96 protein-coding genes and 3 pseudogenes (2 of these 99 only partly in view) are annotated in these 115,343 nt (G+C 70.9%); 52 read left to right on the top strand and 47 right to left on the bottom strand.

Features of this window, described 5'->3' with window-relative positions:
- Positions 1–415, top strand: the 3' end of a protein-coding gene (locus OG595_RS22085; protein WP_329274519.1) for an SH3 domain-containing protein. 860 nt of this gene lie to the left of the window's left edge; the window shows 415 of its 1,275 coding nt (coding positions 861–1,275); its start codon lies off the left edge, out of view; it ends in the stop codon at positions 413–415.
- An 82-nt stretch (positions 416–497) separates the two neighbouring features.
- Here the strand turns inward: OG595_RS22085 and OG595_RS22080 are convergent, their stop codons facing one another.
- Entirely contained in the window at positions 498–1,973 is a 1,476-nt protein-coding gene (locus OG595_RS22080; RefSeq protein ID WP_329274516.1) for a sensor histidine kinase, read from the bottom strand.
- 8 nt (positions 1,974–1,981) lie between these two features.
- Positions 1,982–2,731: a response regulator transcription factor gene (locus OG595_RS22075; RefSeq protein WP_329274515.1), complete on the bottom strand. Its 750-nt coding sequence runs from the start codon at positions 2,729–2,731 to the stop codon at positions 1,982–1,984.
- A gap of 246 nt (positions 2,732–2,977) precedes the next feature.
- Between OG595_RS22075 and OG595_RS22070 the strand changes: the two genes are divergently transcribed.
- The 5 genes from OG595_RS22070 (at position 2,978) to OG595_RS22050 (ending at position 7,573) form a co-directional block, all read left to right on the top strand.
- Positions 2,978–4,330 (top strand): ferredoxin reductase family protein, encoded by a 1,353-nt coding sequence (locus tag OG595_RS22070; RefSeq protein WP_329274512.1) that lies wholly within the window; start codon positions 2,978–2,980, stop codon positions 4,328–4,330.
- A gap of 7 nt (positions 4,331–4,337) precedes the next feature.
- On the top strand, positions 4,338–4,841 hold the full coding sequence (locus tag OG595_RS22065) for an FMN-binding protein (protein WP_329274509.1): 504 nt from the start codon (positions 4,338–4,340) through the stop codon (positions 4,839–4,841).
- A gap of 179 nt (positions 4,842–5,020) precedes the next feature.
- Positions 5,021–5,377 carry a PRC-barrel domain-containing protein gene (locus OG595_RS22060; protein ID WP_329274507.1) on the top strand — a complete coding sequence of 119 codons (357 nt, stop codon included), beginning with the start codon at positions 5,021–5,023 and terminating at the stop codon, positions 5,375–5,377.
- A gap of 60 nt (positions 5,378–5,437) precedes the next feature.
- A complete protein-coding gene (locus OG595_RS22055; RefSeq protein ID WP_164312077.1) occupies positions 5,438–5,611 on the top strand; it encodes a hypothetical protein in 174 nt (57 codons plus the stop codon).
- Between the two features lie 15 nt (positions 5,612–5,626).
- Positions 5,627–7,573 carry a SpoIIE family protein phosphatase gene (locus OG595_RS22050; protein ID WP_443073102.1) on the top strand — a complete coding sequence of 649 codons (1,947 nt, stop codon included), beginning with the start codon at positions 5,627–5,629 and terminating at the stop codon, positions 7,571–7,573.
- A gap of 363 nt (positions 7,574–7,936) precedes the next feature.
- Here the strand turns inward: OG595_RS22050 and OG595_RS22045 are convergent, their stop codons facing one another.
- The 5 genes and pseudogenes from OG595_RS22045 to OG595_RS22025 all read right to left on the bottom strand — a co-directional run bounded on the left by OG595_RS22045 (position 7,937) and on the right by OG595_RS22025 (position 13,940).
- The gene (locus OG595_RS22045) at positions 7,937–9,259 is read right to left on the bottom strand and encodes a phosphatase PAP2 family protein (RefSeq protein ID WP_329283103.1); all 1,323 of its coding nucleotides are present in this window, start codon (positions 9,257–9,259) and stop codon (positions 7,937–7,939) included.
- Between the two features lie 752 nt (positions 9,260–10,011).
- Positions 10,012–10,476, bottom strand: a pseudogene (locus tag OG595_RS22040) (SRPBCC family protein); the annotation flags it as partial.
- A gap of 151 nt (positions 10,477–10,627) precedes the next feature.
- Positions 10,628–12,481 carry a carbohydrate-binding domain-containing protein gene (locus tag OG595_RS22035; RefSeq protein ID WP_329274503.1) on the bottom strand — a complete coding sequence of 618 codons (1,854 nt, stop codon included), beginning with the start codon at positions 12,479–12,481 and terminating at the stop codon, positions 10,628–10,630.
- Positions 12,478–13,281 (bottom strand): polyphosphate polymerase domain-containing protein, encoded by an 804-nt coding sequence (locus tag OG595_RS22030; RefSeq protein ID WP_329274500.1) that lies wholly within the window; start codon positions 13,279–13,281, stop codon positions 12,478–12,480. Before OG595_RS22030 ends, OG595_RS22035 begins: the two co-directional genes overlap by 4 nt.
- The gene (locus OG595_RS22025) at positions 13,278–13,940 is read right to left on the bottom strand and encodes a DUF4956 domain-containing protein (RefSeq protein WP_329274496.1); all 663 of its coding nucleotides are present in this window, start codon (positions 13,938–13,940) and stop codon (positions 13,278–13,280) included. Before OG595_RS22025 ends, OG595_RS22030 begins: the two co-directional genes overlap by 4 nt.
- A 472-nt stretch (positions 13,941–14,412) precedes the next feature.
- Between OG595_RS22025 and OG595_RS22020 the strand changes: the two genes are divergently transcribed.
- The 4 genes and pseudogenes from OG595_RS22020 to OG595_RS22005 form a co-directional block, all read left to right on the top strand.
- Entirely contained in the window at positions 14,413–14,601 is a 189-nt protein-coding gene (locus OG595_RS22020; RefSeq protein WP_329274494.1) for a hypothetical protein, read from the top strand.
- A gap of 351 nt (positions 14,602–14,952) precedes the next feature.
- Positions 14,953–16,158, top strand: coding sequence for a sensor histidine kinase (locus OG595_RS22015; protein ID WP_329274490.1), 1,206 nt, complete (start codon positions 14,953–14,955; stop codon positions 16,156–16,158).
- Between the two features lie 172 nt (positions 16,159–16,330).
- On the top strand, positions 16,331–17,854 hold the full coding sequence (locus OG595_RS22010) for an MFS transporter (RefSeq protein ID WP_329274488.1): 1,524 nt from the start codon (positions 16,331–16,333) through the stop codon (positions 17,852–17,854).
- A gap of 366 nt (positions 17,855–18,220) precedes the next feature.
- Positions 18,221–18,679, top strand: a pseudogene (locus tag OG595_RS22005) (GtrA family protein); the annotation flags it as partial.
- A gap of 385 nt (positions 18,680–19,064) precedes the next feature.
- Here the strand turns inward: OG595_RS22005 and OG595_RS22000 are convergent.
- The 3 genes from OG595_RS22000 to OG595_RS21990 form a co-directional block, all read right to left on the bottom strand.
- A complete protein-coding gene (locus OG595_RS22000; RefSeq protein WP_329274486.1) occupies positions 19,065–19,493 on the bottom strand; it encodes a DUF5955 family protein in 429 nt (142 codons plus the stop codon).
- 23 nt (positions 19,494–19,516) lie between these two features.
- Positions 19,517–21,820: a hypothetical protein gene (locus tag OG595_RS21995; RefSeq protein WP_329274483.1), complete on the bottom strand. Its 2,304-nt coding sequence runs from the start codon at positions 21,818–21,820 to the stop codon at positions 19,517–19,519.
- Positions 21,821–22,007: 187 nt separating this feature from the next.
- Entirely contained in the window at positions 22,008–25,325 is a 3,318-nt protein-coding gene (locus OG595_RS21990; protein ID WP_443073355.1) for a S8 family serine peptidase, read from the bottom strand.
- Between the two features lie 438 nt (positions 25,326–25,763).
- Between OG595_RS21990 and OG595_RS21985 the strand changes: the two genes are divergently transcribed.
- Positions 25,764–25,889, top strand: a complete 126-nt coding sequence (locus tag OG595_RS21985) for a hypothetical protein (protein WP_329274479.1) — start codon at positions 25,764–25,766, stop codon at positions 25,887–25,889.
- A gap of 125 nt (positions 25,890–26,014) precedes the next feature.
- Complete coding sequence (locus tag OG595_RS21980) at positions 26,015–26,179, top strand: hypothetical protein (RefSeq protein ID WP_329274477.1); 165 nt, start codon at positions 26,015–26,017, stop codon at positions 26,177–26,179.
- A 195-nt stretch (positions 26,180–26,374) separates the two neighbouring features.
- Here the strand turns inward: OG595_RS21980 and OG595_RS21975 are convergent, their stop codons facing one another.
- The gene (locus OG595_RS21975) at positions 26,375–27,265 is read right to left on the bottom strand and encodes a ricin-type beta-trefoil lectin domain protein (RefSeq protein ID WP_329274474.1); all 891 of its coding nucleotides are present in this window, start codon (positions 27,263–27,265) and stop codon (positions 26,375–26,377) included.
- A 260-nt stretch (positions 27,266–27,525) separates the two neighbouring features.
- Positions 27,526–28,929: an MFS transporter gene (locus OG595_RS21970; protein ID WP_329274472.1), complete on the bottom strand. Its 1,404-nt coding sequence runs from the start codon at positions 28,927–28,929 to the stop codon at positions 27,526–27,528.
- Positions 28,930–29,240: 311 nt separating this feature from the next.
- Between OG595_RS21970 and OG595_RS21965 the strand changes: the two genes are divergently transcribed.
- The 14 genes from OG595_RS21965 (at position 29,241) to fabG (ending at position 44,767) form a co-directional block, all read left to right on the top strand.
- The gene (locus OG595_RS21965; protein ID WP_329274470.1) at positions 29,241–30,119 is read left to right on the top strand and encodes a 2-amino-3,7-dideoxy-D-threo-hept-6-ulosonate synthase; all 879 of its coding nucleotides are present in this window, start codon (positions 29,241–29,243) and stop codon (positions 30,117–30,119) included.
- Positions 30,116–31,363 carry a 3-dehydroquinate synthase II family protein gene (locus tag OG595_RS21960; RefSeq protein WP_329274468.1) on the top strand — a complete coding sequence of 416 codons (1,248 nt, stop codon included), beginning with the start codon at positions 30,116–30,118 and terminating at the stop codon, positions 31,361–31,363. The genes OG595_RS21965 and OG595_RS21960 overlap by 4 nt, the downstream gene beginning before the upstream one ends.
- A 6-nt stretch (positions 31,364–31,369) precedes the next feature.
- On the top strand, positions 31,370–32,842 hold the full coding sequence (locus tag OG595_RS21955; protein WP_329274465.1) for a class I adenylate-forming enzyme family protein: 1,473 nt from the start codon (positions 31,370–31,372) through the stop codon (positions 32,840–32,842).
- Positions 32,843–32,953: 111 nt separating this feature from the next.
- Positions 32,954–33,229, top strand: a complete 276-nt coding sequence (locus tag OG595_RS21950) for an acyl carrier protein (RefSeq protein WP_329274462.1) — start codon at positions 32,954–32,956, stop codon at positions 33,227–33,229.
- On the top strand, positions 33,226–33,510 hold the full coding sequence (locus OG595_RS21945; protein WP_329274460.1) for an acyl carrier protein: 285 nt from the start codon (positions 33,226–33,228) through the stop codon (positions 33,508–33,510). Before OG595_RS21950 ends, OG595_RS21945 begins: the two co-directional genes overlap by 4 nt.
- Positions 33,500–34,789 (top strand): beta-ketoacyl-[acyl-carrier-protein] synthase family protein, encoded by a 1,290-nt coding sequence (locus tag OG595_RS21940; protein ID WP_329274458.1) that lies wholly within the window; start codon positions 33,500–33,502, stop codon positions 34,787–34,789. The genes OG595_RS21945 and OG595_RS21940 overlap by 11 nt, the downstream gene beginning before the upstream one ends.
- Positions 34,786–35,535, top strand: coding sequence for a hypothetical protein (locus OG595_RS21935; protein WP_329274456.1), 750 nt, complete (start codon positions 34,786–34,788; stop codon positions 35,533–35,535). The genes OG595_RS21940 and OG595_RS21935 overlap by 4 nt, the downstream gene beginning before the upstream one ends.
- The gene (locus tag OG595_RS21930) at positions 35,522–37,246 is read left to right on the top strand and encodes a class I adenylate-forming enzyme family protein (protein WP_329274454.1); all 1,725 of its coding nucleotides are present in this window, start codon (positions 35,522–35,524) and stop codon (positions 37,244–37,246) included. Before OG595_RS21935 ends, OG595_RS21930 begins: the two co-directional genes overlap by 14 nt.
- Positions 37,243–37,812 carry a hypothetical protein gene (locus OG595_RS21925; protein WP_329274452.1) on the top strand — a complete coding sequence of 190 codons (570 nt, stop codon included), beginning with the start codon at positions 37,243–37,245 and terminating at the stop codon, positions 37,810–37,812. Before OG595_RS21930 ends, OG595_RS21925 begins: the two co-directional genes overlap by 4 nt.
- Before the next feature lie 5 nt (positions 37,813–37,817).
- Positions 37,818–38,744, top strand: a complete 927-nt coding sequence (locus tag OG595_RS21920) for an NAD-dependent epimerase/dehydratase family protein (RefSeq protein WP_329274449.1) — start codon at positions 37,818–37,820, stop codon at positions 38,742–38,744.
- Positions 38,741–40,888 carry an FAD/NAD(P)-binding protein gene (locus tag OG595_RS21915; RefSeq protein WP_329274446.1) on the top strand — a complete coding sequence of 716 codons (2,148 nt, stop codon included), beginning with the start codon at positions 38,741–38,743 and terminating at the stop codon, positions 40,886–40,888. The genes OG595_RS21920 and OG595_RS21915 overlap by 4 nt, the downstream gene beginning before the upstream one ends.
- A complete protein-coding gene (locus tag OG595_RS21910) occupies positions 40,885–42,330 on the top strand; it encodes a class-II fumarase/aspartase family protein (RefSeq protein WP_329274444.1) in 1,446 nt (481 codons plus the stop codon). The genes OG595_RS21915 and OG595_RS21910 overlap by 4 nt, the downstream gene beginning before the upstream one ends.
- Complete coding sequence (locus OG595_RS21905; RefSeq protein WP_329274441.1) at positions 42,318–43,901, top strand: MFS transporter; 1,584 nt, start codon at positions 42,318–42,320, stop codon at positions 43,899–43,901. Before OG595_RS21910 ends, OG595_RS21905 begins: the two co-directional genes overlap by 13 nt.
- Before the next feature lie 143 nt (positions 43,902–44,044).
- Positions 44,045–44,767 (top strand): 3-oxoacyl-ACP reductase FabG, encoded by a 723-nt coding sequence (gene fabG, locus OG595_RS21900; protein WP_329283101.1) that lies wholly within the window; start codon positions 44,045–44,047, stop codon positions 44,765–44,767.
- A 92-nt stretch (positions 44,768–44,859) separates the two neighbouring features.
- Here the strand turns inward: fabG and OG595_RS21895 are convergent, their stop codons facing one another.
- Complete coding sequence (locus OG595_RS21895; RefSeq protein WP_329274438.1) at positions 44,860–46,551, bottom strand: methyltransferase; 1,692 nt, start codon at positions 46,549–46,551, stop codon at positions 44,860–44,862.
- Positions 46,552–46,758: 207 nt separating this feature from the next.
- On the bottom strand, positions 46,759–47,922 hold the full coding sequence (locus OG595_RS21890) for a 4-hydroxybenzoate 3-monooxygenase (protein WP_329283100.1): 1,164 nt from the start codon (positions 47,920–47,922) through the stop codon (positions 46,759–46,761).
- Between the two features lie 263 nt (positions 47,923–48,185).
- On the opposite strand from OG595_RS21890, the gene OG595_RS21885 reads away from it, so the two are divergent.
- Complete coding sequence (locus OG595_RS21885) at positions 48,186–49,214, top strand: Rieske 2Fe-2S domain-containing protein (protein ID WP_329274435.1); 1,029 nt, start codon at positions 48,186–48,188, stop codon at positions 49,212–49,214.
- Between the two features lie 63 nt (positions 49,215–49,277).
- On the opposite strand, the gene OG595_RS21880 is transcribed toward OG595_RS21885, so the two are convergent.
- Both OG595_RS21880 and OG595_RS21875 read right to left on the bottom strand, forming a co-directional pair.
- Entirely contained in the window at positions 49,278–49,559 is a 282-nt protein-coding gene (locus tag OG595_RS21880) for a type II toxin-antitoxin system RelE family toxin (RefSeq protein WP_329274432.1), read from the bottom strand.
- A gap of 4 nt (positions 49,560–49,563) precedes the next feature.
- On the bottom strand, positions 49,564–49,845 hold the full coding sequence (locus OG595_RS21875) for a type II toxin-antitoxin system Phd/YefM family antitoxin (RefSeq protein ID WP_329274430.1): 282 nt from the start codon (positions 49,843–49,845) through the stop codon (positions 49,564–49,566).
- Positions 49,846–50,349: 504 nt separating this feature from the next.
- On the opposite strand from OG595_RS21875, the gene OG595_RS21870 reads away from it, so the two are divergent.
- Positions 50,350–50,547 carry a hypothetical protein gene (locus tag OG595_RS21870; protein ID WP_329274428.1) on the top strand — a complete coding sequence of 66 codons (198 nt, stop codon included), beginning with the start codon at positions 50,350–50,352 and terminating at the stop codon, positions 50,545–50,547.
- 79 nt (positions 50,548–50,626) lie between these two features.
- On the opposite strand, the gene OG595_RS21865 is transcribed toward OG595_RS21870, so the two are convergent.
- Complete coding sequence (locus OG595_RS21865) at positions 50,627–51,004, bottom strand: hypothetical protein (RefSeq protein WP_329274425.1); 378 nt, start codon at positions 51,002–51,004, stop codon at positions 50,627–50,629.
- A 479-nt stretch (positions 51,005–51,483) separates the two neighbouring features.
- Between OG595_RS21865 and OG595_RS21860 the strand changes: the two genes are divergently transcribed.
- A complete protein-coding gene (locus OG595_RS21860) occupies positions 51,484–54,621 on the top strand; it encodes a S8 family peptidase (RefSeq protein WP_329274421.1) in 3,138 nt (1,045 codons plus the stop codon).
- A 91-nt stretch (positions 54,622–54,712) separates the two neighbouring features.
- Here the strand turns inward: OG595_RS21860 and OG595_RS21855 are convergent, their stop codons facing one another.
- The 4 genes from OG595_RS21855 to OG595_RS21840 all read right to left on the bottom strand — a co-directional run bounded on the left by OG595_RS21855 (position 54,713) and on the right by OG595_RS21840 (position 60,609).
- Entirely contained in the window at positions 54,713–58,078 is a 3,366-nt protein-coding gene (locus tag OG595_RS21855) for a S8 family peptidase (RefSeq protein ID WP_329274418.1), read from the bottom strand.
- Positions 58,079–58,191: 113 nt separating this feature from the next.
- Positions 58,192–59,208: an ABC transporter gene (locus tag OG595_RS21850; protein ID WP_329274415.1), complete on the bottom strand. Its 1,017-nt coding sequence runs from the start codon at positions 59,206–59,208 to the stop codon at positions 58,192–58,194.
- Positions 59,205–60,137, bottom strand: coding sequence for an ABC transporter ATP-binding protein (locus tag OG595_RS21845; protein WP_329283097.1), 933 nt, complete (start codon positions 60,135–60,137; stop codon positions 59,205–59,207). Before OG595_RS21845 ends, OG595_RS21850 begins: the two co-directional genes overlap by 4 nt.
- Positions 60,138–60,141: 4 nt before the next feature.
- The gene (locus tag OG595_RS21840; protein ID WP_329274412.1) at positions 60,142–60,609 is read right to left on the bottom strand and encodes a GntR family transcriptional regulator; all 468 of its coding nucleotides are present in this window, start codon (positions 60,607–60,609) and stop codon (positions 60,142–60,144) included.
- A 310-nt stretch (positions 60,610–60,919) separates the two neighbouring features.
- Here OG595_RS21840 and OG595_RS21835 point away from each other — a divergent pair, with 310 nt between their 5' ends.
- A complete protein-coding gene (locus OG595_RS21835) occupies positions 60,920–61,663 on the top strand; it encodes a response regulator transcription factor (protein ID WP_329274409.1) in 744 nt (247 codons plus the stop codon).
- Positions 61,664–61,824: 161 nt separating this feature from the next.
- On the opposite strand, the gene OG595_RS21830 is transcribed toward OG595_RS21835, so the two are convergent.
- The 3 genes from OG595_RS21830 to OG595_RS21820 all read right to left on the bottom strand — a co-directional run bounded on the left by OG595_RS21830 (position 61,825) and on the right by OG595_RS21820 (position 63,334).
- Positions 61,825–62,193 carry a hypothetical protein gene (locus tag OG595_RS21830; RefSeq protein WP_329274407.1) on the bottom strand — a complete coding sequence of 123 codons (369 nt, stop codon included), beginning with the start codon at positions 62,191–62,193 and terminating at the stop codon, positions 61,825–61,827.
- A gap of 108 nt (positions 62,194–62,301) precedes the next feature.
- A complete protein-coding gene (locus OG595_RS21825) occupies positions 62,302–62,952 on the bottom strand; it encodes a hypothetical protein (RefSeq protein ID WP_329274404.1) in 651 nt (216 codons plus the stop codon).
- Positions 62,953–63,079: 127 nt separating this feature from the next.
- Positions 63,080–63,334 (bottom strand): hypothetical protein, encoded by a 255-nt coding sequence (locus OG595_RS21820; protein WP_329274401.1) that lies wholly within the window; start codon positions 63,332–63,334, stop codon positions 63,080–63,082.
- Positions 63,335–63,389: 55 nt separating this feature from the next.
- Between OG595_RS21820 and OG595_RS21815 the strand changes: the two genes are divergently transcribed.
- From OG595_RS21815 to OG595_RS21805, 3 genes are all read left to right on the top strand, one after another.
- Positions 63,390–63,917, top strand: a complete 528-nt coding sequence (locus OG595_RS21815; RefSeq protein WP_329274399.1) for a hypothetical protein — start codon at positions 63,390–63,392, stop codon at positions 63,915–63,917.
- A gap of 184 nt (positions 63,918–64,101) precedes the next feature.
- Positions 64,102–65,442, top strand: coding sequence for an alpha/beta fold hydrolase (locus OG595_RS21810; RefSeq protein ID WP_329274397.1), 1,341 nt, complete (start codon positions 64,102–64,104; stop codon positions 65,440–65,442).
- 337 nt (positions 65,443–65,779) lie between these two features.
- On the top strand, positions 65,780–66,124 hold the full coding sequence (locus tag OG595_RS21805; protein ID WP_329274395.1) for a helix-turn-helix domain-containing protein: 345 nt from the start codon (positions 65,780–65,782) through the stop codon (positions 66,122–66,124).
- A gap of 94 nt (positions 66,125–66,218) precedes the next feature.
- Here OG595_RS21805 and OG595_RS21800 read toward each other — a convergent pair whose 3' ends face one another.
- Complete coding sequence (locus OG595_RS21800; protein WP_329274393.1) at positions 66,219–67,760, bottom strand: LamG domain-containing protein; 1,542 nt, start codon at positions 67,758–67,760, stop codon at positions 66,219–66,221.
- Between the two features lie 190 nt (positions 67,761–67,950).
- The gene (locus OG595_RS21795; RefSeq protein WP_329274391.1) at positions 67,951–68,199 is read right to left on the bottom strand and encodes a hypothetical protein; all 249 of its coding nucleotides are present in this window, start codon (positions 68,197–68,199) and stop codon (positions 67,951–67,953) included.
- Between the two features lie 819 nt (positions 68,200–69,018).
- Between OG595_RS21795 and OG595_RS21790 the strand changes: the two are divergent.
- From OG595_RS21790 to OG595_RS21780, 3 genes and pseudogenes are all read left to right on the top strand, one after another.
- Positions 69,019–69,366: pseudogene (locus OG595_RS21790) on the top strand (helix-turn-helix domain-containing protein); the annotation flags it as partial.
- 127 nt (positions 69,367–69,493) lie between these two features.
- Positions 69,494–70,063 (top strand): maleylpyruvate isomerase N-terminal domain-containing protein, encoded by a 570-nt coding sequence (locus OG595_RS21785; protein ID WP_329274389.1) that lies wholly within the window; start codon positions 69,494–69,496, stop codon positions 70,061–70,063.
- A gap of 201 nt (positions 70,064–70,264) precedes the next feature.
- A complete protein-coding gene (locus OG595_RS21780) occupies positions 70,265–70,642 on the top strand; it encodes a hypothetical protein (RefSeq protein ID WP_329274386.1) in 378 nt (125 codons plus the stop codon).
- Between the two features lie 133 nt (positions 70,643–70,775).
- Here OG595_RS21780 and OG595_RS21775 read toward each other — a convergent pair whose 3' ends face one another.
- Complete coding sequence (locus tag OG595_RS21775; RefSeq protein WP_329274383.1) at positions 70,776–72,341, bottom strand: carbohydrate-binding protein; 1,566 nt, start codon at positions 72,339–72,341, stop codon at positions 70,776–70,778.
- 321 nt (positions 72,342–72,662) lie between these two features.
- Between OG595_RS21775 and OG595_RS21770 the strand changes: the two genes are divergently transcribed.
- Positions 72,663–73,529 carry a calcium-binding protein gene (locus OG595_RS21770; protein ID WP_329274381.1) on the top strand — a complete coding sequence of 289 codons (867 nt, stop codon included), beginning with the start codon at positions 72,663–72,665 and terminating at the stop codon, positions 73,527–73,529.
- Positions 73,530–73,649: 120 nt separating this feature from the next.
- Here OG595_RS21770 and OG595_RS21765 read toward each other — a convergent pair whose 3' ends face one another.
- The 3 genes from OG595_RS21765 to OG595_RS21755 all read right to left on the bottom strand — a co-directional run bounded on the left by OG595_RS21765 (position 73,650) and on the right by OG595_RS21755 (position 77,948).
- On the bottom strand, positions 73,650–73,949 hold the full coding sequence (locus tag OG595_RS21765) for a hypothetical protein (protein ID WP_329274378.1): 300 nt from the start codon (positions 73,947–73,949) through the stop codon (positions 73,650–73,652).
- 216 nt (positions 73,950–74,165) lie between these two features.
- Entirely contained in the window at positions 74,166–75,962 is a 1,797-nt protein-coding gene (locus OG595_RS21760) for a lysyl oxidase family protein (protein WP_329274376.1), read from the bottom strand.
- A 189-nt stretch (positions 75,963–76,151) separates the two neighbouring features.
- Positions 76,152–77,948, bottom strand: coding sequence for a sigma-70 family RNA polymerase sigma factor (locus tag OG595_RS21755; RefSeq protein ID WP_329274374.1), 1,797 nt, complete (start codon positions 77,946–77,948; stop codon positions 76,152–76,154).
- Positions 77,949–78,153: 205 nt separating this feature from the next.
- On the opposite strand from OG595_RS21755, the gene OG595_RS21750 reads away from it, so the two are divergent.
- Positions 78,154–78,567 carry an SsgA family sporulation/cell division regulator gene (locus tag OG595_RS21750; RefSeq protein WP_329274371.1) on the top strand — a complete coding sequence of 138 codons (414 nt, stop codon included), beginning with the start codon at positions 78,154–78,156 and terminating at the stop codon, positions 78,565–78,567.
- Between the two features lie 159 nt (positions 78,568–78,726).
- Entirely contained in the window at positions 78,727–80,199 is a 1,473-nt protein-coding gene (locus tag OG595_RS21745) for a DUF3500 domain-containing protein (RefSeq protein WP_329274369.1), read from the top strand.
- A gap of 97 nt (positions 80,200–80,296) precedes the next feature.
- Here OG595_RS21745 and OG595_RS21740 read toward each other — a convergent pair whose 3' ends face one another.
- Positions 80,297–81,256: an ABC transporter substrate-binding protein gene (locus OG595_RS21740; protein ID WP_329274367.1), complete on the bottom strand. Its 960-nt coding sequence runs from the start codon at positions 81,254–81,256 to the stop codon at positions 80,297–80,299.
- A gap of 401 nt (positions 81,257–81,657) precedes the next feature.
- Between OG595_RS21740 and OG595_RS21735 the strand changes: the two genes are divergently transcribed.
- The 4 genes from OG595_RS21735 (at position 81,658) to OG595_RS21720 (ending at position 86,411) form a co-directional block, all read left to right on the top strand.
- On the top strand, positions 81,658–84,825 hold the full coding sequence (locus OG595_RS21735) for a sensor histidine kinase (protein ID WP_329274365.1): 3,168 nt from the start codon (positions 81,658–81,660) through the stop codon (positions 84,823–84,825).
- Positions 84,822–85,298 carry a roadblock/LC7 domain-containing protein gene (locus tag OG595_RS21730; protein WP_329274362.1) on the top strand — a complete coding sequence of 159 codons (477 nt, stop codon included), beginning with the start codon at positions 84,822–84,824 and terminating at the stop codon, positions 85,296–85,298. The genes OG595_RS21735 and OG595_RS21730 overlap by 4 nt, the downstream gene beginning before the upstream one ends.
- Before the next feature lie 83 nt (positions 85,299–85,381).
- Complete coding sequence (locus tag OG595_RS21725; RefSeq protein WP_329274359.1) at positions 85,382–85,825, top strand: DUF742 domain-containing protein; 444 nt, start codon at positions 85,382–85,384, stop codon at positions 85,823–85,825.
- Complete coding sequence (locus tag OG595_RS21720) at positions 85,812–86,411, top strand: GTP-binding protein (RefSeq protein ID WP_329274357.1); 600 nt, start codon at positions 85,812–85,814, stop codon at positions 86,409–86,411. The genes OG595_RS21725 and OG595_RS21720 overlap by 14 nt, the downstream gene beginning before the upstream one ends.
- 106 nt (positions 86,412–86,517) lie before the next feature.
- On the opposite strand, the gene OG595_RS21715 is transcribed toward OG595_RS21720, so the two are convergent.
- Genes OG595_RS21715 through OG595_RS21705 form a run of 3 tightly spaced genes read right to left on the bottom strand, consistent with a single transcriptional unit; the run spans position 86,518 to position 89,053 of the window.
- Positions 86,518–87,183 (bottom strand): ABC transporter permease, encoded by a 666-nt coding sequence (locus OG595_RS21715; RefSeq protein WP_329274354.1) that lies wholly within the window; start codon positions 87,181–87,183, stop codon positions 86,518–86,520.
- Positions 87,180–87,896, bottom strand: a complete 717-nt coding sequence (locus tag OG595_RS21710) for an ABC transporter permease (RefSeq protein WP_329274351.1) — start codon at positions 87,894–87,896, stop codon at positions 87,180–87,182. The genes OG595_RS21715 and OG595_RS21710 overlap by 4 nt, the downstream gene beginning before the upstream one ends.
- The gene (locus tag OG595_RS21705; RefSeq protein ID WP_329274348.1) at positions 87,893–89,053 is read right to left on the bottom strand and encodes an ABC transporter ATP-binding protein; all 1,161 of its coding nucleotides are present in this window, start codon (positions 89,051–89,053) and stop codon (positions 87,893–87,895) included. The genes OG595_RS21710 and OG595_RS21705 overlap by 4 nt, the downstream gene beginning before the upstream one ends.
- 858 nt (positions 89,054–89,911) lie before the next feature.
- Here OG595_RS21705 and OG595_RS21700 point away from each other — a divergent pair.
- From OG595_RS21700 to OG595_RS21685, 4 genes are all read left to right on the top strand, one after another.
- Positions 89,912–90,139, top strand: a complete 228-nt coding sequence (locus tag OG595_RS21700) for a hypothetical protein (protein WP_329274346.1) — start codon at positions 89,912–89,914, stop codon at positions 90,137–90,139.
- An 85-nt stretch (positions 90,140–90,224) separates the two neighbouring features.
- A complete protein-coding gene (locus OG595_RS21695; protein WP_329274343.1) occupies positions 90,225–92,480 on the top strand; it encodes an MMPL family transporter in 2,256 nt (751 codons plus the stop codon).
- Positions 92,481–92,805: 325 nt separating this feature from the next.
- Positions 92,806–93,561, top strand: a complete 756-nt coding sequence (locus tag OG595_RS21690) for a hypothetical protein (RefSeq protein ID WP_329274341.1) — start codon at positions 92,806–92,808, stop codon at positions 93,559–93,561.
- Between the two features lie 139 nt (positions 93,562–93,700).
- A complete protein-coding gene (locus OG595_RS21685; protein ID WP_443073354.1) occupies positions 93,701–94,276 on the top strand; it encodes a YdeI/OmpD-associated family protein in 576 nt (191 codons plus the stop codon).
- A 79-nt stretch (positions 94,277–94,355) separates the two neighbouring features.
- Here OG595_RS21685 and OG595_RS21680 read toward each other — a convergent pair whose 3' ends face one another.
- Entirely contained in the window at positions 94,356–95,273 is a 918-nt protein-coding gene (locus OG595_RS21680; RefSeq protein ID WP_329274336.1) for an NAD(P)-dependent oxidoreductase, read from the bottom strand.
- Between the two features lie 95 nt (positions 95,274–95,368).
- Here OG595_RS21680 and OG595_RS21675 point away from each other — a divergent pair, with 95 nt between their 5' ends.
- Positions 95,369–98,494 carry a beta-N-acetylglucosaminidase domain-containing protein gene (locus OG595_RS21675; protein ID WP_329274334.1) on the top strand — a complete coding sequence of 1,042 codons (3,126 nt, stop codon included), beginning with the start codon at positions 95,369–95,371 and terminating at the stop codon, positions 98,492–98,494.
- A gap of 117 nt (positions 98,495–98,611) precedes the next feature.
- On the opposite strand, the gene OG595_RS21670 is transcribed toward OG595_RS21675, so the two are convergent.
- The 8 genes from OG595_RS21670 to OG595_RS21635 form a co-directional block, all read right to left on the bottom strand.
- The gene (locus tag OG595_RS21670; protein ID WP_329274332.1) at positions 98,612–98,899 is read right to left on the bottom strand and encodes an SCO5918 family protein; all 288 of its coding nucleotides are present in this window, start codon (positions 98,897–98,899) and stop codon (positions 98,612–98,614) included.
- Positions 98,900–99,043: 144 nt separating this feature from the next.
- Positions 99,044–100,612: a DEAD/DEAH box helicase gene (locus OG595_RS21665; RefSeq protein ID WP_329274330.1), complete on the bottom strand. Its 1,569-nt coding sequence runs from the start codon at positions 100,610–100,612 to the stop codon at positions 99,044–99,046.
- A gap of 285 nt (positions 100,613–100,897) precedes the next feature.
- The gene (locus tag OG595_RS21660) at positions 100,898–101,101 is read right to left on the bottom strand and encodes a cold-shock protein (protein ID WP_006373337.1); all 204 of its coding nucleotides are present in this window, start codon (positions 101,099–101,101) and stop codon (positions 100,898–100,900) included.
- Positions 101,102–101,263: 162 nt separating this feature from the next.
- Positions 101,264–102,235: a sugar kinase gene (locus tag OG595_RS21655; RefSeq protein WP_329274326.1), complete on the bottom strand. Its 972-nt coding sequence runs from the start codon at positions 102,233–102,235 to the stop codon at positions 101,264–101,266.
- A gap of 315 nt (positions 102,236–102,550) precedes the next feature.
- A complete protein-coding gene (locus OG595_RS21650; RefSeq protein ID WP_329274324.1) occupies positions 102,551–103,297 on the bottom strand; it encodes an amino acid ABC transporter ATP-binding protein in 747 nt (248 codons plus the stop codon).
- A complete protein-coding gene (locus OG595_RS21645) occupies positions 103,294–103,944 on the bottom strand; it encodes an amino acid ABC transporter permease (RefSeq protein ID WP_329274321.1) in 651 nt (216 codons plus the stop codon). The genes OG595_RS21650 and OG595_RS21645 overlap by 4 nt, the downstream gene beginning before the upstream one ends.
- 5 nt (positions 103,945–103,949) lie before the next feature.
- Complete coding sequence (locus tag OG595_RS21640) at positions 103,950–104,684, bottom strand: amino acid ABC transporter permease (protein ID WP_329274319.1); 735 nt, start codon at positions 104,682–104,684, stop codon at positions 103,950–103,952.
- A gap of 40 nt (positions 104,685–104,724) precedes the next feature.
- Positions 104,725–105,513 (bottom strand): ABC transporter substrate-binding protein, encoded by a 789-nt coding sequence (locus OG595_RS21635; protein WP_329274316.1) that lies wholly within the window; start codon positions 105,511–105,513, stop codon positions 104,725–104,727.
- A 266-nt stretch (positions 105,514–105,779) separates the two neighbouring features.
- Here OG595_RS21635 and OG595_RS21630 point away from each other — a divergent pair, with 266 nt between their 5' ends.
- Positions 105,780–106,601, top strand: coding sequence for an IclR family transcriptional regulator (locus OG595_RS21630; RefSeq protein ID WP_329274314.1), 822 nt, complete (start codon positions 105,780–105,782; stop codon positions 106,599–106,601).
- A 27-nt stretch (positions 106,602–106,628) separates the two neighbouring features.
- Here OG595_RS21630 and OG595_RS21625 read toward each other — a convergent pair whose 3' ends face one another.
- Entirely contained in the window at positions 106,629–107,213 is a 585-nt protein-coding gene (locus OG595_RS21625) for a GNAT family N-acetyltransferase (RefSeq protein WP_329274311.1), read from the bottom strand.
- A gap of 154 nt (positions 107,214–107,367) precedes the next feature.
- Between OG595_RS21625 and OG595_RS21620 the strand changes: the two genes are divergently transcribed.
- The gene (locus OG595_RS21620; protein ID WP_329274308.1) at positions 107,368–108,111 is read left to right on the top strand and encodes a DUF4142 domain-containing protein; all 744 of its coding nucleotides are present in this window, start codon (positions 107,368–107,370) and stop codon (positions 108,109–108,111) included.
- Between the two features lie 34 nt (positions 108,112–108,145).
- On the opposite strand, the gene OG595_RS21615 is transcribed toward OG595_RS21620, so the two are convergent.
- Positions 108,146–109,867, bottom strand: a complete 1,722-nt coding sequence (locus OG595_RS21615) for a glycoside hydrolase family 13 protein (protein ID WP_329274305.1) — start codon at positions 109,865–109,867, stop codon at positions 108,146–108,148.
- Between the two features lie 314 nt (positions 109,868–110,181).
- On the opposite strand from OG595_RS21615, the gene OG595_RS21610 reads away from it, so the two are divergent.
- A complete protein-coding gene (locus tag OG595_RS21610; protein WP_329274301.1) occupies positions 110,182–111,144 on the top strand; it encodes an LAETG motif-containing sortase-dependent surface protein in 963 nt (320 codons plus the stop codon).
- A gap of 175 nt (positions 111,145–111,319) precedes the next feature.
- Here OG595_RS21610 and OG595_RS21605 read toward each other — a convergent pair whose 3' ends face one another.
- Positions 111,320–112,327 (bottom strand): nucleoside hydrolase, encoded by a 1,008-nt coding sequence (locus tag OG595_RS21605; RefSeq protein WP_329274299.1) that lies wholly within the window; start codon positions 112,325–112,327, stop codon positions 111,320–111,322.
- Between the two features lie 168 nt (positions 112,328–112,495).
- Between OG595_RS21605 and OG595_RS21600 the strand changes: the two genes are divergently transcribed.
- Positions 112,496–113,533 (top strand): hypothetical protein, encoded by a 1,038-nt coding sequence (locus tag OG595_RS21600; RefSeq protein ID WP_329274296.1) that lies wholly within the window; start codon positions 112,496–112,498, stop codon positions 113,531–113,533.
- A 41-nt stretch (positions 113,534–113,574) separates the two neighbouring features.
- Here OG595_RS21600 and OG595_RS21595 read toward each other — a convergent pair whose 3' ends face one another.
- On the bottom strand, positions 113,575–115,343 hold the 3' portion of the coding sequence (locus tag OG595_RS21595) for a TerD family protein (protein ID WP_329283095.1). It continues 271 nt past the right edge of the window; only the last 1,769 of its 2,040 coding nucleotides appear in the window; its start codon lies beyond the right edge, outside the window; the stop codon is at positions 113,575–113,577.

Below are 115,343 nucleotides of genomic sequence, written 5' to 3'. Positions count from 1 at the left end.
TTACCTCAACGGCTACAACGGCGGCCTGGACGAGTTCGGCCGACGGGCCGCCAACCCGGCCGGCATCGACGTCGCGGACGGCACCTTCTGGGACGGCCTCGGCATGACCGACAACGACTACGTGGAGGTCACCTTCATGCCGGACGGCGGTGGCGGTGGCGGCTCGACGACGGTGACGGCGTGGACGGAGGCCAACGTCCGGGCCTGTGCGTCGACTTCGTGCGAGATCCGCAGCAAGGTGGTCGCGGGTGAGACCTACCCGGCGGACTGCTGGGTGGTGGGTCAGAGCGTGACCGCCGAGGGTGTCACCAACGACAAGTGGGTCCGGCTGCCGCTGAACGCGGGCGGGGTCGGCTATGTCAGCGGGATCTTCCTCAAGGGCAACGAGACCGGCGGTGTCAGCAGGCAGTGCTGACGAGGGCGGCTCGGGGAAACGCGGCCACGTCCGGCCCCCCGTCCCCCGGGCCGTCGCCTCACCCGTCCCCCGGGCCGTCGCCTCAGCCGTCCCCCGCGGGGAGCCGGACGGTGAACGTGGTCGATCCCGGGCCGCTTTCGAGGGTGACACCGCCGCCGTGGGCCTCCGCCACCGCCGCCACGATCGACAGCCCGAGGCCGGCGCCGGTGCCGGTGCCTTGGCCCGTGCCCTCGGTGCGGCGGCGGTCCGCGCGGGTGAAGCGTTCGAAGACCTTGGGCCGGATGTCGGCGGCCACGCCCGGCCCGTCGTCGTGGACCTTCAGCAGCGCCGTCCGGCCCTCGGCCGCCAGCGAGATGGTCACCGTGCTGCCGGCGGGGGTGTGCAGGCGCGCGTTGGCCAGCAGGTTGGCCAGCACCTGATGGAGCCGGTGGGCGTCACCCGTCACGGTCACCGGCTCCTCGGACAGTTCCAGCTTCCAGCGGTGCCCGGGGCCCGCGGCCTGCGCGTCCGTCACCGCGTCCAGGACCAGGCGGGTCAGGTCGACGGGCAGCCGTTCCAGGGGGCGGCCCGCGTCGAGGCGGGCGAGGAGCAGCAGGTCGTCGACCATCTCGCCCATGCGGGCGGCCTCGGCCTCGATGCGCTCCAGGGCCCGCACCACCTTCGGCTGCACCGGCCCCGGGTGCAACAGCGCCAGTTCCGCGTGGCCGCGGATCGAGGCCACGGGTGTGCGCAGCTCGTGGCTGGCGTCGGCGGCGAAACTGCGCAGCCGTTCCTCACTCGCGTGCCGTTTGGTCAGCGCGTCCTCGACGTGCCCGAGCATCAGGTTGAAGGCGCTGCCGACGCGTCCCACCTCACTGCGCGGGTCGGCCTCGGGAGCGCGCGGCCACAGCCCCACCTCGCCGCTGGAGAGCGGCAGTTCACTGACCCGGGTGGCGGTCGCGGCCACCCTGCTGAGCGGTCGCAGCGACCAGCGCACCCACAGTGCTCCGGCGACACCGGCGACGGCGAGGGCCGCGCCGAGGACGACCGCGGCGACCAGTTCCAGCCGGTGCACGGCGGCCTCCACGGACTCCATGGGCAGTCCGGTGACCAGGACGTCCCCGTCCCTGCCCGCGGTCGCCATCATGCGGTAGTCGTCCAGCGCGGAGAGGTCGACCGTGTGTCCCTCGCCGTCGGCGGGGAGCCCGGCGAGGCGTTTCCGGTCCCGCGCGCTCAGCTCGACGGTCGCCGTGCCCGTACCTCTGCCGGAGGCCACCACCGCCGCGTTGGTGACCGTGTCGCCGACCAGCCGGGCGCCGAAGGTCCCGGCGGACTGACGGCGGGTGTCGCCGTCGCCGCCCTCGTCGCCGTCGTGATCCGACGGGAGCGGTCCGCCGTGTTCAAGGCTGGCCGGGAACCGTACGCCCGCCTCGCGCAGCTGCTGGTCGAGGCGCCCGGTGAGGAAGCCGTTCAGCTCCACCACCGCGGCCACGCCGACGGCCGCGCAGCCGACCGCGAGCAGTACGACGAGCCCGGCGGTGAGCCGCGCCCGCAGCGTGTGCGGACGGGGGAAGCGCACGCGGGGCCTCACGGGGCCACCGGCTTGAGCACGTATCCGGCGCCCCGCACCGTGTGGATCATGGGCGGTCGGCCCGCGTCCACCTTCTTGCGCAGATAGGAGATGTACAGCTCGACGACATGGGCCTGCCCGCCGAAGTCGTAGGACCAGACGCGGTCGAGGATCTGTGCCTTGCTGAGCACCCGGCGCGGGTTGCGCATGAGGTAGCGGAGCAGTTCGAACTCCGTCGGGGACAGCTCGACGAGTTCGCCGCCGCGGGACACCTCGCGGGCCTCCTCGTCCATGACGAGGTCGCCGACGGTCAGCCGCGGCCCGTCCTCCGTCTGCCGGGCCATCCCGGCCCGGCGCACCAGCCCGCGCAGCCGGGCGACGACCTCCTCCAGGCTGAACGGTTTCGTCACGTAGTCGTCGCCGCCCGCCGTGATGCCGGCGATACGGTCCTCGACGGCGTCCCGGGCCGTCAGGAAGAGCACGCACACATCGGGGCGTACGGCGTGCAGCGAGCGCAGCACGGCGAAGCCGTCGGTGTCCGGGAGCATGACGTCGAGGACGACGGCGTCGGGCAGCAGTTCGCGTGCCTCGGCGACGGCCGAGACGCCGTCGCCCGCCGTGCGGACCTCCCAGCCCTCGTACCGCAGGGCACCGGAGAGGACCTCGGCGAGGTCGGGGTCGTCGTCGACGACGAGGACCCGGAGCGGCGTGCCGTCGGTCCGGGTCAGCGTGGGGCGGCCGGAGCCGCGGGGGCGGGGAGTGTTCATCTCGGTTACCAGGATGCGGTCTCGCGGCGTCCCCGGCCGCTTTCCCGGCCTCTGAGTTCCCTCTGAGTCCGCTCTGCGTCCGCCCTGGCCCCGGACCGCCCGGCCACCCGTCCCACCTGCGATTTCGGCCGCGCGGCGGGCCTCGCGCTGAGAGCGGGCTCAGAGGTTGCGTCGGCACAGTGTCGTCCGGACGGCCAAAGGGACATACCGACGCACCGGCCGACCGACAGCCGAAGGGACACACGGATGACGACGGCGTACGCGCAACGAAGGGTCGCCCCCGCGCCCCCCGCGCCACGGCGCTCCCCCGCCGGGCCGGTGCTCGCCGTCCTGTGGGGCGGCGCCGCCGCCCTGCTCGCCCTGTGGTGGCACGACACGGGATCGGTCGTGGGGGCGGCGGGGTGGCTGACCGGGGCCGGCCGGATCGCGGGACTGCTGTGCGGGTACGCGTGTGCCGTCCTCGTCGGTCTGATGGCCCGCGTCCCGCTGCTGGAGCGGCGGATCGGGGCGGACCGGGTGACGCGCTGGCACGCCAGGGCGGGCCGCTACACGATCTGCCTGCTGGTGGCGCACGTCGTGCTGATCCTGCTCGGGTACGCCGCACAGGACGGCTCCTCGTTCCTCGACGAGGCGCTCACCGTGGTCCTGGACTACCCGGAGATGCTCAAGGCCACCGCGGGCACCGTCATCCTGTTCGCGGTCGGGATCGTCTCGGCCGGCGCGGTGCGCCGCCGGGTCGCCCACGAGTTCTGGTACTACCTGCACCTCCTCACGTACGCCGCGGTCTTCCTCGCCTTCGGCCACCAGCTCGCCCTGGGCTCCGACTTCACCGGCAACGGGGCGGCCCAGGCCGCCTGGTACGCGCTGTACCTGGGCGTCGCCGCCCTGGTGCTGTGGTTCCGGATCCTCGCCCCGGTCCGCCTCAACCTGCGCCACCGGCTGCGCGTCGACTCCGTGCACCGGGAGGCGCCGGGCGTGTTCTCCGTCGTCATCGGCGGCCGGCGACTGGACGAGATGGGCGTGCTGCCGGGGCAGTTCCTGCGCTGGCGGTTCCTCACCGAGGGCATGCGCTGGACCTCCACGCCGTACTCCCTGTCGGCGCCGCCGCGCCCCGGCCTGCTGCGCATCACCGTGAAGGCGCTCGGCGACCACAGCGCCGCCGTGTCCCTGCTGCGGCCGGGCACCCGGGTCTGGGCGGAGGGCCCCTACGGGGCGCTGACCGCGGACCGGCAGACCTCGCACAAGTCCCTGCTGATCGCGGGCGGCGCCGGCATCACCCCGCTGCGCGCCCTGTTCGAGACGCTGCCGGGCGAGGTCACCCTCCTCTACCGCGCCCGTACGAACCAGGATCTGGCCCTGGGCGGGGAACTGGAGGCCGTCGCACGGTGGCGCGGGGCGAAGGTGCTCTACGCGCTCAACGGCCCCGACGGCCGGCGCCCCGACCTCTCCGCGCACTCCCTGCGCGCGGCCGTGCCCGACCTGGACGCCCACGACGTGTACCTGTGCGGCCCGCACGGTTTCGCGCGGGACCTCTACGAGGCGCTGCGCGCCGCCGGGGTCCCCGACCGCCGTATCCACCACGAGTCCTTCGAGCTGTGAGGTCCTCTTGCACCCGTTGAGGAAGAACCGTCCACTGCGCCGCATCGCGCTGGCGAGCGCCGCGACCGTCTCCGGCATGGTCCTGCTGCTGTCGCTGAAGCCGCACACGACACCGTCGGTCGTCACCGGCTCGGCGAGCTCCTCCGCGCCGTCCGGCGGTTCGAGCACGGCAGGCGGCTCGTCCGGGTCGACCGGCTCGTCCGGCTCGTCCGGCTCGTCCGGCTCGTCCACCGGCACCCGTACCGTCACCGGCGACTCGGTCCAGACGCGCTACGGCCCCGTCCAGGTCCGCGTCACCCTGACGAACGGGAAGCTCACCGACGTCACCGCGGTCACCTACCCGCAGGAGAACCCGCGGGACCAGCAGATCAACTCGTACGCCGTCCCGCAGCTGACCAGGGAGGCGCTCACCGCGCAGAGCGCCGACATCGACACGGTCTCCGGAGCCACGTACACCAGCGACGGCTACCGCCAGTCGCTCCAGTCGGCGCTGGACTCCGCGGGCAACTGACACCCGCTCCGGGAGTCGCGCCCCGCGACGGATCCGATCGCCGGAAGCGGCATGAAGCACTTGATGCCGGGCACTTGGTTTCGGTCATACGATGACAAGTGGACCGGCACGGTCACGTGCCCGGGCCCAGGCCAGGGCCGTCGAACCGGCCTCCGGGGCGCGCAGACAGGGAGCAGGGCATGATCCGTTCAGCCGACATCCGCGAATGGCGCAACCACGAGGTGATCGACGAGAAGCAGCGCAGGATCGGCATGCTCGAATCGGTCTACGTCGACACGGCCACCGACGAACCGGCCATGGCCACCGTCCGTACCGGGCTGCCCACCCGGCACCGGCTGGTCTTCGTCCCGCTCGACGAGGTGGTCCTCGGACCGGGCTACGTCAGGGTCGCCTATTCCAAGTCGCAGGTGCGCAACGCCCCGTCGATCGGGACCGACGACGTGCTCCCCGCCGAGCAGGAGGCGGAGATCTTCAAGCACTACGGCCTGGCGTACCAGCCCGGAGCAGGGGGCGAACGTCAGCTCGCACGCCGCTGAACACACGTACGGAACCAGCGCTTCGCACACTTCACACACCGCACAGAGGAGATGGTCCGGATGATGGCGCTCTTCCTTCTGCTGGTCCTGGTGGCCGTCGTCCTGGGAATCATCGGTGTGGCAGCCCATGGCCTGGGATATCTGCTGGCCATCGGCATCGTGATCTTCGCCGCCGACCTGATCTTCTTCGGGGCCCGGCTCACCCGGCGCGTCAGGCGGCGTCCCGTCCGCTGACCGCGAAGCCGTACGGTGGGGGCGAACCCGGGACGTGGGCGGACGGACCGTCGCGCCGGCCACGAGGCCCGGGTTCCTGTCGGGGGACCATCGGTCACTGGTCCGGCGGTTTCCCCTGACGCGCCCGCGGGCTTCGGTGCGAGGCCGCCCTGGCTCCAGGGCGGCGTGGTGGAGGGTACGGTGCCCGGTGCGGGTGACGAGTCGGGGTCAGGTTCGGGGTCGGGTTTGGGGTCGGGGTCGGGGACACGGCCCGCGACCGGGCCGAAGTTCTGGAGACAGGTCGTCGAGCGGCTGAGCACAGCCCTGATGGTGGTCGGCCCGACCGGCCGGATCGACGCCGTCAACCCGGCCGCCGAGCGGCTGCTGGGCCGTACCGCCGCCGCCGTACGCGGGAAGGACGCCCACGACCTGCTGCACCGGGACGCGGCCGGGGCCACCCTCCCGCGCGAACGGTGCCCGCTACTCCGGGCGCTGGCCGGGCAGGAGGCCGCACGCGGTGACGGCGACAGCTGTCTGCGCGGCGACGGCCGCCTCGTCACGATCTCCTGGTCCGCCTCCCCCCTGCTGGACGACGGCTCCTTCACGGGCATGGCCGTACTGCTCACCGACAGCACGGACAGCGCGGACGCCGGCGGCTACCCGGGCACACGCCGGGAGGGCGCGGCCTACACGAGTGCCCTGGAGGACCTCAACGAGCGGCTGACCCTGGTCGCGGAGATCACCGACGTACTGGGCCAGACCCTGGAGACCGACGAGGCCCTCGCCCGGCTGGGCCGGCTGCTGGTCCCCCGCCTCGCCGACTGGGCGGCGGTGGACCTCCGGACCGGTTCCGGGCGGATCCACCGGGTGGCGGTGACCGGACCCGCGGGCCGGGACGCCGCGCTGGAGGGCGGGCGCGAGCGCCTGCCCGGGGCCGGCGAGGGCGACCCGTCGCCCCTCGCCCAGGTACTGAACGGCGGTGATCCCGTACGGCAGGACGCGGCGGAAACGGCCGCCGCCGCACCGCCCGGCTCCGGCCTGGCCGCCGTCCACAGCGACTTCCTGCGGACGGCGCGCGCCACGTCCGCCATCACGGTGCCGCTGGGCTCCGGCCCCGAACGGCAGATCACCGGCGCCCTGACCGTGGTGCGCACCGACCCGGCGCACCCCTTCGACGACGCCGACCTCGCGGTGGTGAGCGACATCGGCCGACGGGTCGGCCTGGTCATCGACAACGCCCGCCGGTTCGGCCGCCAGCGCGCCGTCGCCGAGGCCATGCAGCGCAACCTGCTCGCCCCGCTGCCCCAGCCCGGCCGGCTGCGGCTGGCCGCCCGCTACCAGCCCGCCCCTGTCGGCTCCCAGGTCGGCGGCGACTGGTACGACGCGTTCGGGCTGAAGGACGGCACGCTCGCCCTCGTCATCGGCGACGTCGTGGGCCACGACCTGACGGCGGCGGCCGGGATGGCCCAACTGCACGGCATCCTGCGGTCGTTGGCCTGGGACCGCTCCGGGCCGCCGGGCACCGTCGTCGACCGCCTCGACGACGCCATGCCCGCCATCACCACCGTCCCCATGGCCACGCTCGTCCTCGCCCGGGTGGAGGGCCACCCGGACACGGGCCCGTGGACCCTGCGCTGGACCAGCGCCGGCCACCCGCCGCCGCTCCTGCTGACCCCCGGCGGCCACGCGCGGTACCTCGAAGCCGGCCAGGGCCTCCTCCTCGGCGCCCACCACAGCGGCGGCGAGAGCAGACCGACCGCCACCCAGGCCCTGCCGCCGGGCTCCACCCTGCTGCTCTACACCGACGGCCTGATCGAGATCCCCGGCAGCGACCTCGACACCGGCCTGCGCCGCCTGCGCGAGCACGCTCTGGCGCTCGCCCACACACCACTGGACACCCTGTGCGACCAGCTCCTCGCCCGAATGCCGCCCGGCAGTACGGACGACGTGGCACTCCTCGCGCTGCGTCTGCCGGAACCGTGACGGCGGGCGGGCTCCGGTGCCCGGGGCTGGTGGGGCCGGGCTCGTCGGGCACGTCGATCCAGATCGGGTCGCCGCAGTTGTCCTCGAAGCCGCGTGCCCTCAGGCAGTAACGGCCTCCGCGGTACGGGGCGGTGCAGGGGTTGCCGAAGACCCCGTACACGCCGTACACGGCGTGCTGGTCCGCGCCGCGGAGGGTGATCAGGCGGGACGAGGGCCGGTCGCGGCGCGCTGCCCGCGCGCACTCGTGTCCCTCCGGTCCAACGGACGGGCTGACCGGCTGACGGGCGGCGGAGTGCGGGGCAGCCGACGGCGGAGTCCCGGGTCGCCGCCGTACCCGCCCTGCCCGCCCCGTCCGCCCGCCCGTCAGACCAGTTCGAGTCGCCGTTCCGGTCGCCGCACCGCCACGGGTTCCGGTTCCCAGCGTCTGGTGGTCCGTACATACCCGTCGACCACCGAGAGCATCGCCAGAATGATCAGCGGTCCGAACACCCACGGATGTTCCGCCATCTCCATCGACAGATGGCGGTACGACACCAGGAGTGCGGCGAAGACCGTCGCGCCGTGAGCGACCAGCCAGGTCGCGGATCGGTCCCAGCCGCGCGCCAACGCGCGTAGAGCCGCCTCGACCGTCAGCGCGAACACCACACCGGCCACGAGGTCCGCGCCGTAGTGGTAGCCGAAGCCCAGCGTCGCGGTGAGCGTGGCGACCAGCCAGAACGTGCCCGCGAACCGCAGGAACCGGGGGCCTTTGCGGGAGTGGATGAAGATCGCGGTGGCCCATGCCGTGTGCAGGCTGGGCATGCAGTTACGGGGGGTGATCCCGTCGTACGGCATCGGATGCGGGGCGGTGACCGGCAGTGGCGTGTTCGGCCACAGGTCGGCCACCGCCCAGTGTCCGCCGCCGGTGCCGAAGGCGCCGGAGCCGTAGGCGAAGACCGGTCCGACCACCGGGAAGATCATGTAGATGCCGGGTCCGAGGAGGCCTATCGCCAGAAACGTGCGCACCACGTGATGGCTCGGGAACCGGCCCTCGGCCGCCACGTTGCGCAGCTGGTACAGCGCGACGCAGACCGCGGCCACCGCTAGCTGTATGTAGACCCAGTCGAGCAGATGGGTGCCGATCGGGCCCGTGGCCCTGACCATCCGGCCCACCAGCCACGACGGATCACCCAGCGCGTGATCGGCGGTCGCCACGTACTGGTCGAGCACCATCGGGCGGGTCTTCGACGTGATCAGCAGCCAGGTGTCGCCCGCCTTGCGGCCCGCCACCAGCAGCAGGCCCAGCCCGACGCCCTTCAGCAGCAGGAGCCGTTCCTGGCCGGTGCGGCGCGTGACGGCGATGACCGCGCAGCCCAGCATCACCCACAGAGCGCCGTTGCCGAAGAAGTGGCCGCCACCGCCCACCCGGGCGCCGACCGCCAACCGCACCAGCAGGACGGTGACATCGATGCCGATGGCGACACCGGCCGCGATGAACCGCTCCCGCCAGGTGAGCACCACCATCATCAGCGCCATGCTCGCGTACAGCAGGGGTCCCGACCTGGGGGTGCATATGACCTCGCGCACCTGGTTGGTGATCGGCCCGGGCAGGCCGTAGGAACGCGCGGCGATCTCCATCGCGACGAGGAATCCGAGGACCGCCGAAACCACCACGGCCCAGAGCCCCGCCGACGGCTGCCGCCACATCGAGAACGCGGTTCTCCGGCGTATTCGATCAAACACTGGTGGCGGCATATGGGGTTCCCCGTTCGGTTTACCGGACTTCTGTCAATCAGTTGCTCATCACGCTTTTTGGGCAGCTTTCTCCCCCACGAAGTCAACCTGTGTGAGACCTGTCAGCGGCTCCCGACAGATAAAGATGGCTGGATCACGGTCCGGGTTCCGGACTCGGCGAGCTCCCCGGTGCGGCGGCAGATCGCGGCAGTGCCCCCGGAAGCGGTCGTGCCTGCCGGGCCACCACCACAGTGCCGCCCATCCCGGCGGCACGGCGACCATCGGCCACAGCGGGAAGCGGAAGGCAGAAGGCAGGAGAGGACCGCGAGGACCATACTCCAGGCACCGGACGAGGTGAAGCCCCCGACAACACCAGCCGTCCGGAGAACCACGGGCGGGCGGTGCGGCGGCGGGGCGCGGCAGCACAAACCGATGGGCGCCGCGTACGGCGCCCATCGGCGGGAGGGGGAAGGACCCGGGCTCCAGAACCCGGGCCTCAGCGGTCAGATGAGCGGACCGGCGGTGCCGGGGGTTCCCGGCGTGCCACGGGTACCGGGGGCACCCGGGGTGTGGGGAGCGCCGGGGATACCGGACGTCCCGGGGGACCCGGCCGTACCAGGGGTCCCGGGGGTGTTGGGAGCACCACCGGGCATACCGGTGGTCCCGGTGGTCCCCGGTGTCCCGGTGGTCCCCGGTGTCCCGGTGGTGCCGGGCGTCTCAGTGGCGCCCGGGTCTCCGGGGCGGATACGTCCGCGCCAGGCGCCCGTCTCCGCGCCGTGCTCCTCGACGTAGTCCTTGAAGCGGTGCAGGTCGCCCTTGACGCGGCGGTCGATGATGCCGAGCACGTCCGCGCCCTTCTCGACCATGCCGGTGGGCTCGACCTCCATCGTGAGCTCCACGCGGGTGTGCGTGTCGTCGAGACGCTCGAACCGGACCGAGCCGCGCTGGTGGGTGTCGCCACCGACGGAACGCCAGGTGATCCGGTCGTCCTGGAGCTGGTCGACGATCTCGGTGTCGAACTCGCGCTTCACCCCACCGATCTTGGTGGTCCAGTGGTTGTGCCGCTCGTCCAGCTGCTTGACCTCCTCGACGCCCTCCATGAACTTCGGGAACTCCTCGAACTGAGTCCACTGGTTGTAGGCCGTGTGGACGGGAACTTCCACGTCCACTGCTTCCTTCACCGTGCTCATGCTTTCCTCCTCATATGAGGTGTTGGCGGGCATTGGCGGTCTTCCGCACGACCTCGGGTACCCAGGCCCACGGATTGAAGACATCCCCTTCGCGGCCGTGGTCCTCGCCCCGGACGGAGGATGCCTCCAGGGGCCTCGGTCCGACCGCGCCTCAGGGGCGCCCGCCGCCACCTCCGCCGCCGAAGCCGCCGCCCTCCGGGGCCTCGCCCGCCGTGACCGTGGCGATCTTCTTGGCGGAGCCCAGCTCGCCGGACTCGGCCAGACCGCCGGTGTCGGTGCCCGAGGTGCTGCCGCCGGTGTGGACGGTGTACTCCTCGCCGTTCCCGATGCCCTTGCCGGAGTAGACGATGTTCTGGACGGCCTTCGAGGTGACGTACGACGCCACGACCTTGCCGTCGGAGTCGGCGATGTGCACGGTGGTGCCCGCCTGGAGGGCCGTGTCGAGCGTGGCCGAGAGCCAGCCCTGCCCGGACTCGGCGTCGGGGGCGACGACCATGCCCGCGCTGCCCGCGGCGAGCAGCGAGCCGCCGCCGACGGTGAGGCCGCCGTTGACGTCGAGCGCGCCGTTGCCGTTGCGTTCCGGCCCGTTGACGACGACGGTGCCGCCGGTGATCTCGGCGTTCCCGTTGGAGTCGAGGCCGTCGCCCTCGGAGTCGACGACCAGGGTGCCGCCGGTCACCCTGACGGTGTAGTCGCCGGCGCCCTCGCCTCCTCCGCCGCCACCGGGACCGCCGCCCCCGAACCCGCCCCGGTCGCCCTGGTCGTCCGAAGTCGCCTCGCTGCCGGACGCGTTGACGCCGTCGTCGCCGGAGGTGACATCGGTCGAACCGCCGCTGACGAGGATGTCCTTGCCCTCCAGTCCCTCGTTCGACCGTGTGATCCTCACCGTGCCCGCGCTGATGACGAGGTCGCCCTCCGCGTGCACCCCGTCGTCGTCGGCGGCGAGGGTCGCGGTGGCGCCGCCGAGATGGACGGCCCCGTCGCCGTGCACGGCGTCCGCGGCGGACGTGACGTCGACGGTGCCGCCCTCCAGGACCGTGATGACGCCCGACTTCAGCCCGTGGGAGGAGGAGTCGGACGAGTCGTCGGAAGCCTCACTGGTGACGGTGACCTTCCCGCCGGTGACGACGAGGTCGGTGGCCGCGTCGATGCCGTCACCCTCGCTGGTCACCTTCACGGTGCCGCCGCCGACGGCGACGTATCCCCGGTCGGCGTCCTCGGTGTTGTCGGCCTTGAGGCCGTCGCCCTCGGCGGTGACGTTGACCGTGCCGCCGCTCACCACCACGTAGTCCTTGCCGCGGATGCCGTCGTCGGCGGCGTCGACGGTGAGGGTGCCGCCCTGGATCACGAGGCCGTCCGTGCTGGTGATCCCGTCGGCGCCGTTGCCCCGCACGGTGAGCGAGCCGCTGCCGCCGATCGTCAGGTCCGCGGCGCTGTGGAGGGCCGCGTTCGCCTGGGCGTCCTCGGCGTACGTGCCGGTGTCGCCGAGGGTGTTCTCGCTGCCCTCGGCGAGGACGACCACGACCTCGTCGGCGTCGGTGACGTCGATCGCGGCACCCTTGGAGTTGGTGATCTTCGCGCCGTCGAGGATCAGCGTCACCTCGGCATCGGGGGCGGTGACCACGAGCTGCCCGTCGTCGAGGCTGCCGCCGATCCGGTAGGTGCCCGCGGCCGTGATGGTGACGGTCCCCCCGTCGACGCCCACACCGTTCCCGTCCCCGTCCGAGGTGGCGGAGTCGCCCGTCAACTCGACACTCACGGCGCCGGACCCGGCCGCGTCCGTGTCCGCCTCCGTGTCACCGCTCTCGGCGTGGACGTCCTGGTTGTCGGCGAGCACGGCGGCGGCCTGCTGCGAACCGTCCACCGCCGCCGCGGCCGACGTACTCGACTCCGACCCCGAACCGGTGGACGAGGAACCGGAGTTGTCACTCGACGAGCACCCGGCGAGCGCGGCGCCGGCGAGTCCCACCGAGGCGAGCACAGCCGCCAGTTTGTACGCGCTCATGCCGGGCTCCCTTGATGTGCGTGAGGTGCGGTCGGAAAGTGGCGCCGCAGGACGGGCAGCCACCGGTGGGCGGGCAGTTCGGGCCGCAGCGCGGCGAGACCGGTGCCGTACTTGGACACGGCGAGCGGCCGGTGTCCCAGCGACCACAGGAGCCGGTCGGCCTCCGAGCCGGCCCGCCCCGACTTGGTCTCGACGACGGCCCGGTCCGGGGTGCGCAGGCCGGTCCCGTCGGGCAGTGTCCAGGTCAGCCCGGTGTCGACGGTCACCCTGCTGTCGCTCAGGGGCAGAAACAGGGTCGTACGCCGGTACGACGTGACCAGCGTCGGCACGAACCGGAACCCGCCGGTGTCGATCCCGGCCCCGCTCAGCACCTCGTCGGTGTACGCGCGCGCCTCGGGGGACAGCCGCCACAGGTCTCCGTCGTACGGGATGCGCTGCTTGACGGTGGTACCGCGCGGGCCGACGGTCTTGACCTCGAAGTAGTGCGCACCGGAGTCGAGATACGTGCGGATGCGCAGCTTGAAGCGGCGCCGCCGGCGGCGCGCGGTCCGCAGGTAGGCGTCGAGCTCCGGAGTGTCGTAGTAGACCGACCGGTATCCGAAGTCCCGCTCCCCGGCCATCTCCAGGACCCGTACATCCTCGCCCACCCCGCCGATGACCAGGGGGAGTTCATCGATCGGCAGCATGTACTTGCGGTCGAGGCGGGTCAACAGGGAGGCCCGTTCGACGAGTTCGTCGAGCCCGATCGGACGCAGTGCTCCGACCATCGGGGCGAGAGCGGGAGAGGCGGACGCGGTCACGCCCCGACTCCCTGTCGCGCGGCGGCTGTTCCGGCCTCCCGGGGCACCTGCGAGCCCTCGGTGACGACGTACCGTACGTCGACCTGGGTCGTGTCGTTGACGAGGTCGACGCCCTTGACCGACATGTTCACCACGCGCCCGCCGAGCAGCACCTCCAGATGCGCCCGCAGGGCCTCGTCGTCGGTGTAGGCCGAGTCGAGCCGGAGGCTGAGCCGACGGTGCCGGCCGAAGAGCCTGGGGTGGTCGCCGACGTACATCGTGAGGACGATCAGGCCCATCAGGGCGCACGTCAGCACGTCGACGCTCGCGGGGAGTCCGGCGAGCAGACCGAGGGCGAGTGCGGAGAAGTAGTACGCGATCTCGTGCTGCGCGATCTCGTACGACCGCAGCCGGATGATCGACAGGACGCCGAACAGTCCCATCCCCAGCCCGATCCCCACCGACGCGGAGCTGAGCGTCATCGCGACGGCGAGGACACCGACGTTCACACCGAGAAAGGCGGTGATGAGGTCCCGGCGGTGGTGGCGCGGAAAGTACACCGCGAAGGCGAGCAGGGATATGGCGACGAGATCGACGCCGACGAGCAGCAACCGGTTCACGACGCGCACCCCGCCCCGGCGATCCCCGGTCTGCCGCCCTTGACGGCGTTCGCGGCGCACGCGGCTTTCCCTGTCCGCGCGGTCTTTGCGGTTACGTGGCTCATTTTTTAACCATGGGCAACCTTCCTGTGAGTCAACTTGCGCCCTCCTTAAGGAAGTTTGAGAATCGCGCACCCACCCACGGCACGGGCCGGGCGAGCACGGATTCCGGCAGCGGGGCGCGTTTGCGCCCAGCCCCAGCCCCAACCCCGGCCCCCGCGCCACGAACAGAGCGCCCTCACCCACGGGTTGCCGAGCCTTCGGCGCCGACGAGGCCGAGGCGCGCTTCCCCGCGGCCTCCGATCCGCAGTCCCCGCACGAGGAGTTCGCCGGTGAACACGAGATCAGCGACGCCCTGCACGCGGGACGCCCGGTGCCGAGTCCCGGCGCACGCCCGGTCCGGCAGGAGTACCCCCCTGCAAGAAGGTTGCTTGACTTAAGTAACTCCATTATGTTTGCCTAAGTCAAGCAACAAGCGCCCCAGGAGCCCTCCATGCCGCACACCCCCACCCCGGCGGTCGAAGCAGGCCGCACCAGTCGCCCGACAGCCACCGCAACCGCCACAGTCCCGGCCACCGGCTCGCCCCGGACCGGCTACGCCGGCGGGCGCGTCAAGCCCCTCTGGCAGGCTCTGCTCCCTCCACTGCAGGCCGACCCGGCACTGAGCGGCGTACGACCGTGACCACCGCCCTGACCTGCCTCCTCCTCACCGGAGCGGTCGCGGCCGGTGTGGCCGCCCTCGTCGCCGCCTGGCACGGCTGGGGCCACCCCACCACCTGACGCCACCGGCGGCCCGCCCAGCCGCCGGCACCCGGACCGGGGCCACCTCGATCGGAGAGGTCCCGCCGCGCCGCACCCGTGGGGACGGGGACGGCGCAGTCGTCGGGGCGGCCACCGGAACGCCCCCCTTCGGTATCCGCCCCGACGACACCGACACCACTCGACGCCACCCCCCGCGGGCGCACCCGAAGCCGCCGACCGCCCCTCGCCGTCGTCGGCCCGCCACCACCACCGGACAGGAATCGCTCTCCCCATGATCAGCAGCCCGCAGCGGCAGCTGCGCGACCGTCCCAGCCCTGTCGAACGTCCCGCCCCCGCCGACGCGGCTGTCGCCGGCGCGGTCTTCGCCTGCTCCTTTCCCGGCAGCTTCTTCACACTGCCCGGCGGCCCGGCGCTCCAGTGGTGGCCCGGCGCGCTGCTGACGGGAGTCTCCTGCGTGGCACTGCTGTGGCACCGCTGCCATCCCCGCACCACCGTGACGGTGACCGCCCTCTGCGCCACGGCCATGGCCGGCATGGGCCACGTTCTCTCGATCCTGCTGCTCGGACCGCTCATGGTCGCGCTCCACTCGCTGGCCCTGCGTACGGACCGGAAGACCGCCAACTCCTTCACCTGCGGTGGCATCGTCCTGCTGGTCGGCACGGCGCTGATCGTCGGCCCCGCCGGTGAACCACTGGTCCTCAAGCTGGTCGGTCCCGCCGCCTGGCTGCTGCTGCCCACCTCGCTGGGCACCGCGAACCGACTGCGCGGGGCCTACCTGGAGGCGGTCCGGGCACGGGCCGAGAACGCGGAACACACCCGGGAGGAGGAGGCGCGCCGCCGGGTCACCGAGGAGCGGATGCGGATCGCCCGCGACCTGCACGACGTCGTCGCCCACCATCTGGTGCTGGCCAATCTCCAGGCCGGCGCCGTCGGCCGGCAGCTGCCCGACCGGCCGGACGAGGCGGCGCGGATCGTCGCCGAACTGACCGGCACCACATCCTCGGCCCTGCGTGAACTCAAGGCCACCGTCGGCCTGTTGAGGAACTCCGACGACCGGGACCCACCCATGGAGCCCACTCCGGGACTCGCCCGGCTGCCCGAGCTCGCCGCCTCCTTCCAGCACGCCGGGCTGACTGTCGCCGTCAGAGTCGAAGGGGAGCCACGGCCCCTGTCGGCCGGGGTGGACCTCACGGCGTACCGGATAGCGCAGGAAGCCCTGACCAACGTCACCAAGCACGCCGCCGCCCGTTCGGCCGAGGTGCGGCTCACCTACTCCGCGGTCGGCGTCGTCCTCGCCGTCACCGACGACGGACCGGGGAAGAAGCCCGATCCTTCCAACCCCCCTTGCCCCAGTGGTGGTTACGGCCTCATCGGCATGCGGGAGCGGGCCCACTCCGTGGGCGGGAGCTTCCGTGCGGAGCACCGCGGCCAGGAGTGCGGAGGCGGCTTCGGGGTCGTCGCCGAACTGCCCCTCTAGACCGAACGGGCCCGCTGTGACGCAGGCCACCAGACCCTCCCCCAGATTGAACTTGCGTAAGTCAAGCAATTCTCTTTATGCTTGCGTAAGTCAAGCAAATTGATGCCCGGCCCAGCCAGGCACTCGATTCGACACCTCGATTCCACGACTCGCCCCACGGAGGCACGCCGCCATGTCCAATGCCCTTGCCCGTCCCGCCGGAGCGGGAAAGTCCTCCCCCGCTGCCCGAAAGGCGCGGGAGGTGCCCCCACCACCGAGGCCGAACGCCGTGGTGGCGGTACTGGCCCTGGCCGGGATCGTCGTCTCGCTGATGCAGACCCTGGTCATCCCGATCGTTCCCGAGCTGCCGAAGCTCCTGGACGCCCCGGCGTCCGACACCGCCTGGGCGGTCACCGCGACCCTGCTCGCGGCCTCCGTCGCCACACCGGTGGTGGGCAGGCTCGGCGACATGTTCGGCAAGCGCCGGATGCTGCTGGTCAGCATCGTGCTGCTGGTGTCCGGTTCGGTGGTCTGCGCCCTGGCCGACTCCCTCACCCCGATGATCATCGGACGTGCCCTCCAGGGCCTCGCGGCAGCGGTCGTACCGCTCGGCATCAGCATCATGCGTGACGTACTGCCCGCCGACCGGCTGGCCGGATCCACCGCGCTGATGAGCGCCTCGCTCGGTGTCGGCGGTGCGCTGGGGCTCCCCAGCGCCGCGTTCATCGCCGACAACTGGGACTGGCACCTCCTCTTCTGGGTCTCCGCGGCCCTGGGCGTCGTCGCCCTCGTCCTGGTCGTGCTGATCGTCCCCGAGTCGAAGGTGCGCGCAGGCGGCCGGTTCGACCTGGTCGGCTCGCTCGGCCTCTCGGCCGGTCTGATGTCCCTGCTGCTGGCCGTCTCCAAGGGCGGCGACTGGGGCTGGACCAGCGGCACGACCCTCGGCCTGGGCGTCGCGGCCGTCCTGATCCTGCTGGCCTGGGGCTGGTGGGAGCTGCGCAGCCCGCAGCCGCTGGTCGACCTGCGCACCACCGTCCGCCCGCAGGTGCTGTTCACCAACCTCGCCTCGATCGCGCTCGGCTTCTCGATGTTCGCGATGTCCCTGGTCCTGCCGCAGCTGCTCCAGCTGCCTGAGCAGACCGGCTACGGCCTGGGCAAGTCCATGCTGACCGTCGGTCTGGTGCTGGCCCCGCAGGGCCTGGTCATGATGGCCATGTCCGCCGTGTCCGCGAAGGTCACCAAGGCCAAGGGCCCGAAGGTCACCCTGATGATCGGCGCGCTGATCGTGGCCGGCGGTTACGGTCTGAACCTCCTCCTGATGTCCGAGGTCTGGCACCTGATCCTGGTGTCCTGCGTCATCGGCGCCGGCATCGGCTTCACCTACGGCGCGCTGCCCGCCCTCATCATGGGCGCCGTGGACCCGACCCAGACGGGTGCCGCCAACAGCCTCAACACCCTGATGCGGTCCCTGGGCACCTCCTTCGCCAGCGCCCTCGCCGGTGTGATCCTGGCCCAGATGACCACCGACTTCGGCGGCGTGGCACTGCCCTCGGAGGACGCCTTCAAGGTCGTCATGGCCATCGGCGCCGGAGCGGCCCTGCTGGCCTTCTTCCTCGCCTCCTTCATCCCGCGCCACCGTGAGAACACACAGGGGGCGGCGCCCGACAGCCCGGTCGAGGCACCGGAGGGCGCGGAGGTCGCCGCGATCAAGGCGTAGGCATACGCCCCCCCGGTCAGCCCCCGAACACACGAGAGGCCGCCGCCCCGCACCCGCGGGCGGCGGCTTCTTCGCGTCCGCCTCTACCAATCTGCGCCTCTACCAATCTGCGCCTCTACCCATCTGCGCCGCCATCTCTCTCCGTCTCCGTCTCCGTCCCCGTCTTGCGCCTTGCGCCTGCGCCTTGCGGGCTCCGCTTCCACCCTCCACCCTTCGGCGTGAGCCGCAGCGGGCCGTGATCCACGCAACACCCGACCGGACCGAGAATGCTTGCGTAACTCAAGCAATTCGATATGCTTGAGTAAGTCAAGCAAGTTCACGTCGCGGGCATCGAGACCGCACGTACGGAGCGGATGGAGACCCGCCATGGACGAAGCGTCCCGGACCCCGGCGGCCCTGGCGGCCCCGACCGCTCCCGGTCCGCTCGCCTCCTTCGCCCGGTTCGTGGTGTGCGGCGGCGGTGTCGGTGTCCTCTCCAGCTTCGCCGTGACGCTGCTGGCCCTCTCGATGCCCTGGGGACTGGCGAACGCGGTGATCACCGTCGCCTCCACCCTCCTCTGCACCGAGCTGCACGCCCGCTTCACCTTCGGCGCCGGACGCCGCGCCGGCCGGCGCGAACACTGGCAGTCGGCGGGCTCGGCGGCGGTGGCGTACGTGGTGACCTGCGCGGCGATGTTCCTGCTGCACCTGGTCCAGGCGTCGCCCTCGGCGCTGACCGAGCAGATCGTCTACCTCAGCGCCTCCGGCCTCGCCGGTCTCGGCCGCTTCCTGGTCCTGCGGCTGTTCGTCTTCGCCACGGGTCGCGGTACTGCCGCCGGCACCGGTCGGGCCACGGAGCCGGTTCGGGAGTCCGTCCCGGCCGCCCGCACCGACGGCGAAGCGACGACGGTGACGGCACGACCGGCGGTCGGCAGCCCCATCAGGCACGGGCACGGGTACGCACACGGGCACGGGCATGGGCTCCGGACGGCGCATCTCCCCCGCTGCCGAAACGCCTCCGGCGTCCGGCGGGTCCGCCGAGTCCGACAGGTAGGACCGGTCCGACCTGTCCGGCGGGGACCTGCCCGCAGCGTCGGGGCGGCAGGCCGTCGGGCAGTACCCGGACGTACTGTGCGGACCTCACCGGCGGGCCGACGGCCATCGGCCGGTTCCCTCTGAACAGCCCGGACCTTGTTCCAGCCGACGGCCCCCGCCGCTGCTCACCGGGCCGTCAGGCGCCCAGAGCCCCCCGTACCGTCTGTGCGAGTTCCCCGACCGCGACCACGAGCGGGGTCACCGGCTGGACGAACGCGGTCAGGCGGTCCAGGGCGCGTCGCAGGACCGTCGGCTCCGGTTCCTCCTCGTCGAGTTCCTCCCGCAGGCGCCGCAGTTCCCGCGTGGTGGCCTCGGGGTCGGCCAGCGACTCGCGGTGCTCGGAGAGCAACTGCTCGACCTGGACGAGGAGTTCGGTCATACGGGCGGCGGCCCGCTCCGCGTCCTGCGGCTGGAAGGCGACCGATCCGGAGAACGCCTGGGCGCGATGTCCGATCGCCTGGTTGCCCACGTAGTGCGTGCCGCCGTTGATCACCAGGCCGTTGTTGACGGGCGGTTCCGGACGGACGGGCGGTTCCGGACGGCCGACCTCACTGTTGCTGCTCATCGCCAAATCCCTGTCTTCCGGGGCTACTTCTCGGCGCCGGCGGTGGCGGCCGGGCCGGTCTTCTGTGTGACGTTCTGGGTGGCGCTGGAGCCCGGACCGATCGCCTGGTTGCCGATGATGCTCGTCCCGCCCTGCTGGATGAGGCCCTGGTTGAGGATGGTCTGCTGCTGGCTGCGGAAGTCGGTGATGTCGTAGCCGCGCGCGTCGAGGAACTCCCGGATCGCGGCGAGGGTATGGCGTTCCACCGCCGACGTGATCCGCCCGGCGTCCACCACCTGGAAGTAGTTGTGGTAGGTGGGGCTCAGCGCCATCTCCCGTACGCTCAGCCGGGCGCCGTAGTCGAAGACCGGGTCCTGCTCCAGGGCGGTCAGTTCGTCCACCGTCCGCCGGGTGCGTCTGGCCTCGAAACGGGCCTGGCGCAGCGCGCGGGAGGGCGCGCCGAAGAACGCCGGGCGGGTACGGGGGAGAGCCTCCGCCAGCAGCCCGCGCTGCCGTTCGGGGGTGAGGGGGTCACGCAGGCGGTCCACCACGTGGTAGGCGGCGTTCACCGGACCGAGCACATGGTTGCCGCAGTGCAGGTGCAGGGTCCTGCCCTCGGTCGAGAAGTGCAGGAACACGCTCGGCACCACGTCGCCGCCCCACAACGGCACATGGACCGCCAGATGGTGGCGGACCGTACCCGTCGGATGCAGCATGATCTCCTGGACCGCCTCGGCCGACAGCCGCGTGGTCGGTGTCAGGCCGGTGGCCGACATGAACCGGGGGTCGTCGCCGATGGTCGTGCCGTCCACGAAGACCCGGTCCTCGACGGTGAGGGAACGAAGGTCCTCCGAGGTGGCGTCCGCCGTCCCGTTGGCCCCGCCGCGCGCGGCGACCGCGCGGAGCTGTTCGCGTACGTGGTCGACGAGTTCGACGACGGTGAACGCCTCCGGCTCGGCGGGGCGCGTTGTCCTGCCGGGGGTGTCGTCGGCGGGCAGGAGCGGTACGGCGAGCGACCAGTTGGAGGCGGCCTCGGCGTAGCCGACGAACGGTGAGAAGCCGCTGTACACGGTGACGTTGCCGTCGCGTGCCTCCTTGACGACCGCCAGCCGTCTGGCGATCCACACGCGCCGGGGCACGGTCGGCGGGGGCTGCCGGGTGAACGTCTCGCGGGTCATGGTGGTGCGCAGCAGTTCGTCGACGGCGAGATCGTGCCGCACGACCGTCGCGTACGCGAAGACCGTCGCGCCGGCGGACGCGAGCACGGCCGGTACCCCGGCCAGGTAGGCGCCGAGCAGCCAGCTCGCCGAGCCGGAGACGGGCAGTGCCGCGATGCCGACGCCGAAGAAGAAGGCGCTGAGCACCACCACCGCAGCCGTGAACCCCGTACCCAGCAGAACCCTGCTGTCGGGCTGGCGTCGGCCGCGGGTGGCGAGGCTGGGGCGCGGGCGGCTCACCGCCGTGACGGCGGACAGGAACACCGCGGGGAACACCAGCCACAGCGGCGCGAACAGGGCCACGACCGCGAACGCCCCCGTCAGCCGCAGGTCGCGGTCACGGCGGAGGTCCTGTGCCGCCAGGCAGTGGCGGGCGACCGCCACCAGGTCGACGCCGGGCGAGGGCGCCACGGCGCCCGCCTCGTCGGCGAGCACGCCGTCCACCACCCGGTCGGCGAAGCCGTCGTCGACGTAGGCCGCGGCACACAGGTAGCGGGTGACATCACCCGGCATGCTCCCGACCGGCATGTGCGCCTGCGGGGTCGTCATGGCGGCATCTCCCTTTCCCTGAAGGAACTTTCCCTGAAGGAACGACGGCTTGCCCGCGCGGACGGGACCGGCGGTTCGCGCACCCTTCCGGTCCGTGGTCAGGAGGCCGATGAGGGCTCCGGTCACCAGGCCGAACGCGAGTGGAGCGTGCAGGAGTTCCGCCCGCAGACCGGCGGAGGAGAGCTCCACTCCGTCGACGAAGGTGTCGAGCATCCACCAGCGCAGCAGGGCCACGAGTTCCGACGCCAGCACGGCCCCGACGAGGCAGCGGCTCCAGCCGGCCGCCCCGCGCATGACGCGGGCGAGCGCCACGAGCAGCAGTACGACGCTGAGGTTCTGCACGGCCAGCATGGACGAGCCGAGATAGTCGATCTGCGGGTCGGCGGAGAGGGCCCACCTCGGGACGAACCCTCCCTGGATCAGCCAGCGTGCGGCCTCGCCGTCGTAGTACTCCACGTAGAAGTCCTCGACGCGTCGCTGCCCCCAGGGGCTGCCCACGAGAAGGAGGAAGAGGCACAGCAGGGTGATCCGGCCGCGCAGGGGTGATCCGGCCCGGGACGCTCTCCATCGAGACGTGAACATGTGGCGTTCCCCCCGTCGCCGGTCCCCGCGAGCTGTGGCCGCACCCTATGGCTATCCCCGTTCGCGGTGGCTGGGAACCCGTGAACCCGCGTGACTCAGGCGGTTGTTGTGGAACAACGGAGAGTCCCGTTCGGGGCGGTCGCGACGCCGCCCCGAACGGGACTCGATGGGCACATGGTCCGAAGGGCTACTCGGTGGTGAGGTAGGCGCGTTCGATCGTCTGGACCAGGGTGTTGCCGGTCCGGTCGGTCAGTTTCGCCCGCAGGGAGACGGAGCCCGCGGTGGCCGGGTGGGTCAGCACCAGGTGGGTGCCGCCGACGGCCCTGGTGTGCTGCCAGGTGGCGCCGTCGTCGTAGGAGACCTCGAAAGCGAGCCCGGCGGGCCGCTGTCCGGCCGCCGCGCCCTCGATGCTGAAGGGCACCGTGAACCGTTTGCCCGCCTTCGCCGTGCTGGACAGACTCAGGTCGGGGGAGAACCGGATCACCGACAGCGGGAGGGTGACGTTCCCGTCCTCGGGGGTGGTGGCGGAGCGGAAGGTCCACTCCGTACGGACGCGGGTGCTGACCGGATACACCGCGGGATCACGCGAGGCGTCCACCGTCAGTCTGTACGCGCTGTCCTGGGCGGGAACGGTGTACTCGGTGAGGTCGATCGGCGGGATGCCGTAGTCGTCGGGGATCTCCTTGCCGTCCGCCTGGAGCGAGCTCGTCACCGAGGTGTAGTCGCTGAGGCCCCAGTGGCCGGAGCCGTCGCCGAACTGCGGCAGAAAGGCCCTGATGACGTTCCCGTACCGCACGATCCCCGGGAGTCCCTGAGCCGGTCCGAGTTCACCCGGGGCGGGCAGGACCGGGCCGAAGACGCCGACGTTGAACCGCTCGGTGTAACTGTGACCGGCCTGCCAGGTCCTCGGCATCCGCATCAGGAAGGTCTCGGCGCGCGTCTCGTGGCCCTCGCCGACCATCTGCCACATACGGAAGGACCACTTGACGTCGTTGTCGAGGACGTAGTCGGTGGTGCGCAGCGGCAGTTCGCCGCGCAGGTCGCCCGCGCTGAGGATCAGGTCCCCGTCGGCCGTGTGGGGAGACACCTCGACCTGGACGCGCCTGCCCGCGACGGGCACGCCCACCCGCAGGTCGATCTTGGCGAGCCGGCTGCGCCGGACATCGGCGGCGAAGCCGTCCAGGCGGCCGGCGCGGTTCCAGCCCAGGTGGTAGGTGACCGGCCGGCCCTCGGCGTCCTTACGGGTCCAGTCGCCGGCGAACACGGCGGACACGGTGGACGCCTGGTCGCCGGACGGCTCGGGGCCGAGCTGTCCGAAGCCCGTGCCCTCGAAGGTCGGCAGGTTGAACTCCATGGTGTCCGCGCGCGCCCCCTCGCCCCGGTCGAAGGTGAAGAAGGCCGTGGCCTCGGTGTTCTTCGCCGCCGCGTCGGGGACGGTGACGTCGACCGGCCGCGTCCGGCGGGCGTCGACGGTGACGGTGGTGTCCCGGTCCAGGGTGAGCTTCGGCTGCACCAGCACGGCGTGGGTGGCGGAGTCGAAGGACGGGTGGATGATCCCGCTGAGCGAGTAGTCGCCCTTCGGCAGCCGCACCGTGAGCTCGCCGTCCTGCTCGTCGGCGTAGTCGGCGTAGAACTCGCTGCCGAGGTCGGAGACGGAGGTGGCGGCGTCGCCGGTCGGCTCGCCGTTCTCGTCGAGGTGCTTGAGGGTCAGGCTGTACGACTCGACCTCGCGTTCGACGCCCACGGTGGACCGGACCTGGACCGTGCCGTCGGTGGAGGTGGCCCGCACCGAGCCGCCGAAGCTGCCGTCGGCGCCGCCCACGCGGGTGTCGACGGTCACGGAGGCGCTCGCCGTGTCCCCTGCGGGGACGGTGATCCGGGTGGGGGACACGGTGAACATGCCGTGAGCGGCGGGTTCGCCGTCGACCGAGAGTGCGTCGACGGAGAGGTCGAGGGTGACCGGCCCGGTGCCGAGGTTGCGGTACGTCACCTGCTTGGTGGCCGGGGTGTCGTCGCCGTGGGGCCACTGCTGGAGACCGAAGTCGAGGGACTGCTGTTCGGAGATGACGTTCTGGTCCAGGGCCCGGGTCAGGTCGGTGCGGCCGGTGCCCTGCTGGTAGGAGCTGTAGGCGCCTGGCTTCGCCGAGCCGGTGAGGACCGCTTTGAGGCGTTCGCCGGTCCAGTCGGGGTGCTGCTGGGCGAGGAGGGCGGCGGCGCCCGCGACGTGCGGGGTCGCCATGGAGGTGCCGTCGAGGGTGAGATAGCCGGGTATCCCGGAGGGATACCACTGGGCCAGGAGGCTGCCCGGGGCCTCGGCCGCCGTGATGGCGGCACCGGGGGCGGTCAGGTCGGGCTTGACCCCGCTGTCGCCGACACGCGGACCCCGGCTGGAGAAGTCGGTGAGGACGTCGGCCTTGTCGACGGCGCCGACGGTGAGCGCGGCATCCGCGCTGCCCGGCGAGCCGACCGTGCTCTCACCGGCCTCGCCGTCGTTGCCGGCCGCGATCACGAAAAGCGTGTCGCTCTCCGCGGAGAGGCGGTTGACCGTCTCCTCCAGCGGGTCGATGCCCGGCATGTCCTCGCCGCCCAGGCTCAGGTTGACGACCGCGGCGCCCTGGGCGACCGCCCATGCCATGCCCGCGATGACCCCGGAGTCGCTGCCGGAGCCGTTGTCGTCGAGGACCTTCCCGTTGAGGATCTTCGCGCCGGGGGCGACGCCCTTGTACTTGCCGCCCGCCCCGGCGCCCGTACCGGCCACCGTGGACGCCACGTGCGTACCGTGGCCGAACCTGTCACCGGTGCCGGAGACGGAACCGGTGAAGTCCTGCTCCGCGACCACCTGACTCGCGAGGTCGGGATGCGTGGTGTCGATGCCGGTGTCCAGCACGGCGACCTTCACGCCGGTGCCGTCGTACCCGGCGGCCCACGCGGTGGGTGCGCCGATCTGCGGCACGCTCCTGTCGAGACCGGCCTTGCGCCTGCCGTCCAGCCACAGCTTCTCGACAGCGGTGGAGGCGGTGAACTCCGTTGCCGTGTCGCTCTGTCGGCCACTGCCGGTGACGGCGTTCCAGAAGTCGGCGCCGCGCTTCTTCGCGGGCCGTATCGCTGTGCCGTTGACGACGGGCAGGGCCCGGCCGACCTTCGCCCCCGCCCCGGTGAACGGGCTCATCGAGGGCGCCTTCTTCCCCCGGAACGTCACGATCAGCGGCACGTCACCACGGCCCGCGTCGTCATAGCCGTCCGCGACCAGCTGGGTCACGTCGAACAGCCGGGCGTCCAGCCTGCCGCGCGCCAGCAGCAGTTCCGCGTCACCGGGCACGACCCGGGTGTGACCGTCGGCCACCCGCACGGAGATGGGCACCTTCTCCCGGCCCTCCGCGCGGACCACCCCGGTGACCTTCCCGGCGCCGTCCACCATGACCTGGTCACCGGTCACCAGGGTCACCGTCTTCGACGCCTTGCCCGTACCGGACGCCACGGCGGCCTCCGGCATACCGGACGCCATGGACGTCTCCGCCGTCCTGACCGTATTGGCGCCACTCGTGTCCTGGGCCTCCGCACCCGGGACACCGGCCAGCAGAAGGGCCGTGGAAGCCACCCCCGCCGCCACAACCGCACGTGTTGGTCTCGCGCGCAACTCCACCTGGACTCCTGACACTTCGACATCGGACAGCAGCCGTCGCAGGTACTCCCGACGGCTCGCGCCTAGAGACGGAGCGGGGCGGCGCCGGGTTGGAAAGAACATCCGGCCGGTTTCTGGCGGGAGGTCGGCGGGTGCCCCTCCGCACGCCTCCCTCCTCCACCGTTCGGCCAGTACAGGGGCGGTGCCGGTCTGCGGATTCCGGCCGTTCGGCCGAGGCGGTGGTGCCCTCCGGGGCAGCAGATTGGGCTGCCGGGCCCCGCGGAAGTGCGCGGGGCGACACGGACGGCAGGAGAGTCGGACATGACCAGGGCACCACTGCGCGGGGCGCGGACGAACCGGCACCTGGCGCGGGTCACGACACTGGCGGTGGCCGCGCTGCTCACCACCCAGTGGCTCGCCTCGGCGGCCGGTCTCATCGCGCACTGACCGGGCCGTACCCAAGATGGCACGGCCTCAGGAAGACGCGACAGCAGGAAAGCCGGGCATGCCGGTGTGCGTCCACGACGCCTTCCACGGGCGCGGGGCGCTGCCGTTTCACCGAGGGGGCGGTGGTGCCGCGCCGGCCGGCCGGGCGGGAGAACCCCTGCTTCGCGGTCTCCCGGGCCCACGCTCCCGAGATCCACGACCGGCTGAAGGACGTCGAGCGGTGCCTCGCGGCGGGCCACCCGGCCCGGGAGAGCCGGGACAACCCGATGATCTTCTTCACCCCGCGGTGAGGCGTGTCCAGCGGCCCCTACCGGGGTGCTGCCCGGAGGTTGGCTCCCCGGGCGGGGTGACGCCGGGCGGTGTCCGTCACGGGCGCGGCCGGAGGTACGCGGAGGCGGCCCCTGCCGGGCCGCCTCCGGAGAGGCGTCGGCGGCCCGGTCGCCTCACTTCACGTCACATCACTTCACGTCACATCGACATCGGCATCAGCCGAATACCTGCACCCAGGAGCCGCTGGCGTAGTTCGGGTCGATGTTGCCCGCGTCGTATCCCATGCCGGTCCTGGTGTAGCCGCAGTTGAGGATGTTCGCGCGATGGCCGGAACTGCTCATCCACCCGTAGGTCGGGTTGTTGACCACGCCGTTCGGATCGCCCTCGAAACCCATCGCGATGTTCTCGCCGACGCCACCCCGGGTGTATCCGGCGTCCCTGACCCGGTCGGTGGGGCTCTTTCCACTCGCCGACGTGTGCGAGAAGTTGTGGGTCCGCACCATCTCAACCGCATAGTCGTGGGCGGCCTTCTGAAGGCTCTCGTCGATCACCAGGGCCGCGCAGCCGTTGGCGGTCCGCTGTGCGTTGACGTTGTCGAACGCCTGCTTCTCCAGCGACGTCATCCCGGACGTGTCGGCGGGTGCGTCGGGGGTGATCCCGCTCCACCGCTGATTTCCGCCGCCGTTGCAGGACCACAGCTGAACCGGGGTTCCGTTTGCGACGCCCAGCTCGGCCGCGTCCAGGCACAGGCCCAGGCCGACGTTCTCGACGGTCCCTCCGGACACGACGTCCCACTGCTGGGTGGCGCCGCCCGTGCAGTCCCGGATGACAACGGGCACGCCGTTGACCGCGCTGTCGCTCTCACTGTCCAGGCACTTGCTTCCGTAAACGCCCAGCGCCCTGGTCACGGTGTCGTACGACCACTGCTGGTTACTGCCCCCATTGCAGTCCCAGAGTGTGAGTTCGGTACCGCTCTCGGTCTTTCCGCCGGGCACGTCCAGACATCGCCCGGAATCAGCGCCGCGAAGGGCGGCGGTGGAGACGGCGGCCGATGCCGCCGGGGCGGATATCGCGGCCCCGGCGGTCATCAGCCCCAACGATGCCATTACCAACCCGTATCGCCCGAACCGGGATTTATAACGGTGAGTAGCCAATGGGAAGCTCCTTGCCCGAGTAACGACTCCGTGAGCGCTTCACGCCTCACGTCGGCTCAGACTAGGGCACGCATCGAAACACCGGGACCGTGGTCCGAATTCACCGAAAGGGGGTTTTGTTCTCGGTAGTACATTTATTGTGTTCGGCAATATCCTCTTGACGACGCGCTTTCCGTCAGGCGGAAGACCGGCCAACGGCGGAAGAACGCCTGTCAGACGTCGAACTCGTGATCCCGGGTCTCCGGCAGTGCCAGCAGACACAGAAGGCTCACCAGACAGAGGCCGCCGCTGTAGAAGCCGAGGACGAGCGGGGATTCCCAGTGGCTGTTCAGCCAGGTGGCGATGGACGGGGCGAACCCGCCGCCCAGGGTGTTGGCGAGGATGAAGGCGGCGGAGGCACCGGTGTAGCGCAGCCGGGCCGGGAACAGCTCCGGGAGGAAGGCCGCCACCGGGGAGAACATCAGCGCGAGGAACATCAGGCCGACCGTGTAGGCGCCGGTGATCACCAGCCCGTTGCGTGAGCTGAGCGAGGCGTACATCGGCACCGCCCACACCACGCAGCCGACAGCTCCGGCCAGCATCAGCGGGCGGCGGCCGACCCGGTCGGACAGCCTGGCGACCGGGAGGGTGATGGCGATTCCGGCCGCCGCGCCGATGCTCGCGGCGGTCAGCATCGTGTTCCGGGGGATGCCGAGTTCCTGCGGACCGTACGAGAGGCTGTAGACGATCGTCAGGTAGTAGACGGCCGAGCCGCCGATCGCCGCGCCGGTGCCGAGCAGCAGCCGGCGGGGGTACTGCCGGAGGATCGCCCCCAGCGGGAACCGGGGCGCGAGCAGCGGCTCCGACACGGATTCCGACGCCGTTGCCGAATCCGGCACCGAATCCGATGCCCGCGCCCGCGCCGTGGCCTCGAAGACCGGGGACTCGGAGACCGTCGTACGCACCCACAGGCCGACCACGACGAGGACGGTGCTGAGCAGGAACGGGATGCGCCAGGCCCAGTCGGTGAAGCCCGCCATGCCCACGATGTTCAGGGTGGGCAGGATGACCGCGGTGGAGAGGAGGAAGCCGAGCGAGGGGCCGATGTTCGGGATGGACGCGTACAGCGCGCGGCGGCCCGGGGGCGCGTGTTCGGCGGCGAGCAGCACCGCGCCGCCCCACTCGCCGCCCATGCTGACGCCCTGGAGCAGCCGGAGCGTGACCAGCAGTACGGGGGCGAGGAGCCCGGCGGTCTCGTACGTGGGCAGCAGGCCGACGCCGACCGTGGCCACGCCCATCAGCAGCAGGGAGACGACCAGGGCCCGTCTTCGGCCAAGACGGTCGCCGATCGTGCCGAACAGGACGACGCCGAGCGGGCGGGAGAGGAAGGCCGCGGCGAAGGTGAGGAACGCGGCCAGGGAGGAGAGGGTCGCGTTGCCGGAGGGGAAGAAGGCGGGGCCGAGGACGAGCGCGGAGGCGGTGCCGTACACGGCGAAGTCGTAGTACTCGATCGTCGTGCCGACCAGGCTCGCGACGGCGACCTTCGGGGCCTCGGATTTCGCCGTGGTCGCTGTCGTCACCGTTGCCGCCGTCTTCGCTGTCTTCGGGTCGGCGGTTCTGAGCGGTAATTCAGGCATGGGGGGTCACTTCCAAGTCCTGAGTGGGGAGGGGAGTCACCCTAATCATCGAAATTCAATTTCGACAAGAAGCCCATTCGCAGACGTGGGGCAGAACGCCCCAACGCGCATAGAGTGCGCGAACAGTACGCGCGGGCGCCGTCAACCCCACGTAACCTGTCAATCCGCTGTCAATATTCATGCTCCCCGGCGCATAAAAATTTACCGTCGGTTACACCTTGCCAACGGGCAGCGACGCGAGAATGCTCATGACCGCTTAACTTGAAAGTTCTACAACCATCGATTTTCGGACACGGAGAATCACAATTCCCATGCTGAAAACGGGCAAGCAATTACGCTTGAGAAGACTTTCGCTCGCGGGTGACGACCGACATCTGCTCGTCCCGCTCGACCACAGCGTCTCGGACGGCCCGATCGTCCCCGCCGACAAGTGGGACGGCCTGCTGCGGGCACTGGTGGCCGGCGGGGCCGACGGGATCATCGTCCACAAGGGGCGCGCCCGCGCCTTCGCGCCGGACATCCTGAAGAGCTGCGCACTGGTGGTGCATCTGAGCGCCAGTACCTCCTGTTCCGCCGACGTCCACGCCAAGGTGCTGGTCGCCGACGTCGAGGAGGCGCTGACGCTCGGCGCGGACGCGGTCAGCGTCCATGTGAACATCGGCTCGGACACCGAGGCGCAGCAACTGACCGATCTGGGAGCGGTGGCCCGCTCCTGCGACGCGTGGGGCATGCCCCTGATCGCGATGGTGTATCCGCGCGGCCCCCGTATCGAGGATCCGCGCGATCCGGCCCTCCTCTCCCACCTGGCCAACGTCGCCGCGGACCTGGGCGCGGACATGGTGAAGACCTCCGTCGCCCTGCCGATCGAGCGCATGGCCGAGGTGGTGGCGAACAGTCCCATTCCCGTCCTGGCGGCCGGCGGTCCACCGGACGGCTCCGACCTCGTCGAGTACGGCGCGGCGGTGATGGCCACCGGCTGCCGGGGCCTGGCCGTCGGACGCCGGATCTTCTCCTCCCCGGCGCCCGCCGCACTGGTGGCCCGGCTCTCGGCGGTCGTGCACGGCGGGACCACCGGCATCGGCGGCGACGACCTCGGCGAAGACGGCATCGGTGAGGACGGCGTCGGCGGCGACATCAGCGATGACATGCGCATGGCTAATTACTCGACGATCGTGGCAGGAGTGGCATGAGGTTCGCATGGATCGACCTGCGTGAAGTCCCCCGTCCGCAGCTCCAGGCGGTGGTGGACGCGGCAATCCACGCCCGGATGGCGGGAGTCGTGGCCGCCGACGCCGAGCTGCTCGGGACCCTGCCCCCGACGGTCACCCGGGTACTGGTCGCCGAGGGCGGCGGCCCGGTCACGACAGCCGCGAAGAAGCCCGCCGACAAGGAAGGGAAGGAAGGAGGAAAGGAGGGGAAGGAGGCGAAGGCTCCCGACAAGGACGCCAAGTCCCCGTCCGGGCCCGCCGGTTCACCGTCCGGCACCGGATTCGACGTACTCCTGCGGAAGTTCGGCACCCAGGACGAGCTGGACGCCCTCGCCGCCGAGCACCGGGCCGGCACCCGCGCCGGTGGCACAGGTGGCACACCGGTCTCCGGGTTCATCGACGTACGGGACGACCGCACCCTCCGACTGTCCTGCGCGGGCGCCATGGTGCTGCCGTACACGGTCATCCACTTCGCCGACCCGACCAAGATCCCGCTGGAGATCGTGCTCGCCGCGGCCGAGTCCGCCGAGGGCAAGCTCGTGACGGTCGTCGACGGCCTGGAAGAGGCGGCCATCGTCTTCGACGTGCTGGAGCGCGGCTCGGACGGCATCCTCTTCACACCCCGCAGTGCCGACGAAGTCTTCGCGCTGGCACGGCTGTTGGAGGCGACGACGCCCCAACTCGAACTGTCCACCCTGACCGTGGAGAGCATCCGGCACGTCGGGCTCGGCGACCGGGTCTGCGTGGACACCTGCTCGCACTTCGAGGAGGACGAGGGCATCCTCGTCGGCTCCTACTCCTCCGGGTTCGTGCTGTGCTGCAGCGAGACACACCCCCTGCCCTACATGCCGACCCGGCCGTTCCGGGTCAACGCGGGCGCCCTGCACTCGTACACACTCGGCCCCGACAACCGCACCAACTACCTCAGCGAGGTCGGCTCGGGCAGCGCGCTGCTCGCGGTCGGCGCCGACGGGCGCACCCGCCGGGTCGTCGTCGGGCGGGCGAAGCTGGAATCCCGGCCGCTGCTGGAGATCCGTACCCACGCCGAGGACGGCCGGCTGGTCAGCCTGACCGTGCAGGACGACTGGCATGTGCGGGTGCTCGGCCCGGGCGGAAAGGTCCTCAACGTCACCGAACTGCGGACGGGTGATGAGCTGCTCGGCTATCTGGCCGCCGACAAGCGCCATGTGGGCCTGCCCATCGGCGAGTTCTGCAAGGAGGTATGAGGTCCGATGGGCGAACTCGACGCGGATCTCAGCTCGGATCTCGGCTCGGATCTCGGCTCGGATCGGGACTCGGATCTCGACTTGGACCCCGGCTCGGCTCCTGACGCGGACCTGGCCGCCCTGGTGCAGCGGCTGTTCGACGCCCGCGACGACCGGCTGCCGTATCTGACACACCAGCAGGACACGGTCACCCGGGGCGAGTTACGGGAACGGGTGACCAAACAGGCCGCCGTCTTCGCCGGATACGGCATCGGGCCGGGCAGCACCGTGGGGCTGCGGACCCCGCCGAGTTTCACTCAGATCGAGGTGCTGCTCGCGCTGTGGCGGCTCGGCGCGCAGGTGCTGCTCTTCGACTTCCGGCTCAAGCCGCCCGAGGTGGCGGCGCTCTGCGCGTCCTGCCGGCCGCAGTTCATGGTCAGCGCCGGGTCCAACGTCCGGGCCACGTTCGGTTTCCGGTCCGAGTACGAGGTCGTCACCGAGCGGCGCAGAACCGGGCTGGCGGCCACCACCGGGCACCGGCTCGTCCAGTTCAGCTCGGGCTCCACCGGACGGCCGAAAGTCATCGGCAGGACCGCCCGGTCGCTCGCCACCGAGGTGGACCGCTTCGCCGGGGTCCCGGGCATGCCGGTCGACGGCGACCGGCTGCTGCTGCTCAGTTCGACGGCGCACAGTTTCGGGCTGATCGGCGGGCTGCTGTACTCCCTCGCCGCCGGTGTCTCCGTCGTCTTCGCGCCCCGCGTCTCCGCCCGCGACATCCTGCGGACCTCGCTGGAGCACCGGATCACCGCCCTGTTCGGCGTACCGGCGCACTACGAACTGCTCGCCGCCGCCATCGATCCCCCCGCGCTGCCCGACCTGCGGATCGCGGTGTCGGGCGGCGAGATCATGCCCCCGCGGACCGCGGCCCGGTTCGCGGAGTTGTACGGCGTCCGGGTCGGCGAGGCGTACGGGACCACAGAGACCGGCATCGTCGCCATCGACGTCGGCGGCACCCTGCGCCCCTCGGTCGGCCGGGCGGCGCCAGGAGTGTCGGTCCGGGTCGTGCGGGGCGAACTGGACGTCGCCCTCACCGAGTCGCCGTACCTCTTCGACTCGGGCGGCACCCAGTACGCGGACGGCTGGCTGCACACCCGGGACCGGGCCACGCTGGACGCCACCGGCGCGGTCCTGGTCCAGGGGCGCACCGACTCCCTCGTCGTCGTCGGCGGCCTCAAGGTCGACCTCACCGAAGTGGAGAACGTACTCCGCGAGCACCCGGCCGTCGACCAGGCGGTCCTGGTCCACGAGGACGTGACCGAGGCCTACGTCGCGGTGCGCGCGGATACGGAACGGCCGTCCACCGAGGAGTTGTCGCGGTGGTGCCGGGAGCGGCTGGCCGACTACAAGGTGCCCCGGGTGATCCGGCTGCTGGACGCGCTGCCGCGCACGTCCAACGGGAAGTTGGTGCGGCAGGCCGAGACGTTGCGTTCCGCCGGGTAAGGCCGCCACGCCCGGCTGTTGGTTGTCCGCGGGCTGGTTTGTGGCTTGTCGCGCAGTTCACCGCGCCCCTTTCACGGGCGCTCGAATCCCCCCTCTCTGGAGACATGGACCATGAGTACGTCGACCCTGGAAGACGAGATCCGCGAGTTCGTCCTGACCGCGGTCATCGACGACATGAACATCCTGCTGAGCCGCGACGGCATCACGGACGACAGCCCGGTGACCGTCGGCGGCCTGGATGTCGACTCCCTGAGCCTGATCGAACTCACGCTGCGGCTGGAGTCGCGGTTCGGTGTCGAGATCCCCGACACCGACATCGAACCCCTGGCCACCCTCACCCTCGGCGGGCTCGTCGCCGATGTCGTCCGCCGAGGTGCAAAGGCATGAGTACGAGCACAGGGGCCACCGGCACCGACATCACCACCGACTCCGTACGGGAGCTGCTGTCCGACAGCAAGGTCTTCCCGGGGCTGCCCGACGACCTCGACGAGGACGCCGAACTCGTCCTGGACTCCCTCGGGTTGGTGTGGCTGCTCCATGTGGTGGAGGAGCGGTACGGCCTGGTCGTGGAGCCCAGCGACGAGGACATCGCCGGGCTGACGTCGCTCCGCCGGCTCACCGGATACCTGCGTACCGCCCAGAAGGGGGGCGCCCGGGATGACGCGTGAGGTGACAGTGACCGGATACGGCGTACGGACCGCGTTCGGCGAGGGCGCGGAGGCCCTGCGGCGCGGGGTGTTCGCGGGGGTGCCGGCGTTCCGGCCCACGACACGCTTCGACACGGGGCCGTACCGTACGGCGGTTGCCGCCGTGGCCCCCGACGGTCCCGACGCGGTCGAGGGGTGGGCGCTCCGGCACGCGCTCCGGCGGTGCGGTGACGATGCGCTGGGTATGGCCGGGCTCGGGGCGGGTGCCGAGGCGGCGGTGGTCCTGGGGGTTGCCGGGGACCATCAGAGCGTCACCCGGTACTGGCGGGACGCCGGGGGCCCTGTGCCCGTCCCGCCGGGGAGGCGGCCGTACGAAGGCCGCGGACTGTCCGCGGCCGAGCGCGCCCACGCGGCGAAGCCCCCGACGTCACCGTCCCGCGCCCCCGAAGTGGCGTCCGCCGTACACCAGTTGGAGGGTCTCGCCGATGCCGTGCCTGCCCGGCTGGCCGAGTTGCTGGCCGACGGCCTCGGTCTGACCGGGCCCCGGCTCACCTTCACCAACGCCTGTGTCGCGTCCGCCGCCGCGATCATTCACGCCTGCCGGCTGATCTCCACCGGGCGGATCGACACGGCCGTGTGTGCGGGCGGCTATCTGGTCGAGGAGGAGACCTTCGGGAAGTTCAACTCCGGGCGGGCGTTGTCCCTGGACGGCATGGTGCGGCCGTTCAGCGCCGATCGCAGCGGGCTGCTCCTGGGCGACGGGGTCGCCGCCGTCGTACTGGAGTCCTCCGAGCACGCCCGGCGGCGCGGGGCCCGGCCGCTCGCCTCCGTCGTCGGCTGGGGCGCCGCCACCGACGCCCACCACATCGCCCAGCCGCACCCGGAAGGCGCCGGCCTGGCCCGCGCCGCACGGCAGGCGATGCGGCAGGCCGGGGACCCGGACGGGGCGTCCCTCGACTACATCAACGCCCATGGCACCGGCACCCGGTACAACGACGGCGCCGAGACCCGGGGCCTGCGCGCCGCCTTCCCCAAGCGGGCCGAATCCATACCGGTCAGCTCGACCAAGAGCACGACCGGCCACCTCCTGGAGGCGGCGGGCGTCGTAGAGTTCGTGATCACCATGCTGGCCCTGCTGGACGGCGTGCTCCCGCCGACCGCCGGATACAGCAGCCCCGACCCGGAGTGCGACCTCGACTACATACCGAACGAACCGCGCTCCGCCGACCCGCGCCGGGCCCTCAACATCAACGCCGCCTTCGGGGGCGCCAACACCGCACTCGTCCTGGAGCGGCCGTGACCACGACCCACGGGACCGCCCTGCGTTCCTCCCTGTCCGTCCTCACCGCCGCCACCGCGACCCACAACACCGGCCGGGACGAGGACATCGCGCTGCCGAAGCTGCCCGGCTTCGTGGAGTCGGCGTTCAGCCCGCTGGCATACGAGGTGAGCAGCAGGTGCCTGACCGCGCGTCCCGGGGACGGCGACCGTACCGCCGTGGCGCTGGCCAGCCTGACGGGTGACACCACCACCGCCGATCTGGCCAGCCGGCGCATGGTGTCCGGGCGGGTCCACAACCCACTGCTGTTCATGCAGGCCACCGCCAACTCCGTACTGGGGCACATGAGCCGGGAGTTCGGCATCACCGGCCAGATGTTCAGCATCTCCACCCTCGACGACCCGCTGACCGAACTGCTCGCCATGGCGGACCTGTTGCTGGAGGACGATCCGGAACTCGACCGGGTCCTGGTGCTGGCCGTGGAACTCGGCGGCAGCGAACGCGTGGCCGCCGTCCACCGCGAACTGGCCGCAGCCCACGGCGCGGGCCCGGAACCGGCACTCCCCGCCGCTGCGGGCCTGGCGGCGGCGGTACTGCTCGGCCGTCCCGGCGCCACCGCCCGGGCGCAGGTGCCGGTCGGATCCGCCGGATCCACCGGGCCGGCGCGCCGACCCGGCAGCATCCAGGGCCTGTTCGAACTGGCCACCGCCCACGCCGAACCGAGCGACGAGAACGAGACGGAGACCCATACCCATGCTCATCAGTAGGCAGGAACGGGCGCGGATCTGCTCCGACACCGAACTGGGCGCCGGGAACATCCTGGCGCGCCTGGCGGCGTACGACCGTCCACGCGACGAGGTCGTCCTCCGGATGGACGGCAACTGGCTCGCCCCCGACGGCAGTTGCCCCACCCACCTCACCCTCGGGGAGTTGCGGGAGGTCGTCGAGACCTACTCGGGCTGGTACACCGCCCACGGGGTGCGCCCCCGCGACCCCGTCGCCCTCCACTCCTGCTCCAGCGCCGAGTTCGCGGTGAACTTCCTGGCGCTGACGTCCCTCGGCGCGATCCCGTCCTTCGTCAACGGCAACCTCGCGCCCGACATGGCGCGCGAGTACGTACGCCGGCAGGGTGCCGTCGGCGCCTTCACGGACCGCGAGCACCACGCCGTACTGGCGTCGAAGGCCCCGGACCCGGCCTCGGGCTCCGGCCTCGGCTTCTGCGTGACCGCCGCCGACATCCGCCCCGAACACCGCGCCTCGCTCCCGCCCTCCTACCCGTACCGGCACGACCCCACCGACCCGGTGCTCATCTCGCACTCGTCCGGAACCACCGGTATGCCCAAGGGAGTTCCGCACACCCACCGCACACTGATGTACGCGCAGCTGCACCGCCTGCGCTACTCCACCGGCACCGACATGGAACGCACCCTGGTCGGACTGCCCGGCGCGCACAACGCGATGGTCGCGACGCTGCTGTACTGCCTTCTCCTGCGCACCGACATAAAGCTTCTCTCCAGCCAGCGCGGCACCGAAGTGCTGGACGCCATCGAGGACTTCAGGCCCACCACCGTGCTGGCCTTCGCCGGCACCTTCGGCGAGATGGCCGCCGAGGACCTGACGACCCGCGACCTCTCCAGCGTGCAGGTGTGGTTCAACACCGGTGACGCGGCGCACGAGGCACACATCCGGGCCCTCGTGCGGTACGGCAGCCACCAGACGATCGGCAAGGACCTGCGGCGCGTACGGGTCGACGGCTCCGTCTTCGTCGACGGGCTCGGCTCCTCCGAGGCCGGCTACTCCGTCTTCCACAACCGGCACACCAAGGACACCTCGGCCTACTCCCGCTGTGTCGGCAGGCCGATCAGTTTCGCCGAGGCCGCCGTACTCGCCGAGGACGGCACCCCGCTGCCGCCCGGCGAGATCGGCCGCCTCGGCCTCAAGTCCCCCACCCTCACGCCCGGTTACTGGAACGACTCGCTGACCTGGAACCGTATGCGCCTCGGCGGCTACTGGCTCACCGGCGACCTCGCCCACCAGGACGAGGACGGCAACTTCTACCACCTCGACCGTGCCCCGGACGCCATCCGCACCCCGGACGGCGTCGTCTTCAGCACCCGCACCGAGGAACTCCTGCTCCGCGAACTCCCCGAACTGGCCGACTGCACGGTCGTCGGGGGCGCCGAGGACGGCGTACGGGCGGACTGGGACGGCGACGGAGTGGCACACGCCTACGCGCTCCTCCAACTCGCGAACGGGGAAGGGGCAAGGGCAGCGGGAGAGGGAGAGGCTGAAGGGGGTCCCACCGACGGGGAGTTGACCGACCGGGTGAACGCGACTCTCAGGTCCGCCGGGTTTCCCCCTGTCACCCGCGCCCTGCGCATGAAGCCGGACGACGTCGCCAAGGGCGCCACCGGCAAGGTCCTCAAACGGGTGATGCGCGACCGCTTCGCCGCTTCCACGGCCGAGGAGCGGCGATGAGCACGGGTCCCGAGGACGTCAACCACCGTGCCCGGGCCGGGGAGGCGTACCGGCTGTGGTGGCAGCACGACGCGAACTGGTACCAGGGGGTGGCGAGCCGGTTCGGGCAGGAGGCCGCGAACGAACTCAACGCCGAGGCGCTGCGCAAGGTCGCGACGCACGTCGGGCAGCGCGTAGGCCGCCTGTCGGGACCGCTCCCCGCCACCGGCGACACCCGCAAGGACCTGGAGGAGCTGCGCCGCAGGTACGACGACTGCGGCGACCGGATGTTCCCGCCGGAACTGCGCAACGCCTCCACGGAGGTCGAGGACGCGACGGACCAGGACGGCCTGATCGTCCTCACGTTGCGCCGGAACTTCGCCGTCACCATGGTGCGGATGGCCGGTTCACTGGACGGCTACCGGTGCCCCTGCACCGACATCCACGCGGGCTGGTCCGAAGGCCTCGGCGTCACTCTGACGGAGAACCGCGCCGAGTCCTGCCTGCGCGACGGCGACAAGGCGTGCCGCCTGCTGATGCGCGTACGCGCACCCCTCACCGACGTCACCAACGGTACGGAGGACTGAACGCCGTGCGGATACTTGTCGCCGGGGCCACCGGAGTGGTCGGACATCCGCTGGTGGGCGCGCTGCGGGCGCGGGGCCACCAGGTGAGCGCGCTGGTAAGGGAGGAGTCCCGGGCCCGCGCTCCGGAAGCGGACGCGATCGTGGTCGCCGACGCCCTCGACCGGGAAGCGCTGCTGACCGCCGTGACGGACGTACGGCCCGAAGTCGTCGTCCATCAGCTGTCGGCGCTGCGGCTGCTGCGCGACGACCCGCCGGAGGCCTTCGCGCGGACCGCGCGACTGCGCACCGAGGGCACCGCCAACCTGCTCGCGGCGGCCCGCGCGGCCGGTGCCCGGCGGCTGGTCGCGCAGTCCATCGCCTTCGCCGCCGCGCCGACCGGAGACCCGGTCGTCGACGAGGACGCGCCCCTGTACGTGGATGCCACGGACCCCGGCTGGGCGTCCACCGTACGGGCCGTCTCCGAGCTGGAGGAACAAGTCCTGGCAGCGGCCGGGGAGTTGAGCGGGCTGGTGCTGCGGTACGGGACGCTGTACGGCCCCGGCACCGCGTACGCCCGTACCGGCGGGACCGGACAGCGGGTGCTGGCGGGGAGGTTACCGCTGCCCGAGGGCGGGGCCGGGATCACCTCCTTCCTGCATGTGGAGGATGCCGTGGGCGCGGCGGTGGCCGCCGTGGAGTCGGAGACCACCGGCGCCTTTCACATCACGGACGACGAACCGGTCCCGGCAGCACAGTGGTTGCCCCATTTCGCCCGGGCACTGGACGCCCCGCCGCCACGCACGGTTCCGGTGACGATGGCACCCCGGCTGCTCGGCTGGTTCATGGCCCACCAGCTGACCTCGGCGGCCGGCGCGTCGAACGCCCGGGCGCGTACGGAACTGGGCTGGAAGCCGGTGCGGCCGAGCTGGCGCGACGGGCTGGGCCAGGAATGACCGGACCCGGCCCCGCACCCGGACCAGTCTCTTCGGGTGACGTCTGCGATGCCGTCGTCGTGTGCGTGATCGGTGCCGGTCCGCGCGGGCTCTCGGTGCTGGAGCGGCTCTGCGCCAACGCGGGCCGGGCCGGCCGCCCGGTCGTGGTCCACCTCGTCGACCCGTACCCGCCCGGCCCGGGCGCGGTGTGGCGCACCGACCAGCCGCCCGAACTGCTGATGAACACGGTCGCCTCCCAGGTGACCCTGTTCACCGACGACAGCGTGCCGTGCGCGGGCCCGTCGGTACCGGGCCCGAGCCTGTACGAGTGGGCGCGCACCCTCGGACCCGATGGGTACCCGGCCCGGGTCCTGGCGGAGGCACGGAGCCTCGGCCCGGACACCTACCCGACCCGCGCCTTCCACGGCCACTACCTGGAATGGGTCCTCCAGCACCTCTTACGCACCGCCCCGCCCGAAGTCACGGTCCACACACACCGGACGACCGCGACCGCACTGGCCGACGAACCGGACGGCGGACAGACGGTGACCCTGGCGGACGGCGATCGGCTCACCGGCCTGGACGCGGTCGTCCTGGCCCTGGGACACGGCAGGTCGACCCCCAGCCCGGAGGAACGCGACCTGCACTCCTTCGCCACCCGCCACGCACGTACCGACCCCGGTACTGGTACTGGTTCCGGAGTGGCCTACGTGGGTCCCGCCAACCCGGCCGACGCCGACCTGAGCGCCATCCGGCCCGGCACCCCGGTCGCTCTGCGCGGACTCGGGCTGAACTTCTTCGACCAGCTGGCCCTGCTCACCGAGGGCCGCGGCGGCACGTTCAAGCAGGGCGACGACCAGGACGGCCGGGGCGCCGGGCTGGTGTACATCCCGAGCGGCAACGAGCCGGTGCTGTACGCGGGTTCACGGCGCGGGGTCCCGTACCACGCGCGCGGGGAGAACGAGAAGGGCGCGCTGGGCCGCCACCACCCCCGCTTCCTGACCCCGGAGATCATCGCCGGCCTGCGGCGGCGCCCCGTCGGCTTCCGCACGGACATCTGGCCCCTGATCGACCGCGAGGTCCGGACCGTCTACTACGAGGCGTGGCTCCGGGCCGCCCAAGGCCCCGGGACAGCGGCGGAGTTCGTACGGTCCTGCTTCGCGGGCCGCGAGTCCGAGTCGGTCCTGCTCGACCGGTACGACGTACCGCCGGACCGGCGCTGGGACTGGCGGCGCATTGAACAGCCTTACGGGGAACGGCACTTCACGGACCGCGCCGACTTCCGGGACTGGCTGCTGGGATATCTGCGGCAGGACGTCGCCGCCGCCCGTCTCGGCAATGTGAACGGCCCGCTGAAGGCGGCGCTGGACGCGTTGCGGGACCTGCGCAACGAGGTCCGGCTGGTGGTCGATCACGGCGGGGTCGTCGGCGAGTCGTACCGGGCCGAACTGGACGGCTGGTACACGCCGTTGAACGCGTTCACGTCGATCGGTCCGCCCGCGTTCCGGATCGAGCAGCTGATCGCGCTGATCGAGGCCGAGGTGCTGCACGTGGTCGGTCCGGGGATGCGGGTACGGCCGACGGAGGGCGCGACGGGCGGCCCTGCCGAAGCCGGTTCCCGTTCGGCCGGTTTCCTCGTGGACGCGGAGAGGGTGGCGGAGGCGCCGGTGCTGGTGAAGGTGCTGGTCGAGGCCCGGCTGCCCGACATCGACCTGCGGCGCAGCGCCAGTCCGCTGCTGCGGGGGCTGCTGGCTGCGGGCGGATGCGTCCCGTACCGGCCGGACCGCCACAAGACGCATGAGGTGGCCAAGACAGCTGAAGCGCATGGAACACAGGGAGCACATGAGGTATCTGCGGTGCGCGAGGTGAGTGAGGTGCGTGAGATCCACGAGACGGGCGGGATGGCGGTGACCGACGGTGCGCCCCGGGTGCTGGACGCGTCGGGGCGACCGCACCCGCGCCGGTTCGCCTTCGGGGTGCCGACGGAGGGGGTGCGCTGGGTGACGGCGGTCGGCATCAGACCGGGCGTGGGCTCGGTGACGCTGGAGGACTCGGACGCGATCGCGCGGGCGGTGCTGGGCCTGGAGGGTTCCGAGGTGCCGTCGCCGAGGGACGGGTCGAACGCCGCCCCTCGGATCTCCGGCCCAGGGAGTCGACGCGCATGAACGGGAGAACGGCTTCCGCCTCCGTGGGCACCGACTCGGGGCTGCTCGCGCCCACCTGGGCGGGTACGCCCGCGGCTGCCGAGGTGACCGACGAGGCGTGGCTCCAGGCCATGCTGGACGTGGAAGTGGCCCTGGCGCAGGCCCAGTTCGAGGTCGGGCTGACCCCCGCCGAGGCGCTGGCGACGATCGTCTCGGAGGCCCACGCGGACCGCCTCGACCTGGTCGCCCTGGCATACGCGGCCCGGGCCGCCGCCAACCCGGTCGTCGCACTCGTCACCGCCTTCACGGAGGTGGTCGCCGCCAAGGACCCGGCCGCCGCCGAGTACGTGCACCGGGGTTCGACCAGCCAGGACGTCCTCGACTCGGCGGCCATGCTGATCGCCCGCCGCGTACTCACCCTGATCGCCACCGACCTCGAACGTACCGCCGCCGCCCTGGCCGCACTCGCCGACACCCACCGCCACACCGTCCTGGCCGGCCGCACCCTGACCCAGCACGCGGTACCCACCACCCTCGGCCTGAAGGCGGCGGGCTGGCTGCAGCTCGTCACGGATGCCCGCACGCGCGTACAGGCGGTGGCGTCCGCTTTGCCGGCCCAACTGGGCGGCGCGGCAGGCACGTTGGCCGCGTATCGGGAGTACGCGGCCTTGGACGGCGGGGCGGGAGGGGCTTCCGGGGGTGAGGGCGGAGTCGAGTTGCTGGCCCCGTTCGCGAAGGCCCTCGGGCTGGCGGAGCCGACGCTGCCGTGGCACACCGTACGCACTCCGATCGCCGAGCTGGGCGCGGTGCTTCAGCTGGTCACCGGGGCGCTCGGCAAGTTCGCGCTGGACGTGCAGACAATGTGCCGTACGGAGATCGGCGAGGTCTCCGAACCGGCGGCGGCCGGACGAGGCGCCTCGTCCGCGATGCCACAGAAACGCAACCCCGCCCTCGCCACCCTCATCGTGTCGGCGGCCCGCCAGGTCCCCGCATACGCGCTGGTGTTGGCCCAGTGCCTGCTGGCGGAGGACGAGCGCCCGGCCGGGGCGTGGCACGCCGAGTGGCAGCCGTTGCGGGAGGCACTGCGGCTGACGGGCGGCGCGGCGCACACGGCGGTGGAGCTGGCGGAGGGCCTGATCGTCCACCCGGACCGCATGCTGGCCAACCTCGAACTGACCGGCGGAGCCGTCGTCACCGAGCGACTGGCGGTCGTACTCGCCCCGGTGCTCGGCAAGGCACACGCGAAGAAGCTCCTGTCGACGGCCGCCGCCGAGTCGGCAACCACCGGCCGCCCACTGACTGAACTCCTCTCCACACAACCCGAGTTGGCAACCAGGCTGCCCCCCACCCATCTGGCGGACCTGCTCGACCCGACCCGCTACACGGGTGCGGCGGACGCACTGATCGACCGAGCACTGCGTACTTACGAGGGCAACGGAGGCGTCGTCCGATGGGCGAAGTGAGAACGAGCGACGTGAGCGGACCAGGTGCCGCGGGTGCTCCCAGCGCTGGAGGCAAGGCCGCCCCGCGCCGGTCATGGCCCGTCCTCCTGGTCGTGGTCTGCGCGCAGATGCTGATCTGGCTGGACACCTCGGTCCTCAACGTCGCCGTCACCACCCTGGCCGACCCGGCCGACGGACTGGGCGCGACCCCGGCCGAGTTGGAGTGGGTGGCGAGCGCCTACACCCTCGTCTTCGCCGGTGCCCTCTTCGCGGGCGGTGCGCTGGCGGACCGCTTCGGCCCCCGGACGACACTTCTCGCGGGCCTGGCGCTGTTCGGCGTGGCCTCGGGAGCCGGTGCCTTCGCCCCGTCGCCCGGCTGGCTGATCGTGGCGCGGGCGGCGATGGGCGCGGGCAGCGCGCTGCTGATGCCGGCGACGCTGTCGGTGATCGTGCAGAGCACCCCGGAGGAGAAGCGCACCCGGGCCATCGCGATCTGGAGTTCGTCCAGCGGCCTGGGGGTGGCCGTGGGCCCGGTGGTCGGCGGGGCGCTGCTCAACAGCTTCTGGTGGGGCTCGGTGTTCCTCGTCAACGCGCCGATCGTGGCGCTGTGCATGGCCGGAGTGGCAGCCGTCGTACCGGAGTTGAAGGGTTCGAGGCGCAGACAGCTGGACCTCCCCGGCATGGCCCTCTCGGTCCTGGGCCTCGGCGGCGTGGTCTACGGGATCATCGAACTCGGCAACGGCCGGGCCTGGTTCGGCCCCCACGTCCTCCTGCCCCTGCTGCTGGGCGGCGCGCTGCTGGCCGCGTTCGTCGCCGGCCAGCGCAGATCCCCCGACCCCAGCCTGGACGTACGGCTGTTCCGGCAGCCCGGGTTCGCGGCCGGGAGTGTGGTCCTGCTGATCGCGTTCATGGCACTGGCCGGGCACCTCTTCTACGCGGCCTTCTACCTCCAGGGCCCGCGCGGCCTCTCCCCCTCCGACGCCGGTCTGGTGATGATCGCCGCCGCGATCGGCATCGTCCTGGGCAGCCAGGCGTCCCCCGCGGCGAGCCGCCGTCTGACGGCCCGTTGGACGGTCGCGGCGGGAGTCCTGGCCACGGCGGTCACCTACCTCGCGTACGCCTGGCTGGACGGCGGAACCCCCCTCTGGTTCATCGCCGCGCTGCTGTGGATCCAGGGCTTCGGAATGGGCCTGGTCGGTACGCCGGTCACGGCCGTGATGATGAGCGGGGTGCCGCCGCAGCTCGCGGGCGCCGGCTCGGCCGTCAACAGCGTCACCCGACAGGTCGGCGGCACGCTGGGGGTGGCGATGGCCGGTTCGATCCTCTCCGGGGTGTACCGGTCACGCATGTCGGACACCGTCGAACTCCCCGCCTCTGTAAGGGAGTTGCCCCCGGCGACGGCGGAACAGGCCCGCACCTCCGCCGAGGCGGCCCGCTCACTGGCCGATTCCCTCCACCTGCCCGAACTGGCGACGACGGCCGACCGGGCCTTCCTCGACGCGATGTACGCCGCCACCCTCTCCGTCGCCGCCCTGGCCCTCGTCGGCTTCGCGGTGTCGGTGGTGGGCCTGCGCACACGGACGAGGAGGTGAGGGTGCCGACACCTGCGCCGATATCGATACCGGTGGTGGCCGAGAAGGAGGGGGAGAGGGAGAGGACGGAAAAGGAACAGGAAGCGGAGCGGGAGATGGAGCGGGAGAGAGAGCGGGAGCGGGACGTGGAGAGGGAAGTCATGATGGCGCAGGCGACGCCTCGTTCGGTCTTCGTCAGCGGCGGAAACAGGGGGATCGGGCTGGCCATAGCCCGCCGTTTCGCGACAGCCGGCGACCGGGTCGCGGTGACGTACCGAGGCGAGCAGCCCCCGGAGGCCGAGGCGGAGGGATTCCTCGCCGTACGCTGCGATGTGACGGACAGTCAGCAGGTGGACCGGGCTTTCAAGGAGGCCGAGGCGGCACACGGCCCGGTGACGGTCCTGATCGCCAACGCGGGCACGTCGAACGACCGCCTGCTGGTGCGGATGACCGAGGCGGACTTCACCTCGGTCGTCGACACCAACCTCACCGGGGCCTTCCGCGTCACCCAGCGCGCGATACGCGGCATGCTCCGCGAAGGTCACGGCCGTATCGTCCTCATCTCCTCGACGGCGGCCCTGCACGGCTCCGCCGGCCAGACCAACTACGCGGCGGCCAAAGCGGGGCTGGTCGGCTTCGCCCGCTCCCTCACCCGCGAAATGGGCCCCCGGGACATCACCTGCAACGTGGTGGCCCCCGGCCTCACGGAAACGGACATGAGCAGCGCCCTCACTCCCGACCAACGCCGCGACCTGCTCCGGCAGACCCCGGCCGGCCGTCTCGCCCGCCCGGACGAGGTCGCGGACGCGGTGACGTTCCTGACGGGGGCCGGGTATGTGCGGGGTGCGGTGATTCCGGTGGACGGGGGCGCGGGGCTGGGGCACTGAGGCGGCACACCCACACCCCCGCAGCCCCCGCAGCCCTCCCAGCCCCCAGCCCCCAGCCCCCAGCCCCCAGCCCCCAGCACCGCAGTCCGACGTCAGGTGTTGACGGTCCCGGCCCTGCGGACGTGCAGCACGTTGCCGTCCAGGGGCAGGGGTGCCCGGCCCACCAGGGTGAGGCCCGCGTCGGCGAACAGCCGGGCGTAGTGGTCGGCACGCCGTTCGCGGCCACCGACGTTGCACATCATGTGCAGGTCCCAGGCCGTGGCCAGCGAGGCCGAGCCGTCGGCGGGCAGAACTCGTTCGACGACGAGCAGATCGGCGGTGTCGGACATCGCGCGGGCACAGTGGCGCAGGATCTCGCGGCAGCGGTCGTCGTCCCAGTCGTGCAGGACGCGGGACAGGACGTAGACATCGCCGCCCGCGGGTACGTCCGCGAAGTCGCCCGCTTGGAAGGCGCACCGCGCCGCGTGGCCGGCCGCGCCGAGGAGGACACGGGCGGCCTCGACGGTGTGCGGGCGCTCCAGCAGGAGGCCGTGCAGGCGGGGGTGTGCGGAAAGGATTCGGCTGAGCAACTCCCCGCTGCCGCCCGCGATGTCGACCACCGTGGCCCCTTCGGCCGCCCCGGTGAGGACCGGGTGGGCGGGCAGCGGGTCGAACATCCGTGAACCGGCGGCCATCGACCGGTCGAAGAGTTCGGCGAGCTCGGGGTCACGGGCGAAGTGGTCGAAGTGGTTCTCGCCGAAGCGCTGCTCGAAGGCGACCCGCCCGGTTCGCACGGTGTCCCCGAGTCCGGCGAAGGACTCGTAGAACGGTCCCCCGTACATCAGCGCCAGCGACCGCATCGACCCTTCGGCGTCCGCGCGCAGCAGGCGGCCGGTGTCCGTGAGCCGGAAGCCGTCGCGGTCCTCGCCGACCACGCCGAGCATGGTGAGGTAGCGCAGCAGAGTGGCCAGGTTCGGCTCGAACGCGCCGACCTCGTGCGCCAGTTCCGCCAGCCCGACGCTCCGCTCCCCGTCCATCGCGTCGGCCACCTCCAGCCGCGCGAAAGCGGCCAGGGCCTGCGTCGTCCACGCCCCGGTCAGCAGGCGCAGCAGGGTCTCGGCGGGATGGTTCCCGCGGTGCTCGTCGAGGTGGGCGGCGAGGATGTCGCGGTGGCCACCGGGGACGTACAACTCCACGCGCCGGTAAGGGGCCTTGGCCTCGGCGGGCGCGGTGAAGTAGAACACCGTGCCGTTCTCGTGCGGGTTGTAGCCGCCGCCGCCGGGGGTGGCCCCGTACTGTCCGAAGGCCGCGCACAGGCCGCGCAGCACCAACGGGTCGGGGGCCTCGACCTCGAAGGCGACATGCGCCTCGTGCTGCCGCTCCCGCTCGTGCGCGGCGACCGTGTCGAGGTCCGACCCCGGCGGCACGGTCAGCGCGAACACCTCGACCATGCGGCGCTCCCCGTCCAGGCACTCCACCCCGGGGCGCAGAATGCCGACGTCGAGTTCCGCCGCACTCCGCTTGTGCCGTACGGCGAGACGCTCACGCACGACGACGCTCGGCCGCGGCGGCGTGTCCGCGACGAGCCCGCAGTCGGCGAGCATGGCGTCCAACTCCGCCTCGCCGGGCGGGAAGACGAGCAGCGCCGCGTGCCGGAACTCGCAGTGCTCCACCAGGCTCCGCAGTTCCGGGCCGTCGAGCCCGGGAAGCAGAAGCGGGAGCAGTGTGGCGGTGTCCTGTTCCTTGACGAAGTCGACCGTCGCGCGCAGGCGGGACGTGTCGCCGTCCGCCGATGCCGTGATCATTGCGGGGAATCCTCATTCCGGGGCTCTGAGATGCGCGTACGGACGTACGCGGGTGCGGAGTTCATGGGTTCGGGAGTTCGGGAGTGGGGGGATTCGGTAGTTCGGGGAATCGGTGGTTCGGCGATTCGGTGATCCAGGAATCCATGGATGACGGGATCCAGGGCCGACGGGCACGGGTGACGGGCACAGGTGACGGGCTGACGGGGCCTACACGCCGACGTAGTGCTCGGCGAACCAGTCCTGCTGGCTGCGCGAGGTGCGCAGCGAGGTGAGGCGGGAGCGGCGCAGGGAGTTGTGGAAGAGCGACTCGCCGTCCGCGCCGGACGGGCCGTGCAGCAGCCCGATCATCCAGTGGGAGAACTCCTGCGCACGCCAGATGTGTGCCAGACACCGCGCCGAGTAGGCGTCGAGGCCCTCGGGGTCCCCGGCGATGAGGTCGTCGATCACGGCGCGGGCCAGCAACTCCGCTTCGAGGACAGCGAGGTTGGCGCCCTTCGCGGCGGACGGGCTGATCAGACCGGCGGCGTCGCCGGCCAGGAACAACGCGCCGTGGCGCAGTGGTTCGAGCACGTCGGACTCCAGGTCGACGACGGAACGCTGCACGACGCGCCCCCGGCGCAGCGGGCCGTACTCCCCCGCCCGCATCCGCGTCTCCAACTCGTCCCAGATCCGCTCCTCGGACCAGTCGTCGGCCCGGGTGCCGCGCTCGCACTGCAGGTAGTAGCGGGTGACCTCGCTGGTGCGGGCCATGTGCCCGGCGAACCCGCGCTCGTGCACCGCGTATCCGACGGCGTCCAGGCTCGGCGGCGCCTCGGCGAGCAGACCGAGCCAGGTCACGCCGTGATCGCGGTGGTGACGGACCGTGCCGGCCGGCAGTGACCGGCGGGCCGCGCCGTGCCGCCCGTCGCAGCCGGCCACGTACCGCGCCCGCCACAGGCCGGGCCGGCCGTCGGCGTCGCGCACGGCCACCTCGGGCCGCTCACTGTCGGCGTCGTGCACGGCCAAGGCCTCGGTGCCGAAACGGAGTTGTCCGCCGCGTTCCAGGAACCGCGTCAACAGGTCGGTCACCAGGTCCTGTTGGGGGTAGACAGTGTGCCGCTCCCGCCGGCCGAGCCCGCTGTAGTCCAGCCGGAACCGGCCGTCCTCGGCACGGAACTCACAGGTGCTGTGGAGTTGCCCGCGCCGCCACAACCCCTCGGCGAGGCCGTTCCGTTCCAGGATCCGTACGGTGTTGGCGGCCAGGAACCCGGCACGGGCCCGCGTCTGCACATGCGTGCGCTCGGCCCGCTCCAGAACGACGCAGTCGATCCCCCGGTCCACAAGAATGTTGCCGAGCACGAGCCCGGCCGGCCCTGCCCCGAGGACGACCACATCGGCCACTTGGTCGGCCGATCGGCGCCGACTCTTCCCGTCTGTCACGGAACCCGATATTAGGTAGCCAGAAGTCCATGTCAGCGCATAAATCACCTGAATGCCCGGTTCGAACGGTAAGCCGAACGGCAGCGGGACCACGACTACGGGCAACGGGCGGACCTGAACGTGTCGACAGGACCTAGCATCGCCACATGCGTTTATGGCGGAGTCATGACACGGTCGCATCCCTCCCCCGCGACCCCCGGGCCGACGAGTATCCGATGCCGTTCGTTCCGTACGGCTGGTACGCCGTACTCCGCAGCGCCGAACTGAGGCCGGGCAAGGTCGTCAGCCTCCACTACTTCGGACGCGCGCTCATCGCCTTCCGGGGAACCGACGGGCGGGCGACCGTCCGGGACGCGCACTGCCCCCACTACGGCGCCCACCTGGGCGCCGGCGGCAAGGTGGTGGACGGCACGGTGGTGTGCCCGTTCCACGGCTGGCGGTTCGGCACGGACGGCCGGTGCGTGGAGGCACCGTTCGCCACCCGCACCCCCAAAGTGTCCCTCGGCGGCTTCCCGGTCCGCGAACACAGCGGACTCGTCCTCGTCCACGCCGGCCCGGGCGAGCCGAGTTGGGAGGTACCGGAAATCCCCGAGACGGAGTCCAAGGCGTACGCCTCCCCGATCGACGACATCTGCCGGGCGCGCGTCCACGTCCAGGAGATGCGCGAGAACATCGTCGACGAGTCCCACTTCCACTTCATCCACGGCCAGAGCGAACCCCCCGTCCAGGACTGGCGCCAGGACGGCCCGTACGCCGAGGCCCGCGGCCGGATCTCCCGACGCGTCCTCGCCTGGGACATCAACAACACCTTCGACGCGTTCATGTACGGCCCGGGCGTCATGGTGGTCCGCGTCCACGGCCCCGTCCTGTCGGTGACCGCGGTCGCCCTCACCACCCCGATCGACGACCGCACGAGCGAACTCCGGATGCTGTACTACCTCCGCAAACCGGCCCGACTCCCGTTCCTGACACCGCTCTTCAAGCTCGTCTTCCGCGCGGAAGCCCTGGGCGAGGTACGGGAGGAGGTCGAGATCTGGGACCACAAGATCCACCAGGCCCGCCCGGTACTGCTCCCGCACGAGAAGGGCATCCGGGCGCTGCGGCGCTGGTACGGGCAGTTCTATCCACCGTCGGACGTACCGATTCCGGGGGCACGCCGGGCGGACCTGCCGGACGGGGCGGAGAGCGGGCCTACGGCGGGTGACGAGCCGGTCCGGACAGGGACGCAAGGAGTCGAGTCTTGATCACCCCTGGCAGAGACAATCCCGCGACGGAGAGACCCTGCCGAGGAGCCTCACCGCAGGGGCTCATGGAACCTGTCGGTAGATTTCGCGACGGTTGCCGACTGCCAGGACCCACACGATCAGCCGGCCATCCTCAACGGTGTAGACGACACGGTAGTCGCCGACCCTGAGCCGCCAGCGAGCACTGTGCCCTTGCAAGGCTTTAACGTCGAAGGATGCGGTGTCGCCGACGTCCAGCGCCTTCTGGAGTTCGGCGAGGCGGTACAGGATACGCAGGGCATCCGGCCGCGGGACCTTGAGCATGCTCCGCTGAGCATGCGGGGTGAAGCGTGTGACGTACCCCATGAGGTCAGCCTTGTTCAGCGCGCAGCAGAGCGGCCATCTCTTCGAGCGAAACCGACCCCTCCGTGCCCTCGGACTCGGCTTCGTCAGCGAGCCGGTTGAGCCACGCCTCCTCGGCGTTCTCCGCGATCTCACGCAGGCGCCGGTACTCCTGGATGTCGATCACGACGGCTTCCTGCTTGCCGCGCCGAGTGATGATCGTCGGGGTTTCCTCCCGTCGAGCCCGATCGATGACGTCAGCCAGGTGACTGCGGACATCGGCCATGGATTCGATCACTGGATCACTCATGTCACGAATGTAGCAGATGTACATCAGACGGTGGGTGTCCGGGCTGGGGATGCCGCACAACCTGCGGCGCCACAGCCGACGCCCCCTCTCCCCGACAAGGAGCACAGCGAGGTGCCTGCCCACAGGTCCAGAGCACCCCCGGCCATCCATCTGGTCGGGGGTGCTCTTCTTCTACTCTGCGCTCAGTGCTTGATGCGCTCCACGAAGGCACCCCAAGCCATCCCGGAAGCAACCAGGGTCGAACTCCATCGACACCAGGCCGAGTTGGCCCCCCGAGAGCTGCGTCCTGTTTCGCCCCCCACCTTCCACGTTGCCGCTACTGTTGCCGGTCAGCCGGGTCAGTTCGTCATGGGCCAACATGCCCCTCCGCCCCGGGCCGCCCGAGCTCGCTCCCGCGAGTGAACCGCCGGGGACTCAACCCCCTCTCCACAACCGGGATCACCCCGCCCGGCTCCACGCGGGCTGCGAGGATGCCCGTACCGGAACGGAAAGAGGGAGATCAGCGTGCTGCTGTTTCTACTGACAGGCGTCCTCGTGCTCGCCATCGGCGGATGCGTCTGTGTCGTGTGGGCCGCGCGGGGCGGACCGCCCTGGGTGCGCGCGGTGGCCACCGTGACCATGGTGACGGGTCAGGTGGTGCGCGCGATGGGGACCAAGAGCAACAACAGCGGCAGCAACAACCAGAGTTCCGGCGACGACTAGGACAGGGCCGTCGAGATGAGGTGAGGCGAGGTGGGGCGCGGCGCGGTGAAGCGAGATGACTGTGCGTCAGTTCCGCCGGTCAGGGTCGCCCGGCGCCGGTTTCCGCCCTGTGTGCCATCCGGGCCAGCAGGAGGGCACCCCCAGCCGCCGCCCCCACCGCTCCCATCGCCAGGAATCCGCCGGAGGAACGCCAGGACAGGACCGACCACCGCGACTGTGCCGAGAGCACCGAGCCCGTGCTCAGCCACGATCCGGCCGAGATCAGCGACAGGGCGGACCCGATCGAGCCGACCGACAGGGCACTTCCGATCGAACCGACGGACAGGGCGGAACCGACGGACCCCACGGACAGCACCGATCCCACCGAGCCGATCGACAGCACGGAGTCCTGTGACCACAACGACAGCACCGAACCAGAGGAGACACGACCGGTCGACCGTTCGGACAGTTTTGTCATGAGGCCATCTTGCCCGAACCACTGACCGTGCGCCGGTCGGGCCGAGGTACGGCGGCCGGCTCGAAGGGCCGCCGGATGAGTACGCGTCCGACGGCGGCGAGCACCCACCTTTGCTCAAGTGACGCCGAGTCGTGGAGAGTCGAGATGGCGGGGCGAGCGAAGGCCGCGCGACCACGCCGGTGCCATCGGGTGATTCACCGGGGAACTCCCCGCGAATCGCCGCCTGTTCACCGGGAGATTCCACGGCACACGCCAGACGGCAGACCCGAGAGGGCAACCGGCCTGCTCCGCTTGCCGTTTGAACGCGCGACCAGGCCGGGGGCCAAAGAGTCGCTACTGGAAAGTAGTCAGCGAACTCCGTGAAGAACCTGTGCAGTTACTGAGGTTTCAAACATCCTGGCTTTCTCGCAGCAACCTCATGGGCACAAGATGACCTTGATCTCGGGGACTTGACCACTCCATTCGGGAAAGGCACCACCTTGTCCCAGCAACACCCCGGCCGACGCCGGAGCGTCGGCCGACGAGCAGCCTCTCTGCTCGCCCCAGCACTCGCCGGGGGACTGATTCTCACCTACAGCCCACTCGCCCAGGCCTCGTCGGCCGACACCGTCCGGCGGACGCAGACGTTCTCCGCCGGCACCTACCTCGTGCAGATCGCGGGCGATCCCGTCGCCACGTACCCGAAGACCGCGCCCGCGCCCGGGAAGCGGCTGGACACACGGACGCAGGCCGTGCGGGACTACGTCGGCCGACTGAAGCGGCAGCGCGAGGAGGTGCTGGACGAGGTGCCGGGCGTCCGGCCGCTGTACAGCTACCAGTACGTACTCAACGGTTTCGCCGCGAAGTTGACGGCCCGTCAGGCCAACACCCTGGCCCGTACCGAGGGCGTCGTCTCCCTGGCCCGCAACGAGATGCGCCGGGTGACGGCCACCGCGGACACGGAGGCGGAAGCGGGCGCCACGGACACCGTCCACGCCACAACCGCCCGCACGGCGTCCACCGCGGTGACGTCCACCGCGACGGCGGCTGCCGCGAAGGCGTCCTCCGGCACCCTCCCCGTGCCCGACACCGCCGGGTTCCTCGGGCTGAAGAAGCCCGGCGGGCTCTACTCCAAGGTGCCCGGCGGACAGAAGAACGCGGGCCGGGGACTCATCCTCGGTGTCATCGACACCGGGATCGACCCCGACAACCCCTCCCTCGCCGCCCTTCCGGAGCCCCTCTCCGACGCCGCCGTCATCGCCAAGAAGTGGAAGGGCAGCTGTGACCCCGGCGCGGACAGCGCACACCGGGTCACCTGCAACAACAAGGTGATCGGCGCCCAGTACTTCAACAAGGGCCTCACCGACCCCACCGACACCGACTGGGCGTCCCCGATGGACGCCGAGTCCCACGGCACCCACACCGCGACCACCTCGGCCGGCAACTACGACGTGGCCGCCACCGTGCCCGACACCGCGATATCCGGCCGTATATCGGGGCTCGCTCCGGCGGCCCGCATCGCCGCCTACAAGGTGTGCTGGCACGACGGCTGCCCGACGGTGGACATCGCCGCCGCCTACGACAAGGCCGTCGCCGACGGTGTCGACGTCATCAACTACTCCATCGGCGGCGGCAACGGGGACCCCACGAACATCCCCGAGTACACGGCGATGTTCAACGCCGCCAAGGCGGGCGTCTTCGTCTCGACCTCGGCGGGCAACTCCGGGCGCGGCACCGTCTCCAACAACGTCCCGTGGGTGACCACCGTCGCCGCTTCCAGCCACGACCTCGGCTACCGCACGACGGTCACCCTCGGCAACGGCGCCTCCTACTCCGGTGTCGGCGTCAGCGGCACCGCCGTACCGTCCGCGCCGCTCGTCGACGCGGCGAAGGCCGCCCGTGACGGCGTCGACCCCGCACAGGCCGAACTGTGCGTAGCCGACAGCCTCGACCCGGCCGAGGTCAAGGGTGCGATCGTGCTCTGCAAGCGCGGCGTCAACGCCCGCGTCGACAAGAGTGCCCAGGTCAAGGCCGCGGGCGGCGTCGGCATGGTGTTGTACTACGTCAACGAGGCCGACGACACGATCGCCGACGCCCACACCCTCCCGACCGCCTACCTGAAGCCCGCCGGTGGTCTGGCCGTCAAGGCGTACGCCGACAGCACCGGCGCCACCGCCTCCCTCAGCGCCGCGAAGGCCGTGTACCAGCGGGCCCCGCAGATCGCCGGGTTCTCCTCCGGCGGCCCTGACCTCACCAGCGGCGGCGACCTGCTCAAGCCCGACATCGCGGCGCCCGGCATGGACATCGTCGCGGGCACCGCCCCGGGCGGCGAGAACGGCGTGTTCAAGGGCGAGCAGGGCATCATGTCCGGTACGTCCATGGCCTCCCCGCATGTCGCCGGACTCGCCCTGCTGCTGCGGCAGTCGCACCCCGACTGGTCCCCCATGGAGGTCAAGTCGGCGCTGATGACCACCGCGACCACCAAGGACAACGAGGGCAGGGCGATCGGGCGCACCAACGTCGAGGGCGCGGCCACCCCGCTCGACTACGGCTCCGGACACGTCGTACCGAACACCGCCGACAACCCCGGCCTCGTCTACGACTCCGACTCCGCCGACTGGACGTCGTACATGTGCGCCCTCGGCGACCAGCCGGTGACCGGCGACGGCAGCGACGCCTGCGCCACCGCCCGCAAGACCGACGCGAGCGACCTCAACACCCCGAACATCTCGGTCGGCGACCTGGCCGGCAGGCAGACCGTCACCCGCACGGTCACCAACGTCACCGCCACCACCGGCGTCTACACCGCCGAGCTCCAGACCCCGCACGGCTACAAGGCCGAGGTCACCCCGAAGCGGCTGGTCGTCCCGGCGGGCGGATCGGCGACGTACGAGGTCACCTTCGCCCGCACCGACGCCGCCTACGACGACTGGGTCTACGGCTCGGTCACCCTCAGCGACAAGGACAACCACCGGGTCCGCAGCACCGTCGCCCTGCGGGCCGTACAGATCGCCGCACCGGCCACGGCCACCGGCACCGACGCGACCGGCTCGGTCACCCTCACGCCGAAGGCCGGCTGGAAGGGCACCTTCACCACCACGGTGAACGGCCTCTACGCGGGCACCACCAGGACGGGCACCCTGACCGGCGCCGACCGCGACTTCGGCCCGCCGCCCGCACAGTTGGCGCCCTCCGCGGTCAAGACGGAGATCGTCGTCCCCGAGGGCTCCGCCCTCGCCCGCGTCGCACTCCGCTCCGCCGACCATGTGGCGGGCAGCGACGTGGACCTGTGGGTGTACGACAAGGACCGCAACCTGCTCTCGAACCCCGACGACGGCAACGACGAGCAGGTCGACCTCACCCCGGGCACCTACGAGGTGTACGTCAACCAGTACGCCCTGCCCGAGGGTGTCACCAGCCAGACGTACACCCTCCACACCTGGCTGATCGGCCCGGGCACCCGGCCCGACCTTCCGGCCACGATCACCCCGGCCGAGCGGAAGGTGGCAGCGGGCGACACCGTCGCCACCACCGTCTCCTGGCGCGACCTGACGCCCGGTGGCGAGTATCTCGGCGTCGTCGAGTACGGCGACGGCACCGACACGGTCGGCTCGACCGTCCTGACCGTCGAGCCGTAACAGCACACGAGCAAGCACAAACAGGCACACAAACAAGGTGGGTTGCTTCCGTCGCTTGCGCGCGACGGAAGCAACCCACCTTGTTTTCGGTCTACTTGACGGTCCGATAGGCCCGATGGATCGTCTGCTTCAGGGTGTTGCCGGCCGTGTCCCTGAGCGTCACGCGCAGGGAGACCGTGCCCGCCTTCGCCGGGTGCCGCAGGTCGAGGCGCTTGCCGTCGACCGCCTTCGCCGGGTGCCAGGTCCGGCCGTCGTCGTACGAGACGGAGAAGGCCGGCTTGCCGGCGGTGCGCGCGGTGGCCGCGCCCTCGACCGTGAACGGTACGGAGAAGCGCGTACCCGCCTTGGCCGTGCTCGCCGCGCTCAGCCTGGGAGTGAAGCGGACCACCGACAGCGGCAGCCGCTGCCCGACGCCGGTGACGTGCGCGGAGGTGAAGGTCCACTCGACGGCGACCCGGGTGCTCACCGAGGAGAGCGAGGTGGGGCGGGAGACGTCCGTGGTGAGGCGGAACGTGCGCTTGGCGGCGGGGAGTTCGTACGAGACACCCGACAGGGGAGTGTCCACGGCGAAGATCCGCGTGCCGCCCGCGTACAGGGTGCTCCTGGCCCTGCTGTAGCGGGAATCGCCGATATGACCGGCGCCGTCGGAGAACAGGGGGAGGTAGGCCAGGAAGGTGTCGCCCATACGGACCGCGCCGGGGCGGTCCTCGCCGTCCGTCAGCGGGCCGGTGAGGTGCGGGCCGAAGACTCCGGTGTTGAACCGCTCGGTGTACTCCTTGCCCGCGCTGTACGAACGGGGCTTAGCGACCCACTGGCCGGCGTCCCACACCGGTTCGCCGTCCGCGTCCTTGCCGCCGTCCTGCGAGACGGAGTACCGCCACCGTACGCCCGGCAGAACGTAGTCGGTGAAGGCACCCGGCAGCGAGCGCTTGTCGAGCTGGAAGTCGAACCACGAGCCGCCCGGAGTCAGCGGCGCGGCGACGAGCGACGCCGTCTTGCCCGTGGCGGGCGCACCGGCGGCGAGCGTGACCTTGGCGAACTGCCCGCGCTTCGGGTTCGCGGTGAAGCCCGACAGGTCGCCGGTACGGTTCCAGACCGGCCGGTAGTGCGTACTGCCGTGCGTCCAGGTGCCGTTGTACTGCGCGAACGCCTCACTCGCGGGCAGCCTGGCGCCGAACTGCCCGACGCGGAGCCTGCCGAAGCTGCCCATCTCGTACGTGGAGATGCTCCGGTACCCGTCGATGTCGATCCCGAAGTTGAGCGTGGCGTCGGTGTGCTTCGCCCCGCTGTCCGGCACGGTGATCCGGATCGGTTCGGCCTTGCGCGCGTCCATGACGAGGGTGGTGTCACGGGTGAGCGAGAACTTCGGGTTGAGGAGCAGGGCAAGGTCCCCGGTGTCGGAGTCCGGGTTCGCGCTCGTGTCGATACGGCCTTCGAGGCTGTAGAGGCCCTTGGGCAGCCGGACGGTGAACTCGCCGTCCGTGTCGTCGGAGTAGTCCTGCCAGATCTTGTCGTCCAGGCCCTGCACCCCGGTCTGGGAACGCCCGGCGGGCTTGCCCTTGAGGTCGAGGTGCTTGACCGTCAGGTCGTACGACTCGACCTCGCGCTGTGCGCCGATGCCGGTCCGTACGGTCGTACCCGCGCCGTCAGTCGCGGTGAGCGCGCCGCCGAAGGAGCCGTCGGCCGTGCCCGCGCTGGTGTCGGCGGTGACCTGGGCGGTTCCGGTGCCGCCCGCCGGGACCGTGAGCTGCTTCGGGGAGACCTCGAACATGCCCGAGGCGGCGGGCTTTCCGTCCGCGCCGTACGCCTCGGTGGTCAGGTCGAGGGTGAGGGGGAGGTCGCCGTCGTTGCGGTAGGTGATGGTTCTGGTGGCCGGGGTGTCGTCGGTGTGCGGCCACTGCTGGGTGGGGAAGCCGACGGTGGCCGGGGTGGTGGTGAGCCGCTGTTCGAGGGCGCGGACGATGTCCGTACGGCCCGTGCCCTGCGCGAACGCCGAGACGCCGGCCGTGGGCTTGGCGGAGGCGGTGAGCGCGGCCTTGATTCGCTCACCGGTCCAGTCGGGGTGGCGCTGGGCGAGGATCGCGGCGGCGCCCGCGACATGCGGGGTCGCCATCGACGTACCGCTCATCGAGACGTAGCCGTCGGCGGCCGGGTCGCCCTCCGTGCCCTCGGCGGCCTTCGCGGCGACGATGTCGACGCCGGGGGCGGTGAGGTCGGGCTTGAGGGAACCGTCCGCAGTCGGGCCCCGGCTGGAGAACTCGGCCATCGCGTCGGAGCGGTCCACCGCGCCCACGGTGAGCGCGGCGGCGGCACTGCCCGGCGATCCGACGGTGCCGGCGGCCGGACCTTCGTTGCCGGCGGCGATCACGAAGAGGGCGCCGGAGGAGGCGGACAGCTCGTTCACCGCCTGTTCGACGGGATCGTCACCCGGGCTGTCGGGACCGCCCAGGCTCAGGTTGACCACCTTGGCGCCCTGCGCGACGGCCCACTGCGCGCCGGCGATGACGCCGGACTCCTCGCCGTCACCGCTGTCGTCGAGCACCTTGCCGCTGATCAGCCGGGCACCCGGCGCGACCCCCTTGTACTTGCCCCCGGAGTGCGCGCCCGAGCCCGCGACCGTCGAGGCGACATGCGTGCCGTGGCCCACCCGGTCGACGGTGTCGGCCGCCTCGGAGAAGTTCTTCGCCGCGTCGATACGGCCTTGCAGGTCCGGGTGCGTGCCGTCGACCCCGGTGTCCAGCACGGCGACCTTGACGCCCGCCCCGTCGTACCCGGCCGCCCAGGCCTCGGGGGCGCCGATCTGGGCGGTACTCCGGTCGAGGGCCACCTCGACCTTCCCGTCGAGCCAGATCTTCTCGACCCGGTCGGCGGCGGCCGACCTCGCCCGCGCCGTCCCCCCGCTCCCGGTGAGCGTCTCCCACAGCTCGGCGCCCTCCGACTTACGGGCCTTCAGCGCGTCCCCGTTGACGCTGGGCAGGTCCCGGCTCACCCGGGCACCGGCGGCGGACAGCGCGCTCGGCGCGGGGGTGCGGCCCTTGGCGTACGTCACGATCAGCGGGAGATCGGGGCGGGCCGCGTCGTCGTACCCCCACTTGACCAGCTGCGTCACATCGAACAGCCGTCGGTCGGCGGTGCCGTTCGCGAGGAGCCGCTCGGCGTCACCCGGTACGACGTAGGTACGGTCGGCGTGCCGCGCTATTCGGAAGGTGGTGCCTTCCCGGCCCTTGCCGGGCCGCACGCCGGTGACCTGTCCGGTGCCGTCCAGGGTGACCCGGTCACCGGTGACGAGGGTGACGGTCCTGGCCCTGCCGGTGGCGCCGGCCGCCGCCGTGGCACTGTCGTTGCCGACCGGTGCGGCCCCTGATTGCGGGGCCCCGAGCAGGGCCGCGGTAAGGGCGGCTGTGGTGAGCAGGGCGAGCGCCGAAGCCTCACTTGCTCGCCTCTTTCGGTGATTCAAGGCATGCCTTTCTCTCCGGACGACCGGATGAGGAAAAGGAGGTGCGTAAAAGGGGGCGCGTTAAAGGGGTGCGTAACAGGGGGCTGCTCTGCGAGGAGCCGGCCTGCCTGGGCCTACACGAGGCGCTTACGGCCCCAGAAGAAGAGGAACGCGACGACAGCGGCCGTCAGGGCGAACAGAATCGAAGCCCCGAACCACTGCATACCGTTCATCTGCGATATCGGGAGGTAGTCCACGGACCAGCCCACGACACCCTCCTTCTTCAGGCACAGCTCACGCGCCTGATCGGTCGCCCCGTTCGCACAGGTGCTCCAGCCGAGGAGATCCCCGCTGCTGGTGAGGTACGACTCGTCGATCTGGAGCGCGGCGTGGGGCAGGTCCGGGAACGCGTTCTCGGCGGTGACGCCCTTGTTCGTCGTGACCGTGATGACATCGCCGAGCGACAGCCGGAAGTAACCCCAGACGAGCTGGACGGCGACGGCGAAACCGAAGGTGACCACCATGGCCATCAGCGTGCGGCGCAGCACCACGCCGATCGCCACCCCGCCGACGACGGTGAAGAGGGTGAGGGCTACGGGTACGGGGCCCGTGATGTCGAAGACGGAGCCGGAAGACCACTCCAGGACGGTGTTCTCCTCCCTGACCGGGTTCCACCACCAGCCGAACGCTGCCGACAGCGCCACCATGCTCACCACGACCACCAGCGCGGTCAGGCCCAGCTTGGTGGCCAGCCAGCGGGCCCGGGTCGCCGACTGGGCGGCGACCAGCTTGGCGGTGCCGTTCTCCAGGTCGCCGGCCAGCAGCGGGGCGCCGAGGAAGACGCCGAGCAGGACGGGAACGAACCCCAGACCGCCGGAGACGAGGACGAAGGCCTTGCGGTACGGCTCCAGCTTCGGGCCCGCTTCGTCGAGGTTCCTGGTGGGCCAGCCGTAACCGGTGAGGAAGTCCATCAACTGGCCGCGCTGGAAGACGATCCACGCCACGGAGAGCGCGGTGGCGGCGAGGATGGTCCAGAACGCGGCCCGGTGCTGGCGCCAGATCAGCCAGTTCATACCGCTGAGCAGCTGGGGGCGGCGGGGGGCTTCCGCGCCGGCCGCCGCGGAGTTCGAGGTGCTGGTGAGAGTACTCATGCCGCCACCGTCCCGGTGCCGTAGGCCTGGCCCTGGACCTGGGCGGTGGGCGTGATCAGGGGTGGTGCGTCGGGTGAGCGGAGATAGGCGAGCAGGAGTTCCTCCATGTTCGGGGCGACCGTCTCCCAGGGGCCGGTGACCGGACCCTCGGGGCGGATGAGCGCGGTGAACTGCCGTCCGCTGGTCCGGGACTCGACGAGGGTGTGGTGCCCGAGGGAGGCGGGCAGGCCCTCACCCTCCCTGGCGCCCGTGACCATGGTGTGCACGGACATCAGCTCGTCCACGTCACCGGCGAGGCGCACTCCGCCGCCGGACACGACGACGAGGTAGTCGCACACGTTCTCCAGTTCGGCGAGGACGTGGGTGGACATCAGCACGGTGGTGCCGCGCTCGGCGGCCTCGGCGAGGAGGGTGCCCATGATCTCGTGGCGCACGACCGGGTCGAGGTCCGACATCGGCTCGTCGAGCAGCAGCAGGTCGGGGCGCTTGCCGAAGGCGAGGGCGATGGCGACGCGGGTGCGCTGACCGCCGGAGAGGGTGCCGACCTTCGCGTCGAAGGGCACGTTGCCCGCGCGGATGACGTCCTCGGCGGCGCGCTGGTCCCAGCCGGGGTTCAGCTCGCGGCCCAGCCGCAGGGTCTCCGCCACGGTGAACCGGCGGAACAGCGGCTTCTCCTGGGCGAGGAACGCGGTGCGCCGGCCCGACTCCACCGAGCCCGGCGCCTCGCCGAACAGGCTGATCGAGCCGTTCGTCGGCTGCAGGACATGGGCCGCGATGCTCAGCAGCGTGGTCTTGCCGGCCCCGTTGGGTCCCACCAGCCCACAGATCCGGCCCGCCGGAAGCCGGAAGGAGCAGTCCCGCAGCGCCCAGCCCCGCCGGTAGCGCATTCCCAGCCCGTACGCCTCAAGCGCCGGTTCCCCCGCGTACATGTAGTCACTCACCTGTACTCCTGGTTGTCGTGGCCCCCGCGGGCCCCGTTGTCATGAACCCCGTCACCGGCACGTTCCCGGCGGTGTACTGCTTCTCCAGCGCCGACGCGACCAGCGCTGCCACGTCCTCCAGCTCAAGACCGGCCCCGGCCGCCTTCGACACCCACGCCACCAGCTCCGCGTAGAGCGGCGAGTCGGTGCCCGTCTCGGGGCGGCCAAGGGTGCGGCGTACGAAGGTGCCCTGGCCCGGTCGCGGTTCGACCAGGCCCTCGCGCTCCAGCTCGCGGTACGCCTTGAGGGTGGTGTTCGGGTTGACCGTGCTGGTCTCGGCGACCTCCTTGGCGGTGGGCAGCCGGTCACCCGGCACCAGTACGCCCAGCCGGAGGGCCTGCTTGGTCTGCTGCACGATCTGCTGGAAGGCGGGGACCCCGCTCCGCCTGTCGATGCGGTACTCCACGATCACCACCACCATTCCACTACTTGATTAGTGGAATGATGATGGAGGGGTCCGAGGGCGGTTGTCAACGCCGACCGGCGAGCGGGGAGGGCGGGGGCCGGGTTGTCCGAAGTGACCGGAGGGGCTTCTTGGACAACGTTTCGGTGGTCAGCCTGGGTCCAGACCCCGCACCCGAGCCCCAGGAAACGAATCCCGAGCCACAAGCCACAAGTCCCAAGTCACGACCCACGACCCACGACCCACGAACGATGAACCACGAACGATGAACCACGAAGCACCGAGAACGAACCACCCGACGGCGACCCCCACAGAAAGTGCCTCCGGCGTGAATCAAGATCCCTCTGTACCCGAACACCCATCCGTCCTCGTGATCGAGGACGGGTCCGGCACCTCCGACATGCTGGTCATGGCGCTGCGCTTCCTCGGCTTCGACGCGCATCTCGTGTCCATGGGCGCCGAGACGATCCACGAGGTCCGCCGTCGGCAGCCCGACGCGGTACTGCTGGACCTGACCCTCTCCCCCCTGGACGGCACCGGCCTGGACGGCACCGACGTCTGCGGACGGCTCCGCGCCGCGGGTATCGACACCCCGGTGATCTTCCTCAGCGCCCGTACGGCAGTCGAGGACAAGTGCCACGCCCTGGCCATGGGAGGCGACGACTACGTCACCAAGCCCTTCGACCTCACCGAGGTCAGCGCACGTATCCGGGCCCTGATCCGGCGGGCCCGGGGAGTTGTCCGGACCGCGCCCGCGGCCTCGCGCCGACTGCGCGCGGCCGGCGTCGAGCTGGACGAGGGCACCCACGAGGTGTGGCGGCACGGCACGGCCGTACCACTGTCGGCGACGGAGTTCGCGCTGCTGAAGGTGCTGCTGGAGAACGCCGGCCAGGTCATCTCCAAGGCGCACATCCTGGACACGGTCTGGAACTACGGCTTCCAGGGCGAGTCGGGCGTCGTCGAGACCTACGTCTACTACCTGCGGCGCAAGCTGGGCGACTCGGGCCAGTCGCTGATCCGTACGGTGCGCGGCGCGGGCTACATCGTGCACGCGGACCCGGTGGGAACGTGACGGGCGTATCGCACGGGTCGCGCATGTCGCACGAGTCAGACCAGTCGCGGGTGTCCGGGTGAGCAGGTGAGCGGGAAAGCGGAAAAAAGGGGTTCGCCGACCGTCTCGCACGGTCGGCGAACCCCTTGGGCGTGGGCTCGGGCGGATCGCCCAGCCGCTGCCTACCCGATGTCGAGCCGGATGGTGTCGCCGTTCTTGTGGCCGTTCGCGGGGACCACGCGCTGCTCCCAGCGCCAGCCCGTGCTGGGCTTGCGGTGGTGGAACTCGACGGACCGGCCGGCCAGCCACCACCAGCCCTCGGCCGTGGTGCAGCCCTTCGGCGCGATCTCCCAGAACCGCGAGCCGACCCAGTCACCGTGCTGGTTCTCGCCGACGAAGTAGAACTTGACCGTCTCGGTCGACGCACTGCATACCTGAAGCTGGACGAACTTGCCGCCGTCCGCCGAGGCCGTCGCGGGCATGGCCAGAGCACCGACGACCGTGGCTCCGGCGAGAACCGCCATCGTGACTTTGCGCTTGATTCCGTTCATGGAACTGCCACCATTTCTTTTTCTGTCGCGGGCCGGGCATGCCTGCTCGGGCATGCCCGGCGGAAAGGGAGGGGGAAATGTGGGGGGGAGGAATTTCGAGCGCGGAATTCAGTGGCCGCAGTGCTCGTTGCGTTCCTGCTGGGTCATCGGCGCGTCCTTGAAGTTGGCGTAACCGCCATTCGACTTGCCGACGTCCCAACCCGACTCGGTGTAGTTGTTGACGTACCAGTCGAAGTGGCCCCAGTGGCGGTTCTTGTACTGGATCTCGTACCAGCCGGTGGCCTTCCGCTTCGGCGTGCCCCGCTCCACCCAGCCCTTGTAGCCGGCGGGGACACTCGTCCCGAACTCCACCTTGTCCATGTGGCTGCGTTCCCACGTGCGGTTGTAGCTGGTTTCGAGGCCTACCTCGAAGACCTTCGCGAACCCGGCGGAGGTGGTGATCGTGAGACCGACGGAGTCGGAGGATCCGACCGTTTCCTCACCGCCGACCGTGAGGGTGTTCGCGTTCGTCGCGCAGTTGTACACGGTCGGTCCGAGGTGGTGGCTCGGTCCGGTGTACTCCTGGAAGCTCTGCGGGTGGAACACGCAGAGGCTGGTGCTGACGCCGCAGGTCTCCAGCAGTTCCTTCGGGGTGGGATTGTCGGCGGCGCTGGCGGCCGGCGACGCGAGCAGAGTGGCGCCGACAGCGAGGGCGGCGACCGCCCCGGCGGTACGGGGCAGGCCCTTCTTGGACACGAGCCTGCGAGGTGTGAATGCCATTGCTCATTTCCTTCCAGAGAGCGAGTGCCTGTGGAATTCCCACCGGCTGCACCCATTCCACAGGCACGGCCCGTCCGGTTGATCAACGCGCGATCAGAAGGCGGCCCAGAGTTTCCTGGGGGATTCATCAGAGTCGGATCAAAGCCCCGTTCACCGCGAAGTCAGTGCCGTGGGACGATCCGGCGGCGACCACTGCAACGACGTCCTGGTCCGGCAGCCCACGACGACGGGCGGCCGGGCCGCCGGGCAGGCGGGCACGCGGGCAGCCGGGCAGCAGGGCCGCTGTGCGTCTCATCGCCGTGATCGCCGCGAACGCCGTGATCGCCGTGATCGCCGTGATCGCCTTGATCGCCTTGATCGCCTTGATCGCCCTGATTGCCATGTGATCAGTTACGCTGACCGCCTTTTTGAGACAGAAGACGGGCGGAAAAAGAGACATGTTCAGCAAGAGGCGTCTGATACTGACCGGATTCACGGTGGTTCTCATGGCCGCGCTCGGCGCGTGCGGGAGCGGCGGCGGCCCGCAGGACGGCGATGCCGGCGGTGGTGAGGTCCAGGAGAGGGCGCCGGTGACGCCCACCGTTCACGGGCTCCGCGACACCGTGCGTCACGTCGCCGCCAAGACGGTCAGGGCCACCCGTCCGCACCTGGTCAAGAAGTGCGCGTCGGCGACCAGGCAGGTCAAGCACACGGCACGTACGGGCTCGGGCACCTCGAAGAAGACGCGCACCTGGTACTCCACCGAGCACTACCAGAAGTGCGGGAAAGTCCGCAGCGGTACCGAGACGTACACCCGGGTGGTCCGTCAGGAACGCTGGTGCGTAAGCCTGAACGACGTCGACGGCGACACCTCCAGGGACGCCGTCTGGTACCAGGTCACCCGGGCGACCTACAACGAGGCCGCCGCCGCGGACCGGCTCGATCCTCTGAAGTTCACACCGGTGACAACTGGCTGTAACCAGTGACGTCCCGTTCCCCCAATTAGACAGTGAGTCAAGTTACTCAACCGTAATCTCCCGACTGCTACCCGAAGTAACCGACCAGTAGGTACGGTCCTGGCGAACCACTCAGTAAGGAGAGGCAGCCCCACCTCCTCTCCCGGGTTTCTCACGCATCCTTCCTGCCCCCCCGCTCCACAGGAGGTTCGCCATGCCCGCACGCAGACGGCTCCTGGCCGCAGCTGTCACCGCTGCGACTTGTCTGGGCGCCCAGGCGCTCTCGTACGCAACAGCCACCGCATCGGACGCCTCCGCCACGGAGACGGTCGTGTCCCGAGGCGTGGAGATCCCGGCGTTCTACACGCCACCGACCACGCTCCCCACCACCGACGGCGCGGTGATCCGTACCGAACCCCTCCCCCTCGCCGTCTCCCTCCCCACCCTCGACGGCCCCCTCCCGGGCCGGGCGACCCGCCTGATGTACAAGTCCACGGACTCGAACGGCGCCCCCGTCGCGGTCACCGGCGCGTACATCGAACCGACGGCGGCCTGGAAGGGCGGCGGCCCACGCCCCCTCGTCGCGGTGGCCCCGGGCACGATGGGCCAGGGCGACCAGTGCGCCGCGTCCCTCGGCCTGGAGAACCCCCTGTCTCTCAACGGCCGTACGGTGTCGGTCGGTTACGAGGACGTGGCGATCTACCGCCTCCTCGCGACCGGCGCCGCGGTCGTCGTCACGGACTACGCCGGCCTGGGAGCGACGGACCGCCTCCACACGTACGTCAACCGTCTCGACGAGGCCCACGCGGTACTGGACGCGGTACGCGCCGCCCGCTCCCTCCCCGGCACGTCGGTCACGTCGGCCTCCCGGGTGGGCCTGTTCGGCTACAGCCAGGGCGGCGGAGCGACGGCGGCGGCAGCGGAACTCCAGCCTTCGTACGCCCCCGACATCACCCTCGCCGGCACCTACTCGGGCGCCCCGCCGGCCGACCTGACCGCGGTCACGAAGGCGATCGACGGAAGCGAACTGGCGGGCGCGCTGGCCTGGTCGCTCAACGGCTTCCTCCAGTCGGACCCGAAGCTGAAACCGCTGGCGGAAGCCCACCTGAACGCGACGGGCAAGGCGGCGATGACCGACCTGTCGACGATGTGCGTGGGGGACGCGCTGCTCGGCTACGGCTACGCGAAGAGCACCAAGTGGACGACGGACGGCAAGTCCATCTCCGACATCATCGCGTCCACACCGGCCCTCCAGACCTTCCTGAACAGCCAGCGCATCGGCACCCTCGAACCATCGAGCCCGATCCGCATAGCAACAGGCGTCAGCGACAACCTGGTTCCGCATGCCCAGGCCCGCAGCCTGGCCGCGGACTGGTGCGCGAAGGGCGCGAACGTCACGTACAGGCCGGTGATCCTTCCGGATGTGATCAGCCCACTCCTGAACCACTTCACCCCGCTCCTCTCGGACCAGGGCAGCGCGGTGAGCTGGCTCACGGACCGCCTGTCGGGGAAGGCCGCGACATCGAACTGCGGGGTGCTGCCGTTCCTGCCCTGAGCGGGTGAGCGGCTGCCGTTGTCGGCGGCGACTTGAGACCGGCCGAGCTCACCCCGTTCACGCGGTGAGCTCGGCCGGTGTCTGTTCCGGTCGGCGCACGGGCGAGTCCGGAGCGAGGTCCTCGTCGCCGTGAACCTGGTCAAGGATCCGTGCCCTACGGGGCTGGTCGACGCCGGGCAACCAGGACTCGGCGCGGAGTTCACGCCCCCGCGCGGGGAACGACCACCACCCCCAAGGTGTGGGAGGCGGTCTCATGCGTGGTCGTAGACGGTGACGGCGATGTCCGGCCACGTTCCTGCGAGCCGTGGCCCCGGCTCCCTCCGCGACCACACCCTCCATGCACGGGAACATCGACGAGGTGGCGGCCCTGGTCGACACCATCACGACGGACCCGTCACTCCTCAGGGTCTCCCAACTCGCCGCCCACGCCGACCTGAGCACTCGCCAACTCCAGCGCCTCTTCGCGGAATACGTCGGCATCGGCCCCAAGTGGGTCATCCGCCGCACCCGGATCCAGGAGGCGGCGTCCCGCGCGGCCACGACTCCCCAGGACTGGTCGGCCCTGGCCACCGAACTCGGGTACGCCAACCAGGGGCAATTCATACGGGACTTCACGGGGGCGGTGGGGATATCGCCTGCGCAGTACGCGAGTCGGACGCGGCGGTGGGACGACGGCTCCTGACGGGCACACTCGCGGCCACTCGGGCACGGTTCCCTCTCAGGGAGCTTTCGGGCGACGGTGAACTCCCGCCGCCCGAAAGCCGGATGACCGGATCTCAGCTGCCGCCGACGTCCGCTATCTGGTTCGCGTTGCGCATGGCGCCTGCCCAGATCCGAACGTCCGTGACGGAACCGCGCAGATAGTGACCCCAGCCGGAACCGACACGCCCCTTGCCGACGGCGAAGTCCCCGGTCCCGACGATCGCGGGGTACGTGTACTCGGTGCCCTGCTGGTTGACACCGAGGTAGAAGATGACAGCGCCCGACGGGGCGTCGTACACGCCGGTCATCCGCACCGGGTTGTCGTCGGGGACGGACACCTCGTCGGACTTCGCTCCGGTGAAGGTCCCGTCGGCGTTGATCCGGCCGAACTTCCAGATGCCGACCTTCGTTTCGGTGTCTGTCTCGGGGTTGTACTCCGTTCCGGACAGCTGGTACCAGAAGCCCCAGGCGGAGCCGTCGGGGGCGCTCTGGCCGAGCACCTGCGCGATGTGCCCGATGGGCTTGTCGGCAAGGGCCGCACTGTCCAGGCTCACGCTGGTCATGACCGTGAAGGAACCGGTCTCGTCCACCAGAGGGCCGGACGCGGTGGCCGCGCCGTCGACCCCGTCCAGGACGAGCGCATCCCCGTCCAGCGAGGCTCCGCCCGACAGGTCCAGTGAACGGCCGTATCCGGACGCGGTGTCGGCCAGACTGCTACCGGACGCTCCGGCGGCATTCCACGCGGCCACGAGTTCGGTCGCCTCGTAGCCGTTGTCCAGCAGCAGACGCGCGTCCAACTTGACCTCGTCGTCGTCCAGCCTGCGTGTCCAGGCGTGCACCTCGTCGATCTGGCCGCCGAAGTAGTCGGTGTGGTCACCGGGGGTGTAGAGCGTCCGCCCCATCATGAAGGGACCGTCGGCAGCCGTCGGCAGGCCGGTGTCGAGCGTGACCGGCTCCCCCTGGGCGAGGCCGTTGACGTAGAGCTGGATGGTGCGGGCGTCCGCGTCGTACGCCCCGGCCACATACGTCCACACACCGAACGGGATCGAGGTCCGCTCGGCGTATGAGCTGACGATGTGGGAGGCGCCGGCCGCGTCCCGCCAGTGCCGGTCGAAGACCCAGCCCTTGTACTCCGCCGAGTAGTGCAGCGAGAACCCGGAGGCGGTGGCGTCGGTACCGACCTGCGAGACAACCGCGTAGTCATGAGTCGGCGCCGCTGCGATACGAGCCCACGCCGACACGGTGTACGAGGCCTGCGTGTCGACCACAGGTCCGGCGGTTTCAGCGTAACCGGCCGAACCGTCCAGCGTCAGCGCGGTGTCCGTGACCGGATTCGGCAGTTCGGCACCGATGCCGTCCCTGGTGATCAGACCTCGCCGGCCACGGTCGTCCCGGGAGGCGCCGGAGGCCGACAGGGTCGCGTTGTCCTGGTCCGCCTCGACCGCGGTGGAGGAATCCATAGCCACCCCGCCAGACTCGTCGAAGTGCCATTTCCCGATCGCGACCGGCTCCTCGGACACCGCCACCGCACTCGCCGGAGCGCCCGAGTCGGCCGACGCCACCTGCGGCGCGGCGCCCCCGAACGCCAGAAGTGCCGCGCTCAGTAAGGCCGTCATCCTCGTTCCGGACACCGCACGGCGCATCAGATCCCGTTCCATGACCCCACCCCCGCCTCGCATGATCCAACGGAGCACCGATGGATTCAGTCTTGTCGGAGGCCAGTCAAACAACATACCCGTTGCCCCGCCAGGCAGAACTCCTGTCCTGCACCCGCCCGGGAGACATCCGTACCGACTTGGAGATCGTCTAGCCGTTGTCGATGGCGTGGACCAAGACCCAAACAGAGACATACAGGGTCAGGCCCAGGTACATGACGGCGCAGCACACGAATACGCACCCCTGCCTGAAGCTGCGCTCAGGGGACTTCTTGAGACACCAGGCGTTGTAGGCCACCGCGACGATCCCGAAGAGCAGAAATCCGCCGGTGAGCCACACATGGGAGAAGGTGACGTCATCAGGTCCTATGACTTCTTTCGCGTAAGAACTCTCCCTCATGCCCTCACCCGTTCAACGTCCCACATCGCCAACCGCCTTGCCTTCCATCCAGGCACTCCTCCGGGGCAGGGGGGTTCGTGATCGACCCGACAAGCATGCGGCCGGTCACCAGAACCTGCGCTGCCGCGTGCCTGGGATCGTAAGGCTGGAAGACATGGACCGAGGTGCGGAGAGCCCGGCGGGCGCGGACCTGGGTCGGCAGGTCGCGACACTGCCAGGCTTCGCGGTACCACCAGGCCGGCCGCGGATCCCTGCGGTCACTCGGGGTCTCTCAGGCAGCTCAGAGTGCCGGTCCGTCCGGAGCAGATACCCCGGGTCCGGCGGGAACTCGTCGGTGGGCGGGGCCGGTTGATGGAACCGCCGCGTGCGCGGGAGACACCTCCACCAGCTTGCCGTCATGGATCATCCAGAGGCCGAAGCATTCGTCGTCCTGGTCGTGGATCAGGACCTGCACGCTTTCCGGGTAGGGCCACGGCAGGGACTCCAGGTGCCGTACAAGTCCGGACCGCGGTCTCATCCGCTCGAACTCTGTGACCCGACCCGCCCCGAAGGAACGGCCCCACGGGCACTGAAACGGCTGCAACCGATTCAGTACTCCAGTTGTGGAGACGGCCTCGCCCACTGCCGCGTTCCCGTGGCGGTGACCAGAACGGCACGGCACCCGCCAATCCGGCTTCGGGCGTCGCGTTCACGGGAACTGCGAGCAGGAGAGGGTCAGTTCCAGGAGGTGACCGGGAACGCGCGCCGGGTTGGTTGCCGGGGCGGTTGGATGGGCGGCGACGTCGGTTTCGACCGCTGGAGGTGTTGTGCCCGACCTCTGTGCGGGTGCGCGGACCTACCGATCAGGAAGGGCAGCAGCCGCAGCAGATCGTGCGCCGGGGAAGTACCGACTCGGTGCGCTACCGGCAGGCGAGTTGTTGCTGGCGTCCGACGGCGGAGACCGCGTCCCGGCGATCGCCCAGCAGGTCCAGGGAGACGAGGACACCGTCCGGGAGGTGATCCACCGGTTCAACGAGATCGGCCCGGCCCGTCCGGACCCTCGATGTGCGGGGGCGCCCCTGCCTGCCCACCCCTGACGACGAGGACTTCGTCATCCAGATGGCCACCGACCGCCGCAACAAGCCCGGTCAGCCGTCCGCTCTCTGGTCGATCCGCAAACTCGCCGCCTAACTGCGCCGCGTACACGGCCGGGTCAGAGGCATCCGCTGGGGCGGACGTGCCAGATGCCCTGCGGCGTGAAGAATCGACAACCGGCACAACCCACTCCCACAACACGGACCGCGAGGAACTCTGCATGGACCATCAGGACGTCGACACCGCCGTGGCGGAGATGCTGCGGGTGCTCTGCCCCCACACCGCCGAGGACTGGACGGTGCCGGCGGGGCCGCTCGAATGGACCTGCTGGCAAACAGCAGCCCACATCGGCCACGACCTGCTGGCCTACGCAGGGCAGCTGGCAGCACAGCCCGCCGACGCCTACCTTCCCATCGACCTGAACGTCCGACCCACCGCCTCACCGGCCGAAGTACTCCATGCCGTCACCGCCTGCGGCGGGCTGCTCAGCAGCGCCCTGGCAACAGCCAGCCCGACTCTGAGGGCCTGGCACTGGGGCCCGTGCGACCCCGAGGGGTTCGCGGCGATGGGCGTCGCCGAAACCCTGCTGCACACCCACGACATCACCCAGGGACTGTCCGTGCACTGGCTGCCACCAGCACCGCTGAGCGCAGCCGTACTCGACCGACTCTTCCCCGCCGCCCCGCCCGGAGACCCCGCTCGGGTACTCCTCTGGTGCACCGGCCGCGGCGAGCTCGACGGTCTTCCCCGCCAAACCTCATGGAGGTGGGAAGCCGCACGCTCGGACTGATCGAGCCGACCCCGGCGAACCCTCCCGGTCACAGCACTGGCGAGCCCGGGTCCGTCGGCGGTGTCATTTTCCGTCCTGTTCAGCGTCGTTCACGTCGTTGAGGCGAAGTCGGCTGCTACCACTCCGGTGCCGGGGCGGCACCCGATGCCACGTCGGCGGAGTCGCCTGCGAGGTGTCCGCCCGACCCGTATGGTTTCCGCCATGTTCGAGACGATCCGTTGGCGCTGTCACGTACACGCGAACGACCGACGTGCCGCCGAGCGGGTGGTCGGGCGTCTTGCGGCTCGGCTGGATCGGCCCGTTTTGATCGAGAGCTACGAGCGGTACTGCAAGTTCCCCGAGCTCGCCGTGTTGCGGCTGGTCTCCCCGCTCGGGTGCCCCACTCCGGAGCAGGCGCTGATGGCCGTTCTCCAGAGTGCGTGGAAGGTCGCGACGCCGTGGAGCCTCGGCGATCAAGGATCGGGCGTCCACCACGAGTTCGAGGGCATCGCCGCCGCCAACACCGGTGCGCGCTTCAGTGTCCCGGGCATCGAGTGGATGGAGTTCCACGTCACCGATCGGCCGAGAGTGCCCGACTGACGCCGGTACGGCCGATGTTCAGCCGGACACCCCCAGGTCAGCGACCTGGGGGTGTCCGGAGGTGTGGCCATGCCACCCGGCCTTGTGCGAGAGACGGGAAGAGGCGGCGAGAGACGGGAAGAGGCGGGACCCCCTACCCGCCGAACGTCACCACCAGCCGCCCGTCCGTGGCGAACGACCAGTGCAGGGCGCCCGCGTACGACGAGCAGCGGGAGCCGTTCGTGCCAGACCAGAACTGGTTCGTCGTGTCGGAGTCGCCGATGATCCGGTCGTTGGTGCCGCTGGCGCTGCGGCATGACGTGTTCGTGCGGAACACCGATGTGCCGCCGTCGAAGTTGAAGTTGCGTTCCGTGTTGTCGATGCTGACGTTGTCCGACACCGTCATCGTGCCGGGGTTGCTGTTCCAGGTGAAGCCGTGTTTGCCGTTCTTGTAGGCGATGCTGCGGCGGACGATGTGGTTGACGGCGATGTCGTCGCCGCCGAGCTTGTAGCCGTTGCGGTCGCCGTTGCCGGCCTGGGAGCCGTCGGTGAGAGTGCCGTTGCTGTAGGAGAGGGAGTCCTCGATCGTCACCGGGCCGATGGGACCTGTGTCCGTCTTGGTGTAGAGGTCCCAGCCGTCGTCGATGTTGTTGTGCGAGACCGCGTAGCGGAAGACGTTGCCGGAGCCGGTGGTGAGCTTGGCCGCGAAGCCGTCGGCGTCCTCGCCGTCCGAGTCGGCGTTGTCGTGGGACTCGGCGCTCAGGATCAGGTTGTTGGCCGGCCAGTCGGCGGCCGGGGTGGTGGAGGCGATGCGGCCCAGCTGGAGGCCCGTGTCGCGGTTGAAGCGGGTCACCGTGCGCTCGACGACGTTGTTGCTGCCGCCGACGTAGATGCCGTTGTCACCGGCCCGTTCGACGACCAGGCCCTTGATGTACCAGTAGTTGGCGTTCAGTTGGAGGCCCCGGTTGGACGAACTCTCCGTCTGCGCCGAGAAGTTGAGGACCGGGGTCTCGCCCGGGTAGGCGGACAGCGTGGTGCGGGCGGAGGCCGTGCCGTTGTTGCCGACCGGGATCGTGACCGTGGAGGCGTAGTTGTACGTGCCTCCCCTTACGTAGATCGTCCCGCCCGCGGTGATGCGGCTGATCGCCGAGGTGAGAGTGGTCGGCGCCGATGACGTGCCCGCCGCGCTGTCCGTACCGGACGGGGACACGTACAGCGCGGAGGCCGTCGGCGGTGGCGTGGTGGTGCCGTCCGGGACGTTCGCGTCGAGGTAGTCGATGTTGGGGAGGCCTGCGGCGGTCGTCGGGTTGAGGCGGACGGTGTTGCTGCCCGCGACCACCGGCACGGTCAGGGTCTTCGTCGTCCAGCCCGTCCAGGTGCTGGTGCCCTCGAAGGTCGCCGTGGTGACCGTCGTGCCGTTCACGATGACGCTCACGGTACGGGCGGTGGTGGTGCCGTTGGCGAAGCGGACGCTCAGTGTCGCCGTGCCCGATGCGGGTGCGGATACGGTGAACTGGGCATACGAGCCTGCGGAGTTGGTGCCGTTGCAGAATCCGCTGCCGGAGTAGCCGGTCCAGTCGGAGTCGATGGTGCCGGTGCAGACCGCCGGTGAGGTCTCGGCCTCGTAGCGTGTGGTCGCGGCCTGTGCCGTGGTGCCGGAGAGCGCGACGAGGGTGCCTGCCAGCAGGCTGACGCACGCCATGACGGGTCTCAGTTGCATCGTGGTTCTCCATCTCCAGGGCGGTTGGATCAGGTGGAACAGCTGCCGGACCGGACCGGGTTGGAAAGCGCTTTCTCTCGGAAGTTAGAGGGGTGGTCCTGAACACGTCAATAGTCGCGTACTTGATCGTTGTTCACATGAGTGGACAGCGGGCAGGGCGTTCGGTCGCTCCGTGTGCCCGAATGCTTGGCCGTCGGCTTGGGGGAGGACCTACAACCCGCGGCGCAGTTCGGCCGTCTCACAGGGCGTCACCGAGTTCTGAACACATTCCGAACCGGCCCGAACCGCCCAAGTGCCCATGTGACCCTGGAGGTTACGCGCATGCCCTCTTCCCCCACCAACCGTCGTTCGACCCGCATCACATCGGCATCGGCACTGGCGCTCACGCTCGCCCTCGGCGCCGGACTGGCGGCCGTTCCGCTCTCGCTGGCTGGGACCGCCGGTGCCGCGACGGCGTCCGCCAAGGCCGAAGTCAGCTCCAACGGCCGGGAGATGAGCTACACGGCCGCCGCCGGCCAGACCAACAAGGCGACCGTCACCGAGTCCAACGCCAACGCCACGGACATCACCTTCGTTGTCGACGACGTCGTTCCGATCAGTGTCGGACGCGGGTGCGTCTACCCCAGCGCGGCCGACCACACGAAGGTCGCGTGCACCGTCGTCACCGAGGAGAGCCAGAGCCCGTACCAGATCATGCGGATGTACCTCGGCAACGGCAATGACGTGGTCGACTTCACCAACAAGAGCAACGAAACCTACCTCACCACTGCGTTCATCCTCGGCGCGGGCAAGGACAAGCTGACCGCCCGGGGCGACGTCGGCGGCAACTTCGTGGACGGTGAGGCAGGCGACGACACCATCCTCGGAGGGAACTCGTTGCTCACGGCCGGCGGCGACGGCAACGACACCCTCACCTCCTCCAACGGGACCGCGCAGGGCGGCAAGGGCAACGATGTGATCCGCGGTACCGCGGGGGCCGAGGACCTGCGCGGTGACGACGGCAACGACACGATCTACGGCGGCGCCGGCAACGACCACATTTCCGGCGACAAGGGCAACGACGTCCTGTACGGCAACGCCGGCGTCGACTACATCTGGGGCAACAGCGGCAACGACAAGCTGTACGGCGGTGCCGGCAGGGACGTCCTCTCGGGTGGCCCGGGCACGGACGTCGTACGTCAGGACTGACGGTCAGTCCCGACGGTCGTAGCACGTCACAGGGCTGAGTCGGCCCGGTGCGCACACACCAGAGGCCCCGGATCTCTTGGGGCCTCTGGTGTCGGGGTCGGTCTGGTCGGACGTACGGGATCAAGCCGCTGCCTCGGCCAGGCGGTGGAAGGCCTGGGTGGTGTGGGGGTGGGCGATCTCGTCCAGGACGTGACGCCAGTCCAGGTCCAGGTCGAGGCCCCGACTCCGGTCCGCGACGGTGACAGCAGCAGCGGTTGCGGCCGATGCGGATGCGGCGGTCGGGTGTGCCTGGTCCCAGGCCTTGAGCAGCGAGGTGAGGTCGCTCTCGGAGGGGGCGTCGGTCCGGGCGCCGGCCAGGGAGGTCGTCGTGGCGGCCGTCGTGGTGCTCGGCTTCGAGGTCAGCATGGCGTTGGCGTTCATGGGAGTTCCTTCCGGGCCGGGGCGGTGAACCGTTGGACTCGCCCCGGTTCTCCGGGCTTCGGTTCGTCGGGGTCAACGATGCCGTTTCCCGGGTGCCGGAAACATGGAGCGGCCTACCGGACCGAGGGTGTAGGTGGCTGCACCTCCGAGGGGGTTGTTCTCCCCCACTACCCCGTCGGAGGTGCGGCGCGCGGCCGGAACCGGTCGGTTACCTCACTACTTCACGTCGATCAGGTCGTGCGGCGGTACCTTCACCGTCCGCGCGCCCTGGGTGCCGCCGAGGATCACCTTGCGCAGGGCGACGTTGTTGTTGAGGTTGGTCTCCTGGAGGCGCTTCTCCGGGTTGGCGATGACCTGGATGTAGTACGTGCCGTTCGGGAGACCGGTGATGTCGAAGGACTGGCCCGGACGGTACTGGGTGTAGGTGTCACCGGAGCCGACGTCCAGGACCTCACGCACCGAGAGGGAGTTCTTCTGGCCGCACGCCGTCGACAGGTCGGTGTTGAAGGGATGCCAGTTGGCGTTCTTCACCGTCTGGTCGATCGCGTCGGTGTTGGCCAGGCAGAACGCCTCCTTGCCGCTGCGCACCTCCTTGGTCTGGTCGGCGCTCAGCAGGCGGTAGCTCGCGAAGTCCGTGAAGTGCCAGTGTTCGTGGCCGACCCGGGGGTCCCACTCCATCGTGCCGGTGGGTGCGTACCCGACCTGCTTGCCGTTCGCGTCGTAGAAGTACTGGTAGGCGTCCATCAGTGCCTTGCCCGGTTTGCGGAAGCCGTCCACGACCAGCGGGGCCGGCCCGGCGTTCCAGACGTTCGCGCTGAACGCCAGGTAGTCCTTGCCGGGTACGTCACCGTCCTCGCCGTCCGTGACAGCGATGTCCCACGCCGGGAGTGAACGCAGGTCGGGCTTGGGCACGTTGGCCGGAACGCCCGCCCTGCCCGTGGGCCGCTGGGCGGCGGCCTTCAGCGGGGGCGCGACCCGCGAACCGTCGGTGTGGCCCGGGCCGTCGCCCAGGTGATGTGCCTTGCCCCGGTCCACGAGCGCGTTGGGGAAGGCGGGCAGGGTGGGCATGTCCGCGCCGCGCGGACCGTAGTGGTGGGAGGCGAGCGGGGCGGAGGGCTGGGCTCCGTGAGCCGCGTGGCCACCATGAGCCCCGTGAGCCTCATGGGCCCCGTGTCCTCCTCCTTGGTGGGCGGCGGATCGCGCGGCCAGGCCCACTCCGCCGCCACCGCCCTCGCCGCCCTCGCTCGCCTTCAGTACCGACACCTTGATGGTCGGCTGGTCATTGGGGATGCCGAACAGGTCGCGGTACTTCTTGGCGACCGACACCTTGGCCGTGTACTCGCCCACCGGCAGGTCCACCGGCCGCGTGTAGTCGATCGAACTCGCGTTGGTGGCCCAGCCCTTCTCCACCCCCCACACCCCGCCCAGTGTGAACGGGTTGCCGGAGCAGCCCTCCGGGAAGTGCGAGGTCGCCGGGGCGTCCGGGCGGATGCGTCCGGAGGCGTTGTTCGGGCAGAACGTGCCCTTGTTCTTGGCCACTTCCTGTCCGGCCGCGTTCCTGAACGACACCTCCAGGAAGCCGGGCAGGCCCGAGAAGTCCTTCACCGTCCCGGGCGGCAGTCTCTTCGCCGTCGCCCTGCCGCCCTTGCGGATGATCTGCTCGGCGATCACCGGATCCTTGTACGACTTCCGGGTCACCTTGAACTCCAGCGGTACGTCGTCCACCGTGACGTACGTGGCGAGGTCCAGGTAGACGCCGGGTTCCCCCTCCCAGCGTTCGGCCGTCACGGAGTCCGTCGCGGCCAGAAGCCTGAGCTTCGGCTTCGTGGGCGCCGCACTCGCCGTACCCGCCCCGGGCGCCGCTCCGGCCACCGACACGACGACGGCCAGCGCGGCCCCCACGGCGAGCGCCGAGTGCCTTACGCGGTTGTTCTTGCTGTTGCTGTTCCCGGTCCTGGTGCTGGTGCTGGTGTTGGTGTTACTGCTGGTGGTGCTGTTCTGCTGAGTGGTCATCGGTTCCTCGTCTGCCAGTGCCATGGTCAAGTGGCATCGGACTGGACACAGCCCACGACCGGCCGACATACGTACGGACGCACCCCAACGCGTCCAGGCCGGACCTGTGAGCAACCTGTGAGACAGGGGAAGCCGTGTCCGGGTTGCTCGGCGAGGAAAAATTCAACCGAAAGCGGTCCGGCCGCCCGATCAGCAGCCCCCGGGGTCGGGAACCGGACTCTCCTCAACGGGACCTGGATCCGAGGGAGTTGGAGCCACCGGCTCCGGATCCGGCTCCGGGTCAGGTACGGGCACAGGAACAGGGGCGGGGTCCGACACAGGCTCCACCGGAGGCGCGGGAGGCTCGTAAACCGGCGGGTCAGGCGTCTCCACGACAGGAGGTTCCACCACCGGGGGCTCCACAACCGGTGGTTCCACAGCGGGCGGTTCCGGAGCAACAGGCACCTCAGGCTCCTCAGGCTCCTCGGGTGGCACAGACACCCCAGGCGTCTCACTCACCGGAGGCGCCGGTTCCTCGACCGGGGGTTCCACAACCGGAGGCTCCACCACCGGAGGTTCCTCGACCGGAGGCTCCACCACCGGAGGTTCCTCGACCGGAGGCTCCACCACCGGAGGCTCCACCACCGGAGGCTCCACCACCGGAGGCTCCACCACCGGAGGCTCGGGCTCGACCGGAGGTTCCTCGACCGAGGGCCCGGGCTCGACCGGCGCACCGGGAGCAGGCACAGGTGAAACAGGCGACACGGCCGTACCCGCACCCGCGCCATTCCCCGTACCCGGACCCGGATCCGCACCTGAGCCGGAACCAACACCAGTACCAGCACTAGCACCAGCCCCGCTTCCCCGAGTCACCGTGACCACCGAAGCGACCCGTACCCCAGCCGGCGCCCGTTCCGGCGCGGTCGCCGGGCTCGCCTTCAGCGGTACGGGCGTCGGCACCGGTACCTCCGCCACCGGTGCCACCGGCGTGCCCGCCAGCGGGACGCGGGACCGTTCCTGGAGTTGGACCTGCGGAGAGGTGAGCGCGATGGTGATCGCGACGGCCGCTGCCGCCGCCCCCGTGCTCAGCGCGAGCGCCTTGGGCATCTTCGCGCCACCGGTCACGGCATGCCGTACCGCGTGTACCGCGTGCAGCACAGCCCCTCCGCCGTGCCCGGCCGCAGCGGAGGACGTCGCGGCCGACGTGCCGACGGACGCGCCGACGGACGACGCCGCGAGCGACAGCAGGTACTTCCCCGTGCCGCCCACCAGAAGCACCAGCAGGGCCGGGCCGACGAGCGCGGGCAGTCGGTCGTTCGTGCGCATCAGCAAAGCGAGTCGGTGGCGGCAGTCGTCGCAGGTGTCCGTGTGGGTGAGGATCTGGTCGGACTGGCGGCGGGTCGCGGTGCCGCGTACGTACGCGGGCATGCGGACCCAGTACGGCTCGCACGCCGTGTTGTCGGGGACGCCGGGCTGCTCGCGCAGGAAGGCCTGGCGCATGCCCTCGCGGGCGCGGTGCAGGAGTACCGCGGTGGCGCCCTCCTTCGTGCCGGTGCCGATCTGGGGGCCGATCGCCGCCAGGGGCTGGCCCTCCGCCTCCGCGAGCCACAGCGCCTTGACCCAGCGGTCGGGGAGTTGGCCCAGTACCCGAACCAACAGGTCGACCGAGGAGACCTGTTCGGCCGGGTCGTCCACGTGACGGCCCTGGGAGACGACCCGTTCACCGCGTTCCGGCCTGTCCTGCGGATCCTGCGGGGTCTCGCGCGCCGAGATGCTGCCCACGGTGGCCGCCAGGTGCCGGACCGTCGTCATCAGGTACGCGGGCACGTTGTCGATCTCGTGCCCCGCGGACAGGCGCCGCCACACACGGAAGTGCGCCTCGGCGACCAGGTCCTCCGCGGCCCAACTGCTCTTGGTGAGCGAACGTGCGTACGCGACGAGACGCGGTTGCTGCTCCTCGTAGATGCGGGCATACGCGTCGGTCGCGGAGGCGGTGTTGTCAATCATGGGCAGGAACGCTCCAGTTACCTGCGGATGGGGCATGTGGGATGAGTTTGTAAGGCTAGATGACAAAAAACTCAAGTAATTACAGAAGGTGACGCACGTCACATGGGGTAACTCCCGTATCGGCGTAATGCCAGGGCGCCACCGGAGGTCGAGAAGGCAGCTCGGCACAACTGGCCCAACGCCTCACCCCGACGGGAAGACGATCATGTACAGAACCCTGGAGCAGTCCGCGCGCGCCCGGCTCATAACCCCCGGTTACCAGGAGCTGCCGCTCGTGGTCACCCTGCGCTACGAGTCCGTCGACCCGCTGGCCGTCCACATCGACTTCCCCGTCGAGGTCTCGGTCGACGGGGAAGGGGTGAGCTGGACCTTCTCCCGGACGCTCCTGGAAGACGGACTGGAGAACCCGGCGGGGATCGGCGAGGTCCACCTGTGGCCGTGCGGACCGACGCGCACGGTCGTGGAACTCCACTCGCCGTACGGGCTGGCCGTGGTCCGGTTCCGTACGGCGCAGCTCCAGCGTTTCCTCCATCGCTCGTACGGGGTTGTGGCGCCGGGCTTGGAGGATCTGGGGCCGATGGTCGAACAGGGGCTCGCCCTGCTGCTCGGCGGGGTCTGAACCGCCCGCACCCGGTACGGGCGGCCACTCGGTTCGCGTACAGCGGACCCACAGTTTCCTCAGGAATGCTCGGCGCATGGTCGGCACCCCTGACACCCCCAAAGGCGTGGCCTCCAAGGCGTGGCTCCCAGAGGCACGACCCCCGAAGGCGCCGTTCGTGTGCTGATCGTCGACGACGAGCCGGAGCTCACCGAGTTGCTGGCCGTGGCCGTGGCCGTGGCCGGAGCGGGCTGGCAGCCGTTCGTCGCGGCGGACGGGCACAGTGCGCTGCGGATCGCGCGCGGCTGCGCCCCGCATGCCGTCGTGCTGGACGGGATGCTGCCCGACGTGGACGGACTCCAGGTACTGCGCAACCTGCGGCAGGAGCACGCCGGACTGCCGGTGCTGATGCTCACCGCCCGGGACGCCCTCGAACACCGCATCGACGGCCTGTCGGCGGGCGCGGACGACTACGTCACCAAGCCCTTCTCCCTCGAAGAGGTCATGCTGCGGCTGCGCGGACTGCTGCGCCGGTGCGGCGCGGAGGAGGCGGCCGAGGACGAGTCGGTACGGGTGCTCGGCGATCTCGTACTGGGCGAGAAGACGCGCGAGGTGCAGCGCGGCGGGGTCCGTGTCCCGCTCACGGCGAAGGAGTTCGACCTGCTCTCGCGGGTGCCGCTGGACCGGGGCGAGGTGGCCGGGCTGACCGACACCCAGAAGTCGTCGACGCAGTTCACCGTCCACTCCACGGAGTGGCGGCTGTGGAGCAACATCCACTCCTACGAGCGGCAGGGCGTGCCCCTGGCCGATCTGACGGGTACTCAGACGGCGCTGGGAACGGCCCTGTTGAAGGCGGCCCTGAGTGCGGACGGTCTGGAGACGACGGAGAAGATCCGCAGAATCAACCAGGCGGCCGGCGAGGCGATCAACAACACGACCGCCTTCAACGAGGACGCCTACTACTGGACGGTGATGGGCACCCCGTCCGCCACCGAGCCCTGGGGCTTCCAGTTCGACGGCCACCACCTGGTGATCAACTACTTCGTCCTGGGCAGCCAGGTCGTCATGAGCCCCTGCTTCTGGGGCTCGGAGCCGACGTCCATGGAGATCGACGGGGAGACGGTGACGGTCTGCCACGAGGAGGTCGTGGCGAGCCTCGCCTTCATCAACTCCCTCACGGCAGCACAGCGGTCGGTCGCCATCGAGTCGGCGACCAAGTCCAACGAGTCGATGAAAGCGGGCGCGTTCTCGGACAACACGGTCCAGGCGTACACGGGTCTGCGCGGCAACGCGCTCGACGCCGCCCAGAAGAAGAAGCTGCTCGGCATCGTCCAGGCCTTCGTCGGCCGCGCGAAGGCCGACACGGCGAAGGTGACGCTGTCCGAGGTGAGCAGGCACCTCTCCGACACCTACGTCACCTGGGCCGGCGGCACCGCCGACGACGCCGCCTTCTACGTCCGCGTCCACAGCCCCGTCATCTGGATCGAGGTCGACTGCCAGGCCCCGGGCCCGCTGGCGGGCGCGTACGGCGCCACACAGGGGAGCGGCGCGACACAGAAGCACGTCCACTCGATCCTCCGCACCCCGAACGGCAACGACTACGGGAGGGAGCTCCTCAGGCAGCACTACCTGACGTCGCCGCACCACCACTGAGGCGGGGCGCACGCGCTCCGTTCCGAGGTCTCTCCGTCATGGCGAGGGCCGCACCCGTGTCCACGGGTGCGGCCCTCGTACCTCTGCGGGCGGAACGTCAGCCCAGACCGGCCGACTTCAGCCAGGCCTTGGCCACGTCCAGCGGGTCCTTGCTCTCCAGCTGCACCTGGGAGTCCAGGTCGAGCAGGGCCTTCGTGTCGAGCTTGGCCGAGACGGCGTTGAGCGCGTCGATGCCCTCCTGCGAGAGCCCGCTCTTGTAGACCAGCGGGGTCACGTTCGCGAATCCGAAGAGGTTCTCCGGGTCCTGGAGGACGACGAACTTCTCCTTGGTGATGGTCGGGTCGGTGGTGAAGATGTCCGCGGCCTGCACGGTGTTCTTCTTCAGCGCGGCCTGGGTCAGCGGGCCGCCCGCGTCGAGTGCCTTGAAGGACTTGAACTTCAGCCCGTACACCGACTCCAGGCCGACCATGCCCTGCTGGCGGGTCTGGAACTCGGGCGAGCCGCCGAGGACCAGGTCCGGCGCGACGTCCTTGAGGTCGGCGAGCGTGGAGGTCGCGGTGAGGTCGTACTTCTTCGCGGTGGCCGCGTTGACCGTGACGGAGTCCTTGTCCTCGGCCGGCGACGACTCCAGCAGCGTGAGCTTGGAGTCGAGCTTGGCCTTCGCGGCGGCGTTCACGGTCGCGAGCGAGGTCTGCGCGGCCTTCGCGTCCAGGTAGGCCAGCAGCGAGCCGTTGTACTCCGGCAGAACGGTGATGGAACCGTTCTTCAGCAGACCGTAAGTGGTCTCGCGGCTGCCGATGTTGGGCTTGTAGGTCACCTTGATGCCCTTGGCCTTCAGGGCCTCGCCGTAGATGTCGGCGAGCAGAATGCTTTCGGCGAAGTTGTTGGAGCCGACGACCACGGTGTCACCGGCCGCCTTGTCGCCGGCGAGCGGGTCGGAGGTGTCGTCGGACGAGGAGGAGCATCCCGCCAGCAGGACTGTCACCGCCGCGAGGGCGACGGCCGCCGCGCCTGGGTGGTTCCTGAGGGACCTGCTGATGTGGGCGTTGGTAGTCACGGTTCCCGTTCCGGGCTTTGGGGTTGATGAGAGCTCAAACACTGTGGCCTGATCCAAGCCAGGCGCTTCTTGATCAGTCAAGGGGAACCGGGTTACCGATTGACTTCGACCAGTGATCACTTGTGCATGGATCGGGAGATCACCTGTGTACTCCCCGGGAGGCCCTCAACAGGCCCCCGCATACCGCTTCGTAATGGATTCTTGACTTAGGGCGACCCGCTCGACCGTTCGAAGAAGGGATAGTCTCGCCGGAGTTGGCGTCCGCCACGGCAGTCGGCGGGGGCCACAGCGGTGTGCGGGGGCCGCTTACGTATTGTTCGTATTCGGACACGTGCGTGCAGAAGGCGGCATGCGCGCGAACCCCGCTCGTACGCCTGCAACACCCTCTTGAAGGAGGCCCGGTGTCCACGAATGAGGTGGACGCGTCCGCCCCGTCGCCGTCCCCGGCACAGACGTCCGCGCGCCGGGGCCTGCGGGGGTTCGCCGACCGATGGCCCTTCCAGCGCAAACTGAACGTACTCGTCGGTATCCCGCTGACGGTGATCGCGCTGCTGTTGACGTACCTCATCGTCGACCTGGTGCAGGAGTCCAACCGCGCGGAGGACGCCGCCCAACTGGTGCGCTCCAGCGCCCAGGTGGCCCGGCTGGTCGCCGATCTGCAGGCCGAGCACCAGCAGGCGATCCTGCTCTCGGTGCGATACGAAGCGGCGTTCGACGCGGGCGCCCCCTCCACCGCGAACTACCGGCAGGCGCAGTCCGCCGTGGACGCCCAGGTGCGGAAGGTCGTCGACGCCTTCGGCGACCGGCTGCCGGACACCGAGGTGCAGGCGCTCAAGGACGTCCAGGGCCTGGCGGGCCTGCGGGCCACCATCGAGCAGGGCTATCTGCCCGCCACCAACATCGACCCGGCGTACTCGGGGGCGGCCGACGGACTCATCGACGGCCTGGGCCTGGACCGCAACGCCGACCTCGCGACCACCTTCACCGGTAACCTCCTCGACTCGCTGCTGCGCGCCGACGCCGCCCACGGCGCCTACGAGACCGGCGTCTTCTCCGCGGGCACCCGCGACAGCAACGCGCTCATCGAGTTCACCGGCGCCGTCGGCTCCTACGAGCTGTTCACCTACCAGGCCGAGCGGTTCGCCCGGTTCGCCGACGACGCGCAGACCGACGAGTTCGGCGGCATCGAGCACAACTCCTGGCAGGCCACCATCGGCCGGCAGTACGCCGAACTGGCCGTGGACCCGAGCGCGTTGCAGGCCGAGTCCAAGAAAGAGATCCAGGTGGCGCTGCGGGCGTCCATCGTCTCCTACCCCAACTACCGTGCGCAGTCCGGGACCCGGCTGGACATCTCCACCTCGCTCATCGACCAGATCGCCGACCGTGCCGACGACAGCGCCACCAGCGCCAAGTGGCGCGCGGGCCTGCTGCTGAGTCTGGCCCTGCTCGGCTTCGCCCTGTGGATCGCCTTCTCCATCCTGGTCCGCCGCTCCGTGGTCCGCCCCGTGCTGGCGCTGACCGGAGCCGCCCAGGAGGTCGCCGACGTGGCGGGCCGCGAACTCGCGCGCGTCGCCGACGACGACGCCGAGGAGTCCGGTCCCCCGCGGCTGCGGCGGCTGCCGGTCACCGCGGACGACGAGATCGGGAAACTCGCCGAGGCGTTCAACAACGTGCAGACCACCGCGGCGGCACTGCTGGAGCGCCAGGTGCTCAGCCGGCGCAACGTCGCCGAGATGTTCGGCAACGTCGGCCGCCGCGTCAGCAACCTGACGACCCGTCAGCTCGCGCTGATCGACGCGGTGGAGCGCGGCGAGACCGACCCGGCGCTGCTCGAACGCCTCTACTCCATCGACCACATCGCGGTCCGCCTGCGCCGCAACGCCGACAGCCTGATGCTGCTGGCCGGCATCCGCGAGACCGTCCTGGACTCCGGGCCGACCGCGCTCACCAACGTCGTACGTGCCGCGCTGGGCCAGATCGAGGGCTTCCAGCGGGTACGGCTGCGGGCCGCGACCGAGGCCATGGTGGAGCCCGACATCATCGCCGACCTGACCCTGATGATCGCCGAACTCCTCGAGAACGCCGTGTCGTTCTCGCCCGAGGACAGCCCCGTCGAGGTGGTGGTCAGCTCCGATCACGACAGCACGTCGATCACCGTCACGGACCACGGCCTGGGCATGAGCGCCGCACGCCTCGCCGAGGAGAACTCCCGTCTCGTGCGCCGCGAACGCCTCGACGTCGTCCCGACGAAGGTGCTCGGCCTGTTCGTGGTCGGTGCGCTGGCCCGCCGCTGGGACGTCGACGTCACCCTGTCCCGCACTCCGGGCGGTGGCGTGACGGCCGAGGTGCTGATCCCGGCGGCGCTGCTCCTCACGATGAGCGAGCTGGAGCCCGCGGGCCGGCCCGCCTCCCTCGACGCACCGGCCCCGGCCGCCGCGCTCGCCGCTCCGTCGGCCCCGGCGGCCGGACCCTCCCCGTCGGCCTCGATCCCGTCCTGGGCCACGCCCGAGGACGAGGCGACCGCACTCCCCCGTCGGGTCCCCCGACGCGACACGACCCCCGACGAACGGCAGACCCCGGCCCCGCTGCCCTCGGCATCCACCGCCGACACCGACGACGCCGGGGCGCCGGCCCGCGACACCGCCACAACCTCCGACACCGACACCGACACCGACACCGGCGACGCCGCCGGTCTCTCCGTCCTGGCGGGCGACACCGCTCCCATCGGCCGTACGGCCGCGCCCGGCTCCTTCGGTCACACGGCCGACACCGATGCCGAGCAGGGGAGTTACGCTCCCCTCGCGGGTTCCGCGGCCGACGCCGGCCTGTCCGGGTCCGCCTCCCGCGTCCACCCCGACGGGGCCGGAATCCCGACGCCCCGCACCTCCGAGCCGGCACTCCACACCCGCGCGGAGGACGGCCCCGGGACCGCTGCCCGTACGCCGGAACGCAGCACCCCCGCCGCCTCGGCCGGGCCGACGCCCGCCCAGTCGGCCGGGTACCGGCCCGCCGCCCGTACGGCTGAGCAGCCGGCGTACGCCTACCCGGCCGGCCCCGGGAGCGGCGCCGCCGGTGTGGCAGGTGGTCCCGGTGACTCCGTCCGCGGGACGGGTCGGGGCGCCGCCGACCACGGCGTGGAACCCTCCGCGCCCGGCCGTGCCGCCGCGCCCGTCTCCGCACAGGCCGGGGCGGACCCGTTCGCCGTCGGTCCCGACGGTTCCCGTCCGCTCCGCCGCCGGGTGCGCGGGGCGACACTGCGGACGCCCGCCGACGCCGGCGCCCAACAGGCCGCACGGCAGGCCCCCCGCCCGGCCGACGCGGACGCCGTGCGCGACTCGCTGGAGGAGTTCGAGGCGGCCGTGGCCCGCGCGCACCGCGACACCGGCGAGCACTTCCGCCCCGCCGACGACCTGACCGCCGGCCGCAACGACCCCCGCCACGACCACCGTTCCGATGTTTCGCCCAACGGGACCGACCGGACAGAGCCGTCCGACCCGTCCTCCGACCCGATCACCGTCGGGGACACCCCGCACCACCAGAACCACCTTCCGGAAGGAGCCGAGCAGTGAGCACGTCGACAGGTGAGACTCCCGCCGGAGACGCCAGGCCGACCGATCTGCGGGCCGCCGCAGACGACTTCACCTGGCTGCTAAACCGTTTCGCCACCGAGACCGCAGGGGTCGTGGACGCCATCGCGGTGTCCTCCGACGGGCTGCTGATCGCCGTGTCGGCGCTGCGCGAGCACGCCGACTCCGAGCGGCTGGCAGCGATCGTCTCGGGCATCACCAGCCTGGCCGCGGGCGCCTCCGGCAACTACGGCCTGGGCGGCCTGAACAAGGTCATCATCGACCTGGAGGGCGGCCATGTCCTGGTCTCCGCGATCGGCAACGGCGCGGTGCTGGGCGTCGTCACCGGCAAGGAGGCCAAGTTGGGCAACATCGCCTACGAGATGACGGTGTTCGCCAACCGCGCGGGCACCGCGCTCAACCCGCAGCTCGTCCTGGAACTGAAGAACACCGTCGGTGCCACACGTCTGCACTGAGCGCGTGCCACCGCAGCGAGCTGTGGAAAGCCCTTGAGAGACCGCAGAGAGACCGCAGAAAGACGTAGAGAGAGCGAACACCGATGGCGGACGGCCGCACACCGCGCGGGGCCGGCGAGGGCGGAGTCGCCCCCGTCGGCCCCGCACCCGCCGTCCGGCCCTTCCTGGTCACCGCCGGCCGGGTCGCGGGTGCCGCGGGCGAGGCGGCGTCCGGCCGGACGATGCCCGTGGAGACCCAGCTGGTGGCCACCACCGGCGGGCTGGACGCGCTCCACCGGCTCTCCTTCGAACAGCACGACATCGTCGCCGCCTGCCGCGTACCGCAGTCCATCGCGGAGATCGCGGCCAGGCTGCGGCTGCACCTGAACGTGGTGCGGGTCCTCGCCGAGGATCTCCGGACGGCCGGGCAACTGACGGTGCACGTGCCCGACTCCGGCGTCACCCACGACGCATCCGTTCTGCGCAGGGTTATCGATGGCCTGCGGGCCATCCCCGACTCCCGGAGGGTACTCCGTGACACCGACTGAACCGCTGGTCCGCACCTCGGCCGGACAGGCCGCCGTACGGCCGCCGTTGCCGGTGAAACTGGTGATCGCTGGTGGCTTCGGCGTGGGCAAGACCACCGCCGTCGGCTCGATCTCCGAGATCGAGCCGCTGACCACCGAGGCGGCCATCACCGAGGTCGCGGCGGGCGTGGACGACCTCAGCCACACCCCGACCAAGACCACCACCACGGTCGCGATGGACTTCGGCTGCATCACCATCGACCCGACGCTGAAGCTGTACCTGTTCGGCACGCCCGGCCAGGAGCGGTTCGGGTTCATGTGGGACGACATCGTGGAGGGCGCGGTCGGCGGGCTGGTCATCGTGGACACCCGCCGTCTCGACGACTGCTACGCCGCCGTCGACTACTTCGAGCACAAGCAGATCCCGTTCGCCGTCGCCGTGAACGCCTTCGACGGCCAGACCGCGCACACGCTGGACGAGGTCCGCTGGGCCCTCGACGTGTCCGAGGGCGTCCCGCTGCTCGTCTTCGACGCCCGCGAACGAGGCTCGGTACGGGACGCTCTGCTGGTCGTGCTGGAGCAGGCGCTGGCCCGGAGCGGGGGGTAGGCACCGTACGTACACCTGCCTGCTTACGGTTGTGGGGAACCGCGGGCCCGTTGTGGCTGGTCGCGCCCACGCGGCGGAGCCGCACATAGATGCGGCCCCGCGCCCCTCAACCCCGGCGTACGCCGGGAGAGACCGCCGCCCGGCCCGCCACCCAGAACAGCCCCAGCGTCGCGAGGGCCATGCCGGCGACCAGGGTGGCGCCGCCCACCACCTTCTCGTAGTTGTGCTGGTAGAGACCGTCGACGATGTAGCGGCCGAGGCCACCGAGGCTGACGTACGCGGCGATGGTGGCCGTGGAGACGATCTGGATGGCCGCCGAGCGCAGCCCGCCGAGGATCAGCGGGAGCGCGACGGGCAGTTCGACGCGCAGCAGGATGTCGGACTCCCGCATGCCCATGCCCCGCGCGGCGTCCACGGGGGGCGGGTCCACGGAGCGCATCGCCTCGTAGGTGGTGACGAGGATCGGCGGTACGGCGAGGACGACCAGCGGGATCATCACGGGCAGCATGCCGAACCCGAGCGCGAGGGTCGTCACCACCAGCAGACCGAAGGTGGGCAGTGCGCGGCCCGCGGTGGCCACCAGGGAGAGGACGTTGCCGCCCCGCCCGTAGTGACCGGTGAGCAGGCCGATCGGCAGCCCGATCGCGGCGGCGATGGCGAGCGCCTCCAGGGAGTACTGGACGTGCTCCCACAGCCGGGTGGGGATGCCGTCGTACCCGCTCCAGTGGGCGCTGTCGTCGAAGAAGGCGTGGATGTAGTTGATGACGTTCACCGGGCTGCGTCCTCCAGGGCGGGCACGGCCTGCTCGGGCCGGACCCCGGTGGGCCTGGACTCCGCGCCGCGCTTGACGCCCGGCATCCAGGGGGTGAGCAGGACGCGTACGACGACCAGCGCGGCGTCCGCGAGCACCGCCAGGGCGGCACTGGTGATCACGGAGTTCCAGGCGAGTTCGGGCCGGTTGTAGATCTGCGCGTCGTGGAGCAGGTTGCCGAGCGCGCCCTGGTTGCCGATCAGCATGCCGACGCTGACGAGGCTGATGCTGGACACGGTCGCGATCCGCAGACCGGCGATGATGGCGGGCACCGCGATGGGCAACTGGACCTGGACGTAACGGCGTACGGGTCCGAAGCCCATGGCGGTCGCGGCGGCGAGGGTCTCCTGCGGGACCGAACGGACGCCGTCGACGATCGCGGGGACGAGCACGACGAGGCTGTAGACGGTGAGCGGGATCATCACCGTCAGTTCGGTCTGCCCCGTGTAGTCGATGAGGACGACGAAGAAGGCGAGGGACGGGATGGCGTAGAGCACGGTCGTCACCCACAGCACGGGCGGGTACAGCCAGCGCAGCCGCACGCACAACTGGGCCAGCGGGAGGGCCAGCAGCAGCCCGCCGAGCACCGGCAGCAGGGCCTCGCGCAGATGGAGGCCGATGAGGCCGAGCCAGTCGTGCTGGAGGTCGCTGGGGATGTCGAAGAAGCGGTTCACCGGGTGGGGGCCTTCTGGGAGCCCGCCCCGGCAGGTGTCTCCGCACGGCCTGCCGCGTGGGCGTGGGCGCCGCGGATGGCCTCGCCGATGGCCGCCTGCGAGACGACTCCGGCGGCCCGGCCCTCGGCGTCCACGGCGACCGCCCAGCCGGTGGGCGACAGGACGGCACAGTCGAGCGCGGCGCGCAGCGAGTCCCGTCCGGCGACGAACGGCCGCCCGTAGGGCAGCAGTTGGCCGGCGTCGACCTGTCCGGCCGTCAGCTTGCCGGGCTCGCTCCAGCCGAGCGGACGGCCGTCCAGCCCGGTGACGAGGAGATAGGGGACGTCGGTCGCACCGCGCGCGGCGATCTGCTCGGCGGTGGCGTCGACCGCGACGATCGGGGTGGTGAGCAGCTCAAGTCCCCCCGACGAGAAGAACGACAACCGCCGGATGCCCCGGTCGGCGCCGAGGAAGTCCTCGACGAACGCGTCGGCGGGGTCGGACAGCAGCTCGGCGGGCGGCGCGAACTGGGCGAGCTTGCCGCCGGTGCGCAGTACGGCGACCATCGTGCCGAGCTTGACGGCCTCGTCGATGTCATGCGTGACGAAGACGATGGTCTTGCCCAACTCCTCCTGTATGCGCAGGAGTTCGTCCTGAAGCCCTTTGCGTACCACGGGGTCGACGGCGGAGAACGGCTCGTCCATCAGCAGCACCGGAGGATCGGCGGCGAGGGCCCGTGCCACGCCGACGCGCTGTTGCTGGCCGCCGGAGAGCTGGTAGGGGTACCGCTTGGCGAACGAGGCGTCGAGCCCCACCCGTTCCATCAGTTCCCGCGCCCTCGCACGGGCCTTGTCCTTGCTCCAGCCGAGCATCCGGGGCACGGTGGCGATGTTGTCGACGATCGTGCGGTGCTGGAAGAGCCCCGCGTTCTGGATGACGTAACCCATGGACCTGCGCAGGGTGTTGACCGGCTGCTCACGACTGTCGACGCCGTCGATGAGGATCGTGCCCTCGCTGGGCTCGACCATCCGGTTGATCATCCGCAGGGTGGTCGTCTTGCCGCAGCCCGAGGGGCCGACGAGGACGGTGATCGAACGGTCCGGTATGTCGAGGGAGAGCCGGTCGACGGCCACCGTGCCGTCGGGGTACCGCTTGGTGACTGAATCTATCCGTATCAAAACGCCGAATACCCTTCGGGTCTGGCTGTTTCCGCCCACTCTTGACCAGCCGAGTTTCGGGCCGTTGCGGGGAGAGTCTAAACCTCGTACGTTTCGGACGTTTTCGCGGGAGAGGCCCGCTCCGCGAGTCCTGCTGACGGCCGCTCGGCGCGCGGCGGCCCTCCACCTACTCCTGGGCCGGACAAGCCCCCGGCACCAGGCCCGCACGTCCGTCGGCCTGCCTGCCGACCTGTCTGTCTGTTATTCCGTGGTGCCCCGCCACCTCGGACTGTACGTTCCCTCCCATGACCGACGACCGAAAGGGCAGTGCCGCGTAGGCGCCCGTCCGCCCTGCGGGGCGGGATTCCCGTCCGTGGGCAGCACAACCGGCAGCGGTACGCCTCCGTCCCCCGTCTCTCCGGGTCCTGCACGGCCGACATCCGCCGGCTCGAACCGAGCCGCCACTGGCCGGAGTCGACGACGGAGGGCCTTCTCCCGGTGGAAGCTTCTGGCGTACGGGCCGCTGCGCCGGTTGGCGGAGCCGTTTCCGGCGCAGGCGTGCGGCATCCCTGGATGCGGGTGCTGCCCGGGGTACTTCCGCGACCACCTCGAAGAGGTGATCCACGCACTGCCGAGGAAGAGCTCACGCGAACTGCGCATCGCCACGAAATCGCGGGACCCGTCGTGATTCGAGGCCTTCATCGGCCCTCCCTGCTCGCGAAGGTGTAGCGGGCTACACCCCGGGTTCGGGAGAGCACCCCCTCGTGGCGGAGAGGCGTTCCCGGGATCGTTGATCTCGGAAGCAAACGCCTCCCCAAGCACCTCTCCCACCTCTCCCACCTGGCCCTTTCTGGGCCTCATCCGGAAGGAAGCCCCCCCATGAAGTCCCTGCTCGCCTCCAAGCCCGTCCTCTGGTTCCTGTTCCTGTTCAACCTCGCCGTCGCGGCCGTCGCGCCGTTCGTCGTCGACGGAACGCAGGGCGTCATGACCGGTGTCGGTATGGGGGTCGTCTCGCTCGGCGCGGGCGTCAGCCTCTTCAAGAGCCGCGGCCGGCAGCAGAGTCGGCACAGCCAGCAGGGCAACGGGGCGCACCGGCAGAAGATCTGACGCCCTCTCCGAAAGGGCCCCACCCCTCGCCTCCCACTCCGTCCCCTCCCTCTGCCCGTACAGCCGCAGACCTTGGAGCCCCGCCGTGGCTACGTTCCTCTACAAACTCGGCCGCCTGTCCTTCCGCCGACGGTGGTCCTTCCTACTCCTCTGGGTGGCCGTACTCGCAGCCGTCGGCTTCGGTGCCGCGTCGGCGCCCGCCGCCCCCGACGACCAGAACAGCATGCCGGGGATCGAGTCCCAGAAGGCGTTCGACCTCATGGAGCAGCGCTTCCCGGGGGCCGCCGCCGACGGGGCGAGCGCCCGGATCGTGTTCATCGCCCCGGCCGGTGAGAAGGTCACCGCCACCGAGAACCGCGCGGTGATCCAGAAGCTCGTGACGGACGCGGGCAAGGGCGCCCAGGTCGCCTCCGCGGTGAGCCCCTTCCAGGCGAAGGCGATCAGCGAGGATGCGACGACCGCGTACGCCACCGTCACCTTCAAGGCGAAGGCCGACGACCTCACCGACGCCGACAAGACATCCCTCGAACACGCCATCGACACGGCCCGGGCCTCCGGGATGACCGTCGAGGTCGGCGGGGACGCCCTCGCCACCCAGCCGTCGGCGGGCGGTGCGGCCGAGGCGATCGGTATCGCCATCGCGGCCGTCGTGCTCCTCATCACCTTCGGTTCGATGGCCGCCGCCGGGCTCCCCCTGCTGACCGCCGTCCTCGGCGTCGGCATCAGCATGGCCGGGATCATGGCCGTGGCCAGTACCTTCGGCCTGTCGGAGACGACCGGCACCCTCGCCACCATGCTGGGCCTGGCCTGCGGTATCGACTACGCACTGTTCATCGTCTCCCGCTACCGGGAGGAGCGTACGAAGGGGCACGCGCCCCAGGAAGCCGCCGCCCTCGCGACCGGTACCGCCGGTTCGGCGGTCGTCTTCGCCGGCCTCACTGTCGTGATCGCCCTCGCGGGACTGTCGGTCGTCGGAATTCCGATGCTGACGAAGATGGGGCTCGCGGCAGCCGGCGCGGTCGTCGTCGGTGTGCTGATCGCCCTCACCCTCGTCCCGGCCCTCCTCGGCTTCTGGCCCAACGCCGTCCTGTCCCGCCGGACCCGCGGGCGCGGCCACACCAAGGAGGACACCCGGAACAACGGCGGCAGCCGCTGGGCCCGTTTCGTCCTGCGCCGCCCGGTCCCCGTACTCCTCGCCGCCGTCGCCGGTCTCGGCACCCTGGCGATACCCGTGCTGGACCTCCAGCTGGGCATGCCCGGTGACGAGGCCAAGCCGACGTCCACCACCGAGCGCCGCGCCTACGACGCCCTCGCCGACGGTTTCGGCCCCGGCTTCAACGGTCCGCTGGCGATCGTCGTGGACGCCAGGGGCGCGAGCGACCCCAAGGCCGCGGTCGCGACGATCGAGAAGAAGATCGCCGCCACGGACGGCGTGGTGTCCGTCTCCCCGGCCCGTTTCAACAGCGCGGGCGACACCGCCGTCTTCTCCGCGGTCCCGGCCACCTCCCCCACCGACGAGAAGACCAAGTCCCTCGTCAAGACCATCAGGTCGGAACGCCCGGCCACCGAGGGTGCCACCGGCGCCGAGTTCGAGGTCACCGGCACCACCGCCCTCAACATCGACGTCGCGCAGAAGACCCAGGACGCGCTCGTCCCGTACCTGATCGTGGTCGTGGGCCTGGCGATCCTGCTCCTGCTCCTGGTCTTCCGCTCGATCCTGGTCCCGCTGAAGGCGGCCCTCGGCTTCCTCCTGTCGGTGCTGGCCGCGCTCGGCTCCGTCATCGCGGTCTTCCAGTGGGGCTGGGGCGCCTCGCTCCTCGGCGTCGAGACGACCGGCCCGATCATGAGCCTGATGCCGATCTTCCTGGTGGGCATCGTCTTCGGACTGGCCATGGACTACGAGGTGTTCCTCGTCGCCCGGATGCGGGAGGCCTACGTCCACGGCGACGGACCCAAGCAGGCGGTCGTGACCGGGTTCCGGTACAGCGCACGGGTCGTGGTCGCCGCCGCGCTGATCATGATGGCCGTCTTCTCCGGGTTCATCGGGGCCGGCGAGTCGATGATCAAGATGATCGGCTTCGGGCTCGCCATCGCGGTCCTGTTCGACGCCTTCGTCGTCCGCATGGCCCTGGTCCCCGCCGTGCTGGCCCTGCTCGGCAAGGCCGCCTGGTGGATGCCCGGCTGGCTCGACCGGATCCTGCCCCGGGTCGACGTGGAGGGCGAGGCCCTCACACACCGCTCGACTCCGCCGACGGACCCTGGCTCGGCCTCGGACTCGGCACCCATGCCGGTCCCGCCTCCGGGCCCGACTCCGGTGCTCGTGCCCGACCGGCGGGACTGACCCCCGTACCGGGGCCGCCTCCACAGCGGGAGGCGGCCCCGGCGCCGAACCCGTGGGGACGGGGAACGGCGCATGTCCCGGGGCCGGCGACGGACGACTCCCCCCGTCCGCCGCCGGCCCCGGGACACCCCTGTCCGAGGAAGAAGCTCCCCCGTCAGCCGAATGGCTCCGAGCCGCGAACCACCACGATGCACCGGGGAAAGGCGCTGGTCAGCGGGGTCTCGGGGAGCGAGGCGGAGATTACTGAGAGTCCGCGAGCGGTTGCGGTGGGTCGCCGGTGTTCTCACCGTGGGTCCAAAGAGAGCAGCTCTCGAAAGGACTGCGCATGCGCGCCCTCGTATCCCGTTCCGGCCTCGGCCCCCGCTCCCGCGGGCTCCTCCTCCCGTCGTCCGTCGTCTGTGCCGCGCTGATATTCGGCCCGGTGGGCACGGCCGTCGCCGTCACCGACGCCGGCCGGGACGCCTACGCCTCCATCGGCGCCCACACGTCGTGGTCCACCAAGTCCGCCGCCTCCCTGGCGGCCTCTGCCTCCGCCACGGGCTCCTCGTACGCGGACCGGATGCTCAAGCGGCTCGGCGCCCTCGACCGCGCCGACCGCGGCGACGTACTCGCCCCGGTACTGAACGTCCTGACCGACCTCACCGAGCAGACCGCCAAGGGGCGCATGACCGCCGCCCAGGCGGCCGGGTTCGCCAAGTCGGTCGAGACGGCGAACGCCTCGCTCAAGCAGCGCCTGGCGGAACGGACCGGCACGACGAACAGGGCGGCGGCAGCCATGGCCGACCCGATCTCGGACCTCCTGGACCAGCTCCAGGCAACCCTCAGCGGTCTCCTCGACACGGTGACCGGCCTGGTGGGCGGCCTGCTCGGCACGGTCACGGGCCTGGTGAGCGGCCTCCTCGACACCCTCGGCGGCCTCCTCGGAGGTCTCCTGGGCAGCCTGCCGCCCCTGCCGGTGGACCTGCCCCCGGTCGAACTGCCGCCGCTGGAACTCCCGCCGGCCCCGCTTCCCGCCCTGCCCGCACTGCCCGCACCGGGAAGTGCGGCGGGAACGGGGAGTACGGCAGCCACGGTTCAGTGACCCGGACGCACTAGTCGGGCACCCCGACCCACCCCGCGCCGCTCCGCCCCGCCGACCACCGGCCGGGCGGAGCGGCGCGGGTATGTCCAGTCCCGCGAACCGCGCCCACCGCATCGGCCGGATGTGATTCGCTGCCGTGGTGACTCAGGATCTGGAGACCGTCGACTTCCCGTCCGCCGAGGCCTTCGAGGCATGGCTCGGCGAGAACCACGCGACCTCGCCCGGCATCTGGCTCAAGTTGCGCAAGAAGAGCCCCGGAATCGTCGCGCTGAACTACGCCCAGGCGCTCGACGTGGCTCTCTGCTACGGCTGGATCGACGGCCAGAAGGCCGCGTTCGACGACCAGTGGTGGCTCCAGCGGTTCACTCCGCGCAGGCCGCGCAGCAAGTGGTCCAAGGTCAACTGCGGCAAGGTGGCCGTCCTGATCGAGCAGGGCCGGATGCGTCCGCAGGGCCTGGCGGAGATCGACCGGGCCAAGGCGGACGGCCGCTGGGAGGCGGCGTACGACAGCGCGAGGACCGCCACGGTGCCCGACGACCTCGCCGCGGCCCTGACCGCCGACCCGGCCGCGGCGGCGTCCTTCGAGACCCTGGACCGGCAGAACCGCTACGCGATCCTGTACCGCCTCCAGGACGCCAAGAGGCCCGAGACCCGAGCACGCAGGATCGAGACGTACGTGGCAATGCTGGCGAAGGGCGAGAAGCTCCTCCCGTAGCCCCGTAGCCCCACAGCCCCCTAGCGCCATCACCCGGACGCCGTGTGCGGCACCTCGGCAGCCGCAAGGGACGGGTGGCCTACTTCTCCTCGGCGGACTCGAAGGAGGCGAAGTACGCCGCCGCCATGTCCTCGTCCCCGTGCCCCTGTTCGGCGGCGCGCCGGAACCGTTCGGCGCTCGCGGCGGCCACATCCAGCCTTACACCGTTCCGTTCGCCCGCCTCGACGATCAGCCGGGCGTCCTTGGCCGCCGTGGACACCGCGAAACTCGCCGGGGTCAGCTTGTCGTCCAGGATCAGGCCGGCCTTGGCGCGCAGGTAGCCCATGTCGAGCGGACCGCCGGCGATCACGTCGAAGAAGCTCTGCGGGTCGACGCCGAGCGCCTGGGCCAGGGCCAGCACCTCACCGGTGGCGCTGGTAGCGGCGAGCACCCAGCTGTTGGCGACGAGCTTGAGCCGCGTCGCGCTGCCCGCGGCCCCCTCCTCGCCGGTCCACACCGTACGGGCGCCGACCGCGTCGAGGACCGGCGCGACGGCCGCCCGGTGTGCCACGGGCCCGGCGGCGAGCACGAGCAACTGCCCTGCCTCGGCGGGCTGTCGGGTCCCCAGCACCGGGGCGTCGAAGAAGGCGAGCCCCAACTCGGCTGCCATGGAGCCCAGTTCACCGATGGCATCCACCCCGGCCGTCGTCGACTGCACCCACGCGGCCCCCGCCCTGAGCGCGGGCGCGGCCTCGCGCATGACGTCCCGGACGGCGGCACCGTCGTACAGCATGGTCAGGACGACATCCGCGTCCCGGACGGCGTCGGCGGGAGTGCCGGAGACCTGGACGCCCTTCTCGGCGGCCAGCGGTTCGGCCTTGGCGCGGGTCCGGTTCCACACCCGGACGGTGTGGCCGGCTCGGGCGAGGTTGCGCGCCATGGCGGCGCCCATGATGCCGGTGCCGAGGACGGCGACGGAGAGCGCGACGGTGCAGGCGGGGGTCTCGGTGTCGGTCATGGGCTCAGTAAAGCAAGTGGATGAGGTCTTGCCATCGGGTGAATCCATCCACCAGCATTCCGCCCAATGGATAAAATAGTGAACCGGAGCCGGCCGTGACCCCGACACTGAAGTCAGCGAGCGGCCTCCTGGCCGCACTGGCCCTCTGTGTGCTGGGCACCGCCCCGGCCCCCGCCGCAGCGGCGACGCCCCACTCCGCCGCCGCTGCCACCGTCCCCCACATCTGGCCGACACCCCAGCAGGTGAGACCCGGCCACGGCACCCGATCCGTCCCGCAGCAGGTCGTCGAGGTCATCGGCCACGCCACCGACCCCGCCGCCCGCGCCCTCGTCGAACGCGTACTGCGCGACGCCGGCGCCCGCACCATCCGTACCGTCGCCGCCGGCCGCCCGGCACCCCCCGCCGCCCTCACCGTCTACGTCGGCGGCCCCACCGAGAACCCGGCCACGGCAAAGGCGCTCAAGCACCTGCACGCTAAACCCCCCACCGGACTCCCCTCCGGCGGCTACACGCTGGCCACCGGCAAGGGCACCGTCGCCCTGTCCGGCGTCGACCCCACGGGCACCTTCTACGCGGCCCAGACCCTCCGCCAGCTCGTCACCCATCGCTCGGTCCCCGCCACAACCGTCCGGGACTGGCCGACGACCGCCCTGCGCGGAGTGGTCGAGGGCTTCTACGGCGCCCCCTGGACCCAACAGGACCGCCTCTCCCAACTCGACTTCTACGGCCGCACGAAACAGAACGTGTACGTCTACTCCCCCAAGGACGACCCGTATCTGCGCGCGAACTGGCGCGACGACTACCCGCCCGCCCAACTGGCGACCCTGAAGCAACTGGTCGACCGCGCCACGGCGAACCACGTCCGCTTCACCTACGCCCTCTCGCCCGGCCTCTCGGTCTGCTACTCCTCGGCCGCCGACGTCAAGGCACTGGTCGCCAAGTTCGAGTCGCTGTACGCGATCGGTGTGCGCTCGTTCGCCGTACCGCTGGACGACATCAGCTACACGGCGTGGAACTGCCCCGCCGACGAGCAGAAGTTCGGCACCGGAGGCGGCGCGGCGGGCGCCGCGCAGTCGGCGCTCCTCAACGCCGTCGTCGAGGACTTCGTCTCCGCGCACGACGACGTGACCCCGCTGGAGATGGTCCCGACCGAGTACTCGGACCTCGCCGGCTCCCCGTACAAGACCGCCCTGCGCGAGGGACTGGACCCCTCGGTCGTCGTCGAATGGACCGGCGTCGGCGTCATCGCGCCGACGATCAGCACCGAACAGGCCCGCCAGGCAAGGGAGTTGTTCGGCCACCCCATCCTCGTCTGGGACAACTACCCGGTGAACGACTACACCACCAGCCGCCTCCTCCTGGGCCCCTACACGGGCCGCGAGGCAGGCGTGGCCGGCCAGGTCACGGGCATCACCGCCAACCCGATGATCCAGGCGGAGGCCAGCAAACTCGCCCTCTTCACCTCGGCGTCCTACGCCTGGAACCCGACGGCGTACGACCCCCGAGCGGCCTTCCTGGCCTCGGTGCGGGACTTCGCAGCCGACGCCACCGCACCCGGGTCCACGGCCGCCTCCCTCCGCGTCTTCGCGGAGAACAGCTACTCCTCCCTCCTGGACGCCGGCGAGTCCCCGACCCTCACCCCGCTCCTCAAGGCGTTCACGACCGCGTACGGGACCGGCGACGGCATCGACAAGGCGGCCCGCGCACTCACCGCCTACTTCACGGCGATGGCCGCCACCCCCGCCGACCTCCGCGCCCACCTCCCCAACTCACGCTTCCTGACCGAGACCTCGGCCTGGCTCGACAAACTGGGCGCATACGGCGAGGCGGGCACAACGGCCGTACAGCTGATGCTCGCGCAGACGAACGGCGACACGGACGCCGTATCCACCCTCTACGCCCGCCTCCAGTCGCAGCGCAAGCGACTCGACTCCGTCCCGCAGCAGATCGCCCCCGGCGTACTGGACCGCTTCCTCTTCGACGCGACCCTGCGAGCGGCCCCCGACCCCGGCCCGGACGCCTCCTTCACCCCCACATCCCTCTCCCTGACCCCCGGCGCCACCACCACAGCCACCCTCACCATCGCCGACAACCGCTCCACCACCAGCGGAACGGCAACCTGGAGGATCGGGGAGGTCGACGGCCTGACGGTCACCCCGTCGTCCGGCTCGGTCACCGTCCCGGCGGGCGGCAAGGCCACCACGACCCTGACCTTCACGGCGGCGAGCGGGGCGGGAGCAGGCACAAGATCGGTCACCGTCAGCGGAGATGACCTGCTGAGCCGATCAATTCCCGTACAGATAAAGGGAGTCGACAGCGGCGGAGGAGCCGCCGCACGAGCCCTCACCGCCAACTTCAGTGGCGCATCGGTCAGTTCGGTTGACCTGGCCTCCGGCACGTCGACGGAGATCCCCGTCGGCAACAACCCGGGTGAGGTCGTGGTCAGCCCGGACGGCCGTACCGCCTATGCGGCGAACCAGGGTTCGGACACGGTGAGCGTCATCGACGTCGCCGCCGCGAAGGTCACCGCGACCGTGGCAGTCGGGGACGTACCGGCGGGCCTCGCCCTCACGCCCGACGGCCGGACCCTCTGGGTCGCGGACTACTCCGACGACGCGGTCCAGCCGATCGACCTCGCCACCGAAACGGCGGGCGCGAAGATCACGGTGGGCGACGGCCCGGAGAACATGGCGATCACGCCGGACGGCACCACCCTGTACGTGGCGAACATCCACGACAGCACGGTGAGTCCGGTGGACATCGCGACCGGCAGGGCCGGAACGCCGATCGCGGTCGGCCCGAACCCGTTCAACGTGGTCGCGGCTCCCGACGGGCGGACGGTGTACGTGTCCGACTCCGGCGGCTCGACGGTCACCCCCATCGACACCGCCACGAACGACACCCGCCCGACCTACCTGGTCACCGGCCAGGCGTACGGCCTCGCCGTCTCGCCGGACGGCCGCACCCTCTGGGTCAGCGCGAGCAACGGTGACACGATCACCCCGCTCGACACGGTGACCGGCGCTCCGGGAACCCCGGTGACCGTCGGCCGCTCCGCCTTCGACGTCGCCCTCGACTGGAACGGCGACACGGCCTACGTCACAACGGCCGACGCCGGCACCCTCGTACCGGTGACAACAGCGACGGGGAAAGTCGGTACACCCCTGAAAACGGGCGCGTACCCACTGGCCGCGACAGTGACGGGAGTACCGGTCAACTGAAATCCGGACGGTTCACCCGCGCCCCCCTCAGGGGCGCGGGGAACTGCGCGAGCAACCACCACACGCCCGCGGCCGAAAAGGCACCGCCGGACCACGCACCGCCCAACCAGCGGAGCGTTACTGCATTTCGGCCCACGGGTCGATGACCGCCGGACGGGCCGGGGCAGCCGGCGCGGCCGGACGGCAGGTGAAGCCGAGCCGGTTCAGCGCGGCGATCATCTCCTTCTCGGTGAAGTCCCGCCGGTCGAGGCGGGTGATGACCGCGCCGACCTGCTTGACGGGGTAGTCCACGCCACCGATGCCGACGGCCGCACTGGTGATGGGCTCGGGAGCGACCCCGTCCATCTTGTGCGTGACCTCGCTCATGATCAGGTCGAACGGGAATCGGGCGATCACACAACGCATGGTGCCTCCGCAGGTCAGAGAAGGGTCCGGGGTCAGTTGTTCCGGGGCCCGCCAGTCGTGCCGGGCCAGGTGACGCGGGCGCCGGTCGGCCTGACACCAACCGGCTGGGTGGAGCTTGAACGACGCTGAGGCTCGGGGCTGGGGTCAGCCGGCCTGACGTGCGTCGGAGGAGCCCGGGCGCCTGTTGCGGGGCGCCCGGCGCCGGCGGCTGCGTGGCTCGCCGGTGGGGTCCTGCTCCGTACGGGCGGACGGGTTCCCGCCCGACACACGCGGCGGCTTGGCACCGCCACCGGTCGGACGCGACGCCTTCTTGGCGGTGCCGCCGCCCGTCGTACGGGTCTTGCCCGCGGCGCCGCCGCCGGCCGTGCGCGCTGTGGCCGCACCGCCCTCGGCGGACCCGCGACGGGAGCGCGAGCCCGAACCGGATCCAGCACCGGCTCCCGAGCCCGAACCGGACCGGGACCGCGAGGACCTGGACCGGCCGCCGGAGCCGTCACCCTTGGGGGCGGACGGCGGGGTCGCGGCCGGAACCGGGATGACCACGGGTATGCCGGAAGGCGTACGGGCTCCGGTGATGCGGGTCAGTTCCGCGGCACCGGGGGAGACCTTCGCCGTGTTCGGCTCGACGCCCGCCGCCCGGGTCAGGCTCCGCATCTCGCGGCGCTGCTCGGGCAGGACCAGCGTGACCACGCTGCCGGAGGCTCCCGCACGGGCCGTACGGCCGCCGCGGTGGAGGTAGTCCTTGGCGCCGCCGGGCGGGTCCACGTTGACGACCAGGTCGAGGTCGTCGATGTGGATGCCCCGGGCGGCGACGTCGGACGCGACCAGCACGGTGACCTCGCCGGTCTTGAACTGGGCGAGCGTACGCGTGCGTTGGGGCTGGGAACGGCCGCCGTGCAGGGCCGCCGCACGCACACCGCTCTTCAGCAGGTGCTTGGTGAGGCGGTCGACGCTGCGCCGGGTGTCCATGAACATCAGGACACGCCCGTCGCGGGCGGCGATCTCGGTGGCGACCGTCTTCTTGTCGACGTCGTCGACGTAGAGCACGTGGTGCTCCATCGTCGTGACGGCGCCGGCGTGCGGGTCGGTCTGGTGCACCACGGGCTCGTGCAGGTAGCGGCGGGCGAGCCGGCCGACGTCCGCGTCGAGCGTGGCGGAGAACAGCATGCGCTGGCCCTTGCGCGGCACCTGGTCGAGCAGATAGGTGACCTGCGGCAGGAAGCCCATGTCGACCATCTGGTCGGCCTCGTCGAGGACGGTGACGGAGACACGGTCGAGGCGGCAGTCGCGGCGGTCGACGAGGTCGCGGAGCCGGCCGGGCGTCGCGATGACGACCTCGGTGCCGGCGCCCAGCGCACGGGCCTGACGGGCGATGGGCAGCCCGCCGACGATCGTGGTCATCCGCAGGCTCATGGCGCGGGCGTGCGGGGTGAGCGCGTCCACGACCTGCTGGGCGAGTTCACGGGTCGGTACGAGGACGAGTGCCAGCGGGCGTCCCGCTTCGGCGGTCTGTCCTGCGAGGCGGGCCAGCATGGCCAGGCCGAAGGCCAGGGTCTTGCCCGAGCCGGTCTGACCACGGCCCATGACGTCGCGGCCCGCGAGGGTGTCCGGCAGCGTGGCCGCCTGGATCGGGAAGGGGACGGTGATGCCCTCGACGGTGAGGGAGGCCAGCAGCGAGGGCGGCAGGCCCAGGTCGGCGAACGACCGGTTCATGCAGAACCTTCCTCAATGCGGCACGTCGACAGAATCACGGCAGCGGTCAGTGTCCGCAGCGGGAGAGCGGCGGCACACAGGACGAAAAGGGCCGTGGGGACGGGCCGAAAGGAAACGAGCGGTGAAGGGGATCAACCCCTGAGAACCAGGGACGGGCAACCGGAGTCCGGCGCGAAACCGTCCCTAAAAAACTGTGAGCCGGGGCCCGCACCCCTAGGTGCGGGCCCCGGCCACAATCACGTGTGTCGTTGTCGGTCCACTAGTGGACCGCCAGGATCACGCGGATCAGGCGGGGAGGATGTTCTCCGCCTGGGGGCCCTTCTGACCCTGCGTGACGTCGAACGTCACCTTCTGGCCCTCGTGGAGCTCACGAAAGCCCTGGGTGGCGATGTTCGAGTAGTGAGCGAAAACGTCGGCGCCGCCGCCGTCCTGCTCGATGAAGCCGAAGCCCTTTTCCGCGTTGAACCACTTCACGGTACCGGTGGCCATGTTAAATCTCCTTGGGGCATGCTCGGGGGCCCGCACCGTGCGGACCCCGCGTCGCCGGAATGATTGCCCCGACCGGAGAAGAACACCGAAATCTTTGGGAACCACAACTGCAACTGAAAACCACGCTAGCACACAACGTGCCGGCAGGGGGCTGCGGCAATGTCACACGTCCGGCGGGAATAGTCTCCGCAGCTCAACGCGGTCCACAGCGGTGGGGACGTCCTCACGGGTGCCCAGGGTAACCGCGGCCATCCGGTGCCCCAGCGTGAGCCCCGCCGCGGCATCCCGATCTTCGAGCAGGGCCGCAAGATACCCGGCTGCGAAGGCATCGCCCGCGCCGACCCGTTCGACGACGCGGGAGGCGGGCGTGGGCACGAAGACCTCCGTGCCGTCCGCCCCGTACGACGTCGCTCCGTGACCGGCGTCCTTGACGACGATCACGCGGGCCGGGCGCAGCAGGTCCCGGATCTCCCCGGGTTTGCCGGTGTCCCACAGGGCCTCGGCCTCGTCGCGGCCGACGAAGACGATGTCCGCGGCGCGGGCCAGTTCCAGCAGGGCGGCGGGCGCCGTGCCGGCGGGGCGGTGGCGCCAGAGGGCGGGCCGGTGGTTGACGTCGAAGGAGACGAGGGGGCCGGGCACCGCCCGCCGGACGACGAGAGCGGTGAGCAGTTCGGCGCAGCTGTCGGAGAGGGCGGCGGTGATGCCGGAGACGTGCAGGAGGCGCGCCGCGGCCAGCAGGGGGAGCCGGGCCAGGCCGGGGCCCATGAGGGTGGCGGCGGAGTCGCGGCGGTAGTAGTAGGTGCGGGTGCCGTCGGCGGCGGGGTCCTTGAAGTAGACGCCGGTGGACCTCTCGGGGTCGGTCTCGACGGCGGACACGTCGACACCCCGCCCGGCGAGCTCGTCGAGAACACGCCGCCCCAGCGGATCGGCCCCCACCCGGCCGACCCAGGCCGCCCGGTGCCCGAGCACGGCAAGCCCGCAGGCCACATTGGACTCGGCCCCGCCGACACCCAGCGAGAGGTACGTCTGCCGGCCGAGCGACGACGCGTCGGGCGGACTCAGCACGGCCATGGTCTCCCCGAGACAGACGACATCGGGGCCGTACGGAGAGGTGCGCGGAGGCGGGACGAACACGAGGGGTGCTCCTTGAGCGCGGGCGGAGGGTGCTGCGGGCGCGCGGGGGTCTGCGGGCGGGGGTCTGGCGGGCCGGAGACTGTCGTCCGGGGCTGCCGACGGGCGGCGACCGGCAGAGGGCTGCCGACGGCGGCTATGAACGGGCGGCTACCGGCGGTCTGGCCGCGGTCGGACGGCTGCCGGCCAGCGGACCGCTGATCCGAGCGGACCCGGTGAAGGAGGGCGCGCGACAGCGCCCCGACAGGGGCGCGGGGAACTGCGCGACCAGCCCCGACCGCCCCGCGGCCAAAGAACCACCCGTCCATCCCCCGGGCCCTAGGTCTCCAGCACCCGCCGCAGGAACTGCTGAGTCCGCGCCTGTTCCGGAAACCCGAACACCCGCTCCGGCGGGCCCTGTTCGAGCACGACGCCGCCGTCCATGAACACGACCCGGTCCGCCGTGTCCCTCGCGAACCGCATCTCGTGCGTGACGACGACCATGGTCATGCCGTCCTCGGCCAGCGACCGCATGACACCGGTGACCTCACCCACGAGCTCCGGGTCGAGCGCGGAGGTCGGTTCGTCGAAGAACATGACGGCGGGGTCCATGGCGAGCGCACGCGCGATGGCGACGCGCTGCTGCTGTCCGCCGGAGAGCTGGGCCGGGTGGGCGTCGGCCTTCTCGGACAGCCCGACCCGTTCGAGGGCGGACCGCCCCCGCTCCTCGGCCTCCGCCTTCGCCAGCTTCCTGACCTTGCGCAGGGCCAGCGTCACATTGCCGAGGGCGGTCTTGTGCGGGAAGAGGTTGAACTGCTGGAAGACCATCCCGACGTGCCCGAAGATCTCCGGCGCGCGCTTGGCGTCGTGGAGAGGGACGCCGTTGACCCACACCTCACCGGCGTCCGCGCGCTCCAGGTCGCACATGATCCGGAGCAGGGTCGACTTGCCGGAGCCGCTCGCGCCGATCAGGACGACGACCTCACCTGCCCCGACGTCGATGTCGACGCCCTTGAGGACGTCCAGCGCGCCGAACCGCTTGTGCACGCCGGTGAGGGAGATACCCGTAGGGGGAGCGGTCGTCATGCGAGGACAGCCTTTCGTTCCATCCGCCGCACGACGAGCGACAGCGGGTAACAGATGACGAAGTAGAGGACGGCGACCGCGAGATAGGTGGTGGCCGGGTCGCCCGCGCGGTCGATGACGGCCTGTCCCTGGCGGAGCAGTTCGACGTAGCCGATGACGACGGCGATCGAGGTGTCCTTGATGAGGGACAGGTACTGGCCGACGAGCGGGGGCAGCACGATCGCCCGGGTCTGCGGCAGCACCACGGAGACGAAGCTGCGCACCCGCCCGAGCCCGAGGACCCTGGCCGCCTCCCACTGGCCCTTCGGTACGGCCTCGATGCCCGAGCGGAAGATCTCCGCGATGTAGGCGCCCTGGTAGAGGGTCAGGGCGAGCAGGGCGGCGCCGAAGACGGTGATGCCGGCGAGGTTGAGGTAGGCCGCGCCGAAGTAGATGAACAGCATCTGGATGAGGAGCGGGGTGCCCCGGAAGACCTCCAGATAGGCGCGGGCGAGCTGGGCCAGCACGGGCACCCGGCTGGTCCGTACGCCCGCCACGACCAGCCCGGCGAGGGTGCCGGTGACGATGGCGGCGGCGGACAGCCGCACGGTGGCCCACAGCCCCGAGGTGAACAGTTCCCGGTTCGACCAGATGACCGACCAGTCCATGGGGCTCAGGCCTCCTTTCGCACGCGTACGGGCAGGAGCCGGCGTACGGCGTCCAGTGGGCGGGGCGGTACGGCGGCCGGGCGCAGCGGGGGTCTGAAGGCCGCGCGGCCGATCAGGCCGGCCACGAGGACGACCAGGTTGGTGAGGACGAGGTAGAGGACGGCGGCGATGCCGAAGACCTCGACGGTGAGGAGGGTGCGGGAGTTGATGACCGTGGCCGTGCCGGTGAGTTCGGGCACGGAGATGGCGGAGAGGAGGGAGGAGCCGAGGATGATCTGCACGAGCTGGTTGACGACGGCCGGGTAGACGTTGCGCAGCGCCTGCGGGAGGACGATGTGCGCGAAGGTGCGGGCCGGGCCGAGGGCGAGGACGCGGGCCGCCTCGCTCTGGCCGCGCGGCACCGCCTGGATGCCGGCCCGGAAGATCTCGGTGAGGTAGGCGCCCACGTTGACGCCGAGCGCGAGGACGCCCGCCTGTACGGGGGTCAGGTGGAGGCCCGCGGAGGGCAGGGCGAAGTAGGCGACGAACATCTGGAGCAGCACGGGGGTGTTGCGGATGACCTCGACGTACACGGCGGCCGGTGCGCGCAGGACGGCGTGGCGGGATCTGCGGGCGAGTGCGCCGAGCAGGCCGAGAACGCAGGCGAGGGCGAACGCGGCCAGCGACAGGCGCAGGGACAGCCAGGCCGCTTCGAGGTAGGTGGGCCAGTCCTGGAGTGCGTAGTTCCAGTCGGTGAGCACGTCGGGTCCTCCTCAACAGGTCAGCGGGTCGACGGGGCTGTCAGTAGGAGGGGTTGAGGGGGAACGGTCGCTCGACGCCGAACCACTTCTTGTAGAGGGCGGCGCCCTCGCCGGAGGTGTTGAACTCGCGCAGCCAGGTGTCGACCCACTGGAGCCAGGTCGGGTCGCCCGCCTGGACGCCGATGCCGTTGTACTCCAGCGGCACGACGGAGTCCTTGGTGACCTTGAGGGAGGGGTCCAGCTTGGCCTGGTAGTTGAGGAAGTTGGAGTCCTCGACCATGGCGTCCGCCTGGCCCTGCTTGACGGCGAGGACGGCGGCGGCCGAGGTGTCGTACTCCTGGATGGTGGCCTTGGGGTTGCCGGCCTTGACCGCGTCGCCGTTGGTGGAGCCCTTGGTGACGGCGACCTTCTTGCCGGTGAGGTCGGCGAGGGTCGAGATGCCGCTGCTCTTCTTCACCAGCATGACCTCGCCCGCGACGATGTACGGATCGCTGAACGCGACCTGCTTGGCGCGTTCGGCGGTGGTGGTGAAGTTGCAGACCACCGCGTCGACCTTCTTGGTCTGGAGGTTGGGGATGCGGTTGGCGGACGTCGTGTCGACGATCTTCACCTTGACGTCGAGCGCCTTGGCCATGGCGGTCGCCACGTCGACGTCGAAGCCCTGGGGCTTGTTGTCCTTGCTGAGCGAGCCGAACGGCGGGAACGTCAGACAGCTGGCGACGTTCAGCGTGCCGCGCTTGATGACCGCCTGGAGCGTCGAGGACGCCGCCCCGGACCCGGTGGTGCCGGAGGCGGAGCTGCACGCGGTGAGGAATGCGGCACCGGTCACACCGGCACAAATCACCATCAGGGGGCGGGTACGGTGACGAAGGCTCATCAGGGGTTCCCTTCGGGGAGTGCGGCGAGGAAGGCGGCGAACGTCGACGGTCACCAGAGGTGGGGCAGCAAAACCAGGGGATTGTTTTGCTATGCAAAACGCCATTTCGCAGAACGCGGGACGTTGGGCAGAAGTTAGCCCCGAGGATTCGCGGTCGTCAATGGGTGATTTCAATATGTGACATCTCGTTTTGCTATGCAGCACGCTAGGATGCCGGTGTGACCGACACACCCGACTCCCCCGAGACATCCCCGGCCCGCCGCAACGCCTCGTCGTCCCTGCGGCGCGCGCTGGGCATCCTGATGTACCTGGCCGAGGACCGGGGCCATCCGCACGGCGTCACGCTGACCGACCTCTCCGCCGGGCTGGAGCTGAGCAAGTCCACCGTCCTGCGGCTGGTCGGCCCGCTGCGGGACGCCCGCCTCGTGGACCAGGACCCCGAGTCCGGCCGCTACCGGCTGGGCCCGCAGAACGCACTGCTCGGACAGGCGTACCTGGAGCGCCGTGACACCCGGCAGATCACCTCGCCGGTCCTGCACCGGCTCGCCGAGGACAGCGGCGAGACCGTGCACCTCGTCACCTTCGACCCGCCGGAGATCGTCTACATCGACAAGGTCGAGAGCCCGCAGGCGGTCCGGATGCACTCACGGGTGGGCAGCCGGCAGCCCGCCTACTGCACCGCCACCGGCAAGGTGTTCCTGGCCCACGGCCCGGTGGACGTGGTGGACAAGGTGATCGCCGCGGGCATGCCCGCCCGCACCCCGGCCACCATCACCACCGCGGAACGCATGCACGAGGAACTGGCCCGCATCCGCGCCCACGGCTACGCCGTCGACGACGTCGAGAACGAGCAGGACATCCGCTGCGTGGCGGCCCCCGTCTACGACCACAAGGGCGAGGTCACGACCGCCGTCAGCATCTCGGGCCCGGCGGCCCGCGTCACCCGCGACCGCCTCCCCGAACTGGGCGCGCTCCTGGCGGCGGCGACACGGACGATCACGGAGGACCTGGGCGGGACGGTACGGGCCGCGGAGGCGTGAGTACGCCTGCCGGGGAGCGGCTCGGCCTCAGGCGGGGGCGAGGGCCTTGTGCCGTACGTGCACATGCCCGTCGTGGGGGAAGGCGGGCGGCTCGGCCGGCAGGACGCGGTCGAGTCCGTACCCGCTCTTGTGCGCCACGCGGCACGAGGCCACGTTGCCCTCCTGGTGCAGGAGTTCGAGGCGCTGGAGCCCGGCCGCGCCACCGGGGGCACCGTACGTGTCGAAGGCCCAGGCCGTGAGCGCCTCCAGGGCGCGCGGGGCCACTCCGCGCCCCCGCGCGTGGGCCGCGGTCCAGTAGCCCACCTCGGCCGACTCCCTGCCGGGGGCGGCATCCTTGAGGACCGCGTGGCCCACCAGTTCCCCCCGCGCGGAACCCGGTCGGTCCTCGACGACCGCGAAGGCGAACCGGTCGCCGGCCTCCCAGCCCCGCTGCTGACTCCGTATCCAGCGCAGCCCGTCCTCGGCGTTCCCGACGGAATGACTCGTCCAGCGGCGCAGCACGGGGTCCTGGCACGCCTCGACCAGCGCGGCGACGTCCGCGGGACGCCAGGGGCGCAGGCGAAGAGCGGGAGCGGTCGGGGCGGCGGGCACGTCCAGGACGGTTTTCTCCACGCTCTTCCCTCCACCTTTTCGTTCGGTTCCCGGTCTTCGCCGGGTTCGCCTTCATGGTGCACCTTTTACGGAGGCCTGACGGAGACGAAAGGTTCCCGCCACCACCCGTATCCGTATTCCTCCCTGACGACTCCCCGTCGCTTCAGGAGGCAAGGTGCGTTTCAACCGAAGCTCGACCGGCACCCTATTCGTGGGTGGCGCGTTGGGGCTGACCCTGGCCGCGCTCGCCTATCCCGCCATGCTCGGTGTCCAGAACGTGTCCAGTTCACCCACGCGGATCGTCGCGCAGACCCCCACCGGGCCGTTGACGGAGGCCGACCGCGACTTCGTGGTGAAGGTGCGGGCGGCCGGGCTCTGGGAGTACCCGGTCGGGCAGATGGCCATCGCGAAGGGGACCTCCCCCGCCGTCATCACCGCCGGGCAGCATCTCGTCGCCGGGCACGCGGCGCTGGACGCGACCGTGCGGCGGATCGCTCCGCAGCTCGGGGTCACCATTCCCAACCTGCCCAGTCCGCAGCAGCAGGGATTCATCTCCACACTGACCTCGGACAGCAGAGGGACGCAGTTCGACACCGACTTCGCCAACATCCTGCGCATCACCCACGGGTCGATCTTCAACACCGTCGCCAAGATCCGGTCGACCACCAAGAACACGCTGGTACGCGCCCTCGCCGACCAGGCCAACACCACTGTCCTCGACCACATCACCGTCATGGAGAAGACGGGGCTCGTCAATTTCGACACCGTGCTCTTCCAGGAGACCACCCCGCCGAAACTGCCCGCCTCCGACGTCACCCCGCCCGTCCCCGTGCCGGGCGCCCCGACCGTCGTCCTCACCCCGCCGCCGGACAACGCCTTCAGCCCCTCCCCCAGCCCGACCTACCCCACGGCGGGATGAATACAGCCCTCATGTCCCCTGTATCCTCATGACCTCAACTTCCGAGCCAGGCCGTCGTGTCCGGGCCCAGCCGTCCGTCCCCCTCCAGCGGTGCGCTGCTCAACAGGACTTCCCCGGGCGGCAGTTCGACCGGCGTGGCCGACAGGTTCGTCACGCAGCGCCAGCCGTCCGTGCGGGTGAGGTCGAGGACGCCGGGGGCGGATTCCGCCGCCCAGGTCAGGTCCTCGCCGTCCAGCAGACGGCGGCGCAGGGCGAGGGCCGCGCGGTACAGCTCCAGGGTCGAGCCCTCTACCCCGTCCTGTGCCTCGACGGCGTACGACGCGAAGGCCGGCGGCTGCGGCAGCCAGGCCCCGCCCGCGCCGAAGCCGTACGACGGCCCGGTCGTCGTCCACGGCAGCGGCACCCGGCAGCCGTCGCGGCCCTTGCCGGTGTGCGCCGTCTGTTCCCAGATCGGGTCCTGGAGGGCCTCGGCGGGCAGGTCGGCCACCTCGGGCAGGCCCAGCTCCTCGCCCTGGTAGACGTACGACGAACCGGGCAGCGCCAGCATCAGGAGCGTGGCCGCCCGGGCCCGGCGCAGGCCCGCCGCCGCGTCGACCGGCGGGGCGGTGCCGTCCGACAGGAGCCAGGCGTTCGGGTCGGTGCCCGGCGGGAGTGTCAGACGGGAGGCGTGGCGTACGACGTCGTGGTTGGAGAGGACCCAGGTGGCCGAGGCTCCTGCCGAGCGGGCCGTGGCGAGCGAGTCGGTGATGACCCCGCGCAGCTCCTCCGCGTCCCAACCCGCTTGCAGGTACTCGAAGTTGAAGGCCTGGCCGAGTTCGTCCGGGCGGGCGTACAGGGCGCGGCGGGCGCCCGGGACCCAGGCCTCGGCGACCGCCATGCGGGGCGGGGTGTAGGCGTCGAGGATCTTGCGCCAGTCGCGGTAGATCTCGTGGACCTCGTCGCGGTCGAAGAAGGGGTGCGTGCCGGGCGGGAGGGCGGCCAGTGCCTGCTCGCCGCTCAGTTCGGGAGCGCCCAGGTCGCGCAGCGGCACATCGAGGTCCTTGGCGAGGGCGTGGGCGACGTCGATGCGGAAGCCGTCGACGCCCCGGTCGGACCAGAAGCGGAGCGTGGTGAGGAAGTCGGCGCGGACTTCTTCGTTGGCCCAGTTGAGGTCGGGCTGTTCGGGCGTGAAGAGGTGCAGGTACCACTGGCCGTCGGGCACCCGGTCCGCATGGCCCGTCCGGCCCGCATGGTCCGTCTGGTGCCCTTGATCCGCTTCCACCCGTTTCCAGGCGCTGCCGCCGAACACCGACTGCCAGTCCGTGGGCGGGAGTTCGCCGTGCGCCCCCCTGCCGTCGCGGAAGACGTAGCGGTCGCGGGCCGGGGAACCGGGCGCCGAGCGCAGCGCCTCCTCGAACCACTCGTGCCGGCGCGAGGTGTGGTTGGGGACGATGTCGACCATGACCTTGAGGGCGAGCCGGTGGGCCTCGGCGACCATGGCGTCGAAGTCGTCGAGGGTGCCGAGGCGGGGGTCGACGTCACGGTAGTCCGCCACGTCGTAGCCGCCGTCGGCGAGTTCGGAGGGGTAGAAGGGGCTGAGCCAGAGGGCGTCGACGCCCAGCGTGCTCAGATGCGTCAGGCGCCGGGTGATGCCCCTGAGGTCGCCCAGCCCGTCACCGTCGGCGTCGGCGAAACTGCGCGGATACACCTGGTAGAAGACGGCCTGGCGCCACCAGTCGGGGTCCCGGGAGGAAAGGTCCAGAGTCTGTTCGGGCACTCGCTGTCTCCTTTTTGTGGCACTTCTCCGGCGGACGACAAGCCCAACTCTGTCCAATTCGCCGGAATCACGAACCCCCGCGCCCCCGGAACACACCATTCCTCCTGTGGCGGAATTGTGATGAACCGCGAACATTCTTTTCATTCCCGCAAGTTGACACCCCGCTCCGCACGATTCACGATGTGCAAACGCTGTGGCGCATGTGACCAATGAGTCCAGCGTTCCTTAAACCAGACTCCCTCGGCACGGCCCGGCCGCAACGCGCTGCCCTCCCGCCGTACCCGGGTTCTCGCACACGCCAAGATGGGATCCGCATGTCCATACTGAGACGTGTCAACGCGCTGCACCTCCTGGGGACGGGCGCCGCCGCGATCGCTCTCTGCGCGGCCTCCGCCTCGGGCGCCTGGGCCACCGGCACGCCCGGCGGTGACGGCTGGGGCTCCAAGACCGGCGGCTACAAGCCCGGCGCCGGCGCGGGCACGAAGACCGAGACCGACCGCTGCCAGTTCTCCCTCGACGGGCAGAACTTCTTCGACTCGGTCCGCGTCGACGACCAGAACCTCAAGCCCACCGAGGACGGCAAGGTCCACATCAAGGTCCGCACCGCCGGTGACGCCAGCACCTGCACCGCCTCCCTCGCCTCCTACATCGCCCACGGTCCCACCTTCGGCACCTCGGGTCTGCAGGTCTTCGTCGACTTCGACACCGTCACGGTCAAGCAGGGTCAGACCGACTCGCTCGACATCGCGGTGCCGGACGCGGGCTGCTTCGCGCAGGTCGACCTCTACCGCGGCAAGGTCAAGTTCGACGGCGACTTCGACGCCAACGACGGCTTCGAGCACGGCGACCTGCCCAAGGGTCCGGATCGTCCGGTCATCAAGGACAAGCTGATCGCCGCCTGGAACGGCGGTACGAAGGACTGCACGACCACGCCTCCGCCGGCCGAGGAGACCCCGGGCACCCCGACCCCGACGCCTCCGGCCGAGGAGACCCCGGGTACGCCGACTCCCTCCGAGCCCGCGTCCGAGACGACCCCGCCCGCCTCCGAGACGCCGTCGACGCCGACTCCGTCCGAGTCGACGCCCTCCGAGTCGGCCTCGGAGTCCACCCCGCCGGCCACCCCGGCGAGCCCGGACAGCTCCCAGCCCCCGCTGGCCGAGACCGGCGGCGGCAGCGCCACCGGCCCCCTCGCGGGCGGCGCCGCGGCACTGCTGATCGGCGGCGCGGCGATCGTGCTGGCGACGAAGCGACGCAAGGCGGGCCGCGCGGGTGCGTGACCCCGTCCGGTAGCGCTTGAGTACGTCCGCAACGCTTGAACACGTCCGCCCCGGTACCGCTCCTCGCGAGCGGTACCGGGGCGGACGTCGTTCCCGAACTACTGGCCCTGGAGCCCAGTACCTGTCGCCGTCGCCATCCCTGTCACCTTCCCTGCCCCTGTCGCTGTCGCTGTCGCTATCGCTTCTCGACCGTCCCGAGGTACAGCCGTACGTACCTCTCCACGTCGATGTCCAGCGCGACATCCACCAACTGCTTCTCCCGGGTGCCGTGGTGGATCTCGGACTCGCCGGGGCGTGGTCTGCGGTCGACGACGGTCTGACCCCGGGTCGGGCCGGGGGCGAGGGAGACCTCGACCGGCAGCAGGCTGGTGGTCAGCCCCGCCGGGTCGGCGACCGCGCAGACGGCACCCGCGTCGCCGAGGCTGCCGGTGGGGGTGGGGTCGCCGCTGAGGGCCGGATCGCGGTGGGCGAGCAGTGCGCCGGCGAGCCGCGCACCCGGTTCCGAACTCGCGCGCAGCCGCTGGACATCGGCCCCGGGCACGACAACGCGCGTGAAGACGTCCAGGCCGTACATGGTGATCGGCACCCCGGCGGTGAGCAGGATCGCGGCGGCCTCCGGGTCGTGCCACACGTTGAACTCGGCGACGGGCGTGGCGTTCCCGATCTCCACCGCGCCGCCCATGAAGACGATCCGCTCGATGTTGCGGGTCACCTCGGGGTACGTACGCAGGAGCAGGGCGATGTTGGTGAGCGGCGCGGTCGGGATGAGCGTGACCGGGCGGGGCGAGCCGAGGATCTCGCGGCGCAGCAGGGTGACCGCGTCCACGTCGACGGCCGTCCGGGTGGTGGACGCGGGCAGGCCGAGGTCGCCCATGCCGTCCTGCCCGTGGACGTGGGCGGCGGACCGCGCCGGCTCGATCAACGGCCGCTCGGCCCCGCGCGCGACCGGCAGATCGGGGGCGCCTGCCTGGTCGAGGACCGTGAGGGTGTTGCGTACGACCTGGTCGACATCCGTGTTCCCGGCGACACAGGTGACCGCGCGGAGGTCGAGTCCCGGGTGGCGTACGGCGAACAGCAGGGCCAGGGCGTCGTCGATGCCGGTGTCGCAGTCGATGATCACGGGCACGGGGTGGGACGGACCGGCGTCGGGCTGGGCTTGGGTGGTGGGTTCCGCAGTCGTCACGGTGAGGGCTCCTTTCCCGGCTGCACAGACTCCCACGCTCTCCGGTTCCCGCTCTCACCGGCGGCCGTGCTCACCCGTACGGCCCGGCCCGCTGGTGGGACCGGGCGCGTGATGGTGCCGTCGGAGGGAGATCTGACTGACGTACCGGCGCCCTGGAGGAACCCCTTGATGACCCGTCGGCCCTCTCCCCGTGCGGTACGTCTGCTCGCCTCGGCCATCGGGATGGGCACCCTGCTGACGATGGCCGCGTGCATGCACGACGAGGACCGCGCGGCGGGCACCCTGGAACGCCGCCAGGCCAGACCCGTCGCCTCCGCCACCGCCCCGGCCCCCGCCGCGCACCGGGCCTCCGCCTCCCCGACCGCCCCGGCCGGCCTCACCGACGCCCAGGCCCAGGGCGCCCTCCTCACCGACGCCGACCTCGGGGCGCCGTGGACCCCCACCGAGGGCGCCGCGCTCTGGCGGGACGCGCTGCTCAAGGCGACGACGGACGACGCCGACTGCGGACGCCTCCTCGACGCCGTGTACACGGAGGAACTGCTGGGCGAACCGGTCGGCGCCCGGGCCGTCGCCGGCTTCGACGACTACGACGAGGGCGGCCAGCTCCGCTACCAGGTCACCGCCGCCCACCGCGCCGACGTGGACACACAGCTCGCCTGGCTCAGGACGATGCCGCAGAAATGCGCCGGCTTCACGGCGGTCGGACCACGCGGCGCCCGCCAGGAGGTGCGGGTCACGGAGATCGGCCTGCCGCAGGCGGGGGACGCCCGACAGGGCCTGCGGCTGTCGACACGCGGCGAACTGGACGGCGCCCCGGCGACACTCACCCTGGATCTAGCCGCCGTACGGGTCGGCGACGACGCGATCGTCGTCACCAACGGCGGCCTGACCGAGCCCCGCACGGAGTACACGGCCCACGCCGTCCAGGTCGGCGCCGAACGCCTGAAGCAGACCCGACAGGACCCCCCGGCCCCGCCCCAGACCCCGGTGCAGGACCAGAGCCCGAGCCCGGCTCCGCCCCGGACGCCGGCAGAGAGCCAGAGCCCGACACAGGAACCGGTCCAACCCCAGCCCCAGCCCCAGCCCCAGGAGCAGGAGGCGGAGGCGGAGGCGGAGGGAGACAGCCAGGACTGGGAACAGACCCAGGACCAGGACACGGGCCAGGACACGGGCCAGGGGCAGGACGGGGATCAGGACCTGTACTGACAGGGGTCCGGCGGGGCGCCGCGGTCCGTGCGGGAGGAGTGTCAGCCCGCGGCAGCCGTCTCCCGTGTACGGGACGACGACGTGCGGCGCTCCAGGTGGACGACCACGTGGGCGTGGAAGCGGTCGACGGACTCGTCGACGCTGCGGATGAAACCGGACTCGGCGTTGCCGCGGGTGTTGCCCATGCTCCGGAAGAGGGACAGACGGAAGCCGGTGATCGGCGTGCCGTCCTTGGGCAGCAGGTCGGCCGGTTCCGGGCGGAGGCGCTCCAGGGTGCCGCGCGGACCGGGCGCCTGACCGGCGAGCAGCGCCTCGACGTGCAAGTCGGCCGGGGCGTCGGCGAGTTGGCGGACCAGTCGCTTGGACCAAGTGAGGGGGTAGCCCTGTTCGGGCGCGGGGATCTCGATGGACGTACGCAGTTTGCCGGTCCGCAGGTCGGCGCAGAGGGCGAGGATGCCGGGCGTGCCGTCGATACGGAGTTCGGCCTCCAGCCGTCCGTCCGCGCACAGTTGGTCGGCAAGCGCGGCACGGCGGGTGCGCGGGTCGCTGCCTCGTTTCGCGCGCTGCACGGGCAGTACCTTCTGGCCGAGTTCACCGCCCAGCCGCAGGCACACCTGCCGGACCAGCCGCTCCCAGCTCTCGACGACGTCGACCGCCCGCGAGTCACCCTGGCACAGGGTCTCGTCGTCGATTCCGTTGCGGACGGGGACCCAGGCGGGGCCCATGTTCTGGAAGCCGTGGCAGCCGGAGTTCTCGTGCTGGAGGTAGTGCAGCAGTTCCTGGAGCAGCCAGGCGTGGGCCGCGTTGCCCACACCCTCGTGGCGGATCAACATCTGGGCCTGGTGGGCGACTTCGGCCCAGGAGAGGTGCCAGAGGGCGACCTTGTGCTTGCGCCGGCCGTCCGCCTTGACCTCGACCAGTGGGCTGCCGTCGAGTTCGACGTCGTTGGAGAGGGTGATGACGGCCTCGTAGCCGCGCCGGGCGGCGATGTCGGCGTACGCCTGTACCTGGTCCGCCTTGAGGGAGTTGCCGTTCGTCTTCGTCTCGACGAGCGCCGTCCACAGCTTCCCGGCCCGCTCGACCCGGATCACACCGTCGGGGCGTCGCGGGGTGTCGCCGTTGGGCAGCGTGACTTCGGTGAACGTCTCCATCCGGCCGGACGGCGCACCGAACCCCGCCGTCAACCGCCGCCCGAACTCCGGTACTTGGGTCATCACTGACAGCAGCACGGAGGTCGCCCGGGTTTCGCGCTCACGGTCGCTCTTGAGGGCGGCGGCGGGGAAGAGGCGTGCCACCCGCCAGGCGTCGTTCTCGGCGAGGGACTTCCTGGCCACCTTGGGCAGCGTGACCTTCTTCTTCGCGGTACGGGGCCGGGGCGCGGCCTTGGTCACCGGCTGGTCCGGCGTCGGCAGGGGCCGCACCGGATCAGCGGGGCGCTCGCTAGTCGGCTGCGTGGGGATGGCGGGCAGGGGTGCAGCCTGGGCCTCCGGCGCAGCCGGCGCTTCCTGCTTCTCCGCCGCCTCTCCCGTTTCCGAGGCCTCCGCGTCGTCGTCGATGTCGACGCCGAAGTCCGTTGCCAGGCCCGCGAGTCCGGACTCGTAGCCCTGGCCGATCGCCCGGAACTTCCAGTCCCCGCCCCGCCGGTAGAGCTCGCCGAAGAGCAGCGCGCCCACCTCGCCGGGGTCGTCGATGGTGAAACGCAGCAGGTTGTCACCGGCGCCGTCGGCGAGCGTCAGGCACAGGTCGTGCAGGTCGGAGAAGCGGGCGCCCTCGTAGCGGCTCGCCGCGACGACGATCCGCTCGGCATCGT

Origin of the sequence: Streptomyces sp. NBC_01451 (genome assembly GCF_036227485.1) — a bacterium.
In the GTDB taxonomy this organism is placed as follows: domain Bacteria; phylum Actinomycetota; class Actinomycetes; order Streptomycetales; family Streptomycetaceae; genus Streptomyces.
This window is presented reverse-complemented; position numbering and strand designations above follow the sequence as displayed.

Bases quoted from the DNA above. Each gene is read 5' to 3' on its own strand.
- OG595_RS22075 (WP_329274515.1), bottom strand. From the start codon at position 2,731: ATGAACACTCCCCGCCCCCGCGGCTCCGGCCGCCCCACGCTGACCCGG.
- OG595_RS22070 (WP_329274512.1), top strand. From the start codon at position 2,978: ATGACGACGGCGTACGCGCAACGAAGGGTCGCCCCCGCGCCCCCCGCG.
- OG595_RS22060 (WP_329274507.1), top strand. From the start codon at position 5,021: ATGATCCGTTCAGCCGACATCCGCGAATGGCGCAACCACGAGGTGATC.
- OG595_RS22055 (WP_164312077.1), top strand. From the start codon at position 5,438: ATGATGGCGCTCTTCCTTCTGCTGGTCCTGGTGGCCGTCGTCCTGGGA.
- OG595_RS22045 (WP_329283103.1), bottom strand. From the start codon at position 9,259: ATGTGGCGGCAGCCGTCGGCGGGGCTCTGGGCCGTGGTGGTTTCGGCG.
- OG595_RS22035 (WP_329274503.1), bottom strand. From the start codon at position 12,481: ATGAGCGCGTACAAACTGGCGGCTGTGCTCGCCTCGGTGGGACTCGCC.
- OG595_RS22020 (WP_329274494.1), top strand. From the start codon at position 14,413: ATGCCGCACACCCCCACCCCGGCGGTCGAAGCAGGCCGCACCAGTCGC.
- OG595_RS22015 (WP_329274490.1), top strand. From the start codon at position 14,953: ATGATCAGCAGCCCGCAGCGGCAGCTGCGCGACCGTCCCAGCCCTGTC.
- OG595_RS22010 (WP_329274488.1), top strand. From the start codon at position 16,331: ATGTCCAATGCCCTTGCCCGTCCCGCCGGAGCGGGAAAGTCCTCCCCC.
- OG595_RS22000 (WP_329274486.1), bottom strand. From the start codon at position 19,493: ATGAGCAGCAACAGTGAGGTCGGCCGTCCGGAACCGCCCGTCCGTCCG.
- OG595_RS21995 (WP_329274483.1), bottom strand. From the start codon at position 21,820: ATGTTCACGTCTCGATGGAGAGCGTCCCGGGCCGGATCACCCCTGCGC.
- OG595_RS21990 (WP_443073355.1), bottom strand. From the start codon at position 25,325: ATGGCGTCCGGTATGCCGGAGGCCGCCGTGGCGTCCGGTACGGGCAAG.
- OG595_RS21985 (WP_329274479.1), top strand. From the start codon at position 25,764: ATGACCAGGGCACCACTGCGCGGGGCGCGGACGAACCGGCACCTGGCG.
- OG595_RS21975 (WP_329274474.1), bottom strand. From the start codon at position 27,265: ATGGCATCGTTGGGGCTGATGACCGCCGGGGCCGCGATATCCGCCCCG.
- OG595_RS21970 (WP_329274472.1), bottom strand. From the start codon at position 28,929: ATGCCTGAATTACCGCTCAGAACCGCCGACCCGAAGACAGCGAAGACG.
- OG595_RS21965 (WP_329274470.1), top strand. From the start codon at position 29,241: ATGCTGAAAACGGGCAAGCAATTACGCTTGAGAAGACTTTCGCTCGCG.
- OG595_RS21960 (WP_329274468.1), top strand. From the start codon at position 30,116: ATGAGGTTCGCATGGATCGACCTGCGTGAAGTCCCCCGTCCGCAGCTC.
- OG595_RS21955 (WP_329274465.1), top strand. From the start codon at position 31,370: ATGGGCGAACTCGACGCGGATCTCAGCTCGGATCTCGGCTCGGATCTC.
- OG595_RS21950 (WP_329274462.1), top strand. From the start codon at position 32,954: ATGAGTACGTCGACCCTGGAAGACGAGATCCGCGAGTTCGTCCTGACC.
- OG595_RS21945 (WP_329274460.1), top strand. From the start codon at position 33,226: ATGAGTACGAGCACAGGGGCCACCGGCACCGACATCACCACCGACTCC.
- OG595_RS21940 (WP_329274458.1), top strand. From the start codon at position 33,500: ATGACGCGTGAGGTGACAGTGACCGGATACGGCGTACGGACCGCGTTC.
- OG595_RS21930 (WP_329274454.1), top strand. From the start codon at position 35,522: ATGCTCATCAGTAGGCAGGAACGGGCGCGGATCTGCTCCGACACCGAA.
- OG595_RS21925 (WP_329274452.1), top strand. From the start codon at position 37,243: ATGAGCACGGGTCCCGAGGACGTCAACCACCGTGCCCGGGCCGGGGAG.
- OG595_RS21915 (WP_329274446.1), top strand. From the start codon at position 38,741: ATGACCGGACCCGGCCCCGCACCCGGACCAGTCTCTTCGGGTGACGTC.
- OG595_RS21910 (WP_329274444.1), top strand. From the start codon at position 40,885: ATGAACGGGAGAACGGCTTCCGCCTCCGTGGGCACCGACTCGGGGCTG.
- OG595_RS21905 (WP_329274441.1), top strand. From the start codon at position 42,318: ATGGGCGAAGTGAGAACGAGCGACGTGAGCGGACCAGGTGCCGCGGGT.
- fabG (WP_329283101.1), top strand. From the start codon at position 44,045: ATGGCGCAGGCGACGCCTCGTTCGGTCTTCGTCAGCGGCGGAAACAGG.
- OG595_RS21895 (WP_329274438.1), bottom strand. From the start codon at position 46,551: ATGATCACGGCATCGGCGGACGGCGACACGTCCCGCCTGCGCGCGACG.
- OG595_RS21885 (WP_329274435.1), top strand. From the start codon at position 48,186: ATGCCGTTCGTTCCGTACGGCTGGTACGCCGTACTCCGCAGCGCCGAA.
- OG595_RS21880 (WP_329274432.1), bottom strand. From the start codon at position 49,559: ATGGGGTACGTCACACGCTTCACCCCGCATGCTCAGCGGAGCATGCTC.
- OG595_RS21875 (WP_329274430.1), bottom strand. From the start codon at position 49,845: ATGAGTGATCCAGTGATCGAATCCATGGCCGATGTCCGCAGTCACCTG.
- OG595_RS21865 (WP_329274425.1), bottom strand. From the start codon at position 51,004: ATGACAAAACTGTCCGAACGGTCGACCGGTCGTGTCTCCTCTGGTTCG.
- OG595_RS21850 (WP_329274415.1), bottom strand. From the start codon at position 59,208: ATGAGTACTCTCACCAGCACCTCGAACTCCGCGGCGGCCGGCGCGGAA.
- OG595_RS21845 (WP_329283097.1), bottom strand. From the start codon at position 60,137: ATGTACGCGGGGGAACCGGCGCTTGAGGCGTACGGGCTGGGAATGCGC.
- OG595_RS21840 (WP_329274412.1), bottom strand. From the start codon at position 60,609: ATGGTGGTGGTGATCGTGGAGTACCGCATCGACAGGCGGAGCGGGGTC.
- OG595_RS21830 (WP_329274407.1), bottom strand. From the start codon at position 62,193: ATGAACGGAATCAAGCGCAAAGTCACGATGGCGGTTCTCGCCGGAGCC.
- OG595_RS21825 (WP_329274404.1), bottom strand. From the start codon at position 62,952: ATGGCATTCACACCTCGCAGGCTCGTGTCCAAGAAGGGCCTGCCCCGT.
- OG595_RS21820 (WP_329274401.1), bottom strand. From the start codon at position 63,334: ATGGCAATCAGGGCGATCAAGGCGATCAAGGCGATCAAGGCGATCACG.
- OG595_RS21815 (WP_329274399.1), top strand. From the start codon at position 63,390: ATGTTCAGCAAGAGGCGTCTGATACTGACCGGATTCACGGTGGTTCTC.
- OG595_RS21810 (WP_329274397.1), top strand. From the start codon at position 64,102: ATGCCCGCACGCAGACGGCTCCTGGCCGCAGCTGTCACCGCTGCGACT.
- OG595_RS21805 (WP_329274395.1), top strand. From the start codon at position 65,780: ATGCACGGGAACATCGACGAGGTGGCGGCCCTGGTCGACACCATCACG.
- OG595_RS21800 (WP_329274393.1), bottom strand. From the start codon at position 67,760: ATGACGGCCTTACTGAGCGCGGCACTTCTGGCGTTCGGGGGCGCCGCG.
- OG595_RS21795 (WP_329274391.1), bottom strand. From the start codon at position 68,199: ATGAGGGAGAGTTCTTACGCGAAAGAAGTCATAGGACCTGATGACGTC.
- OG595_RS21785 (WP_329274389.1), top strand. From the start codon at position 69,494: ATGGACCATCAGGACGTCGACACCGCCGTGGCGGAGATGCTGCGGGTG.
- OG595_RS21780 (WP_329274386.1), top strand. From the start codon at position 70,265: ATGTTCGAGACGATCCGTTGGCGCTGTCACGTACACGCGAACGACCGA.
- OG595_RS21775 (WP_329274383.1), bottom strand. From the start codon at position 72,341: ATGCAACTGAGACCCGTCATGGCGTGCGTCAGCCTGCTGGCAGGCACC.
- OG595_RS21770 (WP_329274381.1), top strand. From the start codon at position 72,663: ATGCCCTCTTCCCCCACCAACCGTCGTTCGACCCGCATCACATCGGCA.
- OG595_RS21765 (WP_329274378.1), bottom strand. From the start codon at position 73,949: ATGAACGCCAACGCCATGCTGACCTCGAAGCCGAGCACCACGACGGCC.
- OG595_RS21760 (WP_329274376.1), bottom strand. From the start codon at position 75,962: ATGACCACTCAGCAGAACAGCACCACCAGCAGTAACACCAACACCAGC.
- OG595_RS21755 (WP_329274374.1), bottom strand. From the start codon at position 77,948: ATGATTGACAACACCGCCTCCGCGACCGACGCGTATGCCCGCATCTAC.
- OG595_RS21750 (WP_329274371.1), top strand. From the start codon at position 78,154: ATGTACAGAACCCTGGAGCAGTCCGCGCGCGCCCGGCTCATAACCCCC.
- OG595_RS21725 (WP_329274359.1), top strand. From the start codon at position 85,382: ATGGCGGACGGCCGCACACCGCGCGGGGCCGGCGAGGGCGGAGTCGCC.
- OG595_RS21700 (WP_329274346.1), top strand. From the start codon at position 89,912: ATGAAGTCCCTGCTCGCCTCCAAGCCCGTCCTCTGGTTCCTGTTCCTG.
- OG595_RS21690 (WP_329274341.1), top strand. From the start codon at position 92,806: ATGCGCGCCCTCGTATCCCGTTCCGGCCTCGGCCCCCGCTCCCGCGGG.
- OG595_RS21680 (WP_329274336.1), bottom strand. From the start codon at position 95,273: ATGACCGACACCGAGACCCCCGCCTGCACCGTCGCGCTCTCCGTCGCC.
- OG595_RS21670 (WP_329274332.1), bottom strand. From the start codon at position 98,899: ATGCGTTGTGTGATCGCCCGATTCCCGTTCGACCTGATCATGAGCGAG.
- OG595_RS21665 (WP_329274330.1), bottom strand. From the start codon at position 100,612: ATGAACCGGTCGTTCGCCGACCTGGGCCTGCCGCCCTCGCTGCTGGCC.
- OG595_RS21660 (WP_006373337.1), bottom strand. From the start codon at position 101,101: ATGGCCACCGGTACCGTGAAGTGGTTCAACGCGGAAAAGGGCTTCGGC.
- OG595_RS21650 (WP_329274324.1), bottom strand. From the start codon at position 103,297: ATGACGACCGCTCCCCCTACGGGTATCTCCCTCACCGGCGTGCACAAG.
- OG595_RS21645 (WP_329274321.1), bottom strand. From the start codon at position 103,944: ATGGACTGGTCGGTCATCTGGTCGAACCGGGAACTGTTCACCTCGGGG.
- OG595_RS21610 (WP_329274301.1), top strand. From the start codon at position 110,182: ATGTCCATACTGAGACGTGTCAACGCGCTGCACCTCCTGGGGACGGGC.
- OG595_RS21600 (WP_329274296.1), top strand. From the start codon at position 112,496: ATGACCCGTCGGCCCTCTCCCCGTGCGGTACGTCTGCTCGCCTCGGCC.